The 112,869-nt window shown below is 58.9% G+C and carries 111 protein-coding genes and 2 pseudogenes; 81 read left to right on the top strand and 32 right to left on the bottom strand.

The features are described 5' to 3' along the window. On the top strand, positions 1 to 3,484 hold a 3,484-nt coding region (locus AC1DWM_RS12640), incomplete at its 5' end, for a beta strand repeat-containing protein (protein WP_477795307.1). Positions 3,485 to 3,683: 199 nt separating this feature from the next. On the opposite strand, the gene AC1DWM_RS12635 is transcribed toward AC1DWM_RS12640, so the two are convergent. The 9 genes and pseudogenes from AC1DWM_RS12635 to AC1DWM_RS12595 form a co-directional block, all read right to left on the bottom strand. Beyond that, on the bottom strand, positions 3,684 to 4,043 hold the full coding sequence (locus AC1DWM_RS12635; RefSeq protein WP_477795306.1) for a DUF6124 family protein: 360 nt from the start codon (positions 4,041 to 4,043) through the stop codon (positions 3,684 to 3,686). A gap of 450 nt (positions 4,044 to 4,493) precedes the next feature. After that, entirely contained in the window at positions 4,494 to 6,269 is a 1,776-nt protein-coding gene (locus AC1DWM_RS12630; protein ID WP_477795305.1) for a hypothetical protein, read from the bottom strand. Positions 6,270 to 6,525: 256 nt separating this feature from the next. Beyond that, the gene (locus AC1DWM_RS12625) at positions 6,526 to 6,891 is read right to left on the bottom strand and encodes a DUF6124 family protein (protein WP_477795304.1); all 366 of its coding nucleotides are present in this window, start codon (positions 6,889 to 6,891) and stop codon (positions 6,526 to 6,528) included. Between the two features lie 378 nt (positions 6,892 to 7,269). Further along, on the bottom strand, positions 7,270 to 9,774 hold the full coding sequence (locus AC1DWM_RS12620; protein WP_223519502.1) for a hypothetical protein: 2,505 nt from the start codon (positions 9,772 to 9,774) through the stop codon (positions 7,270 to 7,272). A gap of 480 nt (positions 9,775 to 10,254) precedes the next feature. Continuing rightward, positions 10,255 to 10,530, bottom strand: a pseudogene (locus AC1DWM_RS12615) (DUF6124 family protein); the annotation flags it as partial. 362 nt (positions 10,531 to 10,892) lie between these two features. Then, positions 10,893 to 12,833: a cyclic di-GMP receptor LapD gene (lapD, locus tag AC1DWM_RS12610; RefSeq protein ID WP_477795303.1), complete on the bottom strand. Its 1,941-nt coding sequence runs from the start codon at positions 12,831 to 12,833 to the stop codon at positions 10,893 to 10,895. A 22-nt stretch (positions 12,834 to 12,855) separates the two neighbouring features. Further along, positions 12,856 to 13,563 (bottom strand): cysteine protease LapG, encoded by a 708-nt coding sequence (gene lapG, locus AC1DWM_RS12605; protein ID WP_477795302.1) that lies wholly within the window; start codon positions 13,561 to 13,563, stop codon positions 12,856 to 12,858. Positions 13,564 to 13,791: 228 nt separating this feature from the next. Then, positions 13,792 to 14,187 carry a YbaN family protein gene (locus AC1DWM_RS12600; protein WP_223519510.1) on the bottom strand — a complete coding sequence of 132 codons (396 nt, stop codon included), beginning with the start codon at positions 14,185 to 14,187 and terminating at the stop codon, positions 13,792 to 13,794. 10 nt (positions 14,188 to 14,197) lie between these two features. Further along, on the bottom strand, positions 14,198 to 14,785 hold the full coding sequence (locus AC1DWM_RS12595) for a UPF0149 family protein (RefSeq protein WP_008156162.1): 588 nt from the start codon (positions 14,783 to 14,785) through the stop codon (positions 14,198 to 14,200). A 412-nt stretch (positions 14,786 to 15,197) separates the two neighbouring features. Between AC1DWM_RS12595 and recQ the strand changes: the two genes are divergently transcribed. The 4 genes from recQ (at position 15,198) to AC1DWM_RS12575 (ending at position 19,530) form a co-directional block, all read left to right on the top strand. Then, complete coding sequence (gene recQ / locus AC1DWM_RS12590) at positions 15,198 to 17,324, top strand: DNA helicase RecQ (RefSeq protein WP_223519512.1); 2,127 nt, start codon at positions 15,198 to 15,200, stop codon at positions 17,322 to 17,324. 119 nt (positions 17,325 to 17,443) lie between these two features. Then, entirely contained in the window at positions 17,444 to 17,878 is a 435-nt protein-coding gene (locus AC1DWM_RS12585) for a MarR family transcriptional regulator (protein WP_223519514.1), read from the top strand. Positions 17,879 to 18,004: 126 nt separating this feature from the next. Then, positions 18,005 to 19,246 (top strand): type IV pilus assembly protein FimV, encoded by a 1,242-nt coding sequence (locus AC1DWM_RS12580; protein WP_477795301.1) that lies wholly within the window; start codon positions 18,005 to 18,007, stop codon positions 19,244 to 19,246. After that, positions 19,243 to 19,530 carry an Rdx family protein gene (locus AC1DWM_RS12575; protein WP_140666852.1) on the top strand — a complete coding sequence of 96 codons (288 nt, stop codon included), beginning with the start codon at positions 19,243 to 19,245 and terminating at the stop codon, positions 19,528 to 19,530. Before AC1DWM_RS12580 ends, AC1DWM_RS12575 begins: the two co-directional genes overlap by 4 nt. On the opposite strand, the gene AC1DWM_RS12570 is transcribed toward AC1DWM_RS12575, so the two are convergent. Further along, positions 19,524 to 20,417 (bottom strand): DMT family transporter, encoded by an 894-nt coding sequence (locus AC1DWM_RS12570; protein WP_223519518.1) that lies wholly within the window; start codon positions 20,415 to 20,417, stop codon positions 19,524 to 19,526. The two genes, AC1DWM_RS12575 and AC1DWM_RS12570, sit on opposite strands and share 7 nt — an antisense overlap. 226 nt (positions 20,418 to 20,643) lie before the next feature. Further along, a complete protein-coding gene (locus AC1DWM_RS12565) occupies positions 20,644 to 21,402 on the bottom strand; it encodes a helix-turn-helix transcriptional regulator (protein WP_477795300.1) in 759 nt (252 codons plus the stop codon). A gap of 129 nt (positions 21,403 to 21,531) precedes the next feature. Between AC1DWM_RS12565 and AC1DWM_RS12560 the strand changes: the two genes are divergently transcribed. Next, a complete protein-coding gene (locus AC1DWM_RS12560; protein ID WP_223519521.1) occupies positions 21,532 to 22,347 on the top strand; it encodes a UDP-2,3-diacylglucosamine diphosphatase in 816 nt (271 codons plus the stop codon). Positions 22,348 to 22,493: 146 nt separating this feature from the next. Here AC1DWM_RS12560 and AC1DWM_RS12555 read toward each other — a convergent pair whose 3' ends face one another. Both AC1DWM_RS12555 and AC1DWM_RS12550 read right to left on the bottom strand, forming a co-directional pair. Further along, a complete protein-coding gene (locus AC1DWM_RS12555) occupies positions 22,494 to 23,084 on the bottom strand; it encodes an HD domain-containing protein (protein WP_477795299.1) in 591 nt (196 codons plus the stop codon). Between the two features lie 27 nt (positions 23,085 to 23,111). Beyond that, positions 23,112 to 23,423, bottom strand: a complete 312-nt coding sequence (locus AC1DWM_RS12550) for an Mpo1-like protein (protein ID WP_452627708.1) — start codon at positions 23,421 to 23,423, stop codon at positions 23,112 to 23,114. A 163-nt stretch (positions 23,424 to 23,586) separates the two neighbouring features. Here AC1DWM_RS12550 and AC1DWM_RS12545 point away from each other — a divergent pair, with 163 nt between their 5' ends. Next, complete coding sequence (locus AC1DWM_RS12545) at positions 23,587 to 24,648, top strand: AraC family transcriptional regulator (RefSeq protein ID WP_477795298.1); 1,062 nt, start codon at positions 23,587 to 23,589, stop codon at positions 24,646 to 24,648. On the opposite strand, the gene AC1DWM_RS12540 is transcribed toward AC1DWM_RS12545, so the two are convergent. Continuing rightward, positions 24,605 to 26,059: a TrkH family potassium uptake protein gene (locus AC1DWM_RS12540; protein ID WP_223519529.1), complete on the bottom strand. Its 1,455-nt coding sequence runs from the start codon at positions 26,057 to 26,059 to the stop codon at positions 24,605 to 24,607. The genes AC1DWM_RS12545 and AC1DWM_RS12540 overlap by 44 nt on opposite strands. Positions 26,060 to 26,179: 120 nt before the next feature. Between AC1DWM_RS12540 and AC1DWM_RS12535 the strand changes: the two genes are divergently transcribed. Next, a complete protein-coding gene (locus tag AC1DWM_RS12535; protein WP_477795297.1) occupies positions 26,180 to 26,746 on the top strand; it encodes a nitroreductase family protein in 567 nt (188 codons plus the stop codon). A 114-nt stretch (positions 26,747 to 26,860) separates the two neighbouring features. On the opposite strand, the gene AC1DWM_RS12530 is transcribed toward AC1DWM_RS12535, so the two are convergent. From AC1DWM_RS12530 to AC1DWM_RS12505, 6 genes are all read right to left on the bottom strand, one after another. Continuing rightward, the gene (locus AC1DWM_RS12530) at positions 26,861 to 28,201 is read right to left on the bottom strand and encodes a sensor histidine kinase (protein WP_223519532.1); all 1,341 of its coding nucleotides are present in this window, start codon (positions 28,199 to 28,201) and stop codon (positions 26,861 to 26,863) included. Between the two features lie 174 nt (positions 28,202 to 28,375). Beyond that, positions 28,376 to 28,813, bottom strand: coding sequence for a Spy/CpxP family protein refolding chaperone (locus AC1DWM_RS12525; protein ID WP_477795296.1), 438 nt, complete (start codon positions 28,811 to 28,813; stop codon positions 28,376 to 28,378). A 333-nt stretch (positions 28,814 to 29,146) separates the two neighbouring features. Next, positions 29,147 to 29,824 carry a response regulator transcription factor gene (locus AC1DWM_RS12520; RefSeq protein ID WP_223519536.1) on the bottom strand — a complete coding sequence of 226 codons (678 nt, stop codon included), beginning with the start codon at positions 29,822 to 29,824 and terminating at the stop codon, positions 29,147 to 29,149. Positions 29,825 to 29,831: 7 nt separating this feature from the next. Continuing rightward, positions 29,832 to 30,245, bottom strand: coding sequence for an SH3 domain-containing protein (locus AC1DWM_RS12515; RefSeq protein WP_477795295.1), 414 nt, complete (start codon positions 30,243 to 30,245; stop codon positions 29,832 to 29,834). A 123-nt stretch (positions 30,246 to 30,368) separates the two neighbouring features. After that, positions 30,369 to 30,668, bottom strand: a complete 300-nt coding sequence (locus AC1DWM_RS12510; protein ID WP_008156126.1) for a YciI family protein — start codon at positions 30,666 to 30,668, stop codon at positions 30,369 to 30,371. 1 nt (position 30,669) lies between these two features. After that, on the bottom strand, positions 30,670 to 31,266 hold the full coding sequence (locus tag AC1DWM_RS12505) for a septation protein A (RefSeq protein WP_223519540.1): 597 nt from the start codon (positions 31,264 to 31,266) through the stop codon (positions 30,670 to 30,672). Positions 31,267 to 31,353: 87 nt separating this feature from the next. Here AC1DWM_RS12505 and AC1DWM_RS12500 point away from each other — a divergent pair, with 87 nt between their 5' ends. The 9 genes from AC1DWM_RS12500 to arfB all read left to right on the top strand — a co-directional run bounded on the left by AC1DWM_RS12500 (position 31,354) and on the right by arfB (position 40,727). Continuing rightward, a complete protein-coding gene (locus AC1DWM_RS12500; protein WP_223519542.1) occupies positions 31,354 to 32,217 on the top strand; it encodes a PHP domain-containing protein in 864 nt (287 codons plus the stop codon). 13 nt (positions 32,218 to 32,230) lie between these two features. Continuing rightward, positions 32,231 to 32,860, top strand: coding sequence for an L-threonylcarbamoyladenylate synthase (locus AC1DWM_RS12495; RefSeq protein ID WP_223519548.1), 630 nt, complete (start codon positions 32,231 to 32,233; stop codon positions 32,858 to 32,860). Positions 32,861 to 32,983: 123 nt separating this feature from the next. Beyond that, entirely contained in the window at positions 32,984 to 33,682 is a 699-nt protein-coding gene (locus tag AC1DWM_RS12490) for a segregation and condensation protein A (protein ID WP_223519550.1), read from the top strand. An 11-nt stretch (positions 33,683 to 33,693) separates the two neighbouring features. Further along, positions 33,694 to 34,665 (top strand): SMC-Scp complex subunit ScpB, encoded by a 972-nt coding sequence (scpB, locus tag AC1DWM_RS12485; RefSeq protein ID WP_223519544.1) that lies wholly within the window; start codon positions 33,694 to 33,696, stop codon positions 34,663 to 34,665. Between the two features lie 312 nt (positions 34,666 to 34,977). Then, the gene (rluB, locus tag AC1DWM_RS12480) at positions 34,978 to 36,264 is read left to right on the top strand and encodes a 23S rRNA pseudouridine(2605) synthase RluB (RefSeq protein WP_223519546.1); all 1,287 of its coding nucleotides are present in this window, start codon (positions 34,978 to 34,980) and stop codon (positions 36,262 to 36,264) included. A 773-nt stretch (positions 36,265 to 37,037) separates the two neighbouring features. Further along, positions 37,038 to 38,459, top strand: a complete 1,422-nt coding sequence (locus AC1DWM_RS12475; RefSeq protein WP_150781131.1) for an amino acid permease — start codon at positions 37,038 to 37,040, stop codon at positions 38,457 to 38,459. A 236-nt stretch (positions 38,460 to 38,695) separates the two neighbouring features. Next, positions 38,696 to 39,196: an Hcp family type VI secretion system effector gene (locus tag AC1DWM_RS12470; protein WP_477795294.1), complete on the top strand. Its 501-nt coding sequence runs from the start codon at positions 38,696 to 38,698 to the stop codon at positions 39,194 to 39,196. Next, positions 39,189 to 39,887 carry a DUF4225 domain-containing protein gene (locus tag AC1DWM_RS12465; protein ID WP_477795293.1) on the top strand — a complete coding sequence of 233 codons (699 nt, stop codon included), beginning with the start codon at positions 39,189 to 39,191 and terminating at the stop codon, positions 39,885 to 39,887. The genes AC1DWM_RS12470 and AC1DWM_RS12465 overlap by 8 nt, the downstream gene beginning before the upstream one ends. 426 nt (positions 39,888 to 40,313) lie before the next feature. Continuing rightward, positions 40,314 to 40,727, top strand: a complete 414-nt coding sequence (gene arfB, locus AC1DWM_RS12460) for an alternative ribosome rescue aminoacyl-tRNA hydrolase ArfB (RefSeq protein ID WP_008010994.1) — start codon at positions 40,314 to 40,316, stop codon at positions 40,725 to 40,727. On the opposite strand, the gene AC1DWM_RS12455 is transcribed toward arfB, so the two are convergent. The 6 genes from AC1DWM_RS12455 to phhA all read right to left on the bottom strand — a co-directional run bounded on the left by AC1DWM_RS12455 (position 40,724) and on the right by phhA (position 45,119). Continuing rightward, positions 40,724 to 41,923 carry an MFS transporter gene (locus AC1DWM_RS12455; RefSeq protein WP_223521789.1) on the bottom strand — a complete coding sequence of 400 codons (1,200 nt, stop codon included), beginning with the start codon at positions 41,921 to 41,923 and terminating at the stop codon, positions 40,724 to 40,726. The genes arfB and AC1DWM_RS12455 overlap by 4 nt on opposite strands. A gap of 104 nt (positions 41,924 to 42,027) precedes the next feature. Then, a complete protein-coding gene (locus tag AC1DWM_RS12450; protein ID WP_223521794.1) occupies positions 42,028 to 42,210 on the bottom strand; it encodes a hypothetical protein in 183 nt (60 codons plus the stop codon). Between the two features lie 76 nt (positions 42,211 to 42,286). Beyond that, positions 42,287 to 42,418: a hypothetical protein gene (locus tag AC1DWM_RS12445; protein WP_263288442.1), complete on the bottom strand. Its 132-nt coding sequence runs from the start codon at positions 42,416 to 42,418 to the stop codon at positions 42,287 to 42,289. A gap of 261 nt (positions 42,419 to 42,679) precedes the next feature. Next, positions 42,680 to 43,873 carry an amino acid aminotransferase gene (locus tag AC1DWM_RS12440; protein WP_263288278.1) on the bottom strand — a complete coding sequence of 398 codons (1,194 nt, stop codon included), beginning with the start codon at positions 43,871 to 43,873 and terminating at the stop codon, positions 42,680 to 42,682. After that, positions 43,873 to 44,229, bottom strand: a complete 357-nt coding sequence (locus AC1DWM_RS12435) for a 4a-hydroxytetrahydrobiopterin dehydratase (protein ID WP_223517021.1) — start codon at positions 44,227 to 44,229, stop codon at positions 43,873 to 43,875. The genes AC1DWM_RS12440 and AC1DWM_RS12435 overlap by 1 nt, the downstream gene beginning before the upstream one ends. Positions 44,230 to 44,333: 104 nt before the next feature. Continuing rightward, positions 44,334 to 45,119, bottom strand: a complete 786-nt coding sequence (phhA, locus tag AC1DWM_RS12430; protein ID WP_223517023.1) for a phenylalanine 4-monooxygenase — start codon at positions 45,117 to 45,119, stop codon at positions 44,334 to 44,336. Positions 45,120 to 45,399: 280 nt separating this feature from the next. Between phhA and AC1DWM_RS12425 the strand changes: the two genes are divergently transcribed. From AC1DWM_RS12425 to AC1DWM_RS12175, 51 genes are all read left to right on the top strand, one after another. Further along, a complete protein-coding gene (locus tag AC1DWM_RS12425) occupies positions 45,400 to 46,965 on the top strand; it encodes a sigma-54-dependent transcriptional regulator (protein WP_223517025.1) in 1,566 nt (521 codons plus the stop codon). Between the two features lie 360 nt (positions 46,966 to 47,325). Continuing rightward, positions 47,326 to 48,066, top strand: a complete 741-nt coding sequence (locus tag AC1DWM_RS12420) for a flagellar basal body rod protein FlgF (protein ID WP_477795292.1) — start codon at positions 47,326 to 47,328, stop codon at positions 48,064 to 48,066. Between the two features lie 45 nt (positions 48,067 to 48,111). Next, the gene (flgG, locus tag AC1DWM_RS12415; RefSeq protein ID WP_223517029.1) at positions 48,112 to 48,897 is read left to right on the top strand and encodes a flagellar basal-body rod protein FlgG; all 786 of its coding nucleotides are present in this window, start codon (positions 48,112 to 48,114) and stop codon (positions 48,895 to 48,897) included. Between the two features lie 52 nt (positions 48,898 to 48,949). After that, positions 48,950 to 49,645: a flagellar basal body L-ring protein FlgH gene (flgH, locus tag AC1DWM_RS12410; protein WP_223517031.1), complete on the top strand. Its 696-nt coding sequence runs from the start codon at positions 48,950 to 48,952 to the stop codon at positions 49,643 to 49,645. 27 nt (positions 49,646 to 49,672) lie between these two features. Further along, positions 49,673 to 50,761, top strand: a complete 1,089-nt coding sequence (locus AC1DWM_RS12405) for a flagellar basal body P-ring protein FlgI (protein ID WP_223517153.1) — start codon at positions 49,673 to 49,675, stop codon at positions 50,759 to 50,761. A gap of 11 nt (positions 50,762 to 50,772) precedes the next feature. Continuing rightward, positions 50,773 to 52,068 carry a flagellar assembly peptidoglycan hydrolase FlgJ gene (gene flgJ, locus AC1DWM_RS12400; protein ID WP_477795291.1) on the top strand — a complete coding sequence of 432 codons (1,296 nt, stop codon included), beginning with the start codon at positions 50,773 to 50,775 and terminating at the stop codon, positions 52,066 to 52,068. Between the two features lie 23 nt (positions 52,069 to 52,091). Continuing rightward, positions 52,092 to 54,104: a flagellar hook-associated protein FlgK gene (gene flgK / locus AC1DWM_RS12395; RefSeq protein ID WP_477795290.1), complete on the top strand. Its 2,013-nt coding sequence runs from the start codon at positions 52,092 to 52,094 to the stop codon at positions 54,102 to 54,104. Positions 54,105 to 54,117: 13 nt separating this feature from the next. Continuing rightward, positions 54,118 to 55,707, top strand: a complete 1,590-nt coding sequence (locus AC1DWM_RS12390; RefSeq protein WP_477795289.1) for a flagellar hook-associated protein 3 — start codon at positions 54,118 to 54,120, stop codon at positions 55,705 to 55,707. A gap of 312 nt (positions 55,708 to 56,019) precedes the next feature. Then, complete coding sequence (locus tag AC1DWM_RS12385) at positions 56,020 to 56,949, top strand: ketoacyl-ACP synthase III (protein WP_477795288.1); 930 nt, start codon at positions 56,020 to 56,022, stop codon at positions 56,947 to 56,949. A 249-nt stretch (positions 56,950 to 57,198) separates the two neighbouring features. Continuing rightward, complete coding sequence (locus AC1DWM_RS12380; protein WP_477795287.1) at positions 57,199 to 58,620, top strand: flagellin N-terminal helical domain-containing protein; 1,422 nt, start codon at positions 57,199 to 57,201, stop codon at positions 58,618 to 58,620. A gap of 74 nt (positions 58,621 to 58,694) precedes the next feature. Beyond that, a complete protein-coding gene (locus tag AC1DWM_RS12375; RefSeq protein WP_477795286.1) occupies positions 58,695 to 59,045 on the top strand; it encodes a flagellar protein FlaG in 351 nt (116 codons plus the stop codon). Positions 59,046 to 59,126: 81 nt separating this feature from the next. Next, positions 59,127 to 60,512: a flagellar filament capping protein FliD gene (gene fliD, locus AC1DWM_RS12370; protein WP_477795285.1), complete on the top strand. Its 1,386-nt coding sequence runs from the start codon at positions 59,127 to 59,129 to the stop codon at positions 60,510 to 60,512. A 155-nt stretch (positions 60,513 to 60,667) separates the two neighbouring features. After that, positions 60,668 to 61,057, top strand: a complete 390-nt coding sequence (gene fliS, locus AC1DWM_RS12365) for a flagellar export chaperone FliS (RefSeq protein WP_477795284.1) — start codon at positions 60,668 to 60,670, stop codon at positions 61,055 to 61,057. Between the two features lie 24 nt (positions 61,058 to 61,081). Then, on the top strand, positions 61,082 to 61,378 hold the full coding sequence (gene fliT / locus AC1DWM_RS12360; protein WP_477795283.1) for a flagellar protein FliT: 297 nt from the start codon (positions 61,082 to 61,084) through the stop codon (positions 61,376 to 61,378). A gap of 173 nt (positions 61,379 to 61,551) precedes the next feature. After that, positions 61,552 to 63,027, top strand: a complete 1,476-nt coding sequence (locus AC1DWM_RS12355) for a sigma-54 dependent transcriptional regulator (RefSeq protein ID WP_223517048.1) — start codon at positions 61,552 to 61,554, stop codon at positions 63,025 to 63,027. Positions 63,028 to 63,137: 110 nt separating this feature from the next. Further along, positions 63,138 to 64,358 (top strand): sensor histidine kinase, encoded by a 1,221-nt coding sequence (locus tag AC1DWM_RS12350; protein WP_223517049.1) that lies wholly within the window; start codon positions 63,138 to 63,140, stop codon positions 64,356 to 64,358. 5 nt (positions 64,359 to 64,363) lie between these two features. Continuing rightward, complete coding sequence (locus AC1DWM_RS12345; protein ID WP_477795282.1) at positions 64,364 to 65,749, top strand: sigma-54-dependent transcriptional regulator; 1,386 nt, start codon at positions 64,364 to 64,366, stop codon at positions 65,747 to 65,749. A gap of 239 nt (positions 65,750 to 65,988) precedes the next feature. Next, complete coding sequence (gene fliE, locus AC1DWM_RS12340; RefSeq protein ID WP_007948901.1) at positions 65,989 to 66,318, top strand: flagellar hook-basal body complex protein FliE; 330 nt, start codon at positions 65,989 to 65,991, stop codon at positions 66,316 to 66,318. A gap of 14 nt (positions 66,319 to 66,332) precedes the next feature. Further along, positions 66,333 to 68,114 carry a flagellar basal-body MS-ring/collar protein FliF gene (gene fliF, locus AC1DWM_RS12335; RefSeq protein WP_223517053.1) on the top strand — a complete coding sequence of 594 codons (1,782 nt, stop codon included), beginning with the start codon at positions 66,333 to 66,335 and terminating at the stop codon, positions 68,112 to 68,114. Then, complete coding sequence (gene fliG / locus AC1DWM_RS12330) at positions 68,107 to 69,126, top strand: flagellar motor switch protein FliG (protein ID WP_223517055.1); 1,020 nt, start codon at positions 68,107 to 68,109, stop codon at positions 69,124 to 69,126. The genes fliF and fliG overlap by 8 nt, the downstream gene beginning before the upstream one ends. A 7-nt stretch (positions 69,127 to 69,133) precedes the next feature. Then, a complete protein-coding gene (gene fliH / locus AC1DWM_RS12325; protein ID WP_477795281.1) occupies positions 69,134 to 69,934 on the top strand; it encodes a flagellar assembly protein FliH in 801 nt (266 codons plus the stop codon). Continuing rightward, positions 69,924 to 71,282, top strand: a complete 1,359-nt coding sequence (gene fliI / locus AC1DWM_RS12320) for a flagellar protein export ATPase FliI (protein ID WP_223517059.1) — start codon at positions 69,924 to 69,926, stop codon at positions 71,280 to 71,282. The genes fliH and fliI overlap by 11 nt, the downstream gene beginning before the upstream one ends. A gap of 6 nt (positions 71,283 to 71,288) precedes the next feature. Beyond that, positions 71,289 to 71,738: a flagellar export protein FliJ gene (gene fliJ, locus AC1DWM_RS12315; protein ID WP_223517061.1), complete on the top strand. Its 450-nt coding sequence runs from the start codon at positions 71,289 to 71,291 to the stop codon at positions 71,736 to 71,738. A gap of 18 nt (positions 71,739 to 71,756) precedes the next feature. Further along, positions 71,757 to 72,056, top strand: coding sequence for an STAS domain-containing protein (locus tag AC1DWM_RS12310; protein WP_223517063.1), 300 nt, complete (start codon positions 71,757 to 71,759; stop codon positions 72,054 to 72,056). A gap of 5 nt (positions 72,057 to 72,061) precedes the next feature. Continuing rightward, positions 72,062 to 73,765: an ATP-binding SpoIIE family protein phosphatase gene (locus AC1DWM_RS12305; protein ID WP_477795280.1), complete on the top strand. Its 1,704-nt coding sequence runs from the start codon at positions 72,062 to 72,064 to the stop codon at positions 73,763 to 73,765. 30 nt (positions 73,766 to 73,795) lie between these two features. Then, a complete protein-coding gene (locus AC1DWM_RS12300) occupies positions 73,796 to 74,143 on the top strand; it encodes an Hpt domain-containing protein (RefSeq protein ID WP_477795279.1) in 348 nt (115 codons plus the stop codon). Between the two features lie 104 nt (positions 74,144 to 74,247). After that, positions 74,248 to 75,543, top strand: coding sequence for a flagellar hook-length control protein FliK (locus AC1DWM_RS12295; protein WP_477795278.1), 1,296 nt, complete (start codon positions 74,248 to 74,250; stop codon positions 75,541 to 75,543). Between the two features lie 395 nt (positions 75,544 to 75,938). Beyond that, positions 75,939 to 76,436, top strand: a complete 498-nt coding sequence (gene fliL / locus AC1DWM_RS12290) for a flagellar basal body-associated protein FliL (protein WP_223517071.1) — start codon at positions 75,939 to 75,941, stop codon at positions 76,434 to 76,436. A 9-nt stretch (positions 76,437 to 76,445) separates the two neighbouring features. Continuing rightward, positions 76,446 to 77,414 carry a flagellar motor switch protein FliM gene (gene fliM, locus AC1DWM_RS12285; RefSeq protein WP_223517073.1) on the top strand — a complete coding sequence of 323 codons (969 nt, stop codon included), beginning with the start codon at positions 76,446 to 76,448 and terminating at the stop codon, positions 77,412 to 77,414. Positions 77,415 to 77,482: 68 nt separating this feature from the next. Continuing rightward, positions 77,483 to 77,941 (top strand): flagellar motor switch protein FliN, encoded by a 459-nt coding sequence (fliN, locus tag AC1DWM_RS12280; protein WP_411741852.1) that lies wholly within the window; start codon positions 77,483 to 77,485, stop codon positions 77,939 to 77,941. Continuing rightward, positions 77,942 to 78,388 (top strand): flagellar biosynthetic protein FliO, encoded by a 447-nt coding sequence (gene fliO / locus AC1DWM_RS12275; RefSeq protein WP_477795277.1) that lies wholly within the window; start codon positions 77,942 to 77,944, stop codon positions 78,386 to 78,388. Beyond that, positions 78,388 to 79,146, top strand: coding sequence for a flagellar type III secretion system pore protein FliP (gene fliP / locus AC1DWM_RS12270; protein ID WP_477795276.1), 759 nt, complete (start codon positions 78,388 to 78,390; stop codon positions 79,144 to 79,146). Before fliO ends, fliP begins: the two co-directional genes overlap by 1 nt. After that, positions 79,143 to 79,412 (top strand): flagellar biosynthesis protein FliQ, encoded by a 270-nt coding sequence (gene fliQ, locus AC1DWM_RS12265; protein ID WP_007948918.1) that lies wholly within the window; start codon positions 79,143 to 79,145, stop codon positions 79,410 to 79,412. Before fliP ends, fliQ begins: the two co-directional genes overlap by 4 nt. 3 nt (positions 79,413 to 79,415) lie before the next feature. Then, positions 79,416 to 80,201: a flagellar biosynthetic protein FliR gene (fliR, locus tag AC1DWM_RS12260; protein WP_223517080.1), complete on the top strand. Its 786-nt coding sequence runs from the start codon at positions 79,416 to 79,418 to the stop codon at positions 80,199 to 80,201. Between the two features lie 3 nt (positions 80,202 to 80,204). Further along, entirely contained in the window at positions 80,205 to 81,344 is a 1,140-nt protein-coding gene (flhB, locus tag AC1DWM_RS12255) for a flagellar biosynthesis protein FlhB (protein ID WP_477795275.1), read from the top strand. Positions 81,345 to 81,650: 306 nt separating this feature from the next. Beyond that, positions 81,651 to 82,316 (top strand): hypothetical protein, encoded by a 666-nt coding sequence (locus AC1DWM_RS12250; protein WP_477795274.1) that lies wholly within the window; start codon positions 81,651 to 81,653, stop codon positions 82,314 to 82,316. Between the two features lie 153 nt (positions 82,317 to 82,469). Continuing rightward, complete coding sequence (flhA, locus tag AC1DWM_RS12245; protein WP_223517086.1) at positions 82,470 to 84,599, top strand: flagellar biosynthesis protein FlhA; 2,130 nt, start codon at positions 82,470 to 82,472, stop codon at positions 84,597 to 84,599. Between the two features lie 11 nt (positions 84,600 to 84,610). Next, positions 84,611 to 85,945 (top strand): flagellar biosynthesis protein FlhF, encoded by a 1,335-nt coding sequence (flhF, locus tag AC1DWM_RS12240; RefSeq protein ID WP_477795273.1) that lies wholly within the window; start codon positions 84,611 to 84,613, stop codon positions 85,943 to 85,945. Between the two features lie 116 nt (positions 85,946 to 86,061). Continuing rightward, positions 86,062 to 86,892: a flagellar synthesis regulator FleN gene (gene fleN / locus AC1DWM_RS12235; protein ID WP_003222917.1), complete on the top strand. Its 831-nt coding sequence runs from the start codon at positions 86,062 to 86,064 to the stop codon at positions 86,890 to 86,892. Beyond that, complete coding sequence (gene fliA / locus AC1DWM_RS12230) at positions 86,889 to 87,629, top strand: RNA polymerase sigma factor FliA (RefSeq protein WP_223517089.1); 741 nt, start codon at positions 86,889 to 86,891, stop codon at positions 87,627 to 87,629. The genes fleN and fliA overlap by 4 nt, the downstream gene beginning before the upstream one ends. A 167-nt stretch (positions 87,630 to 87,796) precedes the next feature. Then, positions 87,797 to 88,168, top strand: coding sequence for a chemotaxis response regulator CheY (locus AC1DWM_RS12225; protein ID WP_024012118.1), 372 nt, complete (start codon positions 87,797 to 87,799; stop codon positions 88,166 to 88,168). Positions 88,169 to 88,190: 22 nt separating this feature from the next. After that, on the top strand, positions 88,191 to 88,979 hold the full coding sequence (locus tag AC1DWM_RS12220) for a protein phosphatase CheZ (protein ID WP_223517091.1): 789 nt from the start codon (positions 88,191 to 88,193) through the stop codon (positions 88,977 to 88,979). 39 nt (positions 88,980 to 89,018) lie between these two features. After that, the gene (locus AC1DWM_RS12215) at positions 89,019 to 91,277 is read left to right on the top strand and encodes a chemotaxis protein CheA (RefSeq protein WP_477795272.1); all 2,259 of its coding nucleotides are present in this window, start codon (positions 89,019 to 89,021) and stop codon (positions 91,275 to 91,277) included. A 49-nt stretch (positions 91,278 to 91,326) separates the two neighbouring features. Continuing rightward, a complete protein-coding gene (locus tag AC1DWM_RS12210) occupies positions 91,327 to 92,472 on the top strand; it encodes a protein-glutamate methylesterase/protein-glutamine glutaminase (RefSeq protein WP_223517095.1) in 1,146 nt (381 codons plus the stop codon). Continuing rightward, on the top strand, positions 92,472 to 93,212 hold the full coding sequence (locus AC1DWM_RS12205) for a flagellar motor protein (RefSeq protein ID WP_223517097.1): 741 nt from the start codon (positions 92,472 to 92,474) through the stop codon (positions 93,210 to 93,212). The genes AC1DWM_RS12210 and AC1DWM_RS12205 overlap by 1 nt, the downstream gene beginning before the upstream one ends. A gap of 14 nt (positions 93,213 to 93,226) precedes the next feature. Then, positions 93,227 to 94,117 carry a flagellar motor protein MotD gene (gene motD / locus AC1DWM_RS12200; protein ID WP_477795271.1) on the top strand — a complete coding sequence of 297 codons (891 nt, stop codon included), beginning with the start codon at positions 93,227 to 93,229 and terminating at the stop codon, positions 94,115 to 94,117. A gap of 43 nt (positions 94,118 to 94,160) precedes the next feature. After that, on the top strand, positions 94,161 to 94,949 hold the full coding sequence (locus tag AC1DWM_RS12195) for a ParA family protein (protein WP_223517101.1): 789 nt from the start codon (positions 94,161 to 94,163) through the stop codon (positions 94,947 to 94,949). 27 nt (positions 94,950 to 94,976) lie between these two features. Beyond that, the gene (locus AC1DWM_RS12190; RefSeq protein ID WP_477795270.1) at positions 94,977 to 95,846 is read left to right on the top strand and encodes a CheW domain-containing protein; all 870 of its coding nucleotides are present in this window, start codon (positions 94,977 to 94,979) and stop codon (positions 95,844 to 95,846) included. A 72-nt stretch (positions 95,847 to 95,918) separates the two neighbouring features. Next, entirely contained in the window at positions 95,919 to 96,404 is a 486-nt protein-coding gene (locus AC1DWM_RS12185) for a chemotaxis protein CheW (protein ID WP_007946765.1), read from the top strand. Then, positions 96,405 to 96,797: a DUF2802 domain-containing protein gene (locus AC1DWM_RS12180; RefSeq protein ID WP_477795269.1), complete on the top strand. Its 393-nt coding sequence runs from the start codon at positions 96,405 to 96,407 to the stop codon at positions 96,795 to 96,797. It begins immediately after the preceding gene. 266 nt (positions 96,798 to 97,063) lie between these two features. After that, complete coding sequence (locus AC1DWM_RS12175) at positions 97,064 to 97,585, top strand: hypothetical protein (RefSeq protein ID WP_223517107.1); 522 nt, start codon at positions 97,064 to 97,066, stop codon at positions 97,583 to 97,585. A 133-nt stretch (positions 97,586 to 97,718) separates the two neighbouring features. Here AC1DWM_RS12175 and AC1DWM_RS12170 read toward each other — a convergent pair whose 3' ends face one another. Next, positions 97,719 to 98,048, bottom strand: coding sequence for an EscU/YscU/HrcU family type III secretion system export apparatus switch protein (locus AC1DWM_RS12170; RefSeq protein ID WP_223517109.1), 330 nt, complete (start codon positions 98,046 to 98,048; stop codon positions 97,719 to 97,721). Continuing rightward, positions 98,045 to 99,619 (bottom strand): flagellar hook-length control protein FliK, encoded by a 1,575-nt coding sequence (gene fliK / locus AC1DWM_RS12165; RefSeq protein ID WP_477795268.1) that lies wholly within the window; start codon positions 99,617 to 99,619, stop codon positions 98,045 to 98,047. Before fliK ends, AC1DWM_RS12170 begins: the two co-directional genes overlap by 4 nt. Before the next feature lie 197 nt (positions 99,620 to 99,816). Between fliK and ccmA the strand changes: the two genes are divergently transcribed. The 10 genes from ccmA (at position 99,817) to AC1DWM_RS12115 (ending at position 107,179) form a co-directional block, all read left to right on the top strand. Next, the gene (gene ccmA, locus AC1DWM_RS12160) at positions 99,817 to 100,452 is read left to right on the top strand and encodes a cytochrome c biogenesis heme-transporting ATPase CcmA (protein ID WP_223517112.1); all 636 of its coding nucleotides are present in this window, start codon (positions 99,817 to 99,819) and stop codon (positions 100,450 to 100,452) included. Beyond that, positions 100,449 to 101,117 (top strand): heme exporter protein CcmB, encoded by a 669-nt coding sequence (ccmB, locus tag AC1DWM_RS12155; RefSeq protein ID WP_223517113.1) that lies wholly within the window; start codon positions 100,449 to 100,451, stop codon positions 101,115 to 101,117. Before ccmA ends, ccmB begins: the two co-directional genes overlap by 4 nt. Before the next feature lie 72 nt (positions 101,118 to 101,189). After that, positions 101,190 to 101,945, top strand: a complete 756-nt coding sequence (locus tag AC1DWM_RS12150) for a heme ABC transporter permease (protein WP_477795267.1) — start codon at positions 101,190 to 101,192, stop codon at positions 101,943 to 101,945. After that, positions 101,942 to 102,118, top strand: coding sequence for a heme exporter protein CcmD (ccmD, locus tag AC1DWM_RS12145; RefSeq protein ID WP_150781078.1), 177 nt, complete (start codon positions 101,942 to 101,944; stop codon positions 102,116 to 102,118). The genes AC1DWM_RS12150 and ccmD overlap by 4 nt, the downstream gene beginning before the upstream one ends. Beyond that, positions 102,115 to 102,570 carry a cytochrome c maturation protein CcmE gene (gene ccmE / locus AC1DWM_RS12140; protein WP_223517115.1) on the top strand — a complete coding sequence of 152 codons (456 nt, stop codon included), beginning with the start codon at positions 102,115 to 102,117 and terminating at the stop codon, positions 102,568 to 102,570. Before ccmD ends, ccmE begins: the two co-directional genes overlap by 4 nt. Positions 102,571 to 102,573: 3 nt before the next feature. Next, entirely contained in the window at positions 102,574 to 104,562 is a 1,989-nt protein-coding gene (locus tag AC1DWM_RS12135) for a heme lyase CcmF/NrfE family subunit (protein ID WP_477795266.1), read from the top strand. After that, positions 104,559 to 105,095: a DsbE family thiol:disulfide interchange protein gene (locus tag AC1DWM_RS12130; RefSeq protein ID WP_223517118.1), complete on the top strand. Its 537-nt coding sequence runs from the start codon at positions 104,559 to 104,561 to the stop codon at positions 105,093 to 105,095. Before AC1DWM_RS12135 ends, AC1DWM_RS12130 begins: the two co-directional genes overlap by 4 nt. Beyond that, a complete protein-coding gene (locus AC1DWM_RS12125; RefSeq protein WP_223517120.1) occupies positions 105,092 to 105,565 on the top strand; it encodes a cytochrome c-type biogenesis protein in 474 nt (157 codons plus the stop codon). Before AC1DWM_RS12130 ends, AC1DWM_RS12125 begins: the two co-directional genes overlap by 4 nt. Continuing rightward, positions 105,558 to 106,760 carry a c-type cytochrome biogenesis protein CcmI gene (gene ccmI, locus AC1DWM_RS12120; RefSeq protein WP_223517122.1) on the top strand — a complete coding sequence of 401 codons (1,203 nt, stop codon included), beginning with the start codon at positions 105,558 to 105,560 and terminating at the stop codon, positions 106,758 to 106,760. Before AC1DWM_RS12125 ends, ccmI begins: the two co-directional genes overlap by 8 nt. Positions 106,761 to 106,774: 14 nt before the next feature. Next, positions 106,775 to 107,179 (top strand): hypothetical protein, encoded by a 405-nt coding sequence (locus AC1DWM_RS12115; protein WP_477795265.1) that lies wholly within the window; start codon positions 106,775 to 106,777, stop codon positions 107,177 to 107,179. Between the two features lie 110 nt (positions 107,180 to 107,289). Here AC1DWM_RS12115 and AC1DWM_RS12110 read toward each other — a convergent pair. The 3 genes and pseudogenes from AC1DWM_RS12110 to AC1DWM_RS12100 all read right to left on the bottom strand — a co-directional run bounded on the left by AC1DWM_RS12110 (position 107,290) and on the right by AC1DWM_RS12100 (position 109,570). Next, positions 107,290 to 107,756 (bottom strand): annotated as a pseudogene (locus tag AC1DWM_RS12110) (helix-turn-helix domain-containing protein). Positions 107,757 to 107,815: 59 nt separating this feature from the next. After that, the gene (locus AC1DWM_RS12105; RefSeq protein WP_223517126.1) at positions 107,816 to 108,703 is read right to left on the bottom strand and encodes a LysR family transcriptional regulator; all 888 of its coding nucleotides are present in this window, start codon (positions 108,701 to 108,703) and stop codon (positions 107,816 to 107,818) included. Positions 108,704 to 108,850: 147 nt separating this feature from the next. Further along, a complete protein-coding gene (locus AC1DWM_RS12100; protein ID WP_477795264.1) occupies positions 108,851 to 109,570 on the bottom strand; it encodes an SDR family oxidoreductase in 720 nt (239 codons plus the stop codon). 281 nt (positions 109,571 to 109,851) lie between these two features. Here AC1DWM_RS12100 and AC1DWM_RS12095 point away from each other — a divergent pair, with 281 nt between their 5' ends. Together AC1DWM_RS12095 and AC1DWM_RS12090 are read left to right on the top strand one after the other, a co-directional pair. Next, the gene (locus tag AC1DWM_RS12095) at positions 109,852 to 110,064 is read left to right on the top strand and encodes a type II toxin-antitoxin system HicA family toxin (RefSeq protein WP_223517130.1); all 213 of its coding nucleotides are present in this window, start codon (positions 109,852 to 109,854) and stop codon (positions 110,062 to 110,064) included. After that, positions 110,064 to 110,468 carry a type II toxin-antitoxin system HicB family antitoxin gene (locus AC1DWM_RS12090; RefSeq protein ID WP_223517137.1) on the top strand — a complete coding sequence of 135 codons (405 nt, stop codon included), beginning with the start codon at positions 110,064 to 110,066 and terminating at the stop codon, positions 110,466 to 110,468. Before AC1DWM_RS12095 ends, AC1DWM_RS12090 begins: the two co-directional genes overlap by 1 nt. A gap of 67 nt (positions 110,469 to 110,535) precedes the next feature. On the opposite strand, the gene AC1DWM_RS12085 is transcribed toward AC1DWM_RS12090, so the two are convergent. After that, positions 110,536 to 111,741: an MFS transporter gene (locus AC1DWM_RS12085; RefSeq protein WP_223517139.1), complete on the bottom strand. Its 1,206-nt coding sequence runs from the start codon at positions 111,739 to 111,741 to the stop codon at positions 110,536 to 110,538. 225 nt (positions 111,742 to 111,966) lie between these two features. On the opposite strand from AC1DWM_RS12085, the gene AC1DWM_RS12080 reads away from it, so the two are divergent. Continuing rightward, on the top strand, positions 111,967 to 112,596 hold the full coding sequence (locus AC1DWM_RS12080) for a hypothetical protein (RefSeq protein ID WP_477795263.1): 630 nt from the start codon (positions 111,967 to 111,969) through the stop codon (positions 112,594 to 112,596). Positions 112,597 to 112,869: the final 273 nt, after the last annotated feature.

The following is a 112,869-nucleotide window of genomic DNA, read 5'->3' as shown; positions in this document are numbered from 1 at the left end:
CACCGTGACCGCGCTCGACGGCCTGCAAACCCTCGATGTCGGTGGCCTTCATGTGGTGGCCGGTGGCGTGACGGCGGGCTTCCCGCAATCGATCGTCACACCATTGGGCAGCACGCTGACCATCACCGGGTTCGACGCCACCACGGGCGTGGTCAGTTACAGCTATACCCTGGTGGATAACGAAACCCATCCAGCCGCCAACGGTAACAACAGCCTCACCGAAAACTTCGATGTGGTGGCGACAGACACAGACGGCAGCACCGCGTCGGGTCAGATCAACGTCAACATCGTCGATGACCTGCCCACCGCAGCGCCGAATACCGCCAGTGCGGTGGAAGGCGCAACGGTCAACATCAGCGTATTGGGCAACGACGTGTTGGGCGCCGATGGCCCGGCTGTCGGTGGGGCGGTGATTGGCGTGCGTGCCGGCAGTAACACGGCGACCTCGGCGGTCGGCGGGCTGGGCAACAATATCAATGGCACCTACGGCTACCTGACCCTGGATGCCGCCGGCAATGCCGTGTACCACAGCAACCCGAACTCGGTGGGGCCCGCGGGCGCTACCGACACGTTCACCTACACCATTCGCGATTCCGATGGCGACGAGAGCACCACCACCATCACCATCAACGTCACCGACAATGCCCTGAAAGCCGTGATTGACCAGGACGTGACGGTCTACGAAAAAGCCCTCGACCTGAACCAGGACGGTCTGGACCTCGCAGGGGGCACCGTCACCGGCAGCGACCCGGGCAACACCGAGGAAACCGCCACCGGGACGCTGGTCGGTTCGGTCACCGGCGGCAGCGGCACATTCACCTACAGCCTGGTTGGCAGTGCCACCGGCATATACGGTCAGATCCTGCTCAACGCCGACGGCACGTACACCTACACCCTGACCTCGGCGCCGAAAACATTGCCGAACGCCAACGACGGGCCAAACACCCTGAGCGAAAGCTTCACCTACAAAGCCACCGATGCCTTGGGCAACAGCACCACCAGCACCATCGTCGTCAACATCGTCGACGACGTGCCGAAAGCAGTGGAGTCGGATCGCTCGGTGGCAGCGGTGGAAATCGACTCCAACTTGCTGATCGTGCTCGACATCTCCGGCAGTATGGCCGACGACTCCGGCGTGCCAGGCCTGTCGCGGTTAGCGTTGGCCAAATCGGCCATCAGCGCCTTGCTCGACAAGTACGACGACCTTGGCGATGTGAAAGTGCAACTCGTCACCTTCAGCAGCAGTGCCACCGACAGAACGTCGGTGTGGGTCGACGTAGCGACCGCGAAGACGCTCCTCGCCAGCCTGACAGCGAACGGTGGCACCAACTACGATGCGGCGGTGGCAATGCTGCAGACTGCGTTTAATACATCCGGAAAACTGACCGGTGCCCAGAACGTCGGCTACTTCTTCTCTGACGGCAAACCGACCACCGGCCAGGAGACGGGTACGGCGGACGAGGCCGCACTCAAAGCCTTTCTCGACGCCAACAGCATCAAGAACTACGCGATCGGCCTGGGCAGCGGCGTGAGCAACGCCAACCTCGATCCGCTGGCCTATGACGGCAGTACCCACACCAACACCAACGCGGTAGTGGTGACCGATCTCATCCAGCTCAACTCGGTGCTCTCGGGCACCGTGGTCGGTGCACCGGTCACCGGTACATTGCTGGAGGGCGGTACGTTCGGTGCCGATGGCGGTTTCATCAAAACCCTCACGGTCGACGGCACCACCTACACCTACGACCCTAAAGGCAACACCAACCAGGGTTCGTTGAACTTCAGTGGCGGCGATAATCACGGCACGTTCAACACGGTGAACAACAGCATCAGCATCGCCACCAACAATGGCGGCACGCTGGTGGTGAACCTCGACACCGGCGAGTACAACTACACCTCGCAAAAATCCACGGCGGTGGTCATCACCGAAAACATCGGCTTTACCGTCAGCGACAACGACGGCGACCTGGCCAGCTCCACGCTGACGGTCAAAGTCATTCCGAACGCGGCACCGGTGGCGGTCGATGACCACATCATCACCAACGTGCTGTCGAGCAACATCGTGGTGCCGGGCGAACTGCTGCTGGCCAACGACACCGATGCCGACAAGGATCCGCTGACCGCCTCGCCAACTTCCTTCAACACGGGTTGGGTGATCAAGAGCGCGGACTTCACCGGCACCGGCGCAGTCAACTTCATGAGCAGTAACTCCCTGGCGGACGTGCGCAGTTCCTTTACGGCCAATACCGCCGCGATGACGGCGCTACTGGTGATCAATGGATCTCTGGGGCAGGTGAAAGACAACAGCGCCAATGATGAAGATCTCATCACCGTGAAACTCAAAGCGGGTGAAACCCTCAACCTGGATCACAACCTGGCAGACGGGCACATCACCATGGAGTATGGAATCGTTGGCGGCCCGTTCGTCAGCATAGTGAACGGCGGGATGATCACCGCGTCGGCGGATGGGACCTACCAGATCCACATCACCAACATCGAAAATACCAGTGGCGGCAACGCCAAAGGAGACGAGGACTACCAGCTGACCATGACCGTCAACTACGCCGGTGCCCATGACCTTACATCAGACGCTCACGACACCTACACCGCCAACGACAACCACGGCGGCAGCGACACCGCGGCCGTAACCATCAGCTACCAGGACGGCCACACCCTCACCGGCACGGCGGGCGATGACGTGTTGGTGGCAGGTACCGGCAACAACGTCATCAATGCCGGCGATGGTAACGATGTGCTCACCGCCGGCACCGGCAACAACGAACTGCACGGCGGCGCCGGCAATGACTTGCTGTTCAGCGGCATCGGCAACGACCTGCTCGACGGCGGCACCGGCATCGACACCGCGAACTACGCCCATGCGACTGCCGGGGTCACGGTCGACCTGAACCTGGCCACCGGGCAAAACACCGGAGGCGCCGGTACCGATACCCTCACCGGGATCGAAAACCTGGTCGGCTCCAACCTCAACGACAGCCTCACGGGCGACAACAACAGCAACATCATCAATGGTGGGTTGGGCGACGACATCCTCAAGGGTGGCGGCGGTGACGACTTCCTGATCGGCGGCTTGGGCAACAACACCCTCACCGGCGGGGCAGGGGCCGACACCTTCCAGTGGCTCAAAGGTAACAGCGGCCACGACGTCGTCACCGACTTCACCTCAGGCACCGACAAACTCGATTTGTCGCAACTGTTGCAAGGCGAAAACGGCACCACGGCTTCGCTGGATGACTACCTGCACTTCAAAGTCGTGGGCAGCGGCGCCTCGGTACTGACCAGCATCGACGTCAGCGCCATGGCCGGCGCCACGCCGAACCAGACTATCGACCTGGCGGGCGTCGACCTGGCCAACCATTACGGCGTCACGCCGGGGGCGGGCGGAGTGGTGGCGGGTGGGCATGATACGGCGACCATCATCAATGGCATGTTGAACGATCATTCGTTGAAGGTGGATACCGTGTGATCTGAAAGCTGAAACGACAAAACCCGCCATTCCTGGGTAAGGAATGGCGGGTTTTTTGTCGCCTGTGACACCGCCATCGCGAGCAGGCTCGCTCCCACAAGTTTTGGTTTTGAACACAAAATTTGTGAACGACACAAATTCCCTGTGGGAGCGAGCCTGCTCGCGAAGAGGCCAGACCAAACACCACAAAACTCTACGGTCAGCCCTGCGGATCGACGTTATCCAGCATCCGGTTCACCGCCAGTTCACCCAGCATGACGGAGTGTTGAATGCCCAGCAGGGTGTGGCGCTGAGGGCCGTTCAGCTGCCCCGCGAAATCACTCAACATCACACTCGCTGACGCCAACGTCTCACAGGCGTTGACCAGCAGGGTTTCGTTATCGGTGTCTGGGCCGACGAAGTAGATGGTGCTGGGTTTGCGCGGAGTGTCTTTGGGAATGACCGGCTTGAGGTAATAATCGAGGGCGCGGTCGGCGGCATCGTTGAGCTTTTTGGAATCGGTGGATTCGTAGGGGGAAACGTCGTCGGTTTCTGGCGGGTTGGGTGTGATTTTGAACATAGTGAAACTCCTTGATGGTTGGAGCCTTCACCCATCGCTGCTAAACGAAGTGGGTGGCGGCTGTACGCGGGTTAGCAGACCAGGGCATCAAGGAACCCGGCGCACCGAAGTGCCCCACGCATAGCCGCCATAACGCAAACCAATAGACGAAACTGTCGATTGATCAGAGGCGATACTGATGCACCTTGATGTCTCCGAGCTGCTAAACCCGATCGCTGATTGGTCAGCGACACGGAAACGATAGAGCCCAAGCCCAAGGCGCACAAGCCGGCGGATTCTGGCGCAGTCGTAGGTAACGGCGCAAGGTTGTGTAGCCTGAGTGAGTGTCTGGAGGTGTTTTTTAAACACCGGTGTTTATTGCTCACCCAGGGCTGATTGAAAAAGAGTCGGACGCATAATAAATACGTCCGCTTTTTTGCTTTTTCTAGGGCTGCTTTGTGTCACCTGCTCTTATCGGACTAAGCGAACAATTATATTGTCCATGTCGTAATCATTTCCTCCGTCGCCGTTATTACCGCCACCTCGATCCTGATGACTAATTATTTGCAACGAATAGCTGCCGGTCTGAGCGACCGAAAAGTTGGCCGTCTGTGTGTACCATTGGTTTGTGCGAGGAACGCTGTACACCGGCAAAATCAACTGGCTCGATGCGAATTGAACCGAAAAGGATGGAGCTAAATCGACGGCCTGGCGCGCAAAGTTACGAGCTTGATAGCTAAAAGAGTAAGTCATTCCGGCTACGAATCTGAATGTTTGGCTAAATAACACGCCAGCGTGGCCTGAACGGGCCGCAGTTATATTTTGAAAATAACCATTAGTTATGTACCCCTGAAAACCTGCGGGTCCTTTTAACCAATTTCCCGATGTGCCGTTGTTGAAGTCCGTAATTGAATCTACCCATGTTTCGACTGTAAACGTGTGCGGCGCTGACACCTGGCCTGTTCCATACAACGCCTTGGCGGTAAAGCTGTGCAGCGCCGCACTCAACCCCGTCACCGGCAAGGTCCAGATCCCGGTGACCAGATCGGCAGTGGGCTCGCCCTTCGATAGGGTGCTGTCCAGCACCTGGACCTTCTGACCTCTGCTGGCCGTACCGGTCAGCGTCACACTGGTTTCGAGCGTGGTGCCACCATTAGGGATTACGACTCCGCTCGGTGAGCCTTTCACGGAATCTATCGTTGGAGCGACCGCCGCCTCGACGGTCAAAGTGCGCACGTTCGAATAAATATTGCCGCTGTGATAAAGCGATTTGGCGTACAAACGACGTGCCCCCGCCGCTACGGTGATGGTGAGCTCCCAAAGGCCTGTCGTTGCATCGGCAGTCGCTTTCCCCTTGGGCGCCGCGCTTGGACCGCTGCCGTCATATATTTCGACTTGTTGCCCTTTGCTCGCAGCGCCCACCAGTTTCAAGGTGGTGCTGGTCGTGGTTCCCGTCTCCGGAACTTCATTGCCGCTGGTGTCCAGCACGTTGGTGAGCGTCGGTACAATCACCGCGACGGCGAGGTGAATATCCAGGTGCTTGGTCGGTGAGTGAGCGGGGTTACCCAACTGATCGGTCACGACAAAGTCGGCCTCGGTGGTCGGGTTGTCGCCCACTTCCTGAAAGGTGTCGGTGAACAGCTTTTGGATAACCGGCGCCGGTGCGTCGGGCACTTCCCATGAAATAGTCTTATCGCCCAGCTGAAAGCGGATACGGTCGTAAGCGCGCCGGTTGGACCAGGTGAACCCGAATTCCACGCCTAGCGCCGCCCGCGCGGCATCAACGCCGGTCGCGATCACATCGGGCGGGATCACCAGAGCCAGGTTATCCGGGGTTCGCAGGTGATACAGCACCAACAGATTCCGGGAAGATTCGACGTTACCACTGGGACGAGTGACCTTGTAATACAGGCGATTGATGCCCTGAATCAACCGTCCGTGCGGCACGTGCAGGCGCATGCGCTGGTTTTCTTCGCCCAGCGCAACGGTTTTTCCCGCCACGGGAGTGGGATCGTCGTTGGCATACAAATCCGCCCGATCATCGACCGCCATGGTCCAGGACTTCCGCTTAAGCTCGGTCCACGGATCAATCAGACACTCGAGGCCCAGCGGTTGGCCATCGTAAAGCGCCTTGGGAATGCCGCCGTGCGCAATACCGTCAGGCTTCACCGGGGACACCCATCCCGGGATGATCACGGGATATAGTTCGAACAGCTCGTTCAACTCGGATGACTGGATGTCCATCATTCACTCCTGGATGTGATAAGCCTCAAGTCCTCTCGGGACAAGGGCCATCACACATGGGAATAGAGAGACTGGCTACTGTCAGAAATAACAGGTTGAAGCGGTTTCCAGACAAATGGTCGCGGTGGTCCAATCGACCCTGAGCACAAATCTTGAACCAGCCGACATTCCCTGTGGCAGCGAGTCTGCTCGCGATTAGCGATATCGCAGTCTCCAGCCCTGTGGCGAGAGGGCTTGTCCCTCTCGCCATGGATCAGCGTCAGGTTTGCGGGTCGACGTTATCCAGCATCCGATTCACCGCCAGTTCACCCAGCATGACGGAGTGTTGAATGCCTAGCAGGGTGTGGCGCTGCGGGCCGTTCAGTTGCCCCGCGAAATCACTCAACATCACACTCGCTGAGGCCAACGTCTCACAGGCGTTGACCAGCAGGGTTTCGTTATCGGTGTCTGGGCCGACGAAGTAGATGGTGCTGGGTTTGCGCGGAGTGTCTTTGGGAATGACCGGCTTGAGGTAATAATCGAGGGCGCGGTCGGCGGCATCGTTGAGCTTTTTGGAATCGGTGGATTCGTAGGGGGAAACGTCGTCGGTGTCAGTTTCTGGCGGGTTGGGTGTGATCTTGAACATAGTCAAACTCCTTGATTAATGGAGCTGTCACGGCTCGCTGCGAAACGAGGGGAGGTGGCAGCTGTACGCAGGTTCGCAGACCGGGAATCAAGGAACCCGGCAGACCCGAAGATCTCCCGCGCACAGCCGCCATAACGCAATGCAGTAGACGAAAAAAAGCGCCAACTGAAAGGAAACGGTGGCGCAATGCGCCTTGATTGATCCGAGCTGCGAAACCCGACCACTGATGGGCAGTGGCAGGGAAACGATAGAGGTCGAACCATAGGCGCACAAGCCGGCGGATTCTGGCGCAGTCGTAGGCAACGGCGCAAGGATGTGTAGCCTCAGTGAGTGTCTGGAGGTGTCTTTTAAACATCTCCATTCACCTCTGGGGTTTACTTAAATTATGTAGGTACAAGGAACCTGCCAGTCACGCCAAAAGACACCCACTGAACCGGATTTTGGAGAAACAATATAGAAATCCCCTTGATATGGGGCGGGCTGTGAAGTCCAGTAATGATTTACGTCAGGATGATGTTGGCCCGCACCAACGCCGCCTTCTGGCCACCCATACCCGGCCATCAGATTTCCCCATTCGCCAAACAAGGTTCCAACTGCCCGGATATATTGCGAGGGATTGCTTGCTGTGGCGGCAGTCATTTGAGCAATGTTAGGTAATCTTCCACCGCCAGAGGCATTGGCGTAATTATGGTAGCGATTCGCCGGTACGGAAAAGAACAGAGGCAGTGATTGCATGGTAAATGCGGTGGTTGCTCCACTGCTGTCTCTGACCGTAAAAGTTGTTCGATTTCTATCCCTGATAGTGACAACACCCGTATTGGGATCAATCGAGTTAACGGCAGAGGACGAGGAGAAGGTGTAAGGCGGGCTCCCCTTGTTCACGTTGATCGTGAATCGCGCTCCGTTAAAACCTGTTTGAGGGAATCCGGAACTGACGGCGAATACGTAAGGATTGGAGTGCGGCGATGCGGTCAGCCCGGATATTTCCAGCGGTAAATTCGCTTTGATCGTGTATGACTTCTTTGGACACGCCGTTGCGTGCTGATAGTTGGGGACTCCGTCCAAATTCAACCCGAGAAAAATCGTGAGATCAGTACCAGACCTAAGTGTTTTCAACCACGCAATCGGTGCAGGTCTGCTCAGGCCCGGTAACGTATCGTGAGGTTCGCCTTTACGATCTTCAAAGGACGTTGCCGCACCATTCGCAGCGAAACCTTCATACCGCAGCCAGACATTTTGCCCCGCCACCTGATGCGGCCATTCACTGACGCGTAACAGATCACTGGGTTGTAGTTGAGTCACATCCAATTCGTTCCCCGTTGCGCGGTCGATGGCTGGAGTCGGCAGGCTCGGGTGGCCATCCGGTATTTTGCCGACAGTGGCGATCAACACTGGTGACGGTGGTAGCGGTTTTCCATCACGAAACAGCAGATAACTGAGCTTGACCGTTTTGCCCATATTTGCCGCGATGAACGCCTTGTCCAGCGGGAAATTGGCGCGGCTGTTGGTATTCAGTGGTAGGGGAGTGAATGTTGGTGACCCCGCGCCGGGGGCACCTTCGACGATGAGCTGGACGGTGTCGCTCTTGAGATAGCCGAGCACCTCCACCTGACCGTTGGCGCCTGGCAGGTTGGCAGGGTCAAGCGGGTCGAGTTCACCATTGGTGGACTTCTGTAGGCGGGGAGCTTCCAGGTCCGGTTGCCCTTCGCCGATAACCCACGCCGTGGCCACTCTGGAGGTGCCGGCCGGCGTGCCATTTTTGAGCAACTGATAAGTCACAGCCACCGTGCTGCCGGCAACCACTTTGTCGTTGGCCACTGGCAGCACGCAAGGTTTCTTTTGCCCGAACTCATCGGTTTCGACATTGCCGGCTACTGTCACCACCACATCTGGCTGTCCGGTGATTTTTGCGGTGTAGGTCGCACTGATGGTGTCGCCTGGAGCGAAGCGTGGGTCGCTGGTCAATACGATCAGCAGTAGCGGATTATTGCCCAGTTTTTCCAGGTCGATAATGCCCGGATCGTCTGTCGGATCGTTCTGGATTTCGCGCAGGATGGGCGCTGGCAAGCGCGTGCCGGCCAGGTCCTCGTCCACGGTTTGCGACGCCGACCAGACTGCGTCAGTGTCCGGCGTATTGCCGAGCTGATCAGTGACGGTGTAGGAAAAGTCGAGCTTGCCGCTCGGTCGTACGGCGCTATCCAGGTAGGCTCGGGTGACGGTAAAACACACGGTGATCGGGTTCGGCGAACCCGGATTCGGCGGCTGGGGCGCCTCATTCTGGTCGACCTTGTAGGTCATGATTTCGCCGTTGCATTTCAACGTGATCGTGTCGTAGGCCCGGCAATACGGGTAAGACACACACACCTGCGCACTGACAAAATCGGCGCCGACGCCGTTCTTGATCGCGTCGGGCAACAACAAGGCCAGCTCGGAATGCCCGTCGACCTCGGGTTTGATGTCTTTCAGGCCGGGGCGGATCTTGTTGTACAGCAGGGTCAACGGGTCGGAGGTGCCCCTGTTATCACTGCCTCGGGTGATCTCGTAAAAAAGCACATTGACCCGGTCCGGGTGCAGGCGGCCCTTGGGAATGCGCAGCGTCGTTTTGGCGTCCGGATCGACAATGATTTCACTGTCCAGGGACGTGGTTTCTCCCTGCAGTCTAAGCGTGATCACGTCGCCGCGATCCGCAGTCCCCGCCAAGGGCGGATCCACCTCGGCCGTCGCGCCCAGGCCATCGTTGACCAGATCATAAATCACCAATGAGACGCCGATCTGTGCGCCGACAATCGGTTGGGTAGCCCCCAGCACTCGGGGTGGATCCAGCGCCAGGACGGTGTTATCGGACGACGTGGCAACAGGCGGATGGTTGAATTCAGTGGTCATGCAAACGCTCCTGCATCGGACGTGGCTGGCCTGGTTGCGGCGCAACGGGTGGAGTGATCACACACGGATTGGCAGTGGGCCGGCTACTGTCAGATCTGACAGTAGCGATGAGTGGTCATGCGCTCCGAATAAATAAATGCGTCCCTTTTCTCGTCCATACGGCGACCATCATCAATGGCATGTTGAACGATCATTCGTTGAAGGTGGATACCGTGTGATCTGAAGTCTGAAACGACAAAACCCGCCATTCCAGGGTAAGGAAAGGCGGGTTTTTTGTTGTCTGTGAGATTGCTTTCGCGGGCAAGCCCGCTCCCACATCTGATCTTCAGTGAGCACAAAATAGGTGAACGACACAAATCCCCTGTCGGAGCGGGCTTGCCCCGGGCGGCGTTCCGACGAAGAGGCCCGACCAACCACCACAAAATTCAGCAATCAACCCCTCGCCACAGATTCTTGCCTCGCCTTAGATCCGTGTTAGCCCTGCGGGCCGTTCAGTTGCCCCGCGAAATCACTCAACATCACACTCGCTGAGGCCAACGTCTCACAGGCGTTGACCAGCAGGGTTTCGTTATCGGTGTCGGGCCCGACGAAGTAGATCGTACTGGGTTTGCGTGGCGTGTCTTTGGGAATGACCGGTTTGAGGTAGTAGTCGAGGGCGCGGTCGGCGGCGGTGTTGAGCTTTTTGGAATCAGTGGATTCGTAGGGGGAAACGTCGTCGGGGTCGGTTTCGGGCGGGTTGGGTGTGATTTTGAACATGGTGAAGCTCCTATACCTGATGGAGCCACCAGAACCTGTCGCTAAACAAGTAAGGGTGGCGGCTGTTCGCAGGTTAGCGAACCGAGAGGTATAAGACCCGGCAGACCCGAGGGTCTCCCGCGCACAGCCGCCATATCGAAACTGCAGATGTTCGCCMGCAGTAAGACTGAAGTGTTGCGCTTATTCCTGGTCGGGTCGCTAAACCCGATCGCTGATTGGCAGCGATGCGGAAACGATAAAGATCAGGGTCAAAGCGCACAAGCCGGCGGATTCTGGCGCAGTCGTAGGCAGCGGCGCAAGGATGTGTAGCCTGCGTGAGTATCTGGAGGTGTCTTTTAAACACCGATGTTTATTGCGTCCTGCTACATCGGCTCCGGCGGCCCAATCAACCGCCCCATCACCCCAAAAACCCCCAACTCCCGAATCACCTCCAACTCCCCCTGCGTCTCCACCATCTCTGCAATCAACGGCAAATCAATACTGTTGGTCGCCCGGAAAATCGCATCGATGAACAGCCGTTTGTCAGGCTGCACATCAATGCTGCGGATGTACGCGCCATCGATTTTCAGATAGGCCAGTCCCAGCTGCGTCAAGTTGCCAATCTGGCTGAAGCTGCCGCCGAAATGCTGCAAACCGATGCGGTAACCCGTGTTGAGCAGGCTGTGGCTCAGCCGGTGCAGTTCTTCCGGGGGCGGCAGTTGGCGTTCGTCGATTTCCAGGGTCAGCAGCGGTGCCAGGTCCGGCAGTGAGTCGAGCAAGTCGATGATTTCTCGCAGCTGCGCCGGGTCGCGCAGGGTGCTGCCGGACAGGCTCAACGCCAGCGGCCAGCGGTTGACGACCAGGTAGTCGAGGGTCGCTTCGAGCATCGCCAGGTCGAACCGTGCTGACCAGCCGAGACGCTCGATCCATGGCAGGAAATGCCCGGCGGCAATGGCTTCACCGCTCGGGTCGAGCAGGCGCGCGAGGACTTTGTGGTGCAGCACTTGGCTAGTGTCGGCGCATTGCACGACGGGTTGGAAATACAGCTGCAGTTTGCCGTGGGTCAGGGCGTCGTCGATCCAGCTGCGCCAGTCATGTTGGGAGTGGTTGATTGCGGTGTCGGTATCGGCCAGATGTACCCACGGCCGCTCGGGGTGTTGCCGGGCTTGCGTCAGCGCCTGATCGAGGCGCAGCAATACGTCGCTGGCCGGTTCGCCGGGGTGGTAGGCGACGATGCCCAGGTGCGCCACCGGCATGCAATCGCTGGCAGCGGTCAGGCGCAGGTTTTCCAGGGTCGCACTGATTTCCGAGGCCAGGCGTTCGGCGTCGGCGCCGTCCAGGCCCGGTGTCAGCAGGCTGAATTCACCGCCGCGATTACGCGCCGCCAGCCAGGTACGACGTTCCGGCGGTTGTGTCAGGCGCTTGAGCAGTTCGCCGACAGCACTGATCAGCGCATCAGTGCGTTGGCCACCCAGACGCTGGTTGAGGCCGATCAGGTCGTTGATCCGCAGCATCAGCAAATGGCCGGCGCTGCTCTGTTCGCTGACCAGCAGGTGATCGGCCAGTTGCTCATCCAGCAAGCGCCGGTTGGCCAAGCCGGTGAGGCTGTCTTGATAGGATTCGGCACGCAGTTTTTCGCTGCGCGTGGCTTCTTCGGCGAACAGCGTTTTGAGTTTTTCGACCATCTGGTTCATCGCCAGCACCACACGCCTCAATTCCGGTGTGCGCGGCAGTTTCGGCAGGCTCAAGAACTCGCGTTTGCTGATGGCTTCGGCCTGTTTGACCATCTTGTCGAGCGGACGCAATTGCCGGCGTAACAGCCAACCGCCGAACACGGCGCTGAGCAAGCCGCAGATCAGCAACCAAATCAGGCTGCCGAGGGTGCTGTCCCAGAGTTTGGCCAAAGCGAATTGCGGATTGCTCAACACTTCGACCCGCGCCACCTGGTCCCAGCCGCGCATGATCAGCGCGTCACCACCTTCCGGGCGCAGGTTGACGAGCCTGACGAACCAGCGTGGAACGCCTTCGATTTTCGCGGGAGCACTGCGCTCCACCAACACCTGTTCATCGACAATGCTGACGACGCGAATGCTGCGGAAATAGCCACTGTCGTAAATCGAACTGACCATCAGCTCGATCATGGCCGGGTCGTCGATTTGTGCGGTCAGCGACAAACCGAGCGCGGTGGCGGCGTCCTGGGCGTGGGAGCGCAATTGGCCGAGCATTTGTTCGCGGGAGCTTTCCAGGCTGACAAAAAAGCTGCCGCTGAAAGCCACCAGCAGGAACAGGCAAATGGCGAGAAACAACTGTTTGCGCAGTGACATAAAACGCTCCTTGCGGTGGCGACTAGCCTTCGCCCACGGCGAACCCTTCGGCTTGCATCTTTTTCAACACGTCTTGCCAGCGCGACAGTTTTTTACTGTCGCTGCTGCGTTTACCGCCATTGGCGCCGGGCAAGTACAGGCCTTCGGCGTTGAAGGCGTAAACCGGTAATAGGTCTTTGCGCTGGGACGCGGGGCGGATTTCGTTGATCAGGTTATCCAGCACCAACGGTTCGGCCGTGGGGCTGCTGTAGAAGGTCAGCACCATGTGCGCCTGGTTTTGGGCCAGGGCCTTGACGTAGGTGATGCGCAGTTTCTCGCTGGGAATCCCGAGATAGCGCAGGCTGAAATACTTCGCCAGCGCGTAGTCTTCACAGTCGCCGGCGCCCTTGATCAGCGATTCTTCTGGCGTGGCCCAGTAATCGGTCTGACGCCAGATGTGCGTGTCGTCCTGAAAACTCAGCTGCTGATTGAAAAAGCGATTGACCGCATTCAGTTGCTCGCGCTCGGGCTGCTTGAGTTCGCTTTTGAGCATTTGACTCCAGGCCTCGATTCTTCCCTGGGCGGGGCCGAGGGGGCCGTAGCGCTTTTCGGCGGTTTGCAGGATTTGCGCAAAGTCCCAGTCGGCCAGGACACTGCCCAGCCCCGTCAGCAGGAAGCCGGCCAGCAGCAACCATCCGCCGAGCCGAAGTCGGAGCGTTGACCATCCTGGACTACGCGGACGACGGGACATGTGGCAACTCGCGTGAAGATGCCTGAAGTCTAGGCGGTGTTTTCAGCGAGGACGGACAAATTACCGGATGGATACACGGACCTGTAGCAGCTGGCGAAGCCTGCGTTCGACTGCGTAGCAGTCGTAAACCCTGAATCCCGGATTCAACTGAACGACCGCATTGCCTGATTTCACGACTGCTGCGCAGCCGGACGCAGGCTTCGCCAGCTGCTACGGGGATCGGGGTATTCAGGATTTGTGCAGGGTTTTTTGCTTGAGGATATAGAACGTGACGAGCACGGCGCTGGTCAGCATGAACCCGCGCGCCCACGGCAGGGGCACCAGGTAGCAGGAGAACAGGATGCTCGCCCACATCACCCCGATGGCGTAGACCTTGCCCTTGAGCGGGATGCCGTTGCCGTCGAGGTAGTCGCGAATCCACGGGCCCAGCCGTGGATGCCCCACCAGCCACTGATAGAAACGCGGCGAACTGCGGGCAAAGCACGCAGCGGCCAGCAACAGGAAAGGCGTGGTGGGCAATACCGGTAGAAAAATCCCGATCACCCCTAGCGCTACGCTCAGCCAGCCGATGGCCAGCAGCACGTAGCGCAACATCAGGGGGCGGTTGCCTATGGGGTTGTCCATAGGCAAAACCTTAGTGGTGGCGTGGCTTGAGGATCGCCGGTTTTTCGTCTGGCGCCTGGCACAGCAGGTACAGCGCGGTCAGGGCTTCCGGGATCTGCACGATCATGTCGTCCATCAGGTTGGCGTCTTTGGCGATGTCTTCGAACTCAGGCTGTTCGTCGAACAGGCCCGAACCGACCATGATCGGCAGCAGCATTTCGCTGACTTCGTCTTCGGCGGTTTCGAACCAGGCTGCTTCGCGCAGGAACACACCTTCCATGAAACCGATGCACCAGCCGCGTAGGTCGGAATCGTCCGGCTCTTCGCCCAGGTCCAGGTCGCAGGGCAGCTCGAACTCTTCGTCGGACGCCAGTTGGCGGGCGATGTGAGCCTTGAGGGCCAGCAGGGTGGATTCGATGGCTTCACGCTCGGTGTCGTCGGCGTAGTGCGGCTCTTCGGCGAAGAGGGCATCGATCCATTCACGGTCAGGTACCGTTTCGGAACAGATTGACAGCGCGGTGAGGTAGCCGTGGGCGGCCACGTAGTCCAGCGCCTCGTCATGCAGTTCGTCGGCGTCGAGGAAGACTTGCAAACGGGTTAGTTGCTCAGCGAAGGACATTAAAGGGCTACCTTGGGGAATGTTCGATGCGGGAATTCTAGGCCTTCTTGAGCGCTCAGGCCAGCCGCACGGCATATTTGCCCTGTCGCAGGAATGAACAACACCGCATTCCCTGTGGGAGCGAGCCTGCTCGCGAATGCGGTGGGTCAGTCAACATTGCAGTTGAATGTGGCGCCGCCTTCGCGAGCAGGCTCGCTCCCACAGGTTCTGCGCTGTATTGGTTTTGATGTGTCTTATCAGCGGTGCCCTGTGCAAGGGAGGGCTCGGGTATACTCGCGCGTTTTGTGATGCCCTGCTGGCGTCGCGGCTGAAATGTGCAGCGTCATGCAATGCGCACTTACGATTTGTCGGTGCAGCTTGCGTGGTTCTGAACCAGCCTTGCAGGGATGTTTTTGTGATTTTTGGAGTTTTTATGCTCGAACAGGCTCAACGCGTCCTCAAGGACATCTTCGGCTACGACAGTTTTCGTGGCCGTCAGGGTGCAATCATTGAGCGCGTGGCCAGCGGCGGTGACGCCCTGGTGCTGATGCCTACCGGTGGTGGCAAATCCTTGTGCTTCCAGGTGCCGGCGCTGCTGCGTGAAGGCCTGGCGGTGGTGGTGTCGCCGCTGATCGCGCTGATGGACGACCAGGTCGCCACCCTCGAAGAGCTGGGCGTCGCCGCCGCTGCATTGAACTCCACGCTGAGCGCCGAACAACAGCGTGACCTGGCGGCCCGCATCAAACGCGGCGAAGTGAAAATGCTCTATCTGGCGCCCGAGCGTCTGGTCCAGCCGCGCATGCTGGCCTTCCTGCAAAGCCTTGAAATTGCTCTGTTCGCCATCGACGAAGCGCACTGCGTGTCCCAATGGGGTCACGATTTCCGTCGCGAATACCTGCAGCTGGGGCAATTGGCCGAGTTATTCCCTAACGTCCCGCGAATCGCCCTGACGGCTACAGCCGACAAGCGCACCCGCGAAGAAATCGTCGATCGCCTGCATCTACAGGACGCCGAACGCTTTCTGTCGAGCTTCGATCGCCCGAACATTTTTTATCGCATCGTGCCCAAGGAGCAGCCGCGCAAGCAATTGCTGGCGTTCCTGGCCGAGCGGCGCAGCGATGCCGGCATCGTTTACTGCCTGTCGCGCAAGAAAGTCGACGAAGTCGCTGTATTCCTCAGCGAACAAGGCTTCCCGGCGCTGCCGTATCACGCCGGTTTGCCCAACGAAACCCGAGCCCACCACCAGAAGCGTTTCCTCAACGAGGAAGGCCTGATCATGGTCGCCACCGTGGCCTTCGGCATGGGCATCGACAAGCCCAACGTGCGGTTTGTCGCGCACCTCGATTTACCGAAATCCCTGGAGGCTTACTACCAGGAAACCGGTCGCGGTGGTCGTGACGGTCTGCCGGCCGATGCCTGGATGGCCTACGGCCTGCAAGACGTGGTGATGCTCAAGCAAATGTTGCAGAACTCCGAAGGCGACGAGCGCCACAAGCGTCTGGAGCAGCACAAGCTCGATGCCATGCTCTCGCTCTGCGAAGAAACCCGTTGCCGTCGCCAAACGCTGCTGGCCTACTTCGACGAAGACATGCCCGAGCCGTGCGGCCATTGTGACAACTGTGTCGACGGCGTGCAGACCTGGGACGCCACCGAGCCGGCCCGTCAGGCGCTTTCGGCGATTTACCGCACAGGCCAGCGTTATGGCGTCGGGCATTTGGTGGATGTGCTACTGGGCAAGGACAACGAAAAGGTCCGCAGCTTTGGTCATCAACATCTGTCAGTGTTTGGTGTCGGCAAAGCGATGGGCGAGAGTGAATGGCGCTCGCTGTTCCGGCAATTGGTTGCCCGTGGACTGGCCGACATCGACCTCGAAGGCTACGGCGGTTTGCGCCTGAGCGACACTTGCCGGCCGCTGCTCAAGGGCGAAGTGACCCTGGAACTGCGCCGCGACCTCAAGCCGCAAACCACCGCCAAAAGCAGCAAGAGCCAGGCGAGCCAACTGGTGCGTGGCGAAGAGCGCGAGCAGTGGGAGGCGCTACGTGCCTTGCGGCGCAAACTGGCCGAAGAACATGGCGTGCCGCCGTATGTCATCTTCCCCGACTCGACACTGCTGGAAATGCTCCGCAGCCAGCCGACTTCGTTGTCGGAAATGGCCACCGTCAGCGGCGTCGGCGCCCGCAAGCTCGAGCGTTATGGCGAGGCCTTCCTCGAAGTGCTTGGCGGTCAGGTCGAGGCACCGAAAGTCGTGGCCGACGTGCGCCACGAACTGATCACCCTGGCCCGTGCTGGCATGACGCCGCTGCAAATCGCCGGTCAACTGCAATGTTCGGAAAAGAACGTCTACACCATGCTCGCCGAAGCGATTGGCAAGCAGCAGCTGTCGCTGGAGCAGGCGCTGGATTTGCCGGAAGAATTGATGGGCGAAGTCCAGGATGCGTTCCTCGACGGCGAAGGTGAGTTGCCAGCGGTTTCGGAGATTGCGGCGTTGTTTGCCGGCAGAGTGCCGGAAGGCGTTTTGTATTGTGTGCGTGCCGCCCTGCAATCCGAGTTTGAGGTTTAAGCCGTCTTGTAGGTTGATGTAACGATTCACTACAGACCGAGCCTTGCCTCAAGCCAGCGGTCATGCTTAGCTGACTAATAATTAGGTTTTACTTATTTCAGTCTAATCATGAGTGTTTTATGCCGTTAACCGATCAACACCGCTTTGGCATGCAACTGGCCCAGATGTCGCGTGGCTGGCGTGCCGAGCTGGACCGTCGTCTCGCTGGCCTGGGACTGTCCCAGGCGCGCTGGCTGGTGCTGCTGCACCTGGCCCGTTTTGAAGAAGCTCCCACCCAGCGTGAGCTGGCGCAAAGCGTTGGTGTCGAGGGGCCAACCCTGGCCCGTTTGCTCGACAGCCTGGAAACCCAGGGTCTGGTCCAGCGCCAAGCTGTGCTGGAAGACCGCCGGGCAAAAAAAATTGTCCTCTGCACGCCGGCCCGTCCCCTGATCGAACAAATTGAAACCATTGCCACGCAACTGCGCCGCGAGCTCTTCGCAGGCGTCGATGAAGCGGATCTACAGGTCTGTATGCGGGTTCACGGGCACATTCTGGCCAACCTGGAAAAATCTTGAGGCATAACCACTCGCCGGACTTTTGAGATACCCCGTTGGGCAGACTATAAAGAACTACCTGGCAATATCGTGTTCGTAACGGATGTGCGAACACGCACAGGTTGGTTCTGTATTTAAGGGATGCTCATGTTCGAGAGTTGGCGATTGGTTTTGCAGTGCGGTGCCAGGTTGCTTTTGCTCGGTGGCGCTATCACCTACTCGGCATTGGCGCCTGCGTTGGGATTGGGCGACATCACACTGCACTCTGCGCTGAATCAGCCGCTGCGTGCCGACATCGCCCTGGTGGATGTCGGTGGCCTGGAGGAGGGCGAGTTGTCCGTCAGCCTGGCGACAGCGGATGAATTCAGCCGCGCCGGCGTCGAGCGGGTGTTGTTCCTCAATAATCTGAAGTTCACACCCATCCTGCGCGGCAACCGAAGTGTGATTCGGGTGACCTCCAGCAAAATGGTCAAGGAACCTTATCTGGATTTCGTGGTACAGCTCAATCAGCCCAACGGGCGTTTGCTACGCGAATACACGGTACTGATTGATCCACCGGATGCGGGGGCGGTAGATCCCGTCGCTGATGAGCCAGTCGCCGAGCCTCCGTCTTCTGGATTTCCTGCCGTCCAGCCGGCCAATGCGTCATCAACCCCCATCAAGGAACCCGCCTCAACGCCAGTCGTGGTTCAACCTGCCACCGCCCCTGTGAGCGATCCCGTTGTTGCCGAACAATTGGCTGCCAGCGTGCTGCAAAACCAGCAACTGCAAAAAACCGTCGATGAATTGAATTCGAAGCTTACGGCTCAAGACGAGCAGATCGCCGGTCAGAAAAAGCAGATGACCGAACTGCAAACCCGATTGGCTGAGCTCAAGCCAGCGGCCACCGAGACCGCTGCGCCCGTCGCTGTCGTTGTCGAGGAGCCGCAAGCCAGCAACGGGTGGTTGATCATCGGGCTGCTGGCGCTGCTGGCTTTGGCACTGTTGGGGTTAATCCTTCGTCGTCATCGACGCCAGCAGGCTCTTGCATTGCCCGAGGCTTCTCCCGATTTACCATCACCGCCGGAGCCGATGCTCGAAGCAACCTTTGCAGCACAGGAAAACAGCCGGCGAGACGCCGGGTTTGACCCGCAAAAACTTCAGGATATCCGCGCCAGCTCCCCGAAACTGAACAGTGCGGCACCTTTGGTTGTCGTGCCAGTGAACGCAATGTCTAACGACGAGTTCCAGTTGAACCTGGATGATGTGTCGATGGATTCAAGTTGGGATTTGGTCAGCCCTTTCGACAGTTCGCCGCCACTGGTTGACGGCTTCCTCGACGAATTCAGCAATGCCGGCCAATCATTGGAACTTGAACCGCTTAGCTTGAAACCGAAGGAGTCATCATGACCGCGCACAAACCGGAAATCGTCATCACCTACTGCACGCAATGCCAATGGCTGTTGCGTGCCGCCTGGTTGGCCCAGGAACTGCTCAGCACCTTCGGTGACGACTTGGGCAAAGTGTCGCTGGTGCCCGGCACGGGTGGGGTGTTCCATATTTTTTGTGACGACGTGCAGCTCTGGGAGCGTAAGGCCGATGGCGGTTTCCCGGAAGCCAAGGTGCTCAAGCAGCGGGTCCGCGATCAGATCGATCCGGACCGCGACCTGGGCCACAACGATCGCACTCAGTGAGACGCCGCTTCAGCCGCCACGGTCTTTTTACTTGAACCACCCGACAGCCTGCTGGAGACCACGATCGCGACGATGATCAGCGCGCCGCCGATCAGCATCCGCAGCGTCGGGTTTTCATCGAACAACAACCAGGCCACGGTGATTCCGTAAACCGGTTCCAGGGCGAACACGACTGCAGCGGTGCGTGCCTTGATCACCGCCAGACTGGCGACGAAAAGACTGTGTGCGACGCCGGTGCAGAACACGCCGAGCAGACCGATCCACAGCCAGTCGATGCCGCGCACTTCGCTCAATTGGGGAGCCGCCACGGGCAGCAGGCACAACGCGACCACCACGTTTTGACACAGCGCGGCCTGCACCGGCGGGATTCGTCCGGAGCTGGCCCGGTTGGTCAGCGACAGCAGGGCAAACAATAACCCGGAGCCGACGGCCCAGAGCAGGCCCGTGGTTGCGCCGCTCGCCAGATCGAAGTCAGGTGTGACCAGCACCAGCCCGACGCTCACCAACACGACCAGCAGGATTTCATTGGCGCGAATCCGCTCGCGGAAGATCAGCCCTTCGAGGATCACGGTAAACGCCGGGAAGCTGGCAAAGCCCAGGGTCGCAATCGCCACTCCCGCCACCTTCACCGCAATAAAGAAACTCACCCAGTGCCCGGCCAGCAGCAAACCGCCGAGCAACAGACGGCGCCAGTCCACGGTTTCAAGCGTGCGCCAACGGGTGTTACTGGCGAAGCGTGCAAAAACCGCCAATGCCAGGACCGCAAATGCGGCACGGCCGAAGACGATGACAGCGGGGGACGCGGCGGCGAGTTTGCCAAACACACCGGTCAGGCCAAACATCAATGCACCGATATGCAGGGCGCCAAGGGCGGTACGGGGAGTCATTGCAATCCTTGATAAACGAGTAAACCAAACCGACAGAATTCGCGGACCTGTAGCAGCTGGCGAAGCCCTGTGGGAGCGAGCCTGCTCGCGATGACGGACTGTCAGTCGACATTTACGTAACCTGAAAGGCCGCTATCGCCGGCAAGCCGGTCTCGCTCCCACAGGGCTTCGCCAGCTGCTACATTTAATCGCGCGATGCTCGGCTGTGTCTGTCGTCAGACTCGCATCATTTGTCGCCAGCCTCGCGCCGCAGTTTGCCTGGGGAGGCGCGAAACTCGCGCAGCACGGCAGCGGCGAAGGCACTCTGAGAGCTGTAACCGACCCGACTGGCAATCTCGCCGATGGGCAACGGCGTTTCCCGCAGCAATCCCACCGCGATATGCAGTCGCCGACTGCGGATGTAATCCATCGGTGTCTGCCCGCACTCTGCGACAAATCGTGCGTGCAACCGGGCGCTGGACAACCCGGCCACGCGGGCCAGATCCGCCACTTGCAGTGGGTAGGCCGCGTATTGGTCGATGTGCGCATTCAAAGCCGCATACGGCAGGCGTCGCCCCCCGACGCTGGCCGGTTTCGCATTGTTGAGGCTGGCCAATAACAGCACTGCACCCTGTTGCTCGATCAACGGATCGTTAACCTGACTGCCCGCCAGCCAACTGACCAATTGGCTTTGCCCGGCATCCAGTGACAAACGCCCGGCGTTGTCGAGCAGGCGGCGACTGGCCTCGGCATGCTCGCCAAGCGACTGTGAAACCCATTGATCGCTCGGCACATCGAGCACCAGGCAACGGCTGCCATTGCTGCTGCCGCAGGCATGATGGAAACCGGACGGCACCACCACAAAGCTCTGCTGCACCACCTGACTGCCACGCCCGTCGACTTCGAAATCCAGCGCCCCCGACAAACCGAACACCAGTTGGGCGTGGTCGTGGCTGTGGACGATCAGGTCGTCGGTGTACTGGCGTAGTGTGAGGATCGGTCTCATCACCGCTCTCCTGGGCAAGATGGGGCCAGTCTACACCGGCCCATGGTTGTCACAGGAATGACTCAACACTGTCATGGTCAATTAACCCGACCGGCGCACGCTTGGAAAAACCATCGCAGAGGGTTGCCCATGACCAGCGCCGAGCTCGCCAAACCCAGTCGTAAGCAACGTGTGCGGACTTTGTGGATTTCTGATGTGCACTTGGGTACTCGGGACTGCCAGGCCGAGCACCTGTCGCAGTTTCTCAAGGGCTACCACGCGGACAAGATTTACCTGGTCGGCGACATCATCGATGGCTGGAAGCTGCGCGGTGGCATGTACTGGCCTCAGGCGCACACCAACGTGATCCGTCGTTTGCTGACCATGAGCAAGCGCGGCACTGAAGTCATCTACGTGACCGGCAATCACGACGAATTCCTGCGGCGTTATTCCAGGCTGATTCTGGGCAACATCCAATTGGTGGACGAGGCCGTGCACGTAACCGCCGATGGCCGTCATCTGCTGGTGATCCACGGCGATCAGTTCGATGTCATCACCCGGTATCACCGCTGGCTGGCCTTTCTGGGGGACTCGGCCTACGAATTCACCCTGACCCTCAACCGCTGGCTCAACCACTGGCGTGCGCGTTATGGCTACGGCTATTGGTCGTTGTCGGCGTACCTCAAGCACAAGGTAAAAACCGCGGTCAGTTTCATCAGCGATTTCGAGGAAGCCATCGCTCATGAATGTGTGAAACGCGAGTTGCATGGCGTGGTGTGCGGGCACATTCACCATGCCGAGATTCGCAAGGTCGGCGAGGTGGATTACCTCAATTGCGGGGATTGGGTGGAGTCGTGTACGGCGCTGATCGAGCATTGGGACGGGACGATCGAGTTGTATCGCCTGGCGGATGCGCAGGCGCGGGAGGCGGAGTTGAGGGCGATTAAGGTTGTCGAGCCGGCTTGAAATTGCGGTGACTGGGCTGGCCCCTTCGCGAGCAGGCTCACTCCTACAATTAGATCTCCAGTGAACACACATTTTGTGACTACCCGAGATCAACTGTAGGAGTGAGCCTGCTCGCGATGGACCGCGCAGCGGTCCCCTGAGGTCTATCAGGTGGGCGAATGCTCTTCCATCGCCGCCTTGTATATCGAGTTTTTGGGCTGCGCAAACAACCGTTCCAGCATCGGTTCAAAGAAGCTCAGTGGCAGGTTTTCATACGCCGGGTCAAACGCCGCCGCATCGTACTTGGCACAAAACTCGATAGTCGCCTGATACTGCGGATGCTCGCTGAACTGCTCGCGCAGATGCCGATCCATGCCCAAATAATGGAAGAAGTAATAGCCCTGGAAAATCCCGTGTTTTTCCACCATCCAAAGATTTTCAGCGCTGACAAATGGCTTGAGAATCGCCGCCGCAATGTCTGGATGGTTGTAGGAACCCAGCGTATCGCCGATGTCATGCAGTAGCGCGCAGACCACATATTCCTCGTCACGGCCATCGCGCCAGGCACGACTGGCGGTTTGCAGGGAGTGGGTGAGACGGTCGACCGGGAAGCCACCAAAATCGCCCTCCAGCAACTTCAGGTGCGCCACAATTCGTGCCGGCAATTGTTTCGCGTAGGCACTGAAGTCTGCGGCGATGATCGCCCAGTCTTCCTGTGTCCCATCCTTCATGTGGGTGAAACGGGCGTTGGCATTCATCGGCTATTCTCTTCTTGTTCACGGTGCTTAAAACGGCACGCGGCCCAGAATCATGTCGCGGTACATGACAAAGTCGCCGAGCAGGCTATAAAGAGGATGTTGGAAGGTGGCAGGTCGATTCTTCTCAAAGAAGAAATGCCCGACCCAGGCGAAGCTGTAACCCGCCAGCGGAAGGGCCCATAACATCAGCCATGCGCCTTTGCCGATGCTCAGGGTCAGAATGAAAATGACCAGCGTGGTGCCGATAAAGTGCAGTCGTCGGCAAGTGCTGTCGCTGTGTTCGCTGAGGTAATACGGGTAGAACTCAGCGAAGCTGTTGAAACGTTTGATGTTTTCCACGACTGCGATCTCTGTGGTTATTGTTCTGATTGCAAGTTGTGCTGCGGGTAGCTTATTTGAGTCTAGAGTGATCAATGGCGTCAGCCAGTGACAATGGGCGCCACTTTAGTATCCTTCGAAAACCAGCCGCGTCAGACGGCTCACTGAACAGTAAGTAAACGCCATGAGCGAACGAACGACTTCTTCAAGCTGGGCGATGGGAATTGTCAAAGCACTGGAGATGGACGGCCTGGATTGCCGGGTTCTGTTCCAGCAGCTAGGGCTCGACTACGCATCACTGGATGATCCGGATGCGCGTTTCCCGCAAGACTCCATGACGCGACTGTGGCAGCGCGCGGTTGAGCTGTCCGGCAACCCGGCAATAGGCCTGAACATGGGCAAGGTGGTGCGACCGGCCTCCTTCCATGTCGCGGGTTATGCGTTGATGTCCAGCCAGACGCTGGCCGAAGGCTTTCAGCGACTGGTGCGCTATCAGCGGATCATTGCCGAAAGTGCCGACCTGAGTTTCCGCCTGCTGGACGAGGGCTATGCGCTGATTCTGACGGTTCACGGCGATCACCTGCCGCCGACCCGGCAAAGCGCTGAAGCTTCAATGGCCTGTGCGCTGGCGTTGTGCGGCTGGTTGACCGGGCGTACCTTGCAACCGCGCAAGGTGTTGGTGCAGGGCGATGAGCCCGCTGACCTCGAACCCTATAAACAAGCTTTTCATGCGCCGTTGGTGTTCAACGCACCTTACGACGCATTGATCTTCGAACGTGCCGACATGGAAGCGCCACTGCCCACTGCCAACGAGGCGATGGCGCTGTTGCATGACCGGTTTGCCGGCGAGTACCTGGCGCGGTTCTCCGAAACCCGCGTAACGCACAAGGCGCGTCAGGTGTTGTGCCGTCTGCTGCCACAGGGCGAACCTAAACGCGAAACGGTGGCGCAGACGCTGCACCTGTCGCAACGCACTTTGCAGCGACGCTTGCAGGAAGAGGGCACTAGTTTTCAGACGTTGCTCGATGACACGCGACGCGAATTGGCCGAGCAATATCTCGCCCAGCCCACCATGACCCTGCTGGAAATTGCCTACCTGCTGGGGTTCGCCGACCCAAGCAATTTCTTCCGCGCGTTCCGCCGCTGGTTCGACGCCACCCCCGGCGAATACCGGGCGCACATGACCGGAGTGACGGCGCAGGTCAGTGTCGCCAGAAAGCAGGAATGCACAGAACAAACACCGTAATGATCTCCAGTCGGCCGAGCAGCATGCCGAACGACAGAATCCACTTGGCGGCGTCCGGCAACGACGAAAAGTTACCTGACGGCCCGATGGTCGCACCCAACCCCGGCCCGACGCCGGACACGGTGCTGGCCGCACCGGTCAGGGCGGTCATCCAGTCCACGCCGAGCAGCGACAGCAGCAGCGCGATGACGCAGATGGTGATGGCGAAGAAGAACGAAAAGGTCAGGATCGAACGCACGATTTCTTCGTCGAGACGGTGACCGTTGTACTTCTGCTTGATCACCGCTCGCGGGTGAATCAATTGGTTAAGGTTGGCCTTGAGCAGGATGTAGGCGACCTGAAAGCGGAAAATCTTGATCCCGCCAGCTGTCGAGCCGGAGCAACCGCCGACAAAGCCCAGGTAAAAGAACAGCATCAGCGAGAAATTGCCCCACAGGCTGTAGTCCCCCAACGCGAAACCGGTGGTCGTGACCACCGATGTCACGTTAAACGCCACATGCCGCAAGGCTTCGAGCCAATGCAGTTGGGTGGTCCACCAGTACCAGGTGCCGAGCACCAGCCAGGTCACCAGCAACATGCCGAGCAACCCCTGAACCTGCTGATCCTTGATCAATGCCCGTCGATTGCCGCGCAAGGTTGCTACGTACAGGGTGAAGGGCAGGCTGCCGAGAATCATGATGACAATCGCCACCCAGTGCACCGCCGGTTGCGTCCATTTGGCCAGCGACTGGTCCGAAGTGGAAAAGCCGCCAGTGGAGATCGCTGACATCGCGTGGTTGATCGCATCAAACAGGCTCATCCCGGCCCACCAGAGCGCCAGGCTACCGACAATGGTGATGCCGACGTAGGCCGCCACGATCAGACGCGCCACCATGTGCGAACGGGGCATGACTTTTTCAGAGCGGTCCGACGACTCGGTCTGAAACAGGCGCATGCCACCAATACGCAGCAGCGGCAGAATCGCTACCGCCATGCCGATAAAGCCGATACCGCCGAGCCAGTGCAACAGCGAACGCCATATCAAAATGCCGGGGGACATGGTGTCCAGGCCGCTGAGTACCGTCGAACCGGTGGCGGTAATACCGGACATGCTTTCAAAGATCGAGTCAGTGAAACTGACGTGCTGAGCCAGCAAAAACGGCAGCGCGGCGAAGATGCACACCACCAGCCAACTGCTGACAGTCAACAGGTACATGTCTCGTGGGCGCAGGTGTATATGTTCGGGACGACCAGGGATGATCAGCGCCAGGCCTGCGACAAAGGTAATCATGCTCGACCACAGGAACGATGGTAGCTCGTGGGTGCGGTCGAAAATCACCAGGGTCGCCATGGGCACGATCATGGCGATCGCCAGCGTGATCAGGAAGATGCCGATGATAAAACCGATAATCCGTAAGGTCGGCAACGCCATGAAGTCCGCTCGGGCTATTGTGGGAGGGGCGCCATTCTACCTGTGGGGCAGGGCATGTAAACCGACGCCGCTTGCGCACTTGCAGATAGAATAGCCAAACATTTTTTCAGGAGGTGGCCGATGCAGGCTCTCGACGCTTTGCTCAACCGTGTTTCCGTTCCACGACTCATCGATCCGGCACCGACTGCAGCGCAGCGCGAAGTCCTGTTTTGCGCGGCCATGCGCGCCCCGGACCACGGCCATTTGCAGCCTTGGCGCTTTCTGACGGTCGAGGGCGTGGCGCGCGAGCAAATGGGCGAGTTGCTGGCCGAAGCGGCGAGGCTGCAAGACAGCGAGGTGTCGGAAGCGGCGCTGGACAAGGCGCGCAACGGCCCACTGCGTGCGCCATTGGTGGTGGTAGTGATTGCGCGGGTGCAGGATCACGTCAAATACCCGAAATCCGAACAACGGCTGGCAGCGGGCTGCGCGGCTCATGGAATTTTGCTGGCGGCGTATGCGCAAGGGATTGGCGCGGTGTGGCGCACCGGTGACTTGGCGTATTCGGCGCATGTGGCCAAAGGGCTGGGTTTGGCTGAAGGGGAAGAGGTGATTGCGTTCCTTTACCTCGGCACGCCGCAGAAAGAACCGCGCGTCGCCGAGAAAGCCGACCTCGCCGAATTCGTCAGCGCCTGGCCCGCTAAATCCTGAAGATCAAAAGAATCGCAGCCTCGTTTCACTCGACAGCTSCTACAGAGATATGTGTACATCTGTAGGAGCTGTCGAGTGAAACGAGGCTGCGATCTTTAAGCATCACCATTGCATTTATGGCTGGACGACGGCCCCCGGCACCAGCGGCAATTCCAGGCTGGCCACAAACCCGCCCTGCGGATGATTGGCCAGCACCAGACTCCCGCCATGTCGTTCCGCTGCGCGGCGCGCAATCGCCAGGCCCAAACCGTGCCCGGCCGCCGTTTGCCCAGGTGCTCGATAAAAGGGCTCACCCAACTGGTGCAAATGCTCAGCATCTACGCCCGGCCCATGGTCACGCACGCTGACCACAATACGCTCACCCTGACGCACGGCCTGCATTTCGATCGACTGCCCGACCGGGTTAAAGCGCTGAGCGTTGCGCAGCAGATTGTCGACGGCACGCTCGATCATCGTCGGCCAGCCTTTGAGGTTCAATTGCGGCTCTGCCTCAAGGCGCACGTTTTGCTCCGGCGAACCCAGTTGCGCCTCCTTTTGCAGCGTGTTGAGCAACGCATTCAGGTCGACCTCTTCGGCGCTGGCGTTATCGGCATCGACCCGCGCCAGCACCAGGATCTCACTGATCAACGCTTCCAGCCGGTCGCATTCGCGGGTCAGGCGCGGCCAGAGTTTTTCACGTTCTTCAGGGTTGGCTCGTTCCGCTAATGCCAGAGCGATGCGCAGGCGGGCGAGCGGGGAGCGTAGTTCATGCGACACATCGCGAAGCAATTGCCGCTGACTGCCGATCAGGCTTTGCAGGCGCGAGCCCATGCGATTGAAGTCGTTGGCCAGCACGCCGAATTCATCGCGTCGGTTGGCCAGTTTCACCAGGCTGTTTTGCTGATAAGTGGTTTGTCCCAGGTCATGCACTGCGCCACGCAAACGGCTGAGCGGGCGGGTGATCGACAGTGTGACGAACAGGCTGAACAAGGTCAGCACCACCAAGGCAATGCCCAGCGCACTCAATGGCCACAGCAGGCTTTCGCGGTGCCATGAATCCAGTTCAGGGTGCGGGATGCGGTAGATCAGAAGGTAGGTGTCGCCGGTTTTTTCGCTGGTGTACTCCGCCGTCAAACGACGCCATGGCAGACGCCGGTCATCGTTGTTCTGCCGAGCTTCAAACGCCGCCGCGCGACGAGGGAAGGTGCCTCGCACCACCGGGTCGCCGCTCTCGTTCAACACCTGAACGTCAATGTGATATTGACGTTTGCGCTGTTCCAGAATGTCCTGAGCGGCTTCTTCACCCTGGGATTCGTAGGTTTGTGTCCACTGTTCGGCCAGTGTATTGAGGCCCGGATGGCGGCTGAGAATCCACGCGTCCTGATTGAGCATGTGCCCCAGCAGCATGGACAGCCCTGCCACGAGAGCGATGGCCAGCCAGAAGCTGGCCAAAATACGCCAGAACAATGAACGCACAGAAAGTCCTCACACAAACACAAATCCCTGTGGGAGCGAGCCTGCTCGCGATAGCGTGAGCACATTCAGCATCAACGTGACTGAAAGACCGCTATCGCGAGCAGGCTCGCTCCCACATTAGATTGGGTGGTATCAGACCCAACGGGGTTGAGCCGTCGGGTCCGGGTTAGCGCATTATTGCGCTTTTTGCGGTTGTTGCGCTTTCCAGGCCTTGAACTCAGCCCATTCGGCGCGACGCTCAGCCTGTTTTTTCTGGATCTCGTCGAATTGCTTCTGTTGGTCCGGTTTCAGCAGGGCACGCACCTCGGCCTCGGCTTTTTTGTGGTTGGCCGCCATTTCGTCTTTCATGGCTTTCTGGTCGGCTGGCGAGAGTTTCTCCAGGTACTTGTCGACCAGTTGCTTACGCTCGTGCATCTGTTCGCCCATGATCTTGCGGATCTGTTCGCGCTGTTCGCGGCTCAGGTCCAGCTGGCTGTACGGGCCTTTACCGTGCATGCCGTGCATCTGACCGCCGTGGTACGAGCCGTCCATCGGGCCGCTGCCTTCAGGCATGGCCATGGCAACGGTCGGCAGGGTGGCGGCGAACATCAGAGCGATAAGAGTCTTGCGCATGGTGAATCTCCTTGTCTCGTTCCCGGTACGTTCCGGATGAGTACAGATTACGCAGGTCAAGGTCAGCGGCGGTCAGCGAAGCGTAAAGCTTGGGTAAAGACGATTTCGTACCAACCTGACACTTCCACCACCTTTTGAATACGCACGCCCCCTGTAGCAGCTGTCGAGCCTCAGCGAGGCTGCGTCCGGCGGCGCAGCCGTCGTAAACACGGATAACGCGGTTTTCCTGAAAATCCGCAGCGTCTGATTTCACGACTGCTTCGCAGCCGAACGCAGCCTCGCTGGGGCTCGACAGCTGCTACAGGGAGTTGCGTTCAGGGCGTCGCGTTCTGCTTAGAGGCTGTAGTAGTAGCCACGGCTACGCAGGGCAACGATGCGCGGGCGGCCGTCGGGGTGCGGGCCGATCTTTTTGCGCAGGTTGCTGACGTGCATGTCCAGGCTGCGGTCGTACAGGGTCAGTTTGCGGCCGAGGGCGATCTGCGCCAGTTCCTGTTTGTCCAGAGGCTCGCCGGGTTGCTTGAGCAGGGCTTCAAGCAAACGGCTTTCGGAGACTGTGAGGGTGAACTCCTGTTCATTGATGCTGACCACGCCGCGCACCGGGCTGAAACACAAGTCGCCCAGTTCCATCTGGCTGGACACCGCCGCCGGATGGCTGCGGCGCAACACAGCGCGCAAACGGGCTGTCAGTTCCCGTGGGTCGCAGGGTTTGGCCAGGTAATCATCGGCGCCAAGTTCCAGGCCGAGGATGCGGTCCAGTGGCTCGCCGCGCGCCGACAGCATCAGCACCGGCAAGTCCGGGTGATCGCTGCGCAATTGCTTGAGCAGTTCCAGGCCGCTGCCGTCCGGCAGCATCACATCCAGCACCACGGCGGCCGGGGAGGTTTCGGCCAGCGCGCGGCGGGCACTCTGGCCATCGTGGCAAGCCCGGACCTGAAAGCCTTCCTGGCTCAACCAACTGCTCAGGAGCTCGCACAGCTCCTGGTCATCATCAATTAGTAACAGCTCGCTCATGAATCACTCAATTTAGCCATTGCCGACGTTTTCTGGTGGCGCCACTGGCGAAGATACCGCACAGCAGGGCCGATAGCGCAACTCCTGCTCCAATGACAAACCACTGCTGCTGATCGGTCAGTAGGCGCGGCAGTGGGCTGCTGGCCTGCGTTTCCTTGAGTTGCAGCTTGAGGCGCTGGTTCTCTTGGCGCAACCGGCCCAGTTGAGCGCCTTCGCGTTCGCTATCGGTATTTTGCAATTGTTTGTTCAGTTCTTCTCGTTGCTGTTCGCTTACCTTCAAGCGCTGCTGCAACTCGGCAATCTGGCTGCCGGCGCTCAGCGACAGTGGCGTCGAATTACCGCCCTCGGCGCTTTCTTCACCGTGAGCCGGGGCCACCATCGACAACGTCACCAACAACAGACACAACGKACCCTTGCGCATCGCGACTCCTGATTCCAATCGAGTGATTGGGCAGGTTGTCGGCAGGCAAACGAGAATAATGAGCGATTGAGAGCGCGATGAACCGACAAGGTTCACCGCGCGGGGGCATTTGTGGGGGGAAAGTTACGGCAGGACTTGCTTGAACGGCTTGACTGAAACGTTGGCGTAGACGCCTGCGGCGATATACGGATCAGCGTCGGCCCAGGCTTGTGCGGCGCTCAGGGAATCGAATTCGGCGACGATCAGGCTGCCGGTGAAACCCGCAGCACCCGGATCATTGCTGTCGACTGCCGGGTGTGGACCGGCCAAAACGATGCGGCCTTCGCCCTTGAGCACTTGCAGGCGCTCAAGGTGGGCAGGGCGCGCGGCCAGTCGGGCTTCCAGGGAGTTGGCGACGTCTGTGGCAATGATTGCGTAAAGCATGTCAGTCCTCGGTTTTTGGCGTGGTGATATCGGCGTCGTGCAGGTGGCGGGACAGGTAAATGCCCTGGCCAACCAGGAACAGCAGTGTCATGCCCAGGCTGCCGAAGACTTTGAAGTCGACCCAGTATTCTTGGTAGGTGAACGCGACGAACAGGTTGGCGGCACCGCAAAACAGGAAGAACGCGATCCAGGCGATGTTCAGGCGCGTCCAGACCGGCTCCGGCAGGGTCAGCGCGTGGCCCATGATGCGTTTGATCAACAGACTGTCACCGACGAAATGGCTGCCAATGAATGCCAGCGCAAACAACCAGTTCACCACCGGCGCTTTCCACTTCAGGAAGGTTTCGCTGTGGAACGCCAGGGTCAGGCTACCGAAGACCAGACAGGCGATGAGGGTCAGCCACTGGCTTTTCTCAAGCTTGCGCTGCTTGATGAACAGCGTGCCGTAAACCACCAGGGAGCTGATGATCAGCATCGCGGTGGCGCTGTAAATTCCGCCTACAGTCAACTCATGACCGCCGATGTCGACGACCCTTGGGTCAAGTTTGAAAACGATGAAAAACAGCAGAAGCGGGATGAAATCGATGAATTGTTTCACAGTGGCAGCCAGAAGCAGGATGTGGCGGCATAATAACAAACATATGGGCGCGCGATAGCGCCAGCTGATTTGAGGTAACAAAGTCCTGTGAATGTTGATTTGCACTGCCATAGCACGGCCTCCGATGGCGCCCTGGCGCCTGCGGTACTGGTTGCGCGTGCGTTCGAGAAAGGCGTGCGAGTCCTGGCCTTGACCGATCACGACACTCTTGAGGGCCTCGACGAGGCCCGCACAGCCGCGACCGCGCTGGGGATGCAATTGGTCAATGGCGTCGAATTGTCCTGCACCTGGGGCGGCGCGACCATTCATGTATTGGGTTACGGGTTTGATGTATCGGCGCCGCCGTTGGTCGAGGCGATTGCCAAACTGCACGATGGCCGTTGGCTACGATCCGAAGAAATAAGTCGCAAGCTGGCATTGAAGGGCATGCCGGGAGCGCTGGACGGCGCCCGGGCCATACAGCAGGAACTGGGCGACAGCGGCAACGCACCGGCCCGCCCGCACTTTGCCGACTGGATGGTGCGTGAAGGGTATGTAAAGGACCGCGCCGAAGCGTTCCGCAAATGGCTGGGCGCCGGCAAGCTGGGCGACGTCAAGCAACACTGGCCGACCCTGGAGGAGACCGTCGAAACCCTGCGCGCCGCAAAGGCCTGGGTCAGCCTGGCGCATCCCTGGCACTACGATTTCACTCGCAGCAAGCGTCGTCGGCTGATTTCTGACTATATTCAAGCCGGGGGCCACGCGATTGAAGTGGTCAATGGCCATCAGCCCGCCGAACAAGTGGGCAGCCTGGCGATTCTTGCTCGTGAGTTCGGTCTGCTGGTCAGTGCCGGCAGTGATTTTCATGGACCTGGAGGCTGGTCCGAGATCGGCGAATACCGCCCGCTCCCGGAGGATCTGCCACCACTGTGGTGTCGATTCAAACATGACCCAATTATTGCCGCCGTCTGAACAGGTAGAGAATGTGAGTCAATTTTTCCAGATTCATCCGGAAAACCCACAAGCGCGCCTGATCAAACAGGCTGTCGAGATCATTCGAAAAGGCGGGGTGGTGGTTTACCCCACAGACTCGTCCTATGCCATTGGTTGCCAGATCGGCGACAAGAATGCCGTGGAACGCGTGCGCCGTTTGCGCGGGCTGGATGACAAACACAACTTTACGCTGATTTGCAGTGACCTGTCGCAACTGGGGTTGTTTGCCAAAATCGATACCGGCACGTTCCGCTTGCTCAAGGCGCACTTGCCGGGGCCGTACACGTTTATTCTCAACGCCACCCGCGAAGTCCCGCGCCTGTTGCTGCACCCGAAAAAGCGCACCATCGGCCTGCGAGTGCCTAGCCATCCGATTGCCCTGGCGCTGCTGGAAGAACTGGGTGAGCCGCTGATGAGCGTGACCCTGATCATGCCCGGCGACACCGACCCGCTGACGGACCCGCACGAAATGCGTCAATTGCTTGAGCATCAGGTCGACCTGATCATTGACGGCGGTTACGGCGGGATCAAGGCGTCCACTGTGATCAGTCTCGCCGACGGTGAGCCGGAAGTGATCCGTGTCGGTTGCGGCGACCCTGCGCCGTTCATGGCCGAGGCGTAGATGTCTGCAGTAGAACCCGTTGTCGACAGTCAAGCCGGAGCCCAGCAAGAGCTGCCCTTCGCGATGGTGTATGGCCAGGCGGTTTTGGAAATGCCGCTGGACCTGTACATCCCGCCGGATGCACTGGAGGTGTTTCTCGAAGCCTTCGAAGGCCCGCTCGACCTGTTGCTGTACCTGATCCGCAAACAGAACATCAACATCCTCGACATCCCGGTAGCGGAAATCACCCGCCAGTACATGGGGTATGTCGAGTTGATGCAGTCGGTGCGCCTGGAGCTGGCGGCCGAGTACCTGGTGATGGCCGCGATGCTGGCCGAAATCAAATCGCGGATGCTGTTGCCGCGGGCCGAAACCATTGAAGACGAAGAAGACGACCCGCGCGCCGAGCTGATCCGCCGCTTGCAGGAATACGAGCGTTTCAAGGCGGCCGCCGAAGGTATCGATGGCCTGAGCCGTGTTGGACGTGACGTGGTGGTGCCCAAGCTTGATGCCCCGGAAGCCCGGGCGCGCAAGCTATTGCCGGACGTGCGTCTGTCGGAGTTGCTGTTGTCCATGGCCGAGGTCCTGCGCCGTGGTGACATGTTCGAAAGCCATCAGGTCAGCCGCGAGGCGCTGTCCACCCGCGAGCGCATGAGCGATGTGCTGGAACGGCTCAAGGGCGGCGGTTTCGTGCCCTTTGTCGAGCTGTTCACCGCTGAAGAAGGACGACTCGGGGTGGTGGTGACCTTTATGGCGATCCTCGAACTGGTCAAGGAATCCTTGGTCGAGCTGGTGCAGAATGAGCCGTTCGCAGCGATCCACGTGCGGGCCCGAGCCGAATAACGAGTTGAATCATGAACCTGACTGAACCCCGCGAGCTGGCGCCACTGCTTGAAGCCTTTCTGTTGGCCTCGGGAAAACCGCAATCGCTTGAACGCCTGTTCGAGCTGTTCGAAGAAGGCGAGCGGCCGGAGCCGGCGGTCTTCAAGAAAGCGCTGACGATATTGGCCAAGTCCTGCGATGGCCGCGCCTTCGAGCTGAAGGAAGTGGCTTCGGGCTACCGCCTGCAAATCCGCGAAAAGTTTTCGCCGTGGGTCGGGCGTTTGTGGGAAGAGCGGCCGCAGCGTTATTCCCGCGCCATGCTCGAAACCATTGCGCTGATCGCCTATCGCCAGCCGATCACCCGGGGCGAGATCGAAGACGTGCGGGGCGTGGCGGTCAACAGTCAGATCGTCAAGACGCTGATGGAGCGTGAGTGGATCCGCATCGTTGGCCACCGCGATGTGCCCGGCAAACCGGCGATGTTCGCGACCACCAAGGCGTTTCTCGATCACTTCAACCTGAAAAACCTCGACGATCTGCCGCCGCTGGCCGAACTGCGCGAGCTGGAGCCGGACCCGGTGCTCGATTTTGACGACGCCCCCGTGCCTGCCAGCCTGCAGGCATTGGCGGACGCCAGCGCCGAGCCGGAAGAGCCGAAGGAAGAAACCAGTTTCCACACGTTGTTGCTGGAGCTGGACACCATGGAAGAGGGGCTCAAGACTGATTTCGATGATTTGTTGCGCGATGGCGAAGTGACCGCGGTTGAGCCGGAAATCGACACTGAACTTCAGACAGAGCCCGAAGCCACAGTCGAAGAGGAGCAGGAGCCAGAGCTTGAAGACGACGTGCTGGGCGTCGCCGAAGCTCGCGAAAAACTCCTGGCTGCCGTCGCAGCCCTCGAACAACCGAAACCCGAGCCCGAGCCCGAGTTGAGCGACGAAGAAGCCGAAGCCCGGGCGCTCGCCGAAGCGATCGAGGCCGAACGCCGCGAGTTCGACGACTGATCCCATTTTTGTGAACACTGATATCCCCTGTGGGAGCGAGCCTGCTCGCGATAACGGTGTGTCAGGCAATAGTGATGTCGACTGGTACTCCCTCATCGCGAGCAGGCTCGCTCCCACAGTGGGTATTGTGTTGTTTGGGCGCCACCGGTCGGCGGAAAAGCAGGTAACTCTGCGTTCATCAGCTAGTCTCTGATGCGAAATCGCGCACATGAGCGTATGATTCGCGACCCTTTGGCGATCCCTTCGCCCAAGCGAACAGTTTTACATCGCTTCAGGCAAAAGCCTGAACAGACCACACCGGGAGGTGCCCAGATGAGTATCAACGACCAGAAAGACGACCAGGAAATCGGCCCAGCAGGCGAAAAACTGCAGAAAGTCCTCGCCCGTATTGGCGTCGGCTCGCGCCGTGACGTAGAAGCCTGGATCAGCCACGGCCGCATCAAGGTCAACGGCAAAGACGCCACGCTCGGTCAGCGTGTCGACATGCATGACGCCATCACCATTGATGGCAAGGTGATCAAGCGCGAAGAAGCCGCCGAGTCGGTACGCCGCGTGATCATGTACAACAAGCCCGACGGTGAAATCTGCACCCGTGTCGACCCGGAAGGCCGTCCGACCGTGTTCGACAAGATGCCGCGCCCGAAAGAAGGTCGCTGGATCAACATCGGCCGTCTGGACATCAACACTACCGGTCTGCTGATGTTCACCACCGACGGTGAGTTGGCCAACCGCCTGATGCACCCTTCCTACGAAATGGACCGTGAATACGCGGTACGTGTGCGTGGTGAAGTCGATGATGAAATGATCGAGCGTCTGAAAGCAGGCGTCGTCCTCGAAGATGGCCCGGCCAAGTTCACCGACATCAAGCAGGCGCCAGGCGGTGAAGGTTTCAACCACTGGTATCACTGCGTGGTGATGGAAGGTCGTAACCGCGAAGTTCGTCGCCTGTGGGAATCCCAGGGCCTGGTGGTCAGCCGTCTGAAGCGCGTGCGTTTCGGTCCGGTGTTCCTCAACTCCGACCTGCCGATGGGCCGCTGGCGCGAAATGAGCCAGTACGAAGTCGACATTCTGAGTGCCGAGGTTGGCCTGACGCCGGTCGCGATGCCGCAGATGAACGCCAAGAGCAAAGACAAGCTCGATCGTATGCAGCGTAAATCGTCGCGTCCGATGGGCAAGACCGAGCGCGTGCGCACGTTGCGTCCAGCGGCCGGTGCACAGCCGACTGTTGCTCCGCGTGATTCCCGTGAACCGCATATCGAAGGCGAGCGTCCAGCCCGTAAACCAGCAGCACCTCGTGCTGATGGCGAGCGCGGTCCACGCACGCCACGTCCGGCCAACGGTCGCACCGAGCGCGGCGAAGGCCGTGGTGCGCCAAGCGGCGGTCGCAGCGATCGCGGTGCTCCAGCGGGTCGTGGTGAGTCGGGTCGCGGTACGCCAGTGGCAGACCGTCCTTCCGACACCAAGCGCCCGGCCAAGCCAGCGCCGAAGAAACGCCCAGGCATCGTCCTGGTCGACAAGGACGCGCCATCGGGCAAGCGTCGCGGCGCGCCAGCCGGTTCGGGCCAGCGTCCGGGCTTTGGTCGTCGCAAGCCTGAGTAATCGGTAAGCGTCACATAAAAAACGCCATCCCTCGGGGTGGCGTTTTTTTTGTCTGGCTTTAAGTGTTGTGGTGAATGGTCGGGCGTCATCGCGAGCAGGCTCGCTCCCACAGTTGATCGCATTCCAATGTGGGAGCGAGCCTGCTCGCGAAGGCGCCAGTAGTGACACCGTCGTCAATGTGCAGTCGTCTGACTGACGAATCCGATCAGGAAAATATTCGTTACGGCATGTAAAGAAATCCTGACGAAATATCGCCTGAAACGCCTTGGGTTGACGTTCACGGAAGGGGTGTAAGGAAATCCTGCCGAAATCAATCTCCTCAACAATCTCCCAAGGCTCTGGCCCGCTTGTTTCGGCGGCGCCGTAAGGGTCAGATGCGCCACATGCCTGTCGTGCAGGTGCATAACAAGAAGGAGGCGCAATGTACGCCGTGACTCATCTCCATCTCCTATCGAGGGGCGATTTCTCGATTGCTCCCGTCACTGACCTGCAAAGGTCTGACTCAATTTTTGCAGCCACCCGAGATGCTCGGGGTGGACACAGGCAATCCCGGCAAACGACACGCTGATCAGGCGGGTCTGGTAGCAGGGGGTTACAGGTGTACAATGCGCCGCGTTTTAACTGTGACCTCCTGTGCATCAGCGCAAACCTCAAGGCTATCCGCCTTGTTCACTCCGCCACGCCACGAGTGTGTCGGGTTCGATTTCGTCACAGATAAAAACAAACAGGTGACGCATGACCGTTGTAAATACGCAGAACGTGAGACCCTTTTCATGAGTGGACAAACCTCGCAGTCAGGCGAGCTCAAACGCGGCCTGAAAAATCGCCACATTCAATTGATTGCCCTCGGTGGCGCGATCGGTACCGGCTTGTTCCTCGGCTCGGCCGGGGTGCTGAAATCCGCCGGCCCGTCGATGATCCTCGGCTACGCCATCTGCGGCTTCATTGCGTTCATGATCATGCGCCAGCTCGGCGAAATGATCGTTGAAGAGCCCGTTGCCGGTTCCTTCAGTCACTTCGCGCACAAATACTGGGGCGGTTTTGCCGGCTTCCTGTCGGGCTGGAACTGCTGGATCCTGTACATCCTGGTGGGCATGTCGGAGCTGACCGCTGTCGGCAAATACATCCACTACTGGGCGCCGGACATCCCGACCTGGGTCTCGGCAGCCGGGTTCTTCGTGCTGATCAATCTGATCAACCTGGCCAACGTCAAAGTCTTTGGCGAGGCCGAGTTCTGGTTCGCGATCATCAAGGTCGTTGCCATCGTGGGCATGATTGCCCTGGGCAGCTACCTGCTGGTCAGCGGCAATGGCGGCCCGCAAGCGGCGGTCAGCAACCTGTGGTCCCACGGTGGGTTCTTCCCGAACGGCGTCAGCGGTCTGGTGATGGCCATGGCGATCATCATGTTCTCCTTCGGCGGCCTGGAAATGCTCGGTTTCACCGCTGCTGAAGCCGACAAGCCGAAAACCGTGATCCCGAAAGCCATCAACCAAGTGATCTACCGGATCCTGATTTTCTACATCGGCGCGCTGGTCATTCTGCTGTCGCTGACGCCATGGGACAGCCTGCTGGCGACCTTGAACGCGTCGGGTGATTCCTACAGCGGTAGCCCGTTCGTGCAAGTGTTCTCGATGCTCGGCAGCAACACCGCCGCGCACATCCTCAACTTCGTGGTGTTGACCGCGGCGTTGTCGGTGTACAACAGCGGCACCTACTGCAACAGCCGTATGCTGTTGGGCATGGCCGAGCAGGGCGATGCGCCGAAGGCCTTGTCGAAAATCGACAAGCGCGGCGTACCGGTGCGTTCGATCCTCGCCTCGGCGGCGGTGACGCTGATCGCGGTGCTGTTGAACTACCTGATCCCGCAAAACGCGCTGGAACTGTTGATGTCGCTGGTGGTTGCGACCCTGGTCATCAACTGGGCGATGATCAGCTTCTCGCACTTCAAGTTCCGTCAGCACATGAACAAGACCAAACAAACACCGCTGTTCAAGGCCCTGTGGTACCCGTACGGGAACTACGTCTGCCTGGCGTTCGTGGTGTTCATCCTGGGCGTGATGCTGCTGATTCCGGGTATCCAGATCTCGGTGTACGCGATTCCGGTGTGGGTCGTGTTCATGTGGGTCTGCTACGGCATCAAAAACAAACGCAGCGCCCAGCACGCACTGCACGCAGCAGGCTCCAGCGCGAAGTAAGCGCAGAGCGCAGAAACAACAAACCCGGCCAATGTGCCGGGTTTTTTGTTCTTGTTGCGTTAACTTTAGTTTGCGCTGTAATCCCGTTCCTACATAAGTATTCAATTTTTACTACAGTGATTTCGGAAATTTTTAAAAAGTTGGCTGATGCTCGTTGATTCAGAAGCGGCCTACACCATGGTTAATACTTTTTTTGCGATAGTCTGGCGCTTTGAATACATCAAGGATTAGCGCTTATGGCCAGTCACAGTTACATGAGTATTACCGGTAAGCGACAAGGGCATATTTCTGTCGGCTGCTCAGGCCAAAGCTCACTGGGTAACAAGTGCCAGTTCGCGCATCAGGACGAAATCATGGTGCTGGCTTATTCGCACGATATGGTCACCGGTAATGATGGCAGCATTGCAGGTGGCCGCGGCCAGCACAGGCCAATCATGATTACCAAGGCTATCGATAAGTCATCGCCTCTATTGGCAAGTGCACTGCATGAACGTGAAGAGGTCGAGTGCATTATCAATCTCTATCGCACCGCCTCGGCTGGGGGGCAGGAGCGATATTATTCAATACATCTCACCGGTGCGCGAATTGCGCATATCAGTCAGCAAGTTCCCCACGCTATTCGTATGAACGATGCAGAACCGCAAGAGCTGGTGTCCATTCGTTATAGAGAGATTGCCTGGGCGCACGTTCCTGGTGCGACAAGTGCTTATAGTACTTGGGGGAATGAGGATGAATGAAGACTCCTGTGATATTCATGATGTGACGAAAGCGGCCTCTGACTTGGTGGCGGTTGGATGCAGCATTGGTTTGACTCATTTTTCTGATGGGATTACGCGGCTTCGCTTCGGTTCAATGATTTCATCTTATGCTAATGAGGTGATTCAGGCGGTTGATGAGGGGCTCATCAGCGCGTGGCAAGGACTTCAGGAGTTAAGAGCAGAACACGAAGAGTTATTGTCGAAGGCGCTTTTTTATACTCAAAACGGTATCGGTGTTTTGGCAGGAGGGATGCAAATTGAAGTCGGCATCGCGATTACGGGTGCGTCGTGGGGGATCGGGGTCGTGCCAGGTGCGCTTCTAATCGGTCATGGGACAAATAATATCGTCGAAGGGGTGGCGAATATTTATAACGGTCCCGATGCACCTAGTGTTCAAGGTCCCGTTAGGCGCGGCTATCAAGCTCTTTTTAGAGATAGTTATAACGGTAACATGGCGTATTATTCGACCGATTTGCTTTTGTCTGGCTATGGCATGTTTAGGACGGTACGCAAGCCTGGTTCATCGCAGCTTTTTAGGTATGATCCTATAAGTAATGTGCCGGCTTATCAGCAGTCGGGCACTCTAGCTTTGGTTTTTGAGGGTTTGGTTGATTCTATAACTTTAAATTCAATGCTTAAGGAGGAACCGTCGATGGCGCGTGGCAATTGATACCGTGCGGCATAATGATGTTATGCAGTTCCTCGTAGTTTTGGAATGTAGAAGCGCAAGCCAAATAATGCAATAGGTATATACGTTGCTATGTAGGTAATGTTTAAGGCTTGCCCCTCTAGCGGTACTGCTTCGGTTATTACCCAGACAACTGCTCCCATAATAGGAATTGAACAGCCTAAAACCAAGCAGGTCACTGCCAAATGGTATCGAATGTTTTCAAATGACATAAAATTATAGATCTCGTTGGTGTGGGGTCTGAGATTAATATAGCCATTCAAAACAAAGCAACTCCCCATTTGCAAATGCGAAAACGCTGTAAGAAAAGTCTGGCATGACTTTTTGACCTCACCTGCTCCAGTGAGTACCTGCTATTCAGACCAATATTCGCGGTATCCTGACCACCCTGAACCCGGACGCTTTTCCATGCTGGTGATTTCCAACAACGTGCATCTGCCGGATGCCGAGATCGAGTTGACGGCCATCCGCGCCCAGGGCGCCGGCGGGCAGAACGTCAACAAGGTTTCCAGCGCTGTGCACCTGCGCTTCGACATTCCGGCCTCGTCCTTGCCCGAGTTCTACAAGGAGCGGCTGCTGGCGCTGCGCGACAGTCGCATCACCAGCGAAGGCGTGTTGATCATCAAGGCCCAGCAATACCGCACACAGGAGGCCAATCGCGCGGATGCGCTGGAGCGCTTGACCGAGCTGATCCTCAGCGCGACCAAGGTCGAGAAGAAGCGCCGCCCGACCAAACCGACGCTGGGTTCAAAAAAACGTCGGCTTGAATCGAAGACCAAGCGCGGCAGCATCAAGGCCGGGCGTGGCAAGGTCGACTTTTAACGCGACTCGCGCGCTTCCCGTTGCTTCGGCGCTTGCCGGTACAAGTAAACGCTCAATGCCAAACCGCTCAGCGCGGCTATCGCGGCGAACAGGAAGATCGAAGCAAAACCAAACCCGGCCGCAATGGCCCCCGCCAGCGGCCCGGTAATCCCCAGCGACAAATCAATGAACAGCGAATAAGCCCCGACGGCCGCGCCACGGCTGGAGGCGGGCACCAGGTTGACCGCTTCCACGCCCAGCGCCGGAAAGACCAGCGAAAAACCGAAACCGGTCAGCGCCGCACCGGCCAGTGCCCAATGGGCATCCGGCGCCAGCCACAGCAGCAACAACCCCAGGGTTTCTACGGACAGGCAGGCAATCGCCACGCGGAACCCGCCGAGGCGGTTGATCAGGTTGCCAAACAGTAGGCGCGCGCCGATGAAGCTGGCACCGAACAAGCTCAAGCACAACACCGCGTTGTCCCAGTGTTGCGTGGCGTAATACAAAGTGATGAAGGTGGCGATGGTGCCAAAACCGATGGAGCCCAGCGCCAAGCCGCAGCCATGTGGCAACACGCGTCCCAGCACATGCATGAACGGCAAACGCTCACCGACCACAATCGGTGCGGCGGTTTTTGGCCAGGCCAGTGCCAGGCCCAGAACGGCCAGCAGCACAATGCTCACGCCCATGCTCCACAATCCCAACTGATGGACCAGCAGCACGCCCAGCGGCGCGCCGACGGCCAGTGCGCCGTAACTGGCGATGCCGTTCCAGGAAATCACCTTGGCGGTGTTTGCCGCACCGACCCGGCCGATGCCCCAGCCAATCGATCCCGAGCCGACCAGACTTTCCGCGCTACCCAGCACCAGGCGGCCAATCAGCAGGCTGATCAAGCTCAGCATTGGCAGACTTTGGGTCCAGGCTGAAATCAGCATGAACACACCGCTCAAGCCGCAACCGGCGAGGCCGTACATCACCGCCAGTTTGCTGCCCTTGTTGTCGATTATTTTGCCGGCATAAGGTCGGCTGAGTAGGGTGGCCAGGTATTGCACGCTGATCACCAGTCCGGCGATGACTGCGCCGAAACCGAGGTCACTGTGGACGTAGCCGGGCAATACGGCCAGGGGAATGCCGATATTCAGGTAGCCGATGAAGGTAAACAGAACGATGGAAACGACTTGCAGCGTGACCGCCAGGGGGCGCTGGTTTTCAGACATGGGTAAAGGTCCACGGGAAAGCAGGATAGATAGGCTGCTTATGATAGCGGTGCGAGCGGCTGCGGGTCGTGGAAAAAGTAAAACTATTTGCCGGGCGGCGTGAGTCAGGGTTTGGCGGGGGCAACCAATTGTGTTGTGACCAGGGCGGCCAGGGCGTTTTCTTCAGTGCCAAAACGGGCGAGCAAGGCGGCTTGTTTCTCGGGGGACAGGTGATTCCAGATCTCGATCATCTTCTCGGCGGTGCCGATCAGGACGCTGGCTTGGGTTTCTGAGAAGTCATCGGTCATGGTGCGGGGCTCAAGGTTCAGGCGGTGTGGAAAGCGCATGTTAGCGCTTTCCACACGGTCTGGCATTGCAGGTGTTTCAGTCTTCGCTGTCGGCCTGGCGGCGTTCAGTAGCTTCTTTCAGTTCGGGCTGTTGGGCGCCGGCTTGTTGCGTGGTTGTCTGCTCAGTTTCGTGCAGGCTTGGGAAGGGGAGATTAGGAATCTCGTGCATATTTCGCGCTCCTCGCAAAGTCTGTTGATAGATCTGGTAGATCCGCGCTTATACAAAGCCTGGGCAGGATACAGCAGTAAAAATGACTATCAGACTTTTATATCCATTTGTTTCGACGGATGGGGTTGTCTAGACAGGTCTGCAGGTGGGAACACTGCAAAACAAATGTGGGAGCGAGCCTGCTCGCGAAAGAGGTGGCACATCCGACATCAATGTGACGGATAGACCGCTTTCGCGAGCAGGCTCGCTCCTACAGGGGGATTATTTGCAGACTTCAGCAATGGCTTCAGCCAGCAAATCCAGACGCGTCGCATCAATCCCCGCCACGTTGGCCCGGCCGGAGTTGACCATGTACACGCTGTGATGATCACGCAGCTGTTTAACCTGTTCAGCCGTCAAGCCGGTGTAGGAGAACATCCCGCGTTGTACGCCAATGTGCGCAAAACGCTCGCGCAAACCATAGGGTTCCAGCGCTTCGACCAGACCGCTACGCAACTGGGCGATACGCAAACGCATGGCTTCCACTTCGTCGGCCCAGAGGCTTTTCAGCTCTGGATCGCCAAGAATGGTCGCCACTACGGCTGCACCGTGATCCGGCGGCGTCGACCACAGATTACGGGCGATGTTGGCCAGTTGGCTGCGGATGTCCACGAGCTTGTCAGCGGTTTTTGCGCAGACAATCAGCGCTCCGGTGCGGTCGCGGTACAACCCGAAGTTCTTCGAGCACGAACTGGTGATCAGCACTTCCGGCAACGCGTCAGCGAACAACCGGGTCGACCAGGCATCCTGCTCCAGTCCATCGCCGAAGCCTTGGTAGGCGAAGTCGATCAACGGCAACAGATCACGACTGCGCACCACGTCCAGCACACGGCGCCAGTCGTCATGGGAAAGATCGAAACCGGTCGGGTTGTGGCAGCAGGCGTGCAGCAACACGACGTCGCCCTTCGGCGCTTCACTCAGTATCGCGAGCATGGCGTCGACGTCGAGGCGGTTGTCGCTGCCAACGTACGGGTAATGGCTGACCTTGACCCCGGCCGCCGCGAAAATGGTTTCGTGGATCGGCCAGGTCGGATTGCTCAACCACACGCCACGGCCCGGCAGGCACTGGGCGATGAAATCGGCGCTCAAGCGCAATGCACCGGTGCCGCCCGGGGTCTGGGTCGCCCCAGCGCGTTGCCCGGCGATCAGCGCGGAGTCCGCACCGAGCACCAGCTCGCTGATGGCTTTGCCGAACGCCGGTTCACCGTGACCACCGATGTAGGTTTTGGTGGTTTGACGATCCACCAGACGCTGCTCGGCAAGCTTCACCGATTGCGGAATTGGCGTCAGGCCCTGGGCGTCTTTATAGACACCCACGCCGAGGTCGAATTTGCGCGGGTTCGGGTCCTGCGCATAGGCTTCCATCAAACCGAGAATCGGATCGCCGGGGACTCGACCTATGGCGTCGAAATGCATTATTTGCGGCCCTCGGCGTCCTTGGCCACTTCATCAGTGCGCGCGGCCATGATGAAGTCGTTGCGGTGCAGGCCCTTGATGGAGTGGCTCCACCAGGTAACGGTGACTTTGCCCCACTCGGTCAGCAGGCCTGGGTGGTGACCTTCAGCCTCGGAGATTTCACCGACGGCGTTGGTGAACGCCAGGGCGTGTTTGAAGTTTTTGAACAGGAACTGTTTTTCCAACTGCATCACGCTGTCGCGGACTTCGATGTTCCAGTCCGGGATCTGCTTGATCAGTACCGGCAATTCTTCGTCGCTGACCTGAGGGGCATCGGCGCGGCAGGCTTCGCAGTGGGCTTGGTTCAATGTGGACATGATGAATTCCTGAAATCGAATTATTGGAAATCGGCCGTCAGTGTCACCACGCTAAACCAAAGCGTCGGTTCCTGACAGGCTCACTTGATTCTAAAAGCAGCGGATCACGCAGCCTTTGGCGGAAATTTTGGTGTGTGCAAGCCCAGCTGCATACCTTGTTTGACCATGCTCATGATGTCTTCATGAGCCACATCAAACAGACGCTTGAGGTTCGGCAAGACAAAGTACAGCGGTTGCAGGATGTCGATGCGATACGGCGTGCGCATGCATTCCAGCGGATCGAAGGTCTGATGGTCAGGTTCGTTCGACAGGCAGTAAACGGTTTCTTTTGGAGAGGAAAGAATGCCGCCGCCGTAAATGCGCAGGCCTTCAGCTGTATCGACCAGACCGAACTCGATGGTCATCCAGTACAGGCGAGCCAGGTACACGCGTTCTTCCTTGGTCGCTTGCAGGCCAAGTTTGCCGTAGGTGTGGGTGAATTCAGCAAACCAGGGGTTGGTCAGCAGCGGACAGTGGCCAAAAATCTCGTGGAAAATGTCTGGCTCTTGCAGGTAATCCAACTCTTCGCGGGTACGAATAAACGTCGCCACCGGAAACTGCTTATTGGCCAACAATTCGAAAAAAGTCTGGAAGGGGATCAGCGCCGGAACTCGGGCCACTTGCCAGCCGGTGGTTTCACCAAGGACTTTGTTGATTTCACCGAGTTGCGGAATGCGGTCGTGGGGCAGACCGAGTTTTTCGATACCGTCCAGGTATTCCTGGCACGCACGACCCTCGATCACTTTCAATTGACGAGTGATCAGCGTGTTCCACACCGCGTGTTCTTCAGCGGGGTAGTCGATAAAACCTTGCGCATCGGGCTCGCGAGCCACGTATTGCGTCTGCTTCATGCTGCTCTCCTGCTAGGGGATTCGTTCTTGTTATGTACTGCTATTGACCTAGAAATACCCCAAGGAGTGCGGCGTTGCAGCAGGCGTTCTGCTCTTTGCGTAGGAATATTCGCCATTTTTCGTAAAGTATTCGTTACGGAATCACTGCAATGGCGCAGCTACTGAGATTTTCCGGTTTGAAAAGGCGTTGGGGTGTCACATAATCTTGACGACTACTTTGGCGCCAGCGCAGAAAAATTCTTGCGCGGGGCCTCGATTCCCCCTTTCTTTGGGCCTTTATATGCGTATCAAAGTCCACTGCCAGAACCGCATCGGTATCCTGCGCGACATTCTCAACTTGCTGGTGGAATACGGGATCAACGTCGCTCGTGGCGAGGTCGGCGGTGAGCATGGCAATGCGATCTACCTGCATTGCCCGAACCTGATCAACATTCAGTTCCAGGCCCTGCGTCCGAAATTCGAATCGATAGCCGGCGTATTCGGCGTCAAGCGTGTAGGGCTGATGCCCAGCGAGCGTCGGCACATGGAGCTCAATGCCTTGCTCGGTGCCCTGGAGTTTCCGGTGTTGTCGATCGACATGGGCGGCTCCATCGTCGCGGCGAATCGTGCGGCGGCGCAGTTGCTCGGGGTGCGGGTGGATGAAGTGCCGGGGATTCCGCTGTCGCGTTACGCCGAGGATTTTGATTTGCCGGAGTTGGTGCGGGCCAACAAATCGCGCATCAACGGGCTGCGGGTCAAGGTCAAGGGCGACGTGTTTCTGGCCGACATCGCGCCGTTGCAATCGGAGCATGACGACAGTGAAGCCATGGCCGGTGCGGTATTGACGTTGCACCGCGCTGACCGGGTGGGCGAGCGCATCTATAACGTACGCAAACAGGAACTGCGCGGGTTCGACAGCATCTTCCAAAGCTCGAAAGTGATGGCAGCGGTAGTGCGCGAAGCACGCCGCATGGCGCCATTGGATGCGCCGCTGTTGATAGAAGGCGAAACCGGCACTGGTAAAGAGTTGCTGGCACGCGCCTGTCACCTGGCTAGCCCGCGCGGGCAATCTCCATTAATGGCGCTCAATTGCGCCGGTTTGCCGGAGTCGATGGCCGAGACTGAATTGTTCGGTTACGGCCCCGGCGCCTTCGAAGGCGCGCGTGCAGAAGGCAAGCTTGGGCTGCTGGAGCTGACGGCGGGCGGTACGCTGTTTCTCGATGGCGTGGGGGAAATGAGCCCGCGCTTGCAGGTGAAATTGCTGCGTTTCCTGCAGGACGGTTGCTTCCGGCGTGTGGGCAGCGATGAAGAAGTTTATCTGGATGTGCGGGTGATCTGCGCGACTCAGGTGGATTTGTCTGAGCTGTGCGCGCGGGGCGAGTTTCGCCAGGATCTGTATCACCGTTTGAACGTGCTTTCGCTGCACATTCCGCCACTGCGTGAATGCCTCGATGGTTTGACGCCGCTGGTGGAGCACTTCCTCGACCAAGCCAGCCGGCAGATCGGTTGCCCGTTGCCGAAACTGGCGCCGGCAGCGATGGAGCGGCTCAGTCATTACCACTGGCCGGGCAATGTCCGGCAATTGGAAAACGTGTTGTTCCAGGCGGTTTCGTTGTGTGAGGGCGGGACGGTCAAGGCCGAGCATATTCGCCTGCCGGATTACGGTGTGCGTCAGCCGCTTGGCGATTTTTCGCTTGAAGGCGGGCTTGACGAGATTGTCGGTCGTTTCGAGAAGGCTGTGTTGGAGAGGCTGTATTCCGAGCATCCGAGCAGTCGGCAACTGGGCAAGCGGTTGGGGGTTTCGCATACGACCATTGCCAACAAGTTGCGTGAGTACGACGTCGGCAAAGAACCGGGAAGCGCATAGACCCCTGTAGCAGCTGCCGAGCCTGCGAGGCTGCGTCCGGCGGCGAAGCCGTCGTGAGTTCAGGCACTGAGATCCTTCAGGTAAACCGCATACTTAGGGTTTACGACTGCTTCGCAGCCGAACGCAGCCTCGGCAGCTGCTACAGGGATCCCATTGAGTTCATGAGGTCAAGCGTTGCCACCCACCGGCATAACACCGCCGGTTTTTCGACTTTGACACAATCTCTCATTCCTCTCTGAAACCCCTCAAGTCCTTTGTTTGCCGGGCCTGGCGCCGCAAAAAAAAAGTTGGTCTGCAAATTGCTTGACGCTCAGCAGTACAGCGGTGGGCGGCAAACGTCCGGCATGCAGAGGAAAGAGCGTGGACAAGTACCTTTATGTGGCAATGACCGGCGCCAGCCAGAATGCACTGGCGCAGAAGGCTCATGCCAACAACCTGGCAAACATCTCCACCAACGGTTTTCAGAAGGACCTGGAACAGGCCCGTTCGATGCCGGTGTTTGGTGACAGCTTTCCGGCGCGTGCGTTTGCCATGACCGAGCGCCCGGCCACCGACTTCTCCCCTGGTTCGCTGGTTGAAACCGGTCGTGACCTCGATGTCGCGGTGCAAGTCAACGGCTGGATCGCCGTGCAGACCCCCGATGGCGCTGAAAGCTACGTGCGCACCGGTAGCCTGAACGTGGACGCCCTTGGCGTGCTGCGTGCCGGCAACGGTATGCCGGTGATGGGCAATGGCGGACCGATCGCCGTGCCGCCCGAGCAGCAAATCGAAGTGGGTGAGGACGGCACCATCAGCATCCGTGCGATGGGCGAAGGCCCGCGCGTGATGGCTGAAGTCGATCGCATCAAGTTGGTCAACCCTGACCTGAGGAACATGACCAAAGGCCTGGACGGTTCGATCCACACCAAGGACGGCAAGCCGGCGCAAGCCGATTCCGGCGTCAAACTGGTGTCCGGGTTCCTGGAATCGAGCAACGTCAACGCCGTGGAAGAAATGACCTCGGTGCTGGCGCTGGCCAAGCAGTTCGAGCTGCACATCAAGATGATGAACACCGCCAAAGACGATGACCAGGCCATGGCTCGGGTCTTGCAGATCAGCTAATTACCAGAACGTCGCGCCGTAAAACAGGCGCACGAGGAGAATCGAATGCTTCCGGCTCTATGGGTTGCCAAAACAGGTCTGTCCGCCCAGGACACTAACCTGACCACCATTTCCAACAACCTGGCTAACGTGTCGACCACGGGTTTCAAACGTGACCGCGCCGAGTTCCAGGACTTGCTCTATCAGATCAAACGCCAGCCAGGCGCCCAGTCGACCCAGGACAGCGAACTGCCGTCGGGCCTGCAAGTGGGTACCGGTGTGCGCATCGTCGGCACCCAGAAAAACTTCACCGCCGGCAGCCTGCAAACCACCGAGCAGCCGCTTGACTTGGCGGTCGACGGTCGCGGTTTCTTCCAGATCCTGCAGCCGGACGGCACCACGTCCTACACCCGTGACGGTACGTTCCACCTCGATTCCAACGGGCAGGTCGTCAACGCCAGTGGCTTCGCCCTGGAGCCGGCCATCGTTATTCCCAACGAAGCACAGACCTTCACGGTCGGTCGCGATGGCACCGTGTCCATCACCGTTCCGGGTAACCCGGCCAGCCAGGTGATCGGCAACCTGCAAACCGCTGACTTCATCAACCCGGCCGGTCTGCAAGCCGTGGGTAACAACCTGTTCCTGGAAACCGCTGCCAGCGGCGCACCGCAAGTCGGTACACCGGGCCTGAACGGTTTCGGCACCACGCTGCAGAACACCCTGGAAACCTCCAACGTCAGCACCGTTGAGGAGATGGTCAACATGATCACCACTCAGCGCGCTTACGAGATGAACTCCAAAGTGATCTCTACCGCCGACCAGATGCTCTCGTTCGTAACGCAGAATCTGTAATCAAGTCTATGAGGCGGCCATGAGGTCGCCTGCAACACCGTGAGGTAGGGTCATGAATCGCTTTGTATCTGTTCTGGCACTGAGTGGGGCTGTTGTGCTCGCGGGCTGCGTCCCAACGACGCCCAAGCCCAATGACCCTTATTACGCCCCGGTGTTGCCGCGCACACCGTTGCCGGCGGCCGCGAACAATGGCTCGATTTACCAGGCCGGTTTTGAGCAGAACCTGTACACCGACCGCAAGGCGTTCCGAGTGGGTGACATCATCACCATTACCCTGAACGAGAGGACCCAGGCCAGCAAAAACGCCAACTCGCAAATTGGCAAGAACAGCAAGGCCAACATTGCCCTGACCTCGTTGTTCGGCTCCACACCCAACACCAATAACCCGTTCGGCAGTGGTGACCTGACGCTGGACGCCAGCTATGAAGGCGACCGCGCGACCAAGGGTGACAGCAAGGCGGCGCAGGGCAACACGCTCGTGGGCTCGATCACCGTTACCGTTGCTGATGTATTGCCCAACGGCATCATCGCAGTACGTGGCGAGAAGTGGATGACCCTCAACACCGGCGATGAGCTGGTGCGGATTGCCGGGCTGGTGCGCTCCGATGACATCTCGACCGACAACACTGTTTCGTCGACCCGTGTCGCCGATGCGCGCATCACCTACTCGGGCACCGGTTCGTTTGCCGATGCGAGTCAGCCAGGCTGGTTCGACCGTTTCTTCCTCAGCCCGCTGTTCCCTTTCTAGGTGGCTACGTTGAATTTCAAACACCTGATGGTGGCCGCCTTGTTGCTGTCTGCGGCGTTCAACGCGCAGGCCGAGCGGCTGAAGGATATCGCCAGTATTTCTGGCGTGCGCTCCAACCAATTGATCGGCTATGGCCTGGTGGTCGGGCTTAACGGCACCGGTGACCAGACGACCCAGACGCCTTTCACCCTGCAGACCTTCAACAACATGCTCTCGCAGTTCGGCATCAAGGTGCCGCCGAACTCGGGTAACGTGCAGTTGAAGAACGTTGCAGCGGTCTCGATCAGTGCGGAACTGCCGGCGTTTGCCAAGCCGGGTCAGCAGGTCGACATCACCGTTTCCTCCATCGGGAACTCCAAGAGCCTGCGCGGCGGCACCTTGCTGCTGACGCCGCTCAAAGGTATCGACGGCAACGTCTACGCCATCGCTCAGGGCAACCTGGTGGTGGGCGGTTTTGATGCGGAAGGTCGTGATGGTTCGAAGATCACCGTCAACGTTCCGTCAGCGGGTCGTATCCCCGGTGGTGCGTCGGTCGAGCGTTCAGTGCCAAGCGGTTTCAACCAGGGCAATAGCCTGACGCTGAACCTCAACCGTTCGGACTTCACCACCGCCAAGCGCATCGTCGACAAGATCAACAACTTGCTGGGTCCTGGCGTTGCCCAGGCCATTGATGGTGGTTCGATTCGTGTCAGCGCCCCCCTTGATCCAAGCCAGCGCGTCGACTACCTGTCGATCCTGGAAAACCTTGAAGTCGATCCGGGTCAGGCGGTGGCGAAAGTCATCATCAACTCGCGCACCGGCACCATCGTGATCGGCCAGAACGTCAAGGTTTCGCCAGCCGCCGTGACTCACGGCAGCCTGACCGTGACCATCACCGAAGACCCGATTGTCAGCCAGCCTGGCGCTTTTTCCAACGGTCAGACGGCCGTTGTTCCGCGCTCGCAGGTTAACGCGGTGCAAGAAGCCAAGCCTATGTTCAAGTTCGGCCCGGGCACTACCCTCGACGAAATCGTCCGTGCGGTGAACCAGGTCGGCGCGGCGCCGGGTGACTTGATGGCAATCCTTGAAGCATTGAAACAGGCTGGCGCATTGCAAGCCGACCTGATCGTGATCTAAGGGCGGCTGTCATGGATATGCGCAAAAGTGGTCTGGTCAGCAGCAGCGACTCCGGTTCCTATTCGGACTTGAATCGCTTGAACCAGCTCAAGGTGGGCGACAAGAACAGTGACGGCAACATGCGTAAGGTTGCGCAGGAGTTCGAATCGCTGTTCCTTGGGGAAATGCTCAAGTCCATGCGTTCGGCCACTGAAGCGCTGGGCCAGGACAACCCGCTCAACACCCCGGCGGCCAAGCAATACCAGGAAATGTACGACCAGCAGTTGGCCATTTCCATGTCCCGCGAAGGCGGTGGTATTGGTCTGGCAGACGTGCTGATGCGCCAGATGTCGAAGAACAAACCGCTGGCGCCCGGTGAGGCGGCGGCCCTTTCTGCCGCCAAGCAGGAAGCGGCGAAAGCGGCGGTGTCGACGCCGATCGCGGCAGGCACTGTGGCCACCGACGGTCCGCTGTCGCGGCTCAATGGTCAGCGTCCGTTGTGGGCATCGCGTTCGGTGAAAGCGCCGACAGGCGAGGGCGCGCATCGCAATGACATGGAGCTGATCAATCAGCGCCGTCTGGCCTTGCCGCCGAAACTGGCGGATCGCTTGCTCGCCGGTTTGGTGCCTTCGGCCACGACCACAGCGACTGCCAGCAAACCCTTGTTGCCTGAGCGAGACGCCGCGACGCCGACGGTCGCAACCGGTGCCGGCCCGCTGTTCAACGGCGATTGGCTGGCCTCGCAAACAGACACCAAATCGAGCGGGCGCCTGCAGATTTACGGCCGTGCCATGGCGCAGATTCCCTTGGCACCGCCAAAGAAAGCTTTCAGTTCCGCCGACGAATTCGTCAACACCATGCTGCCGATGGCCAAGGAAGCGGCCGAGCGTATTGGCGTCGATCCGCGTTACCTGGTGGCCCAGGCCGCCCTGGAAACCGGTTGGGGTAAATCGGTCATGCGTGCCCAGGATGGCAGCAGCAGCCACAACCTGTTCGGCATCAAGACCGGTAGCAGTTGGAAGGGTGATTCGGCGCGGGCAATCACCAGCGAATTCCGTAACGGAGAGATGGTCAAGGAGACGGCCGAGTTCCGTTCCTATGACTCCTACAAAGACAGCTTCCATGACCTCGTGACTTTGTTGCAAAACAATAATCGCTATCAAGATGTCGTGAAGTCTGCCGACAACCCAGAACAGTTTGTACGCGAGTTGCAGAAGGCCGGGTATGCAACCGACCCGGATTACGCAAGCAAGATCTCGCAGATCGCCAAGCAGATGACGAGTTACCAAAACTACGCTGCAGCGAGCGCTTCCACCACGCCTTTATAGGCACAAGGCATAAGGTCTGAACCATGAGTTTGCTCAATATCGGGATGTCGGGTCTGGCCGCTAGCCACGCTTCGTTGGTGACTACCGGTAACAACATTTCCAACGTCGATACCGTCGGGTACTCGCGCCAACAAACTGTGCAGGGCAGCAAAGGCTCTATTCAGTATGGCAATGTGTTCATCGGCACCGGTACGACCTTGGCCGATGTGCGTCGGGTGTACAACAGCTACCTCGATTCGCAGTTGCAGACCACTACTTCGCTCAACGGTGACGCGCAGGCTTATCTGGGGCAAGCCACTCAATTGGACAAGTTGCTGTCTGACAGTGGCACCGGTATTACCAAAACGCTGCAATCGTTCTTCTCATCGTTGCAGACGCTGTCCGCCAACTCCAACGACAACGCTGCACGTCAGGCCCTGTTGACCAATGCCCAAGGCTTGAGCGGCCGCTTCAATACTTTGTCCCGGCAGTTGACTCAGCAGAGCACTTATATCAACGATCAGTTGGGCTCGATGGCCGAGCAGGTCAACAAGCTGGCCTCGACCGTCGCGGCCTACAACAAGAAAATCAATGAAGTCAGTGGTTCGGGTGGCACGCCCAACGAGTTGCTGGACCAGCGCACCGAAACCATTCGCCAACTCAACGAACTGATCGGCACGCAGGTCACCCAGACCGAAGGCCAACTGGATATTTACCTGGGCAGCGGCCAGCCGCTGGTCGTCGGCGATACCGTCAACAAGTTGCGTGTGGGCGTCGACCCGTCCGACCCGAGCCGTTCCTCGATCATCATGGATCGCAACGGTTCGTCGATCGACATCACCAACGTGATGAGCGGTGGCGAGATAGGCGGGTTGGTGCGTTATCGCAATGAAGTGCTGACGCCAGCGGTCAATGACCTGGGTCGCATCGCCATGGTCGTGGCCGATCAGGTCAACAAGCAACTGGGGCAGGGCCTGGATCAGAACGGCAACTTCGGCGCGGCGTTGTTCAACAACATCAACAGCGCGGCGGCCATCAGTCAGCGCAGCATTGCCAATGCGGACAACGATCCGGCTTCTGGCAACCTGAACGTCACCATCAAGGACACAAGCAAGCTGCAAGCCAGCGATTATCAGGTGAGCATCACTGCCACGGGCTACAACGTGCGTCGCCTGTCCGATAACACCAACATGGGCAACTTCGCCTTCGCCACACCGCCTGCCGCTGATCCGGTCATCGATGGCTTCAGCCTGAGCCTGAACGCGGGTTCGGTCACCGCCGGCGACAGTTTCAAGATTACCCCGTCGCGCAGTGCCGCCGCAGACATGACCACGGTCATGACCGACGCCAAAACCCTGGCCACGGCCGCTCCGCTGACGTCCACCAAGGCCTCGGGCAATGACGGCACCGGTGCTGTCAGCCAGGCGAAACTGAACACTGCCCTGGATATCTACGATCCGGCCCAGCGTCTCGAAGTACAGACTGCGGTCAAGGCATCGATGCCGGTTCGCATGCTCATGACCAGCGCCACTGCCTATGAAGTGTTCGACGCCAAAGGCACCAGCATCGGCACCGGCAACATCGTGCCTGGCCAGAACAACGACTTGAATATTGCGGTGCCTTACACCGATGCCGGTGGCAATGCCAAAACCTTCAGTGTGGGGATGACCGTCAGCGGCAGCCCTGCTTCAGGTGACAGTTTCAATATTTCCATGACTTCGGCCGACAGCACCGACAACCGCAACGCTCAGGCGTTGCTCGGTCTGCAAACCAAGGCGACGGTTGGCGCCACGGCCACCAACCCGGGTGTGAGTTTTACCGATGCGTATGGTGGTCTGGTGTCGAACGTCGGCTCCCAGGCCAAGCAGGCTCAAATGGATGGCACAGCCACTGACACCATCTTGACCGGTGCCCGAAACGCCCGTGACTCGATGTCGGGTGTCGACCTCGATGAAGAGGCCGGTAATCTGACCAAGTATCAACAGTACTACACGGCCTCTTCGCAGATCATCAAGGCTGCGCAGGAAACTTTCAGCACTCTGATCAATGCCCTTTAAGGAGCCGTAGAACATGCGAATTTCTACCGCACAGTATTACGCGACGACGGCTGCCAACTACTCTCGCAACCTCAATAACGTGATGAAGACGGCCGAGCAAGCCAGCAGCGGCATCAAGCTTGAAACGGCAGCGGATGATCCTGTCGGTGCGGCCCGGTTGCTGCAACTCGAACAGCAAAAAGCCATGTTGGGTCAGTACACAACTAACATCAACGCGTTGAACACGGCTCAAGTTCAAGAAGAAAGCGTGCTGGACAGCATCAACAACGTGCTGCAAAAAGTCAGCGAGTTGGCGGTGCGTGCCGGTGGTGGTTCGTTGAACGACGATGACCGTAAATCCATTGCTGCAGAACTCAAACAGTCCGAAGAACAATTGCTGAGTTTGATGAACAGCAAGGACGCCAACGGCAAGTACATCTTCTCCGGCGCCAGCAACAACACTCAACCGTTTGTGCGCAACAGCGACGGCACCTACAGCTATCAGGGTGACCAGACTCAGCTGGAGCTGAAAATTGGCGATTCGATGTCGCTGGGTTTGAATGATACCGGTTGGGATGTTTTCCAGCAGGCGATCAACGCTGCCCGCAGTTCGACCACCATGCTCACGCCGCCAGTGGATGACGGGCGCGTGAAGCTGTCGCCAGGTCTGGTGAGCTCTGGTCCGGCCTTTGATGCGAACTTCCGCAGCGGCGAGCCTTACAAGTTGCAGTTCACCAGCAGCACCCAGTACGTAATCACCGATGCCGCGGGCAATGACAGAACCGCAGAATCGACTCAGGGGGGCGTGTTCGACCCGAATGCCGAGGGCGGTTCCGACATCAACTTCCGTGGTGTGACGTTCAAGCTGGACATCACCCCACAGGCTGGCGATAACGCCACCAACATCGATGGCTTCATCGCCACTCACAGTTTCGAGTTGTCGGCCAAACCGGACAGCTTCGTCAGCAACCGTGCCCCGAGCAACGTCTCGACGGTTGTCATGAGCAACGCAACAGTGAGCAACACCGCTGATTACAACAGTTTCTTCCCTGAAGGCGGGGCGGTCATGAAGTTTACCGGCCCCGGGACCTTTGAACTCTATGCCCGCCCGTTGACCAGCAGCAGTACGCCGGTAACCTCCGGGACCGTGGTGGCAGGCGTGGCAACAGCGGCCGGAGTTGACTTCACCCTCACTGGCGGCACCCCGCCGGGTGTGCTCAATGCGGGTGATCAGTTCGATATCGCGGTCAACACACACCAGACCCAGAACGTCCTCGACACCATTAGCCAGTTGCGCTCGGCGCTCGACTCGCCAACCCAGGGTAACCCGACCGCCCAGCGCTTTCTGGAAGACACGATAGCGTCGTCCATTGCCAACCTGAACAACGGCAAGAATCAGGTCGACCTGGCTCGTGGCGCGATCGGTGCCCGGGGCAATATGATGGACATGCAGACTGATCAGAACACCAGCACCAGCCTGATCAACGAATCGACAAGCAACTCGATCAAGAACGCTGATCCGGCGGAAGTGCTGACCCGCCTGACCTTGCAGCAAACCATGCTGCAGGCCGCGCAGTTGGCATTCGCCAGGGTTTCCCAGTTGAGCCTGTTCAACAAGCTCTGAGTCGGTCTTGACCGCTCGCAGCCAGTCCCTGTCAAAGGGGGCTGGCTTTTTTTTCACTTTTTTTTGAGAAGAGGCGAGGCCGTTTGGGGTTGGATCCGGACCACAAAATCAAAGAAAGCAGCGATCTCTGAGTGACCCGTCAGTCAAAACGCRCATCTTCACTGTATCCTGTCTGCGGGCGGTGAAGGTGGCGGGTTGTTCAAGGTGTGTGCTTGAGCCCCGACGATGCCTCCTCTGGGGGCCAGCCCTGACTGTAGACGCCCTCGATTCAGCGAGCGGCGATGTTCAGCTGTTTATTATTGGGAAGCCATAATGATTGGCATAAAAAATATAGCGAGTTACGTGCCGGCAGCCGGGATTGATAATTACGCCCAGGGTGCAAAGTTCGACAAGGACGAAACCTTTATTCTAGGAAAAATCGGTTCTGCGTTTTTACCGCGCATGGGTGCCGATCAGGAAACGTCCGACCTGTGTGTCGAAGCAGCCAATGCGCTGTTCGCCGCCAGTCCCGAATTAAAACGTGAAGCCATCGACTGCTTGATCGTCGTCACCCAGAACGGCGATGAAGAAGGGTTGCCGCACACCGCTGCAATCGTTCAGGACAAGCTGGGCTTACCGACGCATGTCGCTGCATTCGATATTTCCCTGGGCTGCTCCGGCTACGTTTACGGCATCTATGTAATCAAAGGCTTCATGGAAGCGGCAGGGCTGAAAAATGGCCTGCTGATCACTGCCGATCCTTATTCGAAGATCGTCGATCCGGAAGATCGCAACACCACCATGCTGTTCGGCGATGCCGCTACCGCCACCTGGATGGGCGAAAATGCGGTCTGGCAACTTGGCAAGTCGAAGTTCGGCACTGACGGTTCCGGCGCGCCGCACCTGAAGGTCAGCGACGGGGTGTTCTTCATGAATGGTCGCCAGGTGTTCAACTTTGCTTTGTTGAAAGTCCCGGCGCATTTGCATGAGTTGCTGGAAGAATCCAATTTGCAGGCGGCTGATATCGATGCCTTCTGCATTCACCAAGGCAGTGCGGCCATCGTCGATGCCGTGGCACGCCGCTTCGAAGAAGGTGAGCCGGAGAAGTTCGTCAAGGACATGCTCGAAACCGGTAACACGGTGTCGTCGAGCATTCCGCTATTGCTGCAGAACCACGTTTTCGATTCCAAGTGGACGCGCGTGGCCATCAGTGGCTTCGGTGTCGGTTTGTCGTGGGGCTCGGCGATTCTCTATCGCGGCTGACCCGCTCAACCATCGACGTAAAAAAACGCCCGGCAACCTGAGTTGCCGGGCGTTTTGCGTTTTTCTGGCGCCGATTTTCTGGCTCCCAAGCCATGAAAATAAAGGGCTGGCACCCTGCCACTAAAAATTTTCAAAAAACTGCTCAAGCAAAGCCGCATCACGACGATAACTATTACGTAGGTTCTCTAGGCCACACCCGGCGGTTGCCAGGGCCGGAAGCCGCAGTATCCATCCAACGAGGATTTCGTCATGGCTTTAACCGTAAACACCAACCTTGCTTCCTTGACCGTTCAGAACAACCTGAACAAAGCTTCCGGTAACCTGCAGACCTCCATGCAGCGCCTGTCCTCCGGCCTGCGTATCAACAGCGCAAAAGATGACGCGGCTGGCCTGCAAATTTCCAACCGTCTGACCAGCCAAATCAACGGCCTGGGCACTGCCATCAAGAACGCCGGTGACGGTATCTCCATCGCGCAAACAGCTGAAGGCGCGATGCAAGAATCCACCAACATCCTGCAGAAAATGCGTACTCTGGCTCTGGCTTCCGCGAACGGCTCGCCAAGCGCTGAAGACCGTAAGTCGAACAACGCTGAATACTCGGCTCTGACTTCCGAACTGACCCGTATCGCTACCACCACTACTTTCGGTGGTCGTAACCTGTTGGACGGTTCTTTCGGTACTACTGCTTTCCAGGTTGGTGCTAACTCCAACCAGACCATCAACATGACTCTGGGCGATGTATCGGCTAACAACATCGGCTCACAGCAGATGAAGAGTGCTTCCATCAAGCCGGGCGCTGGTGTGACCACTGGTTCTGTCACTATTGTTGGTAGTGGTCAGACAGCAACTTTGACTATCGGCACTGCTGACTCTGCTAAGACTACCGCAGCTCAGTTTAACGGCGCTATCGGTGGTCTGAGTGCCACTGCCAGCACTGAAGCCCAGTTCACCTTTAACGCTGCTGTTGTCAACGCAGCTACTCCTGCTAACTTCACCATGAAGGTGGGTGGTGCTTCGGTAGCCTTTGTTGGCGTAACTAGTGCTGCCGATATGGCTGAACAGTTGAAGTCCAACGCAGCAAAACTGGGTATCAGTGTTAATAACGATGCCAAAACTGGCTTGTCGATTAAGTCCGACACTGGTGAGAACATCAGTTTCACTGCTGGTGACGCCGGCGCTCTTGGTATCTCGATTGCAACCAAAAACGGTGCTGGTACTCTCGGTGCCTCTACGGCCATTGCCGCAGGTGTAATTGCCACTGGTGCTATGAAGCTGAACTCCACCAACGGTTATTCTGTTAGTGGTACCGCAGCGACTGTGGCTGATTTGTTCGGTGCCACTACCGCCTCTGCCAAATTAGCTGTTTCCAACACTGACGTGACCACTGCGGCGAACGCGCAAGACGCAGTTGATGTGATCACCCAGGCAATCGCCAACATCGACTCCCAGCGTGCTGACCTCGGTGCTGTACAAAACCGTTTCGACAGCACTGTATCGAACCTGCGCAGCATCTCGGACAACTCCACTGCTGCTCGTGGCGTGATCCAGGACGTTGACTTCGCGGCCGAAACTGCTCAGTTGACCAAGCAGCAAACCCTGCAACAGGCGTCCACCGCGATCCTGTCCCAGGCTAACCAGCTGCCATCGGCTGTGCTGAAACTGCTGGGTTAATTCCAGTAGTTGGTGAATGACGGAAGGGCGCGTTTACGTGCCCTTTTGTCTTTTAAGCGATGAGGAGATTTAACATGGACATGAGCGTCAAGTTGAACCTGTCTTATCCCGCGGTTGCCCAGCAGAGCGCAACGCCGTCTGTTACCGGCAAACAGGATCAGCCCAAGGCTGAAGCCGTCGAATCGTCGGGCTCCGAGCCCAAGCGCGACGAGCTGGAAAAGGCCGTGACTGATATTCAGGAGTTCGTCCAGGCTGCCCAGCGCAATCTGGATTTTTCCATTGATGATTCCACCGGCCGGGTCGTGGTCAAGGTCATCGCCACCGAAACGGGACTCGTGATTCGTCAGATCCCGTCGGAAGCTGCACTTAAACTGGCACAAAGCCTGTCGGACGCCAGTAGTTTGTTGTTTAACGACAAAGTCTGAACTGGCATGAATTTTGTTGTTGTTACCGTTTAAGACGTTCCCGGTCAAGAAAACGGCAGCCACTGGATAAGGAGAGAGAGGATGGCGGGTACATCGGTTAGCGGTATTGGTTCGAACATCGATACCCAAGCGATTGTGAAGTCTTTGGTGGACTCCGAAAGAGCGCCAAAACAGACGCAAATCAACAATCAGACGCTGAAAGCAACCACCTCGCTATCGTCCATTGGCAAAATCCAGGCGGCGCTGGATGCCTTCCGTGGTGCGTTGGATAACATGAAGACCGCCTCCAGCTTCAGCGGGTTGAGCGGTTCGTCCTCCGATGAAAAAGTCGCCACCGTAACCACGGGTACAGGTGCGGCACCGGGCAATTTCTCGCTGTTGGTTACCCAGTTGGCAACGGCTTCGAAAATTTCCACCAAGGTCTTCACCGGCGGCGCTTCTTCGGTGGTAAACGCCGGTTCGGTGCCGTCCACGCTGAGCATCAAGCAGGGCAGCAACACCTTTGATGTCAGCATTCCAGCTGGCGCGACGTTGCAGCAGGTTCGCGACTCAATCAACTCCCAGTACGCGAACCAGGGCTTGAGCGCTAACATCCTGACCGACGCCAATGGCTCTCGCATGGTGCTGACGTCCAGTACCACGGGTGTCGGTTCGGACCTGACCTTGTCGGGCAACTCCGGTCTGGAATCCGGCACTTCGGTCCTCGCTTCGCCACAGAATGCCAAGTACACACTTGATGGCGTGGTAATGGAGTCCAAAACCAATACCATTGCCGACGCAGTGAGCGGGATTACCGTCAAGCTGACGGGTGTTTCTCCGGTTCCGTCCGGCGGTGGTGCGGCAACGCCCTCCACAATCACCGTGTCAGCCGACACTACGACGCTGAAGTCGTCGGTCAAGGGTTTTGTCGACACCTACAACGCGCTGATCAAGGCTATCAGTACCGAGACCCAGGTCACTACCAATGCCGATGGTTCTTTGACGTCGGGCGCGCTCACGGGTGATGCCTCTTTGCGTTCGTTGGTATCCTCGGTACGTACCGAGTTGAACGCCATGGGTGGCACCGGTCAGATGAAGTCCCTCGCACAGTTCGGAGTCGAGACCGACCAGAAGACAGGATTACTGTCGATCGACGACAAAGTATTTGGTGCGGCGGCGCTCACCAATGCCGCCGATATCAACGGGATCTTTACAGGCGATACCGGTTTGCTTGCGCGCATGAAGTCCGCGACCGACAGCTTCGCGCAGAAAAATACCGGGGTTTTTGCAGCGCGTTCGGCGAGCTTGAGCGACAGCCTGAACGACCTGAAGAAGCAGCAGGAAACCCTCGATACACGCATGACCAGCCTGCAAGCGAGCCTGAGCGCCAAGTACTCGGCGATGGACTCCCTGGTGGCTCAGCTGCGCGCTCAAAGCGACAGCATCATGACCACATTGAATGCGCTGAACAATCCCAAGTCCGACTGATCCGGATCAGGCATAAAAAAACCCAGGCCGTCTGAAATGACAGTGCCTGGGTTTTTTTCTTTGGTGGCGGGTCTGCGTTAAAGTTATGGGTCGATCAGTCGACATAAAGATCAGAGCAATCCCTTTCAAGTTGTTGTCCGTCACGAGGTAGAAACATGAACCCCATGAGAGCCCTTCGCCAATATCAGAAGGTCAATTCCCATGCTCAGATCTCTGAAGCCAACCCCCACCGCCTGGTGCAGTTGCTGATGGAGGGTGGACTGGACCGCATGGCTCAGGCCAAGGGCGCCATGGAGCGTGGCGACATCGCACTCAAGGGGTTGATGATGGGCAAGGCCGTGGACATCATCATCGGCCTGCGCGATGGCTTGAACCCGGAAAAGACCGAAGATCCGGCTTCGCTGCAGCAGCTCGACAATTTGTACGCCTACATGATGACGCGCTTGATGGAAGCCAATCGCAATAGCGATGCGGCGATCATCGACGAAGTATCAGGTTTGCTTGAAACCCTGAAAAGCGGTTGGGATGCAATTGCCAATCAATAGGCCTGCGGGTCTAAGGATGACGTCATGAGTCAAGCACTGCGGCGAATAGAGGAAACCCGTGAAGCCCTTGTCGACGCCCTGGCGGCGCGCAATTGGGATGCTATCGGCGAACTCGATACGGCCTGTCGAGAATGCGTTGACGAGGTGCTGAGCGAGGCGCCTATCGACGAAGAAGCATTGCGCAGCAATCTGGAAAGGTTGTTAGCGGTATACAAAGATTTATTGACGGCGACGATGGGCGAGCGTCAGGCGATAGTCGATGAAATGTCTCAGATCAATCATGCGAAGAGCGCGGCAAAGGTTTACCATCTGTTCGGTTAATTAATCCTCAGTTAATCCAATGATAGTGCGCCATAAATTTGACTGTGCACGGTTTTTTGACTTAACTAGTGGCTGGTTCCAGATTTCAGTCGTCTTCAGGCATATCAGGCCTGCAAGCGTTTAGCTTGCCCCAGCATTTTGGGCATTGAGTTGACTAGGGAAGTTGCTATTGCATGTGGCGTGAAACCAAAATTCTGCTGATTGATGACGATAGCGTCCGCCGCCGCGATTTAGCGGTGATTTTAAATTTTCTTGGTGAGGAAAATTTACCCTGTGGTAGCCATGACTGGCAGCAGGCTGTCGGCTCTTTGTCTTCAAGTCGTGACGTGATCTGTGTCCTCATCGGGACGGTCAATGCTCCTGGCGCACTTGCGGGCTTGCTAAAGACACTCGCAACCTGGGATGAGTTCCTTCCGGTTTTGTTAATGGGCGATAATTCTTCCGTTGACTTGCCAGAGGACCAGCGACGTCGAGTGCTGTCGACCCTGGAAATGCCACCCAGCTACAGCAAATTGCTCGACTCCCTGCACCGTGCCCAGGTCTATCGCGAAATGTACGACCAGGCCCGCGAGCGCGGTCGTCACCGTGAGCCTAATCTGTTTCGCAGCCTTGTCGGCACCAGCCGGGCGATTCAACACGTCCGTCAGATGATGCAGCAAGTGGCCGACACCGACGCCAGCGTACTGATCCTTGGCGAGTCCGGCACCGGCAAGGAAGTGGTTGCGCGCAACTTGCACTATCACTCCAGGCGTCGTGACGCGCCGTTCGTTCCGGTCAACTGCGGGGCGATCCCGGCCGAGTTGCTGGAAAGCGAATTGTTCGGCCACGAGAAGGGTGCCTTCACCGGGGCGATCACCAGCCGTGCCGGGCGTTTCGAACTGGCCAACGGCGGCACCCTGTTTCTTGATGAAATCGGCGACATGCCGCTGCCGATGCAGGTCAAGTTGCTGCGTGTTCTGCAGGAACGCACCTTCGAGCGCGTGGGCAGTAACAAGACCCAAAGTGTCGACGTGCGCATCATTGCCGCGACCCACAAGAATCTCGAAAGCATGATCGAGATCGGCACGTTCCGCGAAGACTTGTATTACCGCCTGAACGTGTTCCCGATCGAGATGGCGCCCCTGCGTGAGCGTGTCGAAGACATCCCGTTGCTGATGAACGAGTTGATCTCGCGCATGGAGCACGAGAAGCGCGGGTCGATCCGTTTCAATTCCGCCGCGATCATGTCGTTGTGTCGTCACGGTTGGCCGGGCAACGTTCGCGAACTCGCCAACCTCGTGGAGCGCATGGCGATCATGCACCCGTACGGGGTGATTGGTGTGGTCGAGTTGCCGAAGAAATTCCGCTACGTCGATGACGAAGACGAACAGTTGGTCGACAGCCTGCGCAGTGATCTTGAAGAGCGGGTGGCCATCAATGGTCATTCCCCGGACTTCACCACCACTGCCATGCTGCCCCCGGAAGGCCTGGACCTGAAGGACTACCTCGGTGGTCTGGAGCAGGGCCTGATTCAGCAAGCGCTGGATGATGCCAATGGCATTGTGGCGCGCGCAGCTGAACGCCTGCGTATTCGTCGCACCACGCTGGTGGAGAAGATGCGCAAGTACGGCATGAGCCGTCGCGACGGTGATGAACAGGCAGATGATTGACGCCTGTTTTTCAAGTCCTTCATATTTGGGCGGTTTTTTTTAGGCACGGGTATTGCTAAGTCCCTCGCAACGTTCCGTTTAACTGACGGTCAGCCAAGCGAGAGAGCACAATGCCCCAAGCCGCCCAGTTGTCTCCTGTCCCTGACGCTTCGGGACAGTCGTCCGTAGAGCAGGCAAGCCGGCTTGGCCTTGAGCAGGCGTTTGCGCTGTTCAGTCAGATGTCGAGTCAATTGACCGACTCCTACAGCCTGCTTGAAGCCCGTGTCACCGAGCTGAAGGGCGAGTTGGCGGTGGTCAGTGCGCAGCGCATGCAGGAGCTGGCGGAAAAAGAACGCCTGGCTAATCGTCTGCAAAATCTCCTCGACCTGTTGCCCGGCGGCGTCATCGTTATCGATGCCCAAGGCATTGTGCGCGAAGCCAACCCGGCGGCGTACGAATTGCTCGGTCTGCCACTCGAAGGTGAGCTCTGGCGGCAGGTCATCGCCCGTTGTTTCGCGCCTCGCAAAGACGACGGTCATGAGATCTCTCTCAAGGACGGTCGGCGTCTGTCGATTGCCACTCGCTCGCTGGACGCTGAGCCGGGTCAGTTGGTGCTGCTGAACGACCTGACTGAAACCCGTCACCTGCAAGATCAACTGGCCCGTCACGAACGCTTGTCTTCCCTCGGCCGAATGGTCGCCTCGCTGGCTCATCAAATTCGTACGCCGTTGTCAGCTGCTTTGCTTTATGCCAGTCACTTGGCTGAGCAAGAGCTGCCAGTCGCTACGCAGCAGCGTTTTGCCGGTCGCCTGAAAGAGCGTTTGCATGAACTGGAACATCAGGTTCGCGACATGCTGGTGTTCGCGCGCGGTGAGCTACCGCTGACCGATCGCATCACGCCGAAACAGTTGATGCAATCGCTGCAAGCGGCAGCACTGACGCATGTTCAAGACCTGTCAGTCCGTTGGCAGTGCGACAGTCACGCTGGCGAGTTGCTGTGTAATCGCGACACGCTGATCGGGGCGATCCTCAATCTGGTCGAGAATGCGATTCAGGCGAGTGCCGGCGATGCCCGCTTGAAAGTTCACTTTTATACCCGTGAAAACACCCTGCGCGTGTGCGTCAGTGACAGCGGCAGTGGCATCGACAGCCACGTTCTGGCACGTCTGGGCGAGCCGTTTTTCACCACCAAAACCACTGGAACCGGGTTGGGTCTGACCGTGGTCAAGGCGGTGGCGCGTGCGCATCAGGGAGAATTGCAGCTGCGTTCGCGGCCGGGTCGGGGCACGTGTGCTCAAGTGATTCTGCCGCTTTTTTCGGGTGAAAAGCCCATTGCCCGGGGAGTGGAATGAAAGGCATGGCAATCAAGGTTTTACTGGTCGAGGATGACCGCGCGCTACGCGAAGCATTGGCCGATACGCTGATGCTGGCGGGGCACGATTTCAAGGCGGTCGGTTCGGCAGAAGATGCGTTGGCGGCGGTGGCAGTCGAGGCGTTCAATCTGGTGATCAGTGACGTCAATATGCCGGGCATGGACGGGCACCAGCTGCTCGGTTTGCTGCGGGCGCGTCATCCGCAATTGCCGGTGCTGCTGATGACGGCCCATGGTGCCGTCGAACGGGCAGTCGATGCGATGCGCCAGGGGGCGGCGGATTATCTGGTCAAACCGTTCGAGCCCAAGGCATTGCTTGATTTGGTGGCGCGTCATGCATTGGGCAATCTCGGTGCGGTCGACGGCGAAGGGCCGATCGCGTTCGAACCGGCCAGCGCGCAATTGCTGGAGTTGGCCACCAGAGTGGCACGCAGTGATTCCACGGTACTCATCTCGGGCGAGTCCGGCACCGGCAAAGAAGTGTTGGCGCGCTACATTCATCAGCATTCCCATCGCGCCAGTCAGCCATTTATTGCGATCAACTGCGCAGCGATCCCCGACAACATGCTTGAAGCCACGTTGTTCGGTCACGAAAAGGGTTCGTTCACGGGTGCCATTTCAGCGCAGGCCGGCAAGTTCGAACAAGCTGACGGCGGCACGATTCTGCTCGACGAAATTTCCGAAATGCCCCTCGGCCTTCAGGCCAAGTTGCTGCGCGTTTTGCAGGAGCGTGAAGTCGAGCGGGTGGGCGCACGCAAAACGATCACGCTGGACATTCGGGTCGTGGCCACCACCAACCGCGATCTGGCCGGCGAAGTGGCGGCGGGGCGTTTTCGTGAAGACCTTTACTATCGGCTGTCGGTGTTTCCGCTGGCCTGGCGTCCGCTGCGCGAGCGCACTGCGGACATCCTGCCGCTGGCCGAGCGACTGTTGGCCAAACACGTCAATAAAATGAAGCATGCAGCTGCGCGACTGTCGCCCGAAGCGCAGGCGTGCCTGATCGGTTATCCGTGGCCTGGCAATGTGCGTGAGCTGGACAATGCGATCCAGCGGGCCTTGATTCTGCAGCAGGGCGGTTTGATCCAGCCGCAGGATTTCTGTTTGTCCGGGCCGGTTGCGTGTGCGCCGTTGCCAACATGGGTAGTCGCACCGGTACGCGCCGTAGAAGTTGACGCTGAATCGGCCGGCGCACTGGGCGATGATCTGCGGCGCCGCGAATTCCAGATGATCATCGATACCCTGCGTTCTGAGCGCGGCCGTCGCAAGGAAGCTGCCGAGCGACTGGGCATCAGTCCGCGTACGTTGCGCTACAAGCTGGCGCAGATGCGTGATGCCGGAATGGATGTGGAAGCCTGTTTGTTCGCCACCTGAAGGTTTGGCGAACAACCATTCACGCTGCAACACAAACTTCTGTAGGAGCTGGCTTGCCAGCGAATCAATGGTGGCCGTGACGCCGACTTCGCTGGCAAGCCAGCTCCTACAGAAGTTTGTGTGAAGTCTGGAGAGGGCTTTTGTTTGGCGTGGTCGCGTAGCTGGCACCCTTGTTGCTAACACCTCACTACCCGCCGAGTGAGTGTCAAAAAATTGCGGGTCGTCAACGAGAGTGGATCATGAGCCAAGGTATTGAATTTAATCGGTTGATGCTGGATATGCGTTCCATGCAAATGGATGCCATGTCTGCGCCTAAATCGACTGCCGCAGTCCCTGAACTGGGTGGCAGCAGCTTTTCCGACATGCTCGGTCAAGCCGTCAATAAAGTGAACGACACTCAGCAGGCGTCCACTCAGTTGGCCAGTGCTTTCGAGATCGGCAAGAGCGGCGTCGACCTGACGGACGTCATGATTTCCTCGCAGAAGGCTAGCGTGTCTTTCCAGGCGTTGACGCAAGTGCGTAACAAGCTGGTTCAGGCTTACCAAGACATCATGCAGATGCCGGTTTAAGGACAAATTGAGTCATGGCAGAAGCAGTCGCCGATAACGTTCCGGCCAAGGTCACTCCAATAGACGGCAAACCGCCGCTGTTTGGGTTGTCCTTCCTGGAAAACCTCTCCGAGATGACCATGTTGCGTCAGGTGGGCCTGTTGGTCGGCCTGGCTGCGAGCGTGGCGATTGGTTTTGCCGTGGTGCTGTGGTCTCAGCAACCGGACTACCGGCCTCTGTATGGCAGCCTTGCCGGTATGGACGCCAAGCAGGTCATGGATACCCTGGCCTCCGCCGATATTCCTTACACCGTTGAACCGAACTCTGGCGCTTTGCTGGTCAAGGCCGATGATTTGTCCCGTGCGCGACTGAAGCTCGCGGCGGCTGGTGTCACTCCCAGCGATGGCAACATCGGCTTTGAAATCCTCGACAAGGACCAAGGCCTCGGGACCAGCCAGTTCATGGAAGCGACCCGTTATCGTCGTGGCCTCGAAGGCGAACTGGCGCGCACCATTTCCAGCCTGAACAACGTCAAGGGCGCCCGCGTGCACCTGGCGATTCCGAAAAGTTCGGTGTTCGTGCGTGACGAACGCAAGCCGAGCGCTTCGGTTCTGGTTGAACTGTATTCCGGTCGCTCGCTGGAGCCCGGTCAAGTGGTCGCGATCATCAACCTAGTCGCGACCAGTGTTCCTGAACTGAGCAAGTCGCAGATCACCGTCGTCGACCAGAAGGGCAACCTGCTGTCGGATCAGGCGGAAAACTCCGAACTGAGCATGGCCGGCAAGCAATTCGATTACAGCCGCCGCATGGAAAGCATGCTGACCCAGCGCGTGCACAACATCCTGCAACCGGTGCTGGGCAACGATCGTTATAAGGCTGAAGTGTCAGCCGACGTCGATTTCAGTGCCGTCGAGTCAACCTCCGAGCAGTTCAACCCTGATCAACCGGCGTTGCGCAGCGAGCAGTCGGTCAACGAACAACGCACCGCCAGCAATGGCCCGCAAGGTGTGCCGGGTGCCTTGAGCAACCAGCCGCCGTCGCCAGCCTCTGCACCGCAATCCACCGGTGGCACTGCTGCTTCGGCCGGCATGGTGCAGCCAGGTCAGCCGTTGATCGATGCCAACGGTCAACAAATCATGGACCCTGCCACCGGTCAGCCCATGCTGGCGCCGTACCCGGCAGACAAGCGTCAACAATCCACCAAGAACTTCGAACTCGACCGCTCCATCAGCCACACCAAGCAACAGCAGGGCCGACTGAATCGCCTGTCGGTGTCGGTGGTGGTGGACGATCAGGTCAAGGTTAACGCCGCCAACGGCGAAACTACCCGGGCACCGTGGACTGCCGATGAATTGGCGCGCTTCACCCGTCTGGTGCAGGACGCGGTCGGTTTCGATGCCAGCCGTGGCGATAGCGTCAGCGTGATCAACATGCCGTTCTCCGCAGAACGCGGTGAAGTGATTGCCGATATTCCGTTCTACTCGCAGCCGTGGTTCTGGGACATCGTCAAGCAATTGCTGGGTGTCTTGTTCATCCTGGTGTTGGTGTTCGGCGTGCTGCGTCCGGTACTCAACAACATCACCGGTGGCGGCAAAGATAAGCAACTGGTCGGCAGCGACGTCGAGTTGGGTGGCATGGGCGGCCTGGACGGCGAACTGGCCAACGACCGCGTCAGCCTCGGCGGCCCGCAAAGCATCCTGCTGCCAAGCCCGAGCGAAGGCTATGACGCACAGTTGAATGCAATCAAGAGTCTGGTGGCAGAAGATCCGGGTCGTGTGGCCCAGGTCGTGAAAGAGTGGATTAACGCAGATGAGTGATAACCGAGCCGTTGCCGCCAAACTGTCCAAGGTCGACAAAGCCGCGATTCTGCTGCTGTCCCTCGGTTCGACCGATGCTGCCCAGGTATTGCGTCACATGGGTCCTAAAGAGGTCCAGCGCGTGGGTGTGGCGATGGCCCAGATGGGCAACGTGCACCGCGAGCAAGTCGAGCAGGTCATGAGCGAGTTCGTCGACATCGTCGGCGACCAGACCAGCCTGGGCGTCGGCTCCGACGACTACGTGCGCAAAATGCTTACCCAGGCCTTGGGCGAAGACAAGGCCAACGGCCTGATCGATCGCATCCTCTTGGGTGGCAACACCAGTGGCCTCGACAGCCTGAAGTGGATGGAGCCGCGCGCCGTCGCCGACGTGATCCGTTACGAGCATCCACAGATCCAGGCGATCGTGGTGGCGTATCTCGACCCGGATCAGGCCGGCGAAGTACTCGGAAACTTCGACCACAAGGTCCGACTGGACATCATTCTACGAGTCTCCTCGCTGAACACCGTGCAGCCGGCGGCCCTGAAAGAACTCAACCAGATTCTCGAGAAGCAGTTCTCCGGCAACTCGAATGCCTCGCGCACCAACCTGGGTGGCATCAAGCGCGCGGCCGACATCATGAACTTCCTCGACAGCTCGATCGAAGGTCAGCTGATGGACTCGATCCGCGAAGTTGACGAAGACCTGTCCGGTCAGATCGAAGACCTCATGTTTGTGTTCAACAACCTGTCCGATGTCGACGACCGCGGGATTCAGGCGTTGCTGCGCGAAGTGTCCTCCGACGTGCTGGTGCTGGCCCTCAAGGGGTCGGACGAAGGCGTCAAGGAAAAGATCTTCAAGAACATGTCCAAACGGGCGGCCGAACTGTTGCGCGACGACCTCGAGGCCAAAGGCCCGGTGCGTGTCAGCGATGTGGAAACCGCGCAGAAAGAAATCCTCACCATTGCCCGCCGTATGGCCGAAGCCGGAGAAATCGTTCTCGGCGGGAAGGGCGGCGAAGAGATGATTTAAGGTCACTATGTCGTCCAAACATGATGAGTCCCAGACCGACCTGATTCGTGGCAAGCACGTTGCCGCTTTCGACGTCTGGGCGCTGCCCAGTTTCGACCCTTTCGTGCCAGAGCCCGAGCCTGAACCTGAGCCCGAGCCGCCAGAGATGGAAGAAGTGCCGCTGGACGAAGTCCAGCCACTGACCCTCGAAGAACTCGAAGCGATTCGCCAGGACGCCTACAACGAAGGCTTCGCCGTGGGCGAGAAAGAAGGTTTTCACAGCACCACGCTCAAGGTTCGTCAGGAAGCCGAAACGGCACTGGCGCCGAAAATCGCGGGGCTGGAGCAACTGATGGTCAACCTGTTCGAGCCTATCGCCGAGCAGGACACCCAGATTGAAAAGTCGCTGGTCGACCTCGTGCAGCACATCACCAAACAAGTGATTCAGCGCGAACTGGCCATCGATTCGACGCAGATTGAACACGTCATGCGTGAAGCGCTCAAGCTCTTGCCTTTAGGCGCGGGCAATGTGCGCTTGTACATCAATCCGCAGGACTTCGCACAAGTCAAAGCGTTGCGCGAACGCCATGAAGAAACCTGGCGCATCGTCGAAGACGAGTCGTTGTTGCCCGGCGGTTGCCGAGTTGAGACGGAACACAGCCGAATTGACGCCACCGTCGAAACCCGCGTTGCCCAAGTCATGGCCAAGCTGCTCGATCAGCTACACGATCAGGCGTTGCACCCGTCTGCGCCGGATTTGAGCCTGGAATTGCCGGTCGACGAAACGCCTGCTGTCGAGCCGCAACTGGACGACCCCGATGCGCCTTGATCGCACCAGCTTCGCCAAGCGCCTGGGCGGTTACGCCGAGGCCACGGAGCTTGCCGGCGCGCCGGTTCTGGAAGGCCGCTTGCTGCGCATGGTCGGCCTGACCCTCGAAGCTGAAGGCTTGCGCGCTGCCATGGGTAGCCGCTGCATAGTCATCAACGACGACAGCTATCACCCGGTGCAGGTCGAAGCCGAGGTCATGGGTTTCTCCGGCAGCAAAGTCTTCCTGATGCCTGTAGGCAGCGTTGCCGGCATTGCCCCCGGTGCCCGGGTGGTCCCGCTGGCCGATACCGGCCGCTTGCCAATGGGCATGAGCATGCTGGGTCGGGTGCTCGATGGCGCCGGTCGTGCGCTGGACGGCAAAGGCGGGATGAAAGCCGAAGACTGGGTGTCGATGGACGGTCCCACCATCAACCCGCTCAAGCGTGAACCGATCAGCGAACCGCTGGATGTGGGTATTCGCACCATCAACGGTTTGTTGACGGTCGGTCGCGGCCAGCGGCTCGGGCTGTTCGCCGGTACCGGTGTCGGTAAATCGGTGCTGTTGGGCATGATGACTCGCTTCACCGAGGCCGACATTATCGTGGTCGGGCTGATCGGTGAACGGGGTCGCGAAGTCAAGGAATTCATCGAGCACAGCCTCGGTGAAGAAGGGCTCAAGCGTTCCGTGGTTGTGGCGTCGCCGGCCGACGATGCGCCGCTGATGCGTCTGCGCGCGGCGATGTACTGCACGCGCATCGCCGAGTATTTCCGCGACAAGGGCAAGAACGTCCTGTTGCTCATGGATTCCCTGACCCGTTTCGCCCAGGCCCAGCGGGAAATTGCCCTGGCCATTGGCGAACCGCCGGCCACCAAGGGGTATCCGCCGTCGGTATTCGCCAAGTTGCCAAAACTGGTGGAGCGCGCCGGTAACGCCGAGAAGGGCGGTGGTTCGATCACGGCGTTCTATACCGTGTTGTCCGAAGGCGATGATCAGCAGGACCCGATTGCCGATGCCGCGCGTGGCGTGCTCGACGGGCACATCGTGTTGTCGCGCCGACTGGCTGAAGAGGGTCATTACCCGGCCATCGATATCGAAGCGTCCATCAGCCGGGTCATGCCGTCGGTCGTCAGCCCGGAACACATGACTCGCGCGCAGATGTTCAAGCAGTACTGGTCTCGCTATCAGCAGAGTCGTGATTTGATCAGTGTCGGTGCTTATGTGCCGGGCGGTGATCGTGAAACCGACACGGCGATTTCGCTCCAGCCGGCCATGGTCACTTACCTGCGTCAGGGTTTGAACGACAACATCGGCATGGGCGCCAGCGTAAACCATCTCGCTTCCATCTTCGCTCCGGCAGCGGGCGGCTAACCGAGCATGGCCGTGAGTCGAGCCGCGCGCCTGGCGCCGGTGGTGGACATGGCCGAAAAGGCCGAGAAAACCGCCGTCCTGCGCCTCGGGCATTTTCAGGGCCAGGTGCGCGTGGCAGAAAGCAAGCTCGCCGACCTTGAAGCCTTCCGCCTCGAATACCAGGAACAATGGATCGTGCGCGGCAGCAGTGGCGTTTCCGGCCAGTGGCTGCTTGGGTATCAGGGCTTTCTGGCGCAACTGGGCACCGCCATCGATCAGCAGCGCCAAAGCCTGAACTGGCACCAGAACAACCTGAGCAAGGCGCGCGACACCTGGCAGCAGGCATTCGCGCGTGTCGAAGGCTTGCGAAAACTTGTACAGCGTTACAGAGATGAGGCGCAGCAGTTGGAAGACAAGCGCGAGCAGAAATTGCTGGATGAGTTGTCGCAGCGCTTGCCCAGGCATGATCCGTATTGAACAATCGGAAGCGGTTAAATGACAGTCCATAAAGAAGTCTCCCAGGATGGGAAAAAGCTGACGATTTCGATCAAGGGACGATTCGATTTCACCAAGCATCGGGAGTTTCGTGAGTCTTACGAAGATAAGGCGCTCTCGGCGGTCGTCGTCGACTTGAAAGAAGCGACCTACCTCGATAGCTCGGCGCTGGGCATGTTGCTCCTGCTGCGGGATCACGCCGGTGGCGACGATTCCGATATTCGCGTGGTCAACTGCAGTTCGGACGTGAGGAAGATCCTCGCCATCTCCAATTTCGACAAACTGTTCGGCATCAGTTGACTGCCATGCAGTCACTCGAACCCCTGACGATCCTCATCGCCGAAGACAGCGCGGCCGATCGCATGCTGCTGTCTCACATCGTCCGCCGCCAAGGTCATGACGTGTTGACGGCCGCCAACGGTGCGGAGGCGGTCGACGCATTTCGTGAGCAGCGACCGCACCTGGTGTTGATGGACGCCATGATGCCGGTGATGGACGGTTTCGAGGCCGCGCGGCAGATCAAGTTGCTGGCCGGGGAAACCCTGGTGCCGATCATCTTCCTGACCTCGCTCAGCGAAAGCGAAGCCCTGGCCCGATGCCTGGAGGCTGGCGGCGATGACTTTCTGGCAAAGCCGTACAACCCGGTCATTCTGGCGGCCAAGATCAAGGCGATGGATCGCTTGCGCCGCTTGCAGGCCACCGTGCTGCAGCAGCGTGACCAGATCGCCAAACATCACGAGTATTTGCTCAATGAACAGCGGGTGGCCAAGGCGGTATTCGACAAGGTCGCACATTCCGGCTGTCTGAGTGCGCCGAACATCCGCTACCTGCAATCGCCTTACGCGCTGTTCAATGGTGATCTGCTGTTGGCCGCCTTCACCCCGGCCGGTGATATGCATGTGCTGTTGGGGGACTTCACCGGCCATGGTTTACCAGCGGCCGTGGGCGCCATGCCACTGGCCGAAGTCTTCTACGGCATGACGGCCAAGGGCTACGGCTTGCCTGAAACCCTGCGTGAGATGAACGCCAAGCTCAAACGCATCCTGCCGGTGGACATGTTCTGCTGCGCCACCTTGCTGTGTTTGAGCTTTCAACGACGCTCGGTGGAGGTCTGGAATGGCGGAATGCCGGACGGCTATTTGCATACTATCGCCACGGGGGAGCGCAAGCCGCTGACAGCGCGTCACCTGCCACTGGGCGTGCTGAGCCTGCAAACCTTCGATGACCGCACCGAAGTGTTCCCGATGGCTGTCGGGGATCGAGTGTTCCTGCTGTCCGACGGGGTCATCGACACGTGTGATGGCGATGAACAATTGTTTGGCGTGGAGCGGTTGCGGCAGGTGTTTGCGGCCAATCGTCAGCCTGACACGCTGTTCGAGGAAATCGAACAGGCCCTGCGGGATTTTGGTGGCGAAGCCCGCGATGACGTGAGCATGGTCGAGGTCAGTCTGCTGGAGGCGGCGCTACTGACCCCGCCTGCGCTGGTGTACTCCGACAGCGGCCAGTCCTGTCCACTGGACTGGTCGGCAAGTTTTGAGTTCCGCGCCGCTACCCTCAAGCGTTTCAATCCGTTGCCCTACCTGTTGCAGTTACTGCTTGAGGTTCACGGGTTGCGGGCTCAAAGCGGCGCGCTCTACAGTGTGCTCGCCGAGTTGTATTCCAATGCACTGGAGCACGGCGTGCTGGGTCTGGATTCAAGCCTCAAGAGCGATGCATCGGGCTTTGCACGCTATTATCTTCAGCGCAACGAGCGGCTGGATGCATTGCAGGACGGTTATGTGCGGGTGCATTTGCAGGTCACGCCAGAAGGCAAGGGCGGTTGCCTGACTGTTCGGGTTGAAGACAGTGGCAATGGTTTTGACGTGGCGCGGGTGCTGGAGCGGTCGCTTGATAGTGTCCGTCTCTCGGGCCGTGGCGTCAGCCTTGTCCGCCAGTTGGGCCGTAATGCGAGCTGGTCTGACGAGGGGCGCAGTGCGTGCGTGGAGTTTTTCTGGGACGCTCTGGCATAATTCACGGATTCTTGATCAAGGAGTGAACAAGTGGCTGACACACATCTGGACTGTGACGTGCTGAGCGCGTTGCAGGAAATTATGGGAGACGGGTATCCAGAATTGCTCGATACCTTTCTCGCCGATTCCGAAGAGCGCTTGAGTCTGCTGCGGCAGGCTGACGATGCCGAACGGTTAGGCGCCACTGCGCACAGTTTCAAGGGCAGCAGCAGCAACATGGGCGCCGTTCGCCTGGCTGCGCTGTGCCATGAGCTGGAGCAGCATGCCAAGCAAAAAAATTTGGCGGAGATTGAAACACTGGTTCAAAGCATCGACGGCGAATTCGCCATCATCCGGCCGCTTTATGAGGCTGAAAGGCAGCGATCTCTGTCCGGTTAATCCGACCATTCGATGCTTTTAACGCCGCTTTGGTCATGATGGCCCGACCCTTGCAGTCAACTCACTCAACTGTACCTACGATCCAGTGCAGCGGAGACCGTTTCATGCCCGTTACCCCAAATTCCCTTCTTCAGGCCAGCCCAGCGGCCAAGACACTCGCCGTTTCCGCCAATACCCCGGCGGCGGCTGCTGAGCCCGGGGACAAGGCGTCCAGCTTCGCTAAGGTTTATGCCAATCAGGCTCAGGACAAGCCTGCTGCGGGCGCGAATAAATCCGCCACGCCGGCAACTGACACCGCTGCACAAGGCACCGCAAAATCCGACGTTAGCAGCGACAACGCTGCCGCCCCGGAACCTGCGGTTGCCGATAGCGGCAACTCCTTGCCCGCCGAAAAACCGGCGCCGGTCGAGGATGCCAACGATCTCGCGCCGGATACCATTGAGGCGCCGGTGGTCGACACCACCCCAATGGATCCGTCCCTTGCCCCGGCCTTGATGGCTGCAGTGCAACCGCAGGTCGCGGCGCCTGTAGCTGCCGTTTCGGTGCCAGCCACTGCAACCACCGGCAGCGACTTCGATCCTGAAGCCGATCCGCTTGATGCACTGCCGGCAGTGCGTTTGGCCATGGAGCAAAGTGGTCACGTTTCCGCTTCCAGCCAGGCCCAGCCCAAACCATCTGCGACCCAGGCCCAGGCTGACAGCGAACCGACCTCGGTGCAGAGCTTTGCTGCCGGCATGGCGAATATGCTCGACGTACAAACCGACAAGGACAGCACCAGTCAAGGCGGCGAGAAAGCGTTCAGCGGTCTCATCGATGACGGCCTGAAAGACCTGAAATCCGCCAGCAGTGATACCCGTGTCGATGACTTCGCCAACCGCCTGGCGGCATTGACTCAAGCGGCCACACCTAAAACGGCCAACGCGTTGCCGGTGAATCAGCCAATCGCCATGCATCAGAGTGGCTGGACCGAAGAAGTGGTCAACCGCGTCATGTACCTCTCCAGCGCCAACCTCAAGGCGGCCGATATTCAGTTGCAACCGGCCGAACTGGGTCGCCTCGACATTCGGGTGAACATGGTTCCGGACCAGCAGACCCAGGTCACCTTCATGAGCGCCCATCCAGGCGTACGCGAAGCGCTGGACAGCCAAATGCATCGACTGCGTGACATGTTCACGCAACAGGGCATGGGGCAGGTCGACGTCAACGTGTCTGATCAGTCGCGTGGCTGGCAAGGCCAGGGGCAGGGGCAGGATCAGGCGCAACAGGGGCAGGCAGGTCGCACCAGCGCCAGCGGCGGTCGCGTTGATTCCATGGATGATGAGCTTGCGCCGTCTGTGGCAGAGGTGTCGGAAGCCGCTACCAGCGTGATCGGCTCCAGCGCCGTCGACTACTACGCCTGATAAAACGCAGGACCCCTTGTGGGAGCGAGCCTGCTCGCGAAAGCGGTGTATCAGCCAACAACTTTGTTGGATGTGAAGCAGCCTTCGCGAGCAGGCTCGCTCCCACATTGATTTGTGCTCCGCCAACTCCTCCTGAGACTTGGTACCAGTGGTTGTCGCTTCAACTACTTAGCCTGATAAAACGCAGGACCCCTTGTGGGAGCGAGCCTGCTCGCGATAGCGGTATATCAGTCAGTAACTCTGTTGGATGTGAAGTCGCCATCGCGAGCAGGCTCGTTCCCACATTTGTTTTGATGTGCCCCCTAAGTCCCCGTCCCCCCCGACACTTCTGGCATAACACTTGCTCTTGCCTTGCCGTGCGACTGTGAAAACCCGAATAGTGACGGATTATTGGCATGGCGAAGAGCGACGCAGCAGTAAAAGCCCCCGCAACCAAAGGCAAGATCAAGCTGATCATTTTGATCGTGGTGGCCTTGCTGCTGGCGATCGGCATGTCCGTGGGGGCGACCTGGTTCTTCATGCACAGCGCCCAGAGCAAGCCTGCCGCGGTGGAAACCGCAGTGGTCGGCAAGCAGCCAGCAATTTTTGAGCCCTTGGCGCCGGCCTTCGTGGCCAACTTCAACCAGAATGGCCGTCAGCGCTACATGCAGGTGAGCATCACCATGCAGGGTCGCAATCAGGCCGATCTGGAAGCGCTCAAAGTGCACATGCCGGTGATCCGCAACAACCTGGTCATGCTGTTCTCCGGTCAGGATTTCACCACCCTGGCCACGCCGATTGGCCAGGAAATGTTGCGTCAGAAGGCCACGGCCAGCGTGCAGGAAGTGGCGCAGAAAGAGCTCGGCAAAGTGGTGATCGAACAGTTGCTTTTCACTAATTTCGTACTGCAGTAGGAACACGACATGGCCGTGCAGGACCTGCTGTCCCAGGATGAGATCGATGCGCTGTTGCATGGCGTCGACGATGGTCTGGTACAGACCGATGACGCTGCTGAACCCGGCAGCGTCAAAAGCTACGACCTGACCAGCCAGGATCGCATCGTTCGCGGACGCATGCCGACCCTGGAGATGATCAACGAGCGCTTCGCCCGCTACACCCGCATCAGCATGTTCAACATGCTGCGCCGCTCGGCGGACGTTGCCGTCGGTGGTGTGCAGGTGATGAAGTTTGGCGAATACGTGCACTCGCTGTACGTACCGACCAGCCTCAACCTGGTCAAGATCAAGCCGTTGCGCGGTACCGCACTGTTCATCCTCGACGCCAAACTGGTGTTCAAGCTGGTGGACAACTTCTTCGGCGGCGATGGCCGTCACGCCAAGATCGAGGGGCGTGAATTCACCCCGACCGAACTGCGCGTGGTGCGCATGGTGCTGGAGCAGGCCTTCGTCGATTTGAAGGAAGCCTGGCAGGCAATCATGGAAGTGAACTTCGAGTACATCAATTCGGAAGTCAACCCGGCCATGGCCAACATCGTTGGCCCGAGCGAAGCGGTGGTGGTGTCCACGTTCCACATCGAACTCGATGGCGGTGGCGGCGACCTGCACGTGACCATGCCGTATTCGATGATCGAGCCCGTGCGCGAAATGCTCGACGCCGGTTTCCAGTCGGACCTCGACGATCAGGACGAACGCTGGGTCAATGCCCTGCGTCAGGACGTGCTGGATGTCGACGTGCCGATCGGTGCCACGGTTGCCCGTCGCCAGTTGCGCTTGCGCGACATCCTGCACATGCAGCCGGGGGACATTATCCCGGTCGAGATGCCGGAAGAAATGATCATGCGCGCCAACGGCGTGCCTGCCTTCAAGGTCAAGATGGGCTCGCACAAAGGCAACCTCGCGTTGCAAGTGATCGAGCCGATCGAGCGCCAATGACCGGCGCTCAACCTCCTTTGTTTCAACAGACTGCTACTCACTGAATTTTTGCCCGCCGAGGACAAATGATGAACGACGATATGAACGCCATGGACGACCAGGCACTGGCTGATGAGTGGGCTGCGGCCCTGGAAGAAACCGGTGACGCCGGTCAGGCCGATATCGACGCCTTGCTGGCTGCCGATCGCGCTGGCTCGTCGTCCAATCGTCTGCCGATGGAAGAGTTTGGCAGCGTGGCGAAAAGCAAAGATCCGGTCAGCCTGGAAGGTCCGAACCTGGACGTGATCCTCGATATCCCGGTTTCGATTTCCATGGAAGTGGGCAGCACAGACATCAACATCCGTAACCTGCTGCAACTCAACCAGGGGTCGGTGATTGAGCTGGATCGCCTGGCCGGCGAGCCGCTGGACGTACTGGTCAACGGCACGCTGATCGCTCACGGCGAAGTGGTGGTGGTCAACGAGAAGTTCGGCATCCGCCTGACCGACGTGATCAGCCCAAGCGAACGCATCAAGAAGCTGCGCTAAGTGAAAAAGGTTCTGGGGTTTGTGCTGTCGATGCCGTGCAGTGTGCTGGCTGCCGAGCCGGTAGCGACCGCTACTGCGGCTGCCGCGCCGGCGGTCAGCAGTGGTGTGGCCGGGCAATTGACGCAATTGGTATTCGGCTTGCTGCTGGTGCTGGGGTTGATCTTCTTCCTCGCCTGGTTGTTGCGCCGGGTTCAACAAGCCGGGCCGGCTGGCAAAGGGCAGGTGATCGAGCTGATCGGTTCCCGCGCGCTGGGTCCTCGCGACCGTTTGATGCTGGTGCAAGTCGGCAACGAGCAGATCCTGCTCGGCCTCAGCCCTGGCACCATCACCGCGCTGCATGTGCTCAAGGAGCCGGTGCAAGTGCCGGGCGGGACTGAGAAAGCGACCCCCGAGTTTGCCCAGCATCTGTTGAAGATGCTCGGCAAGGATCAGAAGGATAAGAAGTAATGGGTGCGTTACGCATCGTCTTGACGCTGGCCCTGATGCTGGCCGCGCCGCTGGCGTTCGCCGCCGATCCGTTGTCGATCCCGGCGATCACCTTGGGCACCAATGCCAATGGCGCTCAGGAATATTCGGTCAGCCTGCAAATCCTGCTGATCATGACCGCGTTGAGTTTCATTCCGGCGTTCGTCATGCTGATGACCAGCTTCACCCGGATCATCATCGTCTTCTCGATCCTGCGCCAGGCCTTGGGCCTGCAGCAGACGCCGTCGAACCAGATCCTTACGGGTATGGCGCTGTTTCTGACGCTGTTCATCATGGCGCCGGTGTTTGACCGGGTGAATCAGGACGCCTTGCAACCGTATCTGGCGGAAAAACTCACCGCTCAGGATGCCGTGGCCAAGGCCCAGGTGCCGATCAAGGACTTCATGCTGGCGCAAACTCGCAGCAGCGATCTTGAGCTGTTCGTGCGCCTGTCCAAGCGTACCGATATCGCCTCGCCGGATCAGGCGCCGCTGACCATTCTGGTGCCGGCGTTTGTCACCTCCGAGCTGAAAACCGCGTTTCAGATCGGCTTCATGATCTTCATTCCGTTCCTGATCATCGACCTGGTCGTGGCCAGTGTGCTGATGGCGATGGGGATGATGATGCTCTCGCCACTGATCATTTCCCTGCCATTCAAGATCATGCTGTTCGTGCTGGTGGATGGCTGGGCGGTGATCATCGGCACTTTGGCGAGCAGCTTCGGCGGTGTGTCGCCATGACGCCGGAAGTGGCGGTAGACATCTTTCGCGAAGCGCTGTGGCTGACCACCATGATGGTCGCTGTGCTGGTGATTCCCAGCCTGTTGGTCGGCCTGTTGGTGGCGATGTTCCAGGCGGCTACGCAGATCAACGAACAGACCCTGAGCTTCTTGCCGCGCTTGCTGGTCATGCTGGTGACGCTGATTGTTGCTGGTCCGTGGCTGGTGCAGACGTTCATGGAATACATCCTGCAGCTGTACGGCAGTATTCCTCAGGTCATCGGCTAAATCATGCCGTCGCTGTTGCAGCTGACCGACACACAGATCAGTACCTGGGTGGCGACGTTTATGTTGCCGCTGTTTCGCATCGGTGCACTGCTGATGGTCATGCCGGTGTTCGGCACGACCCTGGTGCCCAAGCGTGTGCGTTTGTACTTCGCGCTGGCGATCACCGTGGTGATTGCGCCGGGCCTGCCGCCGATGCCGCCGGTCAATGCGCTGGACTTGAGCGGGCTGCTGCTGATTGCCGAACAGATCCTGATCGGCGCGGTGCTGGGTTTTTCCTTGCAGCTGTTCTTTCAGGCCTTCGTGGTCGCCGGGCAGATCGTCTCCATTCAGATGGGCATGGGCTTCGCTTCGATGGTCGACCCCACCAACGGCGTTTCCGTGGCGGTGATCGGGCAGTTCTTCACCATGCTGGTGACGCTGTTGTTCCTGTCCATGAACGGGCATCTGGTGGTCTTCGAAGTCCTCACTGAAAGCTTCACCACCATGCCGGTCGGTAGCGGGTTGATGGTCAATCATTTCTGGGAGCTGGCCGGCAAGCTCGGCTGGGTCCTGGGTGCCGCGCTGTTGCTGGTGCTGCCAGCAATTACGGCGCTATTGGTGGTCAACATTGCGTTCGGCGTGATGACCAGGGCCGCGCCGCAGCTGAACATTTTCTCTATCGGTTTCCCGCTGACCTTGGTGCTCGGGCTGTTCATCGTCTGGGTCGGGCTGGCGGACATCATTAATCAGTATCAACCGCTGGCCACCGAGGCTCTGCAGTTTTTACGCGAACTGGCACGGGCGCGCTGAGTCATGGCTGAGAGCGAAAGCGGTCAGGACAAAACAGAAGACCCCACGGAGAAACGCAAAAAGGACTCCCGGGACAAGGGTGAGATAGCACGCTCCAAGGAGCTCAACACCTTGGCGATCATGCTCGCCGGTGCCGGCGCACTGCTGATTTTCGGCGGTGCCCTGGCACAGGAGATGATGGAGCTGATGCGCATGAACTTCACGCTCTCGCGGGAAGTGATACTGGATCAGCGCAACATGGGCACTTTCCTGCTGCATTCGGGGCAGATTGCGCTGGTGGCGATTCAGCCGGTGATGATCACCTTGCTGCTGGCCGCGTTGATCGGTCCGATTTCCCTCGGTGGCTGGTTGTTCGCGGCGGGCTCGATGGCGCCCAAATTCAGTCGAATGAACCCTGGCGCGGGGCTCAAGCGGATGTTCTCGGCCAAGGCCATCGTCGAGTTGCTCAAGGCATTGGCGAAGTTTCTGATCGTGCTGTTCGTGGCGCTCGCCGTGCTGTCTTCCGACATCGACGACTTGATGCGCATCGCGCACGAGCCATTGGAGATGGCGGTCGTTCACAGCCTGCAAGTGGTCGGCTGGAGCACCTTGTGGATGGCCTGCGGGCTGATCATCATCGCCGCCGTCGACGTGCCGGTGCAGCTATGGGAGAGCCACAAGAAACTGCTGATGACCAAGCAGGAAGTGCGCGACGAACACAAGGATCAGGAAGGGCGGCCCGAGGTCAAGCAGCGCATTCGCCAGTTGCAGCGCGAGATGTCGCAGCGGCGGATGATGGCGGCCATTCCCGAGGCCGACGTGGTCATCACCAACCCGACGCACTATGCCGTCGCCCTCAAATACGATCCGGATAAAGGCAGTGCGCCGGTGTTGCTGGCCAAGGGTAGCGATTTCCTGGCCTTGAAAATCCGTGAAATCGCCGTGGCCAACGACGTGCTGCTGCTCGAATCGCCAGCGCTGGCGCGTTCGATCTATTACTCCACTGAGCTGGAGCAGGAAATTCCTGGCGGGCTGTATCTGGCGGTCGCTCAGGTATTGGCCTACGTCTACCAGATCCGCCAGCACCGTGCGGGCAAAGGCAAACCGCCTGAGCCGCTCAAGGATGACTTGCCGATCCCGCCGGATTTGCGCCGCGACTCCTGACCCCTGTAGCAGCTGCCGAGCCCGCGAGGCTGCGTCCGACTGCGCAGCAGTCGTAGATTCTTGACCGCGCGACCGCTTCGCAGTCGAACGCAGCCTCGCGGGCTCGGCAGCTGCTACAGGCCGGTGTCCGAATCCCGCTCGTCTGAAAGCCCTGCCTACCTGTTAGTTCTGACAGTAGACAGTCAGCGCTCTCAAGCGCTTTCATTGTCCGGGTAATTCTCCCGGCGATGTCCCTTCAGTAGCGGCTCTGATCCTTTTAGTTGAGCGCCAGAGATGCGCCTTGTTCAGTTCTAAGAGGCTGCAATCATGGAAGCGCAACCGTTTAAAAAGCTGCTGGGCATGGAGGTGGAGTTTGTCTCGGGTACGTTGGAAGAATATCCACGTGATCGCGCAATCGGTTACTCCGTCACTTTTAAATTGATGCTGGATTTCACCCATTTTGTGCAGATGGCAAATGTCTTCATTCCGGGCTATCTGGGAGAGCGGACTAACGCGATTCGTCCTGAATTGGGAGGGTTGGCTTATCACAATACCTACAGTCCGTTTAACAGTGCTGCCGGGAACATCATCAACAACGCAAAGCTCTTCGAACTCTTCACGAGTCCGGATTCATACATGGAAGGCTGGATCAGCGAGGCGATGGAAAGGCGCTATCACAGGCCACAATTCAAAATAGAGGGAGACCTGCTGTTTATTACCGCCAGGCAGGATTTTCGGTGGGAAGATCCTGAGCGGCAGATCGGGATCAAAGATCTTGGAATCATCCCCTTTCATTGGGCGCTGACCCTGATAGTACAAATCAAGAAGGAGCCTGAAATAGTAACGCCAGTGTCTATGGTGACGCTGATGTACACGCAGGAGGACCGAGTCGTCATCGATGGCGTTGAAGTGCTCAAGGGCGCACGCTACATCAATGGCAAAACATTGAGTTTTGGTCCAATCACTGGCAAACAGGTTCTGACCGCGGGTTAATCAATCGAATCGTCCCTCGGCAGCTGCTACAACAAAACCCCCAATCGATCCCTCCATTTATCACCATTGCAAAAGTTGGAAGGCTTCTTGCAGTAGCCGCCCTGCGCCTGCTTCATGCGTCAAAAGTTTGCTTTAAAGGAACGGGGAAAACCGGTGGATCGCTCTCAGTTATTCAACAATGCCCGCACAAACGTTGCCGACTTGAGTCGGGGCAATCTGGGTGTGCCGTTGTTGTTGCTGGTCATGCTGGCCATGATGATGCTGCCGGTGCCGCCGTTCCTGCTCGACGTGTTCTTCACGTTCAACATTGCGCTGTCCATCGTCGTGCTGCTGGTCTGCGTCTACGCCTTGCGGCCACTGGATTTTGCGGTGTTTCCGACCATTCTGTTGGTGGCGACACTGTTGCGACTGGCGCTGAACGTGGCTTCCACGCGGGTGGTGATGCTCCACGGTCAGGACGGTCACGCCGCTGCCGGCAAGGTGATTCAGGCTTTCGGTGAGGTGGTGATTGGCGGTAACTATGTCGTCGGTATCGTGGTCTTCGCGATTTTGATGATCATCAACTTCGTCGTGGTGACCAAGGGTGCCGGGCGGATTTCCGAGGTGAGCGCGCGATTCACCCTCGATGCGATGCCCGGCAAGCAAATGGCAATCGACGCCGATTTGAACGCCGGCCTGATCGATCAGAACCAGGCCAAACTGCGCCGGATGGAAGTGGCCCAGGAAGCCGAGTTCTATGGTTCCATGGACGGTGCCAGCAAATTTGTGCGCGGTGACGCCATCGCCGGTCTGCTGATTCTGTTCATCAACCTGATTGGCGGCATCGCCGTCGGTATCTTCCAGCACAACATGAGCTTCGCCGACGCCGGCAAGGTTTACGCGCTGCTGACTATTGGTGACGGTTTGGTGGCGCAATTGCCATCACTGCTGTTGTCCACCGCGGCGGCGATCATGGTGACCCGTGCTTCCGGTTCGGAAGACATGGGCAAGCAAATCAACCGCCAGATGTTCGCTTCGCCCAAAGCGCTGGCCGTCGCAGCGGGTTTGATGGCGGTGATGGGGCTTGTGCCGGGCATGCCGCACTTCTCCTTCCTGAGCATGGCGGCTGTCGCTGCCGGTGGTGCGTACCTGTTCTGGAAGAAGCAGAACGTGGTCAAGGTCCAGGCCCAGCAAGAGGTCAAGCGTCAGCAGGAACTGCTGCCTTCGCCAGCCCGCGCCATGGAAACCAAAGAGCTTGGTTGGGACGACGTCACGCCGATCGACATGATTGGTCTGGAAGTCGGCTATCGCCTGATTCCACTGGTGGACCGCAATCAGGGCGGTCAACTGCTGGCGCGGATCAAGGGCGTGCGCAAGAAGCTGTCCCAGGACCTGGGCTTCTTGATGCCGACGGTGCATATACGTGACAACCTCGACCTGGCGCCGAGTGCCTATCGCCTCACGTTGATGGGGGTGATCCTTGCCGAGGCGGAGATTTACCCTGATCGCGAACTGGCGATCAACCCGGGGCAGGTCTACGGCACGCTTAATGGCATAACCGCCAAAGATCCGGCTTTCGGGTTAGAGGCGGTCTGGATCGAAATCAGCCAGCGCGCGCAGGCGCAATCCCTTGGTTACACCGTGGTCGATGCCAGTACGGTCGTGGCCACCCACTTGAACCAGATTCTGTACAAGCACTCCAGCGAACTGATCGGTCACGAAGAAGTCCAGCAACTCATGCAATTGCTGGCCAAAAGCTCGCCTAAATTGGCTGAGGAGTTGGTGCCGGGCGTGGTTTCGCTGTCGCAGTTGCTCAAGGTGTTGCAAGCGCTGCTGGCCGAGCAGGTGCCCGTGCGAGACATTCGCAGCATCGCCGAGGCGATCGCCAATAATGCCGCCAAGAGTCAAGATACTGCCGCTCTGGTCGCAGCTGTGCGCGTCGGCGTGTCCCGCGCAATCGTCCAAAGCATTGTAGGCACTGACTCTGAGCTACCAGTGATCACTCTGGAGCCAAGGTTGGAACAGATATTGCTCAATAGTATTCAGAAGGCAGGACAAGGCTCGGAGGAGGGCGTTCTGCTGGAGCCAAGCATGGCTGAGAAACTGCAGCGCTCGTTGATCGATGCCGCGCAGCGTCAGGAAATGCAAGGTCAACCGGTGATTCTGCTGGTGGCCGGCCCGGTTCGCGCCATGTTGTCGCGATTCGGCCGACTGGCAGTCCCGGGTTTGCATGTGTTGGCTTATCAGGAAATTCCTGACAACAAGCAAGTGACCATCGTTGCGACAGTAGGGCCCAACGGCTGAGGTAGTGGTTTATGCAAGTTAAGCGTTTTTTCGCCGCCGATATGCGTCAGGCCATGAAGCTGGTTCGTGATGAGCTGGGCGCTGATGCCGCCATTATTGGCAATCGCCGGATTGCCGGTGGTGTCGAGTTGACGGCTGCGCTGGATTACAAATTGTCGGCGCTGGCCCCGCGTGTTCCGAACATGGAACTCGAGGATGAGCTGCGCAAGACCCAGTCGCGCATCGTGACTGCACAGGCCGAATTGAGCCTGCGTGGCGACGGCGAAACCGAAGGCGACAAGACCACCAATCGCCAGTTGTTCGCCGGCCTGCCACTCACTGCTGCCGAGCCGCTGATCGAACCGACCTACGCCGAACCGCGTCGCGCGCAACCCACCCCGGCACCTGCCGCCGGTGGCGTTGACCCACGTGCGTTCGACTCGATGCGTTTCGAGCTCAATAGTCTGCGCGAACTGATGGAAGTACAGCTCGGCTCGCTGGCCTGGAATCAGCTGCAAGGCAGCCGTCCGGCTCAGGCCAACCTTTGGCGTCGCCTGCAACGCATCGGCCTGTCCGGCCCGTTGTCCCGCGATTTGTTGGCTATGATTCCCGACATTGATGAGCCTCGTCAGGCTTGGCGCATGTTGCTGGCGCACTTGGCGCGGATGATCGCCACACCGGAAATCGAACCACTGGAAGAGGGCGGCGTGATTGCCATGGTCGGTCCTGCCGGCATGGGCAAGACCACCACCCTGGCCAAGCTCGCCGCCCGCTACGTGCTCAAGTACGGCGCGCAGAATATCGCGCTGGTGAGCATGGACAGCTTTCGCATAGGCGCCCAGGAGCAGCTCAAGACGCTCGGGCGGATTCTCAATGTGTCGGTGACCCACGTCGATCCGGGGCAGTCCCTGGTTCAGGCAATGGAACCACTGCTGCGTAAACGCGTGGTGCTGATTGATACTGCGGGTCTTCAGGCCAGCGATCCGGCACTGCGCATGCAACTCGAAAGCCTGGCCGGACGTGGCATCAAATCAAAAAATTATCTGGTGCTGGCAACCACCAGCCAGAAACAGGTTCTAACGGCCGCTTATCATAGTTACAAGCGTTGCGGGCTCGCTGGCTGCATCCTGACTAAACTGGATGAAACGGCAAGTCTGGGCGAGGTGTTAAGCCTGGCGATCAGTCATGAGTTGCCGGTGGCCTATCTGACCGATGGCCCGCGGATTCCGGATGATTTGCATCTGCCGCGTCGTCATCAGTTGGTCAGCCGCGCCGTCAGTGTGCAAATGCAGGAAGAACCCAGCGAAGAAGCCATGGCTGATATGTTCGCTGACATTTACCACAGCCCGACCAAGCAGGTCGGCTAAGGTAGTAATGAACAGTTTTTGTACCTACATCGATGGCCTGCCATGCATTGTTCCTTTAGCGAACGCGCAGCCAGTAATGTGGCCTCCGTCTATGCAWGACAAGGTAAAGAAATAACATGGGCAGCATGCATCCCGTACAGGTGATCGCGGTGACCGGCGGCAAAGGTGGCGTCGGCAAGACTAACGTGTCAGTGAATTTGTCACTGGCCCTGGCCGAACTCGGCCGTCGCGTCATGTTGTTGGACGCTGACCTGGGCCTGGCGAATGTCGACGTCCTGCTGGGACTGACACCCAAAAGGACCCTGGCTGACGTGATTGAAGGCCGCTGTGAGCTGCGCGACGTTCTGTTGCAGGGCCCAGGCGGTATTCGAATCGTTCCGGCGGCCTCCGGCACACAGAGCATGGTTCATCTGAGTCCGGCTCAACACGCCGGCCTGATCCAGGCCTTCAGCGACATTGGCGACAACCTCGACGTCCTGGTGATCGACACCGCCGCGGGTATAGGTGACTCGGTAGTCAGTTTCGTTCGTGCAGCGCAAGAAGTCTTGCTGGTGGTCTGCGACGAACCGACTTCGATTACCGACGCCTACGCCCTGATCAAACTGCTTAACCGCGATTACGGCATGAACCGCTTCCGCGTCCTGGCCAACATGGCCCAGAGCCCGCAAGAAGGTCGCAACCTGTTCGCCAAGTTGACCAAGGTCACCGATCGCTTCCTCGACGTCGCCCTGCAGTACGTCGGCGCGGTGCCTTACGACGAAAGCGTGCGCAAGGCCGTCCAGAAGCAGCGCGCCGTTTATGAAGCCTTCCCGCGTTCCAAGTGCGCCCTGGCGTTCAAGGCCATCGCGCAAAAAGTCGATACCTGGCCATTGCCTGCCAACCCGCGTGGGCACCTGGAGTTTTTTGTCGAGCGGCTCGTGCAGCAGACCGCGGGACCCGTCCTATGACAGCCAGTGGCTACAACCTCTACAAGATGTCGGCACGTGACGCGCAGTACGAGCTGATCGAGCGTTACGCGCCACTGGTCAAACGCATTGCATACCACTTGCTGGCCCGTCTGCCAGCCAGTGTCCAGGTTGAAGACCTGATCCAGGCCGGGATGATCGGCCTGCTTGAAGTGTCGACCAAATACGACGCCAGCAAAGGCGCGAGTTTCGAGACGTACGCGGGCATACGAATCCGCGGCGCCATGCTCGATGAAGTGCGCAAGGGGGACTGGGCACCGCGTTCGGTCCACCGAAATACCCGCATGGTCAGTGACGCGATTCGCTCTATTGAAGCTAAAACCGGCCGTGACGCTAAAGATCACGAGGTTGCGGCCGAACTCCAATTGAGTCTCGACGATTATTACGGGATTTTGAACGACACCCTGGGCAGCCGTTTGTTCAGTTTCGACGATCTGTTGCAGGACGGCGAACACGAAGGGCTGCACGAGGATGGCGCGAGTGCTCATCTCGAGCCGTCACGCGACCTGGAAGATGAACGCTTCCAGGCTGCGCTGGCGGACGCGATTGCCAATTTGCCGGAGCGTGAGCGACTGGTGTTGGCGCTGTACTACGACGAAGAGTTGAATCTCAAGGAAATCGGTGAGGTCCTGGGGGTCAGTGAATCGCGGGTCAGCCAGTTACACAGCCAGTGCGCGGCCCGTTTGCGGGGGCGTTTGGGGGAGTGGCGAGCGCGCTGAAGGCAGTGTGGGGACACTGCGAACGAGACTGGTGTGGTTTTGAACGGCACCGGTCGCGATCTGTTGTGCTCCAGACAGTCATCGAATGCATTGCCGGATTGATTGAAATGGCGCGTCCAGGTGCTGGGCGCGTTTAAGACTGCTTGGAGGTCGAATTGGACAAGAACATGAAAATCCTCATCGTTGATGACTTCTCAACGATGCGGCGGATCATAAAAAACCTGTTGCGTGACCTTGGGTTCACCAACACGGTCGAGGCCGACGATGGCACTACTGCCATTCCGGTTCTCAACAGCGGAAGCATCGACTTTCTGGTGACCGACTGGAACATGCCTGGCATGACCGGTATCGACTTGCTGCGCCACGTGCGCGCCGATGAAAAGCTCAAGCACCTGCCGGTGCTGATGGTAACTGCTGAAGCCAAGCGCGAGCAGATCATCGAAGCGGCCCAGGCCGGTGTAAACGGCTATGTGGTCAAACCCTTCACGGCCCAGGCGTTGAAAGACAAAATCGAGAAAATTTTCGAACGCATCGGTTGATCCACTGCGCCACGGGGGAGCTATGGAGCATAAAGAATCTTCACAGGGCGATTTCGAAACGACCCTGAAAAAACATGCTGTCGAACTGGTCGAGAGCCTTGAAAAAGGCAGGTTCGGCGACGCTGTGCAATTGATCCATGAGCTCAATCAGACCCGTGACCGCGGCCTGTACCAGGAAGTGGGCAAGCTCACTCGCGAGCTGCACAGCGCGATCGTCAATTTCCAGATTGACCCGAACATGCCGCAAGCCGAGGAAGTGTCGCAGATCACCGATGCCACCGAGCGTCTGGGATATGTGGTCAAGCTGACCGAAGCCGCGGCCAACCGCACCATGGATCTGGTGGAAAACGCCACGCCGCTGGTCAATAGCCTGGCTGACGAAGCCCGGGCGTTGAGCACGGATTGGGGACGGTTCATGCGCCGCGAAGTTGGCGCTGAAGAGTTCCGCGAACTGGCTCGCCGGATCGACGGTTTCCTGGCACGCAGCACCGAAGACAACCGCAGGGTGTCGAGCAACCTCAACGACATTTTGCTGGCTCAGGATTACCAGGACCTCACCGGTCAGGTCATCAAGCGCGTGACCCAATTGGTCACCGAAGTTGAAAGCAACCTGCTCAAGCTCGTACTCATGGCCAGCCAGGTAGACCGCTTTGCGGGTATCGAACATGACCGTGAATCGATGCGGGCTGAAAAAGATCCGCAAAAACATCTCTCTCAGGGTGAAGGTCCGCAGATTCATGCCGATAAAAGAGAAGACGTTGTGTCCGGCCAGGACGATGTGGACGATTTGCTATCCAGTCTTGGATTTTAGGTTTTTTAGGTTTTTAAACCTGTTAGGAGCACCCCCTTAATGAGCTTCGGCGCCGATGAAGAGATCCTTCAGGATTTCCTGGTTGAGGCCGGCGAGATTCTAGAGCAACTGTCCGAACAGCTGGTCGAGCTTGAAAGCCGACCGGATGATGCGGACTTGCTCAATGCAATTTTTCGCGGTTTTCACACTGTAAAAGGGGGCGCCGGCTTCCTCCAGCTCAATGAGCTGGTGGAGTGCTGCCACATCGCCGAGAACGTATTCGACATCCTGCGCAAGGGTGAGCGTCGCGTTGATTCGGAACTGATGGACGTGGTCCTTGAAGCGCTGGACGCGGTGAACAGCATGTTCGGCGAAGTCCGCGAGCGTAGCCCGGTTACGGCTGCGACACCTGAATTGCTGGCGGCTCTGGCCCGTCTGGCCGAGCCGCAAACAGCTGATGAACAAGCATCGGTTGCTGAAGTGGCGCAAGCACCTGCCGCTGACAGTGAATCGGACGACATCACCGATAACGAATTCGAACAACTGCTGGACTCGCTCAACGCCGTCAAGGCTGAGGCCGAAGCTCCGGTTACTGCACCAGCGCCGGTCAACGATGCCGCTGCCAGCGACGAAATCACCGATGCCGAGTTCGAGTCGTTGCTCGATCAGCTGCACGGTAAAGGCCAGTTCGCTGTCGACGCGGTGGCCGCTGCGCCAGCCGCGCCTGCAGCCCCGAAAGCAGCAGGCGACAGCTCCGACATTACCGACGACGAGTTTGAAGCACTGCTCGACCAGCTGCACGGCAAAGGCAACTTTGCGGTGGATGCGCTGGAGTCGGCCATTGCCGCCGTCCCAGCTCCGGCTGCGCCAACCGCTAAAGCGGCCGGCGGCGATCTGATCTCCGATCACGAGTTTGAAGCGCTGCTCGACGAATTGCACGGCAAAGGCAAGTTCAGCGAAGTCGGCACAGGTTCTTCCACCTCTTCCGTCGCCGCCCCAGTCGCCAAGGCAGTCGCACCGGCACCGGCACCGGCACCGGTTGCCAAGGCGCCTGAGCCGAAAGCCGAAACGCCGAAACCGGTCGCYGCCGCTGCACCGGTCCCGGCCCGTGCTCCCGCCGCGCCGCCACCGGAAAAACCGGCCAGCGAAGCCGAGACCACGGTGCGGGTCGATACCGCGCGTCTCGACGAAATCATGAACATGGTGGGTGAATTGGTACTGGTGCGTAACCGCCTGGTTCGCCTGGGTGCCAACAGTGCTGATGAGGCCATGTCCAAGGCTGTGTCAAACCTTGACGTGGTGACGGCTGACCTGCAAACCGCGGTCATGAAGACCCGGATGCAACCGATCAAGAAGGTGTTCGGGCGCTTCCCGCGTCTGGTTCGCGACCTGGCTCGCCAGCTCAAGAAAGAAATCAACCTGGAGCTGGTTGGCGAAGAAACCGACCTCGACAAGAACCTCGTCGAGGCTCTGGCCGACCCGCTGGTCCACTTGGTCCGCAACGCGGTCGACCACGGCATCGAGTCGCCGGAAGAACGCGAAGCGTCGGGCAAGTCCCGTGGTGGCAGGGTGATCCTTGCGGCGGAACAGGAGGGCGACCACATCCTGCTGTCGATTTCCGATGACGGCAAAGGCATGGACCCGAATGTCCTGCGCTCCATCGCGGTAAAACGCGGTGTGATGGACAAGGACGCAGCGGATCGCTTGAGCGACACCGAATGCTACAACCTGATTTTCGCGCCAGGGTTCTCGACCAAAACCGAGATCTCCGACGTGTCGGGTCGTGGCGTGGGCATGGACGTGGTGAAAACCAAGATCTCCCAGCTCAACGGTTCGATCAACATTTACTCAACCAAGGGCCAGGGCTCGAAGATCGTCATCAAGGTTCCGTTGACCCTGGCGATCATGCCGACGCTGATGGTCATGCTCGGCAACCAGGCGTTTGCGTTCCCGCTGGTGAACGTCAACGAGATCTTCCACCTCGATCTGTCGACCACCAACGTGGTGGACGGCCAGGAAGTGGTCATCGTGCGCGACAAGGCGCTGCCACTGTTTTACCTCAAACGCTGGCTGGTCAGCTCCGCCGCTCACGAAGAGCAGCGCGAAGGCCATGTGGTGATCCTTTCGGTGGGCACACAGCGGATCGGATTTGTCGTCGATCAGTTGGTGGGCCAGGAAGAAGTGGTCATCAAGCCATTGGGCAAAATGCTCCAGGGAACCCCGGGCATGTCGGGCGCCACCATCACCGGTGACGGCCGTATTGCGCTGATTCTCGATGTACCGAGCATGCTCAAGCGTTACGCCACGCGGCGTATTTGATTCTGGTGGAGCGGGGCGACTGAGCCTCGCTCCGTCTAATGGAGTGTTTATGGCAGTCAAGGTCCTGGTGGTGGACGATTCGGGGTTTTTCCGCCGCCGCGTCTCGGAAATACTTTCAGCGGATTCGAATATCCAGGTCGTCGGTACGGCGACCAACGGAAAAGAGGCGATCGATCAGGCCCTGGCCCTCAAGCCGGACGTGATCACCATGGACTACGAGATGCCGCTGATGGACGGCATCACAGCTGTTCGACACATCATGCAGCGCTGCCCGACGCCCGTGTTGATGTTCTCGTCGCTGACCCACGAAGGTGCCCGGGTCACCCTCGATGCGCTGGACGCCGGCGCCGTCGATTTCCTGCCGAAGAATTTCGAAGACATTTCCCGTAACCCGGAGAAGGTCAAGCAACTGCTGTGCGAGAAGATTCTCAGTATTTCGCGCAGTAACCGTCGCGCCAATACCTACAGCGCACCGACCCCTGTCGCCGTGCCAGTCCCGACGCCAGCGCCTGTGCCTGCAAGCGTCAGCAGTTACGGCAGCAGCGCACCGTCGCGCCCAGCGCCGGCACCGATACTGGCCCGCACACACACCACCGCTCCGTCTGCCCCCTCGTTGCCCGCACCGAAACGCAAAGCCTACAAACTGGTTGCCATCGGCACGTCCACCGGCGGTCCGGTTGCGCTGCAACGGGTCCTGACCCAGTTGCCGGCCAACTTCCCGGCGCCGCTCGTGTTGATCCAGCACATGCCGGCGGCGTTCACCAAAGCCTTCGCCGAACGCCTGGACAAGCTCTGCCGCATCCGCGTCAAGGAAGCCGAGGATGGCGACATCCTGCGCCCTGGCCTGGCGTTGCTGGCACCGGGTGGCAAGCAAATGATGATCGACGGCCGTGGCGCGGTGAAAATCCTGCCGGGCGACGAGCGTCTGAATTACAAACCGAGCGTGGACATCACTTTCGGTTCGGCCGCCAAGTCCTACGGCGACAAAGTTCTGGCGGTCGTTCTGACCGGCATGGGCGCCGACGGTCGCGAAGGTGCTCGCTTGCTCAAGCAGAGCGGCAGTGCGATCTGGGCTCAGGATGAAGCCAGTTGCGTGATCTACGGCATGCCGATGGCCATCGTCAAAGCCGACCTCGCGGACGCGATCTACGGGTTGGAAGATATTGGCAAGCACCTTGTCGAGGCCTGTATCTGATGGATGTTTTAAGCCTTATCGGCATCATCATGGCGTTCGTCGCCATCATTGGCGGCAACTACCTTGAAGGCGGCCACCTCGGCGCACTGGCCAACGGACCGGCAGCGCTGATCGTCCTCGGTGGGACCATCGGCGCAGCGTTGCTGCAATCGCCGATGAGCGCCTTCAAGCGCGCCATGCAAATCCTTGGCTGGATTCTGTTTCCGCCTCGCGTTGACCTGGCCGGCGGCATTGATCGCGTGGTGAACTGGAGCCTGACCGCCCGCAAGGAAGGTTTGCTCGGCCTGGAAGGGGTGGCTGATGCCGAACCCGACAGCTACTCGCGCAAAGGCTTGCAACTGCTGGTTGACGGTGCCGAACCGGAAGCGATTCGCAGCATTCTGGAAGTCGATTTCTACACCCAGGAAAGCCGCGATATCGAAGCCGCCAAAGTTTTCGAAAGCATGGGCGGCTATGCGCCGACCATCGGCATCATCGGTGCGGTAATGGGCCTGATCCATGTCATGGGCAACCTGGCCGATCCGAGCCAACTGGGCAGCGGCATTGCCGTGGCCTTCGTCGCCACCATCTATGGCGTGGCCAGTGCCAACCTGGTGTTGCTGCCGATTGCCGCCAAGCTCAAGTCCGTCGCCTTGCGCCAGTCGCGTTATCGGGAAATGTTGCTGGAAGGGATCCTGTCGATTGCCGAAGGTGAAAACCCTCGCTCTATTGAGTTGAAGCTTCAGGGCTTCATGGATTGAGGGAGTGATGGACTATGGCTCGTCGCAGGCAACCTGAAGAACATGTAAACCATGAACGTTGGCTCGTTTCCTACGCTGACTTCATTACTTTGCTCTTCGCATTCTTCGTGGTGATGTACTCGATTTCTTCGATCAACGAAGGCAAGTACAAAGTCATCTCGCAAGCGTTGATCGGGGTCTTCACCGACGCTGATCGCTCTCTCAAGCCGATCCCGATCGGCGAAGAGCGGCCGATGACGGTGACGCCGGCCAAGCCTTTGGTGAAGGACAGCGAACAGGTCGATGCCGGTGTCGCCGGCTCCACCGACCCGCTGAAAAGCATCGCCGATGACATCAGCGCGGCGTTCGGTGACCTGATCAGTTCCAATCAGATGACCGTGCGTGGCAATGAGTTGTGGGTTGAGATCGAGCTCAATTCCAGCCTGTTGTTCGGCAGTGGCGATGCCATGCCCAGTGACATCGCGTTCAATATCATCGACAAGGTGGCCCGGATCCTGAAACCGTTCGACAACCCGATTCATGTCGAAGGCTTTACTGATGATCAGCCGATCCGAACCGCGCAGTACCCGACCAACTGGGAACTGTCTTCGGCTCGTTCCGCGAGCATCGTGCGCATGCTGGCGATGCAGGGCGTAAACCCCGGGCGCCTGGCGTCCGTGGGATACGGCGAATTCCAGCCGGTGGCCAACAACGCCACCGCTGAAGGCCGCGCTCGCAACCGTCGAGTGGTGCTGGTGGTTTCGCGCAATCTCGATGTACGCCGCAGCTTGACCGGCACCGGTACCGCTCATGCGCAACCGGATGCCGCGTTGAAGCGTGCTGGCACACAAACTGCACCAACCCCGCTCAAGTCGCCGGGACGAGAGAGCGCCGTCAATTCTCCGTCACCCGCATTAACACGTTGAGCTATTTCTCGGTCGACCCTGTCGACCGAGCGGAACCCTTCGAATGAGAGTCTGGGCAGTTGCCAATCAAAAGGGTGGTGTTGGTAAAACCACTTCCTCTATCGCTTTAGCCGGTTTGCTGGCCGAGGCGGGCAAACGCGTGGTTGTGGTCGATCTCGACCCGCACGGCTCCATGACCAGCTACTTTGGCTACGACCCCGACACTCTGGAACACAGCAGCTACGACTTGTTCCTGCACAAGGGCAGTGTGCCGCAGGGCTTGCCCGGTCAGTTGTTGTTGCCCACCAGCCACGAAAGCATTTCGCTGTTGCCCTCCAGCACCGCGCTCGCCACGCTTGAGCGTCAGTCGCCGGGGCAGAGTGGTTTGGGCCTCGTCATCGCCAAGAGCCTGGCGCAGTTGTGGCAAGACTTCGATTACGCCGTGATCGACAGCCCGCCGTTGCTCGGCGTACTGATGGTCAATGCCTTGGCGGCAAGCCAGCAATTGGTGATCCCGGTACAGACCGAGCACCTCGCCGTCAAAGGTCTGGAACGCATGGTCAATACCCTGGCGATGATCAACCGCTCGCGCAAGCAGGCGCTGCCGTTCACCGTCATCCCGACCTTGTTCGACCGCCGCACCCAGGCTTCCCTCGGGACCCTGCGGGTGCTGCGCGACAAGTACCCGGAAGAAATCTGGCAAGGCTACATCCCGGTCGACACCCGCTTGCGGGATGCGAGCAGGGCCGGACTTACGCCTTCGCAGTTTGACGGCAAGAGCCGCGGCGTTCTCGCGTACCGCGCACTGCTCAAGCATTTGCTGGTGCAGCAATCTGTTGTGCAGGTGGCTTGAGATGAACCTTCCTTGCGGGGTGCTTAAATGAATCGGCCGGTGAAAATCACCTCTCGGCCGCAGCTCGCGCTCCAGAATTACCTGGACGGCTTGCTGCAGGACGCGACCGAGGAGCTGGCGCCGCACATCGAAGCGCTAGTCGAGGTGGGCGAGCCAGAAAGTACCCTGGATGAGTTTCAGTTGGCGGTGCTCGAAGAGCAGGCCCGGGATGCGCGCCCTGTGGCGGTGGTTGCAGCCCCTGTGAATGCCCCCGTGACCAAAGCGCCAGTGCCTGTCATGGAGGTGCCGGCACCTGTCCTGGCGCCGGTATCGACCGTCGAACCATTGCTGCAAACGTTGGTGCCGCCGGTCGTCGACGTTCACTTGCCACCGAGCAACTCTCCGCCTCCGGTGGAAACCGATGGTCGTCCATCATGGGCCGCCGAGCCCTTCGAGTGCCTGTTGTTCGACGTCGCTGGCCTGACACTGGCGGTGCCATTGGTGTGCCTGGGGTCGATTTATTCCTTGGCTGGTCACGAGCTGACGCCGCTGTTCGGTCAGCCAGAATGGTTCCTCGGGATTCTGCCGAGCCAGGCTGGCAACCTGAAAGTATTGGACACCGCGCGTTGGGTCATGCCTGACCGCTACCGTGATGACTTCCGTCAAGGCCTGCAATACGTCATTTCGGTTCAGGGTTATGAGTGGGGGCTGGCGGTGCATCAAGTCAGCCGCTCGTTGCGCCTGGACCCCAACGAAATCAAATGGCGCAGTCACCGTGGTCAACGGCCATGGCTGGCGGGCACCGTAATTGAACACATGTGTGCATTGCTCGACGTTTCCGCGCTGGCTGAGCTAATCGCCAGTGGCGGCGCAAAGCACCTGAGCAGTGTTAAAAAGCCGGCTCACAAACCAACATAAAAACACGCGACGGCAGTGACTGCCGACGTACAGAACACACACCGCCAGGGCGGTTTTTTGAGGGGTCAGGGTATGAATGATAAGGCGACGGCTGCAAAGGGTTCCGAAGATCCGATCCTGCAATGGGTAACCTTCAAGCTGGACAATGAAACCTACGGCATCAACGTGATGCGCGTTCAGGAAGTCCTGCGCTACACCGAAATCGCCCCGGTTCCGGGTGCTCCGAGCTACGTCCTGGGCATCATCAACCTGCGCGGTAATGTGGTCACCGTGATCGACACCCGTCAGCGCTTCGGCCTGATGAACGCCGAGATCAGCGACAACACCCGTATCGTCATCATCGAAGCCGACAAGCAGGTTGTCGGGATCATGGTCGACAGCGTGGCTGAAGTGGTTTACCTGCGTCAGTCGGAAATCGAAACCGCGCCAAACGTCGGTAACGAAGAGTCCGCCAAGTTCATTCAAGGCGTGTGCAACAAGAACAACGAATTGCTGATCCTGGTCGAGCTGGACAAGATGATGAGCGAAGAAGAATGGTCGGATCTGGAGAACATCTGATTGATTCTTGAGGTTGCGGTCACTGTCCTGTTCCTCTTCTGGGCGGGCACGCTGGCGATGTTTCTGGCGTATATACGCGGTCAACGACTGATCGCCGCACAACAGGCTCAGGGCGATGCGCTACGGGATCAGCGCATCAAAGACCTGGCCAAACGCGTGGACGACTACCAGAACGGCAACGTGCGCATGGGTGAAGACCTGCATGAACTGCGCGCGGTGGTCCGCCCGTTGCCGGACAAACTGGCTCAACTGGAGCAGCGCGACCCGACGAGCCTGTCGTTCGCCCAGGCGGCACGACTGGTGGGGATGGGCGCTACAGTTGATGAACTGACTCAGTCCTGCGGGTTGACCCAGGCTGAGGCGGAGTTGATGCGTAAGCTGCACAAGAACTGAACTGATCAAAAGATCGCAGCCTCGTTTCACTCGACAGCTCCTACACAGTAATGGCGTACGCCCTGTAGGAGCTGTCGAGTGAAACGAGGCTGCGATCTTTTTGCATTCAACAAAGATTCAGTAATCATCCCCGCGTTCCGTGACATCCTTCTTTATCTTGGATTTTTCGCGGTTTGGCCCGGCTTGTGATTGCCGACCACCCTCGGTAACGTGAACGCCGCTGATAAACGACGCCTGTTTCAGACATTGCAGTGCCAGGGAGGCCTATGCTCGACATTCTGCGTGGTACACCGCTATGGGTTTATGCAGTCTTTTTTATCCTGACTTACTACGGTGTAAGTGCGTGTTTCAAAAGGCATGAGTCGAAGAGGTCGTTGCAGATCACGCCGGCTATATTTATTGCCATTTCCCTGGCCTCGCTGAAGTTCTCCCAAGGAACTGCGATCCCGCTCTCGATGTATGCGCTGGGATTACTGGCAGGCTGGATTCTGGCGTTGCGCTTTTACTCCTACCAAAGTGTAGAGCGCGATGGGAACCGCCTACTTTTGGGCGGCACAATCAAAGTATTGATGGTGTATTGGTGTTTCTTTGCTTGGCGTTATTACAACGGATACCAGGCGGCCATGCATCCGGAAATGGCTGAGGAAGTGTCGGCGGTGGCATGGTCAGCATTGGGGGCTGGCCTTATCAATGGCTTGATTGTCGGTCGCAGCCTCAGGCTTTTGCGTTTTTTCAAAACTGAGGGCGAGACGACGGTGGCGCTGGCGGACAAATTGCCTAAGAGCTGATTTTTGTGATTCGGCTGAGATTGTTATCGCGAGCAGGCTCACTCCCACAGGGGATCGGTGGCGAACGCACAATGTGTGAGCGCCTCCAATTCATTGTGGGAGTGAGCCTGCTCGCGATGGCGTCCTCGAAAACTCAGTAATCATCCCCGCGATCTGTGACGTCCTTCTCCACCATTCCCACCTCCGAATCATGCCCCGCCGGAAACTTGCCCTTCAAATTCCACGCAAACGCAATAATCTCGGCAATCGTGCGGTACAACTCCTCGGGAATACTGTCCCCCAATTCCATCTTCGCCAGCAGCCTCACCAGCTCGGGGTTTTCGTAGATCGGCACGTCGTAGTCGCGGGCGATCCGTAGAATCTCTTCAGCCAGCTCTTCGTCACCCTTGGCCGTGAGGGTAGGGGCGTGGCTGCCGTCGTACTTGAGGGCGATGGCCTGGCGTGGGGCGTGGGGGCTTTTCATGCGGTTTCGTCGACCCAGCGTTGTTCGAGGCGGGTTTGCAGGCCTTGGGGCGGCTTGCCCAGGTGGCAATCCAGATCGCCGACGTTCAGGCCCGATGCGAGCAGGCGTTCGCGCAGTCCGGCCAGGTTATTTTCGATCAGGGTGGCGGTGTATGGGCGTTCGGCCCAGAGCTGACTGGACAGGCTGCCCTTGATCAGCTGCGCCTGAATCTGCAGCGGGCCCAGCGGCTCCATGTCGAACGCGAGGTCGACGCGCCACAGTGGCAGTTTCGGTTCGCGTTCGTCGCGACGTTCGTGCGGTTGTTCTTTCTCGGGGGCTTCTTCGCGTTGGAACTTGACCTGCAACGGCACGATGTCCTGTGCGTTGCGCATCGGAATTTCCAGCTGCCAGGTGCTGAGCAGGCGGCCATCGTCCGTCACGCCGGTTTGCTCCAGGCTCGACAGTTGATGGCTTTGCAGACGCGAAACCGCTGCCGCTGCCAGACGCAGCAAATGCTCCAGATCACCTTCGCCGTCCTGGCTTTGCAGCAGTCGTTCGGGCAGCGGGAAATGGGTCGGCAGCGGTTTGGCGCTGACCTGGCCGAGCATGCCGAGGGCGCTGCGCACGAAACTCGGCATTGCCTGCACCAATGTGTTGGCGGCGATGATTGCGTTGAGGTTGGTATTGGCTGGCAGGCCTGGCGTCATTTGGGCGATCAGCTTGAGCAGGTCACCTTTCATGTCGGGCGCCAGCGTCGGGTTTTGTCCGGTCAGCAATTTGGATTCGAGGAACAGGCCGCTATTGGCCAACGCCTGGGCCAGGCCTTTGGGTGTACTCATTTGCTGAATGTCTGGCAGGCCGGCGAGCAATTTGTCCACGGCGGCGCGCAGGTCGCTGGAGGTCTGATCCGACGGCGGCAAGTTTTGCAGGACTTTGATCAAGCCATCCAGAGAACCCTGGCGACTTTGCTGGCTGACCAGTTGTTGGGTCACGGCCAATTGTTCCTGACGGCCGCTCAACGGGACAAATTTCAGCGTCTGGGTGTCTTGCACCATTGCACTTAACAAGGTGCCGATGCGCAGGGGCGTCGGGCTGTCGATGCTCAGTGTGCTGCCGTTCAGCACTGTGTTCAGCAAGCTCACCATCGAGCGAAACACCGTCGGTTGCCCCGGCACCTGTGGCATCACCTGGGAGGTCAGCACTTTGCCTTGCAACAATGTCCCGACCGGCAGTTTCGCGGTGTCGATGCGGGTGAGGGTGGCGACGCTTGTGGCAATGGCCTGTTGCACGGTGATGGCCAGGTTGGTCGCCGACGGTTGGGTGATCGCCAGGCGGGTGCCTTGGGGCAGCGGTTGAGTGCTGGTGGCTTGGACCGTGTTCTGGCGACCGCTGTCGAGGGTGACTTTGAGCAACAGTTGAAAGGTCTGATCCGTCTGCTTGAGCGACAGCACTTCAGCCTTGGCGGTCTGCCCGACGGCGATCAGGCCCTCCATCGGCGTCAGCAACTTCAGCTGGTTGTCACTGACCATCAACGGCCGCGAAGTCGCGGGTGTAGTCTGCGGCAGTGGGAGTATGTTCATTTCGCCTGTCATACGCGGTCACAACCTGAGGAAAATGCACTCTTTAGAGTAGGGGATGGCATGTATAATGCCGCCCGTCTTTCGGGGAGTGGCGAAAACATTGCAATTGTTTGACGCAGCTCTCTAGAACAGACCGCCAATGCATCTATGCTGCATCTCTTTAGCGGCCGCTTCGCCGCCGACTTGAACCGCAAAAGGCCCGTGATCCCTTGACCAGCCCTGTCCTGCAAACCGTTGCCCTTGCTTGTGAGCGAGACCTTCGGCTGCTCTTCGAAAATCTCGATTTGAGACTGGCCAGTGGCGAAATGTTGCAAATTAGCGGCCCCAACGGCAGTGGCAAGACCAGCCTGTTGCGCCTGCTGTGCGGCTTGATGCAGCCGACCGCCGGTCAGGTGCTGCTCAACGGCCAGCCGCTCCATGAGCAACGTTTCGAGCTGGCGCGCAACCTGCTGTGGATCGGTCATGCCGCCGGCATCAAGGAGCTGCTGACGCCCGAGGAAAACCTCAGCTGGCTCTGCGCCCTGCATCATCCGGCGTCCCATGAGGCGATCTGGCAGGCATTGGCGGCTGTGGGGCTGCGCGGTTTCGAGGATGTTCCCTGCCACACGCTGTCTGCTGGCCAGCATCGTCGTGTGGCGCTGGCGCGGTTGTACCTGGACAGCCCGCCGCTGTGGATTCTCGATGAGCCATTCACCGCACTCGACAAGCAAGGCGTGGCGCAGCTCGAAGAACACCTGGCCACACACTGCGAGCAGGGCGGCATGGTCGTTTTGACCACGCACCATACGCTGACCCGGATGCCGGGCAGCTATCGCGACATTGATCTGGGGAATTGGGCCGTATGAGTGTTTTCGGCCTGTTGGTCGCCCGTGAGGCCCGATTGTTGTTCCGCCGTCCTGCAGAGTTGGCGAACCCGCTGGTATTCTTCGCTATCGTGGTTTCGCTGTTCCCGTTGGCGGTCGGCCCCGAGGCTCAATTGTTGCAAACCTTGTCTCCGGGACTGGTCTGGGTGGCTGCTCTTTTATCGGTTCTGCTCTCGCTGGACGGGCTTTTCCGCAGTGATTTCGAAGATGGATCGCTTGAACAGTGGGTCCTTTCGTCGCACCCCCTGCCTCTTCTGGTTTTGGCCAAGGTACTGGCACACTGGGCCTTCTCTGGCCTGGCACTGGTTTTGCTCGCTCCACTGCTGGCGTTGATGCTCGGTCTACCTGCCGCTTGTCTGCCGGTGTTGCTGCTTTCTTTATTGCTCGGTACACCGGTACTGAGCCTGCTCGGTGCGGTGGGCGCAGCCCTGACGGTGGGATTGAAGCGCGGTGGCCTGTTATTGGCCCTGCTGATTCTGCCGCTGTACATCCCGGTGTTGATCCTTGGCAGTGGCGCCTTGCAGGCAGCCTTGCAGGGCATGCCGGCGACCGGTTATCTCCTGTGGCTTGGTAGCCTGACCGCCCTGGCGATAACCCTGACACCGTTTGCAATAGCTGCTGGCCTGAAGATCAGCGTCGGCGAATAATGAGGTCTGGTTAAAATTTAACCAGTAAAGACCCAGCCCTTCACAGCGAAGGGCAACCGTGATGGAAACAGTATGAACTGGACGTGGTTTCACAAGCTCGGCTCGCCCAAATGGTTTTACGGCATCAGCGGCAAACTGCTGCCCTGGCTGAGCGTCGCGGCGTTGCTGCTGATCGGCGTGGGAGTCGTTTGGGGCCTGGCCTTCGCGCCGCCCGACTACCAGCAAGGCAACAGCTTTCGCATCATCTATATCCACGTTCCTGCCGCGATGCTGGCGCAGTCCTGCTACGTGATGCTGGCCTTGTGCGGCATTGTCGGGCTGGTCTGGAAGATGAAACTGGCCGACGTCGCCCTGCAATGCGCGGCGCCCATCGGTGCCTGGATGACCGCCGTGGCGCTGGTCACGGGCGCGATCTGGGGCAAGCCGACCTGGGGTTCGTGGTGGGTCTGGGATGCACGACTGACGTCCATGCTTATTCTGCTGTTTCTGTACTTCGGTCTTATTGCGCTGGGCAACGCCATCAGCAATCGTGATAGCGCCGCCAAGGCGTGTGCGGTATTGGCGATTGTCGGCGTGATCAACATCCCGATCATCAAATACTCGGTGGAGTGGTGGAACACCCTGCACCAGGGCGCGACCTTCACCCTCACCGAAAAACCGGCGATGCCGGCTGAAATGTGGCTGCCTCTGCTGCTGACGGTGCTGGGCTTCTACTGTTTCTTCGGCGCGGTCTTGTTGCTGCGCATGCGCCTTGAAGTGCTCAAGCGCGAAGCGCGGGCCAGTTGGGTCAAGGCCGAAGTACAGAACAGTCTGGAGGCCGCTCGATGAGTTTTGCTTCATTCGGCGACTTCCTCGCCATGGGCCATCACGCCCTGTATGTCTGGTCAGCCTATGGCATTTGCCTGACGGTGCTGGCCCTCAACGTGGCGGCGCCGATCCTGGCCCGCAAGCGGTATCTGCAACAAGAGGCGCGTCGTCTGCGCCGGGAGAACGGCAAGTGAATCCGCTGCGCAAAAAGCGTCTTATCATCATTCTCGCGATCCTGGTCGGTGTCGGCGCTGCCGTCGGCCTGGCCCTGAGCGCCCTGCAGCAGAACATCAATCTGTTTTACACCCCGACCCAGATCGCCAATGGCGAAGCGCCGCAAGACACGCGCATCCGTGCGGGGGGCATGGTCGAGCAAGGTTCTCTGCAACGTTCCGGCGACTCGCTGGACGTGAAATTTGTCGTCACCGACTTCAACAAATCCGTGACCATCACCTATCGCGGCATTCTTCCGGACTTGTTCCGTGAAGGGCAGGGCATCGTCGCCCTGGGCAAACTCAACGCCGACGGCGTGGTGGTGGCTGACGAAGTGCTGGCCAAGCATGATGAAAAGTACATGCCGCCGGAAGTGACCAAGGCCCTGAAAGACAGCGGCCAGTCGGCGCCCACACAAGCCAAAGAGGGTTAATTGATGACGTCCGGAATCTTTATCCCTGAGCTTGGCCACTTGGCCATGATTCTGGCGCTGTGTTTCGCGCTGGTTCAGGCCGTGGTGCCGTTGCTCGGTGCCTGGCGCGGTGACCGTTTGTGGATGAGCCTCGCGCAGCCGGCCGCCTGGGGTCAGTTCACTTTTCTGGTGTTCGCCTTCGGTTGCCTGACCTACGCGTTCATGACCGACGACTTCTCGGTCGCTTACGTCGCCAGCAACTCCAACAGTGCCTTGCCGTGGTACTACAAATTCAGTGCAGTGTGGGGCGCGCACGAAGGCTCGTTGCTGCTGTGGGCATTGATTCTGGGTGGCTGGACCTTCGCGGTGTCGGTGTTCTCCCGACAGTTACCGCAGGTCATGCTGGCGCGGGTATTGGCCGTGATGGGCATGATCAGCACGGGTTTCCTGCTGTTCCTGATTCTCACCTCCAACCCGTTCAAGCGCATCCTGCCGCAAATGCCCAGCGATGGCGCCGACCTCAATCCGTTGCTGCAAGACATCGGCCTGATCGTTCACCCGCCGATGCTGTACATGGGTTATGTCGGTTTCTCGGTAGCCTTCGCCTTCGCCATTGCGGCGCTGATGGGCGGTCGCCTTGATGCCGCGTGGGCTCGCTGGTCGCGTCCGTGGACCATCGTCGCCTGGGCGTTCCTTGGTATCGGCATCACCCTCGGTTCGTGGTGGGCGTACTACGAACTCGGCTGGGGTGGCTGGTGGTTCTGGGACCCGGTTGAAAACGCTTCCTTCATGCCTTGGCTGGTGGGCACCGCGCTGATTCACTCATTGGCGGTCACGGAAAAACGTGGCGTGTTCAAGAGCTGGACCGTGTTGTTGGCCATTGCCGCGTTCTCGCTGAGCTTGCTCGGTACGTTCCTCGTGCGTTCCGGCGTGCTGACCTCGGTTCACGCGTTTGCGTCCGATCCTGAACGCGGTGTGTTCATCCTGATCTTCCTGCTGTTTGTGGTCGGTGGTTCGCTGACGCTGTTCGCCCTGCGTGCACCCGTGGTCAAGAGCCAGGTGGGCTTTAACCTCTGGTCTCGGGAAACCCTGCTGCTGGGGAACAACCTGGTGCTGGTGGTGGCGGCTTCGATGATCCTGCTCGGCACCTTGTACCCGCTGATTCTGGATGCGATGACCGGCGCCAAGCTGTCGGTCGGCCCACCGTACTTCAACGCGCTGTTCATTCCGTTGATGGCGTTGCTGATGGTGGTGATGGCGGTCGGCATGCTGGTGCGCTGGAGGGACACCCCGGTGAAGTGGCTGATGAGCATGCTCACCCCGGTGTTGCTGGGCAGTGCTGCACTGGCTGTAATTGCCGGCGTCGCTTACGGCGATTTCAACTGGGCAGTCATCGCGACCTTCATGCTCGCGGCCTGGGTGTTGTTGGCTGGAGCGCGTGACATTGTCGACAAGACTCGCCACAAAGGCCTGATCAAAGGCCTGCCGACCCTGACCCGCAGCTATTGGGGCATGCAGGTCGCTCACCTCGGCATCGCCGTGTGCGCTCTCGGCGTCGTGCTGTCGAGCCAGAACAGTGCCGAGCGTGACCTGCGCCTGGCGCCGGGCGAGTCCATGGATCTGGGCGGTTATCAGTTTGTATTCGAAGGCGCCAAGCACTTCGAAGGCCCGAACTTCACCTCCGACAAGGGCACCGTTCGGGTGATCCGCGACGGCAAGGAAGTCAGCGTGTTGCACCCGGAAAAACGCCTCTACACCGTGCAGAACTCGGTGATGACCGAAGCCGGGATCGACGCCGGTTTCACCCGTGACCTTTACGTCGCCCTCGGCGAACCGCTGGGCGATGGCGCCTGGGCCGTGCGCGTTCACGTTAAACCGTTCGTGCGCTGGATCTGGTTCGGCGGCCTGCTGACCGGCTTCGGCGGATTGCTGGCGGCGCTGGATCGGCGTTATCGGGTCAAAGTGAAAAGCCGCGTGCGTGAAGCACTGGGCATGACGGGAGCCGCTGCATGAGACGTTGGTTGATGCTGTTGCCACTGGTGATTTTTCTGGTGGTGGCTGTTTTTCTGTATCGCGGGCTCTATCTGGACCCGGCCGAGTTGCCTTCGGCGATGATCAACAAGCCGTTCCCGGAGTTTTCCCTGCCGAACGTGCAAGGTGACAAGACACTGACCAAGGCCGACATTCTGGGTAAACCAGCGCTGGTCAATGTTTGGGGCACCTGGTGCATTTCCTGCCGGGTCGAGCACCCGGTACTTAACAAGCTGGCCCAGCAGGGCGTGGTGATTTACGGCATTAACTACAAGGACGTCAACGCTGATGCCTTGAAGTGGCTGGTGGAGTTCCACAATCCGTATCAACTGGACATCCGTGACGACGCTGGCACCCTGGGCTTGAACCTCGGTGTCTACGGCGCGCCGGAAACCTTTTTCATCGATGCCAAGGGCATCATCCGCGACAAGTTTGTCGGCGTGATCGACGAGCAGGTCTGGCGCGAAAAACTGGCCGCCAAGTATCAGGCACTGGTCGATGAGGCCAAGCCATGAAACGCTGGATAGCTGCTGTGGTATTGGGCTTGAGCATGGCCGGCGTGGTGCACGCCGCCATCGACACCTACGAGTTCGCCAAAGAAGGTGATCGCGAGCGTTTTCGCGAGCTGACCAAAGAACTGCGTTGCCCCAAGTGCCAGAATCAGGACATCGCCGACTCCAATGCGCCGATCGCCGCCGACCTGCGCAAAGAGATCTTCCGCATGCTCGGCGAGGGCAAGGACAATCAGCAGATCATCGACTTCATGGTCGACCGCTACGGTGATTTCGTCCGTTACAAACCCGCACTCAACGCCAAGACGGCACTGCTCTGGTTCGGCCCGGCCGGCCTGTTGCTGGGCGGTTTTGTGATCATCGCCGTGATCGTCCGCCGTCGTCGCGTACAACGCGCTGAAACCCCGGACGCGCTTTCTGCCGAGGAGCGTGAGCGCCTCGACCACCTGTTGGATAAAACCAAGAATGATTGATTTCTGGCTTGCTGCAGGTCTGCTACTTCTGGTTGCCCTGAGTTTTCTGTTGATCCCGGTTCTGCGTGGTCGTCGCGCGCAACTTGAAGAGGATCGTACTGCCCTGAACGTCGCGCTGTATCAAGAGCGCGTGGCTGAGTTGCAGACTCAGCAGGAAGAGGGCGTGCTCGATGCTGCGCAAATGGACACCGGCCGCGCCGAAGCGGCCCGTGAGCTGCTCGCCGACACCGAAGGCGTTGCAGCGCCGCGAGTGACTCGCCTGGGCAAGCCGTTGCCGTTGCTGGCGGCGGTGCTGGTTCCGGTGCTCGGCCTTGGCTTGTACCTGCATTTCGGCGCCAGCGATAAAGTCGAACTGACCCGCGAATTCGCCCAGGCGCCGCAGTCGATGGAAGAGATGACCCGTCGCCTGGAGCGCGCCGTCGCCGCTCAGCCGGACTCGGCTGAAGGCCTGTATTTCCTCGGTCGCACGTACATGGCTCAGGACCGTCCTGGCGATGCGGCGAAGATCTTCGAACGCACGGTGAACCTGGCCGGTCGTCAACCGGAACTGCTTGGCCAATGGGCTCAGGCCCAATACTTCGCCGATGGCAAAAAGTGGTCGGACAAGATTCAGGCGCTGACTGATGAAGCGCTGAAAGCCGATCCGAAAGAAGTCACCAGTCTGGGCCTGCTCGGCATCGTGGCGTTTGAAAGCCAGCGTTATCAGGACGCCATCGACTATTGGAATCGCCTGCTGGAGCAACTGCCGCCCGAGGACAACTCCCGTGCCGCACTGCAAGGCGGTATCGCCAAGGCCACCGAGAAACTTGTAGCCAGCGGTGGCAAGGTTGCTCAGGCACCCGTGGCCAAACCTGCAGCGTTACTGAAAGTCACCGTAGACCTGGCGCCAGCGCTCAAAGCCAAGGTCCAGCCGGGCGACAGCGTATTCATCTTCGCCCGCGCCACCTCAGGCCCACCTGCGCCGCTGGCGGCCAAACGCCTGACCGTGGCCGACTTGCCGGTGACCGTCGAACTGGGAGATGCCGACGCAATGATGCCGCAGTTGAAACTGTCCAACTTCCCTGAAGTCCAACTGGTTGCGCGCGTCTCCCGTGCCGGCCAACCGACTGCCGGAGAGTGGGTCGGTCGCAGCCAGCCTCTGGCCAGCAGCACCACCGCGCCGCAGACACTGACTATCGACAGCCCGGATAAATAACAGGAAAACGCCACATGACCGCTATTGCTCGTATCACCCTGCTCAGTCTGGTTTTGGGGTTAAGCGCATGTGCGGTCCAGCCGCCGGAGACCACGTCGCCGCCGCCGATTCCGCCGTCGCAGCCAAGACCTACACCGTCGCCAACACCTTCGCCGAGCAAACCGGGCATCCCGGCCAAGCCCGCCAAACCGATGCCACGCACCTCCGCCAGCTTCGCACCACCACCGGGTGGCAACAGCCATTGGGATGCCAAGCTCGGCGTCTATGTGCTGGATGATCAGACCAACACCTTCTACCGCCAGCGCACCTACTACCGCTGGAACAACGGCTGGAGCCGCTCGATCAGTCCGAACGGGCCGTGGGAAGACACGGATATCCATGGCGTGCCGGGCGGGTTGGGGCGGCAATTCGGGCAGTAACGCACAGGCGACCTTCGGGTCGCCTTATTTGTACCTACTCAAAAAACTGATTTATCCCAAAACCCTGTGGGAGCGGTGTTTTTCAGGACTCAACCGTAAAAGACAATGCCTCACTCGTATCCTGTCCTTAACGCTTGTGCTTGCTCCGCGAGAAGCGTCATTGCTTGCTCGCTGGCAGTGTCGCGCCGGTTTTTATAGTCCATCAAATCGGCAAAGCGCACACGTCGGTGCTTGCCGGTTTTGTGGTAGGACAAGTCGCCGGATTCGAGCAGTTTGATCAGGTGCGGGCGTGAGACGTTGAGCAGGTCAGCGGCTTCCTGGGTGGTGAGTCGGCGTGAACCGGAACCACTTTGACGGCGTTACCCGCCGCGAGCTAAGCCAGGATGTTGACTAGCAATCGGAGTGCCGAGGTGGGCAATTCGACGGTGTGAGCTTCGTTGCGCTCATCAAAAATCTGGATGTGCTGGGTTTCGAATTGAGTCGCCAGGTAGGCCGCCAAGGCGCGCTGACCCTCGATGGCAGCTTTTACTTCGCGCTCCATAGGCAAGGTGATTGCAGGGTTGATGACAGGTGACATGGCGGTTTCCAATATTCTGAATTATCGAAGCTGGCAGGCTATTCGAATTAATCGAAACGTCAGGCTTCTTTCACCAACAACCCCTGCACATACTCCACAAACGCCCGAGCCTTCGCGCTGGCCATTCTTCCGGTGGGAAACACCGCCCACAAATCCTGGTTCGGCAGTGTCCAGCCCTTCATCACTTCCCTGACCGCACCACTGGCCAGTTCCGGGGCAAACATCCATTCGGAGGCCATGGTCAGCCCCAAGTGGGCGAGGACTGCTTCACGCAAGCCTTCGGCGGCACTGACGCGAATTCGGCCGCTGATGATCACGGCCTGCTCTTCGGACGCGTTGCGAAATTGCCAGTTGGCGCCGCCGCCCAGGGCGTAGACCACCGCCTGATGTTTGCTCAGGTCAGCCGGGCAGGTGGGTTCGCCGTGTTTTTCGAAGTAGGCCGGCGTACCCAGCACCACGCGCCGGCATTCGGCGATCTTGCGGGCGGTGAGACCGGAATCGCTCAGGGCGCCCATGCGCAGGGCGATGTCGACGCCTTCTTCGACCAGATTGACGTTGCGGTCGTCGAGCATCAGGTCGATGTTCAAGTCTGGATTCTGATCGAGGAAAGGCCCGAGGTGCGGCACGATATGTATTCGGCCGAAGGTCACGGCGGCGCAAATGCGCAGGTTGCCGGTGAGCCCGCTGGCGGCACCGCGCGCGGCGTTGTCGGCCTCGTCGGCTTCTTCGATGGCACGCTTGGCGCGTTCGAAAAAGGCCAGGCCGGCCTCGGTGGGTGTCAGGCCTCGGGTCGAGCGCAACAGCAGTCGCACGGCTAGGCGTGATTCGAGTTGCGCAATGGCTTTCGACACGGCGGGTTGGCCGATATTCAGGCGCCGGGCGGCGGCGGAAAACGAGCCGGTTTCCACGACGTAGACGAAGGTTTCCATTGCGGCGAGGCGGTCCATCTGAAGTCCTTGTGCCGTCTGATGCCTTTAGGAGATCCCCTGTAGGAGTGAGCCTGCTCGCGATAGCGTTGGGTCAGTCAATATCGATGTGACTGTCCCAGCGCTATCGCGAGCAGGCTCACTCCTACAGGGGTTTTGTGTTGTTGGTTAGAACGCGGCTTTACCGATGGACGCGCCGCCATCGACAAACAAGGTCTGCCCGGTGATAAACCCGCTCTGCTCAGACAACAAAAACGCAATCGCCGCCGCAATCTCTTGCGGCTGCCCCAACCGCCCCATCGGCACGCCTGCCAGATACCGCGCTTCACCTTCACTGCCAGGCGGGTTGTTGGCGCGAAACAATTCGGTTTCCGTCGGTCCCGGCGCCACCGCGTTCACCGTCACGCCGGTTTGCGCCAGTTCCAGCGCCCACGATCGCGTGAAGCTGATGAGCGCCGCTTTGGCCGCTGCATACGCAGTGCGTTGGGTGATCCCGAGCACGGTCAAACTGGAAATATTCACCACCCGACCCCAACCCTTGGCGCGCATGTTCGGCAACAGTGCCTGGGTGGCCTGCAACGCCGAATGGAGGTTGACCCGCATTACTTCGTCGAACGTATCCAGATCAATTTCACCCAACACTTGCGGGCGTACCAGGCCGACGTTATTCACCAGTCCATCAAATTCGTAAGTCCTGGCCAGATCCGCCAGCACTTCCCTAGTCAGCGCCCGGTCGTTCAAATCCAGCGGAAACAGAATGCCGGGGAACGTCAGATCAGGCGTTCGGGCAATCCCGACGACTCGATGCCCAGCACGATCCAAGTGCTCAGCCACCGCGCGGCCAATGCCTTTGCTGGCGCCAGTGATGAGAAAAGTACGACGGGTCATTTCACACTCCTTGAAAGAACCTGCCGCCGGGCCGGGCGGCAGTTGAAAGGGTCAGTCGCGAATCGCATCCAGCATCGCTTCAGGCTCAGGACGCTGAGTGTAATCCGGGTTGCCCTCGGCGTAACGAATCACGCTCCGCGAAAGTATTCATTCTTGTGGGGAATGCCGTGGCCCGCAATCACACCCTGTAAAACAACCGAGCGTCGCGATCCGGAGTTTTGTGCTTGAGTAAAGATAACTCTAGGGTTACTTTTGTTTGGGCCTGAGCAAGGAGGCTATTGGTGCAGAGCAGGCTAATGATTAAAGAGTTGGAAGAGGCTGGATGGATACTGGATCGGATTACCGGAAGTCATCACATCTTCAAACACCCCTACAACCCGTACACCATTCCCGTCCCTCATCCGAAAAAGGATTTACCGATCGGGACGGTCAAAAGCATCAGGAGGCGAGCCGGGTTGTACTGCCCGGGAGCCAGTTTTGCAGGAGATCCATAATGCAATATCCAATCTGTATCGAGTGGGGCGACGAGAACACCGCCATCGGTATTCAGATCCCCGATATTCCAGGCGCAGTAACGGCCGGGGATACGTTTGAAGATGCCTACAATGCGGCGGTCGAGATTGCTCACATCATGCTTCAGGAAATTGCGGCTGACGGGGAGTCGATACCGATGCCTACGTCTGCGGCTGCTCACCGTGGGAATCCGGATTTCGCCGATATGGGCTGGGGAATGCTGGAGTTGGACGTCGCGCCCTATATGGGCAAAACCGAGAAGGTCAACGTGACACTTCCTGGTTATGTGATTCAACGCATTGACCGGTATGTGCGCGAGCACAATGTGAAAAGCCGTTCTTCCTTTCTGGCAGATGCGGCAATGGAAAAGTTGGTTCGACACTGAGTGAGCTGAGGCACATCCCTTGTGGGCAAGCTCGACGCTAGAGCTTGCCCACAAGACTTTAGATTTCTTAAGCCGTCGCCAACGAAGCCTTCTGCGACACACTCAAAAAACGCAGCAACGCCAACAGCGGAAACGCACTACCCACAATCACGATCCATAACCAGCCACCGTGCTCATACACCGCGCTGGCCACCGACGAACCGAATGCGCCGCCGATGAAGATGCTGGTCATGTACAGCGCATTCAGTCGGCTGCGGCTTTTGGCGTCGAGGGCGTAGACCGCGCGTTGGCCGAGGACCATGTTCATCTGCACGCAGAAGTCGAGCACCACACCGGTCACGGCAAGGCCAATCACACTGTAGAGCGGATGGATGAACGCTGGCAGGAAGCTCAGGCTGGCGAATAGCAGGGCCAGTAAGGAGGCGATGCGGGTGTGGCCGGCATCGGCCAGTCGCCCGGCGATGGGCGCGGCGATGGCGCCGATGGCACCGACCAGGGCGAAGATCGCGATCTGGGTTTGCGACAGGCCATGGTTGCGTGCGAGCTCCAGCGGCACGGCGGTCCAGAACAGACTGAACGTGGCGAACATGCAACCCTGATAAAACGCACGCTGACGCAAGATCGGTTGTTGGCGCAACAGAGTCCACAACGACCCCAGCAACTGCCCATAAGAAGCACTGTGATCAGGCTGGCGCTTGGGAATGGTCAGCGCGAGCACGATGCTGATCGCCGCCATCAACGCTGCCGCAATCATAAACATCGCGCGCCAGCCGAAGTGGTCAGCCACCACGCTGGACACCGGCCGAGCCAACAGAATGCCCAGCAGCAAACCGCCCATGATCCCGCCGACCACGCGGCCACGAGATTCTTCCGGTGCCAGATGCGCGGCCAGTGGAATCAGGATCTGCACCGACACCGAACTGAAACCCACCAGCAACGAGATCAGCAAAAATACGTTGGGCTGATCGGTGAACGCAGCGCCCAGCAAACTCGCAATCGCCACCACGGTGGTGATGATCATCAGACGGCGGTTCTCCAGCAAATCGCCCAGCGGCACCAGGAAGAACAGCCCCAGCGCATAGCCAATCTGGGTCAGCGAAACGATCAGGCTGGCCATGGTGCTGGTCAGGCCGATGTCCGGCGCGATCAGGCCGATGATCGGCTGGGCGTAGTAAATATTGGCCACAATGGCTCCGCAGCAAAAGGCGAAGAGCAGCACCATGCCTTTGGTCATTGTCGCGGCGCCGTGAGGCACCTCAATCGCTGGTTTCATAACGGAACTCTCTGAACAAAAGGGAATGCGCGAAGGCTAAGCGGCAAGCCCAAACGGCGGAAGAGGGATTGAAGTGATAGTAATCATTCCATTGCGGAATGAGTGACGCGGGGTGGGCTTGCGCCTTGCGTCGGGATATAGAGTGCGGATGATACATTCACTTACATCCTGTTCGATAGCGTGCTTATGTTCTCTCTTCACGTTTCATTACCGGAAGGCACTGCCATGACTGCAATGTTCCGTCACCTGATTCGCGGCGCTTCAACCCTGACACTGATCACTTTGTTTACCGCTGGCCTGGCCCAGGCCGCTGACGCACCGGGCTTGCGTATTGGTGTTCGCGGCGAGATCACCGGGGTCAGCCCCGACGTGTTGAAAGTCCACACCAACAGCGGTGAAAACGTGGTCATCAATCTGACCAACGACACCAAAGTCCGCGCCGTCACCCTGGCCAATATCGAAGACATCAGACCCGGCAGCTACATCGGCTCGGCCGCCATTCCTCAGGAAGATGGCACCCTCAAGGCGCTGGAAGTCCACGTTTTTCCACCGGAACTGGCTGGCAGCGGCGACGGGCATCGGCCGTTTGATCTGGTCAAGGGCAGCAGCATGACCAATGGCAGTGTTGGCGATCTGGTGGTCAGCAATGGCCGAGTGTTGACGGTTAACTACAAGGGCGGGCAGCAGAAGATTCTGGTGCCGGAGGATGTACCGATTGTGAACCTGATGCCGGGGGATCGCAGTTTGCTGAAGGTGGGGGTGAAGATCGTGACGTTTGTCACACAAAGCGCTGACGGAACGCTGACCGCGCAATCGATCTCGGCGGGTAAGGATGGCGTTACACCGCCGATGTAACTGCTTGGCGCAAACCCCTGTAGGAGTGAGCCTGCTCGCGATAGCGGAGTGTCAGTCGATATCAATGTTGAATGACACTCCGCTATCGCGAGCAGGCTGATCTGGTCCAGTAATTTTGGACATTGTTTTCGGTTCTCACGCCGCCATCTTTTCTGCCGCTACCGGCGAGTGGTAACCGTTGTAGCTGTGGCGCCTTACATTGTTGTAGCGCGCCACATATCGGTTGATATCTACTCGGGCCTCATATTCCGAGTGGTAGCCCTCTTCAGGCAC

It is taken from the genome of Pseudomonas sp. P4_C8 (genome assembly GCF_056401975.1).
Note: the sequence above shows the minus strand (reverse complement) of the source record. Positions and strands in the feature narration are given on the sequence as shown.

Bases quoted from the DNA above. Each gene is read 5' to 3' on its own strand.
- AC1DWM_RS12635 (WP_477795306.1), bottom strand. From the start codon at position 4,043: ATGTTCAAAATCACACCCAACCCGCCAGAAACCGACGACGTTTCCCCC.
- AC1DWM_RS12630 (WP_477795305.1), bottom strand. From the start codon at position 6,269: ATGATGGACATCCAGTCATCCGAGTTGAACGAGCTGTTCGAACTATAT.
- AC1DWM_RS12625 (WP_477795304.1), bottom strand. From the start codon at position 6,891: ATGTTCAAGATCACACCCAACCCGCCAGAAACTGACACCGACGACGTT.
- AC1DWM_RS12620 (WP_223519502.1), bottom strand. From the start codon at position 9,774: ATGACCACTGAATTCAACCATCCGCCTGTTGCCACGTCGTCCGATAAC.
- lapD (WP_477795303.1), bottom strand. From the start codon at position 12,833: ATGTCACTGCGCAAACAGTTGTTTCTCGCCATTTGCCTGTTCCTGCTG.
- lapG (WP_477795302.1), bottom strand. From the start codon at position 13,563: ATGTCCCGTCGTCCGCGTAGTCCAGGATGGTCAACGCTCCGACTTCGG.
- AC1DWM_RS12600 (WP_223519510.1), bottom strand. From the start codon at position 14,187: ATGGACAACCCCATAGGCAACCGCCCCCTGATGTTGCGCTACGTGCTG.
- AC1DWM_RS12595 (WP_008156162.1), bottom strand. From the start codon at position 14,785: ATGTCCTTCGCTGAGCAACTAACCCGTTTGCAAGTCTTCCTCGACGCC.
- recQ (WP_223519512.1), top strand. From the start codon at position 15,198: ATGCTCGAACAGGCTCAACGCGTCCTCAAGGACATCTTCGGCTACGAC.
- AC1DWM_RS12585 (WP_223519514.1), top strand. From the start codon at position 17,444: ATGCCGTTAACCGATCAACACCGCTTTGGCATGCAACTGGCCCAGATG.
- AC1DWM_RS12580 (WP_477795301.1), top strand. From the start codon at position 18,005: ATGTTCGAGAGTTGGCGATTGGTTTTGCAGTGCGGTGCCAGGTTGCTT.
- AC1DWM_RS12575 (WP_140666852.1), top strand. From the start codon at position 19,243: ATGACCGCGCACAAACCGGAAATCGTCATCACCTACTGCACGCAATGC.
- AC1DWM_RS12570 (WP_223519518.1), bottom strand. From the start codon at position 20,417: ATGACTCCCCGTACCGCCCTTGGCGCCCTGCATATCGGTGCATTGATG.
- AC1DWM_RS12565 (WP_477795300.1), bottom strand. From the start codon at position 21,402: ATGAGACCGATCCTCACACTACGCCAGTACACCGACGACCTGATCGTC.
- AC1DWM_RS12560 (WP_223519521.1), top strand. From the start codon at position 21,532: ATGACCAGCGCCGAGCTCGCCAAACCCAGTCGTAAGCAACGTGTGCGG.
- AC1DWM_RS12555 (WP_477795299.1), bottom strand. From the start codon at position 23,084: ATGAATGCCAACGCCCGTTTCACCCACATGAAGGATGGGACACAGGAA.
- AC1DWM_RS12545 (WP_477795298.1), top strand. From the start codon at position 23,587: ATGAGCGAACGAACGACTTCTTCAAGCTGGGCGATGGGAATTGTCAAA.
- AC1DWM_RS12540 (WP_223519529.1), bottom strand. From the start codon at position 26,059: ATGGCGTTGCCGACCTTACGGATTATCGGTTTTATCATCGGCATCTTC.
- AC1DWM_RS12535 (WP_477795297.1), top strand. From the start codon at position 26,180: ATGCAGGCTCTCGACGCTTTGCTCAACCGTGTTTCCGTTCCACGACTC.
- AC1DWM_RS12525 (WP_477795296.1), bottom strand. From the start codon at position 28,813: ATGCGCAAGACTCTTATCGCTCTGATGTTCGCCGCCACCCTGCCGACC.
- AC1DWM_RS12520 (WP_223519536.1), bottom strand. From the start codon at position 29,824: ATGAGCGAGCTGTTACTAATTGATGATGACCAGGAGCTGTGCGAGCTC.
- AC1DWM_RS12510 (WP_008156126.1), bottom strand. From the start codon at position 30,668: ATGCTTTACGCAATCATTGCCACAGACGTCGCCAACTCCCTGGAAGCC.
- scpB (WP_223519544.1), top strand. From the start codon at position 33,694: ATGAACCTGACTGAACCCCGCGAGCTGGCGCCACTGCTTGAAGCCTTT.
- rluB (WP_223519546.1), top strand. From the start codon at position 34,978: ATGAGTATCAACGACCAGAAAGACGACCAGGAAATCGGCCCAGCAGGC.
- AC1DWM_RS12475 (WP_150781131.1), top strand. From the start codon at position 37,038: ATGAGTGGACAAACCTCGCAGTCAGGCGAGCTCAAACGCGGCCTGAAA.
- AC1DWM_RS12470 (WP_477795294.1), top strand. From the start codon at position 38,696: ATGGCCAGTCACAGTTACATGAGTATTACCGGTAAGCGACAAGGGCAT.
- AC1DWM_RS12465 (WP_477795293.1), top strand. From the start codon at position 39,189: ATGAATGAAGACTCCTGTGATATTCATGATGTGACGAAAGCGGCCTCT.
- arfB (WP_008010994.1), top strand. From the start codon at position 40,314: ATGCTGGTGATTTCCAACAACGTGCATCTGCCGGATGCCGAGATCGAG.
- AC1DWM_RS12455 (WP_223521789.1), bottom strand. From the start codon at position 41,923: ATGTCTGAAAACCAGCGCCCCCTGGCGGTCACGCTGCAAGTCGTTTCC.
- AC1DWM_RS12450 (WP_223521794.1), bottom strand. From the start codon at position 42,210: ATGACCGATGACTTCTCAGAAACCCAAGCCAGCGTCCTGATCGGCACC.
- AC1DWM_RS12445 (WP_263288442.1), bottom strand. From the start codon at position 42,418: ATGCACGAGATTCCTAATCTCCCCTTCCCAAGCCTGCACGAAACTGAG.
- AC1DWM_RS12440 (WP_263288278.1), bottom strand. From the start codon at position 43,873: ATGCATTTCGACGCCATAGGTCGAGTCCCCGGCGATCCGATTCTCGGT.
- AC1DWM_RS12435 (WP_223517021.1), bottom strand. From the start codon at position 44,229: ATGTCCACATTGAACCAAGCCCACTGCGAAGCCTGCCGCGCCGATGCC.
- phhA (WP_223517023.1), bottom strand. From the start codon at position 45,119: ATGAAGCAGACGCAATACGTGGCTCGCGAGCCCGATGCGCAAGGTTTT.
- AC1DWM_RS12425 (WP_223517025.1), top strand. From the start codon at position 45,400: ATGCGTATCAAAGTCCACTGCCAGAACCGCATCGGTATCCTGCGCGAC.
- flgG (WP_223517029.1), top strand. From the start codon at position 48,112: ATGCTTCCGGCTCTATGGGTTGCCAAAACAGGTCTGTCCGCCCAGGAC.
- flgH (WP_223517031.1), top strand. From the start codon at position 48,950: ATGAATCGCTTTGTATCTGTTCTGGCACTGAGTGGGGCTGTTGTGCTC.
- AC1DWM_RS12405 (WP_223517153.1), top strand. From the start codon at position 49,673: ATGGTGGCCGCCTTGTTGCTGTCTGCGGCGTTCAACGCGCAGGCCGAG.
- flgJ (WP_477795291.1), top strand. From the start codon at position 50,773: ATGGATATGCGCAAAAGTGGTCTGGTCAGCAGCAGCGACTCCGGTTCC.
- flgK (WP_477795290.1), top strand. From the start codon at position 52,092: ATGAGTTTGCTCAATATCGGGATGTCGGGTCTGGCCGCTAGCCACGCT.
- AC1DWM_RS12390 (WP_477795289.1), top strand. From the start codon at position 54,118: ATGCGAATTTCTACCGCACAGTATTACGCGACGACGGCTGCCAACTAC.
- AC1DWM_RS12385 (WP_477795288.1), top strand. From the start codon at position 56,020: ATGATTGGCATAAAAAATATAGCGAGTTACGTGCCGGCAGCCGGGATT.
- AC1DWM_RS12380 (WP_477795287.1), top strand. From the start codon at position 57,199: ATGGCTTTAACCGTAAACACCAACCTTGCTTCCTTGACCGTTCAGAAC.
- AC1DWM_RS12375 (WP_477795286.1), top strand. From the start codon at position 58,695: ATGGACATGAGCGTCAAGTTGAACCTGTCTTATCCCGCGGTTGCCCAG.
- fliD (WP_477795285.1), top strand. From the start codon at position 59,127: ATGGCGGGTACATCGGTTAGCGGTATTGGTTCGAACATCGATACCCAA.
- fliS (WP_477795284.1), top strand. From the start codon at position 60,668: ATGAACCCCATGAGAGCCCTTCGCCAATATCAGAAGGTCAATTCCCAT.
- fliT (WP_477795283.1), top strand. From the start codon at position 61,082: ATGAGTCAAGCACTGCGGCGAATAGAGGAAACCCGTGAAGCCCTTGTC.
- AC1DWM_RS12355 (WP_223517048.1), top strand. From the start codon at position 61,552: ATGTGGCGTGAAACCAAAATTCTGCTGATTGATGACGATAGCGTCCGC.
- AC1DWM_RS12350 (WP_223517049.1), top strand. From the start codon at position 63,138: ATGCCCCAAGCCGCCCAGTTGTCTCCTGTCCCTGACGCTTCGGGACAG.
- AC1DWM_RS12345 (WP_477795282.1), top strand. From the start codon at position 64,364: ATGGCAATCAAGGTTTTACTGGTCGAGGATGACCGCGCGCTACGCGAA.
- fliE (WP_007948901.1), top strand. From the start codon at position 65,989: ATGAGCCAAGGTATTGAATTTAATCGGTTGATGCTGGATATGCGTTCC.
- fliF (WP_223517053.1), top strand. From the start codon at position 66,333: ATGGCAGAAGCAGTCGCCGATAACGTTCCGGCCAAGGTCACTCCAATA.
- fliG (WP_223517055.1), top strand. From the start codon at position 68,107: ATGAGTGATAACCGAGCCGTTGCCGCCAAACTGTCCAAGGTCGACAAA.
- fliH (WP_477795281.1), top strand. From the start codon at position 69,134: ATGTCGTCCAAACATGATGAGTCCCAGACCGACCTGATTCGTGGCAAG.
- fliI (WP_223517059.1), top strand. From the start codon at position 69,924: ATGCGCCTTGATCGCACCAGCTTCGCCAAGCGCCTGGGCGGTTACGCC.
- fliJ (WP_223517061.1), top strand. From the start codon at position 71,289: ATGGCCGTGAGTCGAGCCGCGCGCCTGGCGCCGGTGGTGGACATGGCC.
- AC1DWM_RS12310 (WP_223517063.1), top strand. From the start codon at position 71,757: ATGACAGTCCATAAAGAAGTCTCCCAGGATGGGAAAAAGCTGACGATT.
- AC1DWM_RS12305 (WP_477795280.1), top strand. From the start codon at position 72,062: ATGCAGTCACTCGAACCCCTGACGATCCTCATCGCCGAAGACAGCGCG.
- AC1DWM_RS12295 (WP_477795278.1), top strand. From the start codon at position 74,248: ATGCCCGTTACCCCAAATTCCCTTCTTCAGGCCAGCCCAGCGGCCAAG.
- fliL (WP_223517071.1), top strand. From the start codon at position 75,939: ATGGCGAAGAGCGACGCAGCAGTAAAAGCCCCCGCAACCAAAGGCAAG.
- fliM (WP_223517073.1), top strand. From the start codon at position 76,446: ATGGCCGTGCAGGACCTGCTGTCCCAGGATGAGATCGATGCGCTGTTG.
- fliN (WP_411741852.1), top strand. From the start codon at position 77,483: ATGAACGACGATATGAACGCCATGGACGACCAGGCACTGGCTGATGAG.
- fliP (WP_477795276.1), top strand. From the start codon at position 78,388: ATGGGTGCGTTACGCATCGTCTTGACGCTGGCCCTGATGCTGGCCGCG.
- fliQ (WP_007948918.1), top strand. From the start codon at position 79,143: ATGACGCCGGAAGTGGCGGTAGACATCTTTCGCGAAGCGCTGTGGCTG.
- fliR (WP_223517080.1), top strand. From the start codon at position 79,416: ATGCCGTCGCTGTTGCAGCTGACCGACACACAGATCAGTACCTGGGTG.
- flhB (WP_477795275.1), top strand. From the start codon at position 80,205: ATGGCTGAGAGCGAAAGCGGTCAGGACAAAACAGAAGACCCCACGGAG.
- AC1DWM_RS12250 (WP_477795274.1), top strand. From the start codon at position 81,651: ATGGAAGCGCAACCGTTTAAAAAGCTGCTGGGCATGGAGGTGGAGTTT.
- flhF (WP_477795273.1), top strand. From the start codon at position 84,611: ATGCAAGTTAAGCGTTTTTTCGCCGCCGATATGCGTCAGGCCATGAAG.
- fleN (WP_003222917.1), top strand. From the start codon at position 86,062: ATGGGCAGCATGCATCCCGTACAGGTGATCGCGGTGACCGGCGGCAAA.
- fliA (WP_223517089.1), top strand. From the start codon at position 86,889: ATGACAGCCAGTGGCTACAACCTCTACAAGATGTCGGCACGTGACGCG.
- AC1DWM_RS12225 (WP_024012118.1), top strand. From the start codon at position 87,797: ATGAAAATCCTCATCGTTGATGACTTCTCAACGATGCGGCGGATCATA.
- AC1DWM_RS12220 (WP_223517091.1), top strand. From the start codon at position 88,191: ATGGAGCATAAAGAATCTTCACAGGGCGATTTCGAAACGACCCTGAAA.
- AC1DWM_RS12210 (WP_223517095.1), top strand. From the start codon at position 91,327: ATGGCAGTCAAGGTCCTGGTGGTGGACGATTCGGGGTTTTTCCGCCGC.
- AC1DWM_RS12205 (WP_223517097.1), top strand. From the start codon at position 92,472: ATGGATGTTTTAAGCCTTATCGGCATCATCATGGCGTTCGTCGCCATC.
- motD (WP_477795271.1), top strand. From the start codon at position 93,227: ATGGCTCGTCGCAGGCAACCTGAAGAACATGTAAACCATGAACGTTGG.
- AC1DWM_RS12195 (WP_223517101.1), top strand. From the start codon at position 94,161: ATGAGAGTCTGGGCAGTTGCCAATCAAAAGGGTGGTGTTGGTAAAACC.
- AC1DWM_RS12190 (WP_477795270.1), top strand. From the start codon at position 94,977: ATGAATCGGCCGGTGAAAATCACCTCTCGGCCGCAGCTCGCGCTCCAG.
- AC1DWM_RS12185 (WP_007946765.1), top strand. From the start codon at position 95,919: ATGAATGATAAGGCGACGGCTGCAAAGGGTTCCGAAGATCCGATCCTG.
- AC1DWM_RS12175 (WP_223517107.1), top strand. From the start codon at position 97,064: ATGCTCGACATTCTGCGTGGTACACCGCTATGGGTTTATGCAGTCTTT.
- AC1DWM_RS12170 (WP_223517109.1), bottom strand. From the start codon at position 98,048: ATGAAAAGCCCCCACGCCCCACGCCAGGCCATCGCCCTCAAGTACGAC.
- fliK (WP_477795268.1), bottom strand. From the start codon at position 99,619: ATGACAGGCGAAATGAACATACTCCCACTGCCGCAGACTACACCCGCG.
- ccmB (WP_223517113.1), top strand. From the start codon at position 100,449: ATGAGTGTTTTCGGCCTGTTGGTCGCCCGTGAGGCCCGATTGTTGTTC.
- AC1DWM_RS12150 (WP_477795267.1), top strand. From the start codon at position 101,190: ATGAACTGGACGTGGTTTCACAAGCTCGGCTCGCCCAAATGGTTTTAC.
- ccmD (WP_150781078.1), top strand. From the start codon at position 101,942: ATGAGTTTTGCTTCATTCGGCGACTTCCTCGCCATGGGCCATCACGCC.
- AC1DWM_RS12135 (WP_477795266.1), top strand. From the start codon at position 102,574: ATGACGTCCGGAATCTTTATCCCTGAGCTTGGCCACTTGGCCATGATT.
- AC1DWM_RS12130 (WP_223517118.1), top strand. From the start codon at position 104,559: ATGAGACGTTGGTTGATGCTGTTGCCACTGGTGATTTTTCTGGTGGTG.
- AC1DWM_RS12125 (WP_223517120.1), top strand. From the start codon at position 105,092: ATGAAACGCTGGATAGCTGCTGTGGTATTGGGCTTGAGCATGGCCGGC.
- ccmI (WP_223517122.1), top strand. From the start codon at position 105,558: ATGATTGATTTCTGGCTTGCTGCAGGTCTGCTACTTCTGGTTGCCCTG.
- AC1DWM_RS12115 (WP_477795265.1), top strand. From the start codon at position 106,775: ATGACCGCTATTGCTCGTATCACCCTGCTCAGTCTGGTTTTGGGGTTA.
- AC1DWM_RS12105 (WP_223517126.1), bottom strand. From the start codon at position 108,703: ATGGACCGCCTCGCCGCAATGGAAACCTTCGTCTACGTCGTGGAAACC.
- AC1DWM_RS12100 (WP_477795264.1), bottom strand. From the start codon at position 109,570: ATGACCCGTCGTACTTTTCTCATCACTGGCGCCAGCAAAGGCATTGGC.
- AC1DWM_RS12090 (WP_223517137.1), top strand. From the start codon at position 110,064: ATGCAATATCCAATCTGTATCGAGTGGGGCGACGAGAACACCGCCATC.
- AC1DWM_RS12085 (WP_223517139.1), bottom strand. From the start codon at position 111,741: ATGAAACCAGCGATTGAGGTGCCTCACGGCGCCGCGACAATGACCAAA.
- AC1DWM_RS12080 (WP_477795263.1), top strand. From the start codon at position 111,967: ATGACTGCAATGTTCCGTCACCTGATTCGCGGCGCTTCAACCCTGACA.